Origin of the sequence: Pseudophaeobacter sp. 1A09344 (genome assembly GCF_041008745.1) — a bacterium.
GTDB classification, from domain to species: Bacteria; Pseudomonadota; Alphaproteobacteria; order Rhodobacterales; family Rhodobacteraceae; genus Phycobacter; species Phycobacter gallaeciensis_A.
Genome location: NZ_JAXGFS010000002.1, coordinates 337,374 through 448,243, shown reverse-complemented (window position 1 = coordinate 448,243; position 110,870 = coordinate 337,374). Strand labels below are relative to the sequence as shown.

Annotated in this window: 113 protein-coding genes, 1 tRNA gene, 1 other RNA gene and 1 riboswitch (2 of these 116 cut by a window edge); of the genes, 61 read left to right on the top strand and 54 right to left on the bottom strand. The window is 61.8% G+C overall.

Features of this window, described 5'->3' with window-relative positions; translation table 11 throughout:
* Positions 1-449 carry the 5' portion of a lytic transglycosylase domain-containing protein gene (locus SM765_RS05395; RefSeq protein WP_274837270.1) on the bottom strand. The gene continues 1,510 nt to the left of window position 1, outside the view, so the window shows 449 of its 1,959 coding nt (coding positions 1-449); the start codon lies at positions 447-449; its stop codon lies off the left edge, out of view.
* A 140-nt stretch (positions 450-589) separates the two neighbouring features.
* On the opposite strand from SM765_RS05395, the gene dapA reads away from it, so the two are divergent.
* Positions 590-1,462, top strand: coding sequence for a 4-hydroxy-tetrahydrodipicolinate synthase (dapA, locus tag SM765_RS05390; RefSeq protein ID WP_065271354.1), 873 nt, complete (start codon positions 590-592; stop codon positions 1,460-1,462).
* Between the two features lie 74 nt (positions 1,463-1,536).
* Here dapA and SM765_RS05385 read toward each other — a convergent pair whose 3' ends face one another.
* The 4 genes from SM765_RS05385 to SM765_RS05370 all read right to left on the bottom strand — a co-directional run bounded on the left by SM765_RS05385 (position 1,537) and on the right by SM765_RS05370 (position 7,271).
* A complete protein-coding gene (locus SM765_RS05385) occupies positions 1,537-2,424 on the bottom strand; it encodes a dimethyl sulfoxide reductase anchor subunit family protein (RefSeq protein WP_274837271.1) in 888 nt (295 codons plus the stop codon).
* Complete coding sequence (locus SM765_RS05380) at positions 2,424-3,188, bottom strand: 4Fe-4S dicluster domain-containing protein (RefSeq protein WP_274837272.1); 765 nt, start codon at positions 3,186-3,188, stop codon at positions 2,424-2,426. Before SM765_RS05380 ends, SM765_RS05385 begins: the two co-directional genes overlap by 1 nt.
* Positions 3,185-6,019 carry a molybdopterin oxidoreductase family protein gene (locus SM765_RS05375; RefSeq protein WP_274837273.1) on the bottom strand — a complete coding sequence of 945 codons (2,835 nt, stop codon included), beginning with the start codon at positions 6,017-6,019 and terminating at the stop codon, positions 3,185-3,187. The genes SM765_RS05380 and SM765_RS05375 overlap by 4 nt, the downstream gene beginning before the upstream one ends.
* A gap of 118 nt (positions 6,020-6,137) precedes the next feature.
* Positions 6,138-7,271, bottom strand: a complete 1,134-nt coding sequence (locus tag SM765_RS05370; RefSeq protein WP_274837274.1) for a citrate/2-methylcitrate synthase — start codon at positions 7,269-7,271, stop codon at positions 6,138-6,140.
* A 33-nt stretch (positions 7,272-7,304) separates the two neighbouring features.
* Here SM765_RS05370 and SM765_RS05365 point away from each other — a divergent pair, with 33 nt between their 5' ends.
* Positions 7,305-8,156, top strand: a complete 852-nt coding sequence (locus tag SM765_RS05365) for a phosphate acyltransferase (protein ID WP_274834911.1) — start codon at positions 7,305-7,307, stop codon at positions 8,154-8,156.
* Between the two features lie 19 nt (positions 8,157-8,175).
* On the opposite strand, the gene SM765_RS05360 is transcribed toward SM765_RS05365, so the two are convergent.
* From SM765_RS05360 to pdxR, 4 genes are all read right to left on the bottom strand, one after another.
* Positions 8,176-9,327 carry an acetate/propionate family kinase gene (locus tag SM765_RS05360; RefSeq protein WP_274837276.1) on the bottom strand — a complete coding sequence of 384 codons (1,152 nt, stop codon included), beginning with the start codon at positions 9,325-9,327 and terminating at the stop codon, positions 8,176-8,178.
* Positions 9,327-10,082 carry a TSUP family transporter gene (locus SM765_RS05355; RefSeq protein WP_065271347.1) on the bottom strand — a complete coding sequence of 252 codons (756 nt, stop codon included), beginning with the start codon at positions 10,080-10,082 and terminating at the stop codon, positions 9,327-9,329. Before SM765_RS05355 ends, SM765_RS05360 begins: the two co-directional genes overlap by 1 nt.
* 4 nt (positions 10,083-10,086) lie before the next feature.
* A complete protein-coding gene (xsc, locus tag SM765_RS05350; RefSeq protein ID WP_274837278.1) occupies positions 10,087-11,865 on the bottom strand; it encodes a sulfoacetaldehyde acetyltransferase in 1,779 nt (592 codons plus the stop codon).
* A 186-nt stretch (positions 11,866-12,051) separates the two neighbouring features.
* Positions 12,052-13,512 (bottom strand): MocR-like pyridoxine biosynthesis transcription factor PdxR, encoded by a 1,461-nt coding sequence (gene pdxR, locus SM765_RS05345; protein WP_274837279.1) that lies wholly within the window; start codon positions 13,510-13,512, stop codon positions 12,052-12,054.
* 124 nt (positions 13,513-13,636) lie between these two features.
* Here pdxR and SM765_RS05340 point away from each other — a divergent pair, with 124 nt between their 5' ends.
* Positions 13,637-13,948, top strand: coding sequence for an ArsR/SmtB family transcription factor (locus SM765_RS05340; protein ID WP_274832649.1), 312 nt, complete (start codon positions 13,637-13,639; stop codon positions 13,946-13,948).
* Positions 13,941-14,972, top strand: a complete 1,032-nt coding sequence (locus SM765_RS05335) for a permease (protein ID WP_274837280.1) — start codon at positions 13,941-13,943, stop codon at positions 14,970-14,972. Before SM765_RS05340 ends, SM765_RS05335 begins: the two co-directional genes overlap by 8 nt.
* 224 nt (positions 14,973-15,196) lie before the next feature.
* On the opposite strand, the gene SM765_RS05330 is transcribed toward SM765_RS05335, so the two are convergent.
* Positions 15,197-15,790, bottom strand: coding sequence for a GNAT family N-acetyltransferase (locus tag SM765_RS05330; protein WP_274837281.1), 594 nt, complete (start codon positions 15,788-15,790; stop codon positions 15,197-15,199).
* Between the two features lie 100 nt (positions 15,791-15,890).
* Complete coding sequence (locus tag SM765_RS05325) at positions 15,891-17,288, bottom strand: aminotransferase family protein (protein WP_274837282.1); 1,398 nt, start codon at positions 17,286-17,288, stop codon at positions 15,891-15,893.
* A gap of 428 nt (positions 17,289-17,716) precedes the next feature.
* Between SM765_RS05325 and SM765_RS05320 the strand changes: the two genes are divergently transcribed.
* From SM765_RS05320 to SM765_RS05310, 3 genes are all read left to right on the top strand, one after another.
* Positions 17,717-18,493, top strand: a complete 777-nt coding sequence (locus tag SM765_RS05320; RefSeq protein ID WP_274837283.1) for a beta-keto acid cleavage family enzyme — start codon at positions 17,717-17,719, stop codon at positions 18,491-18,493.
* A gap of 2 nt (positions 18,494-18,495) precedes the next feature.
* On the top strand, positions 18,496-19,824 hold the full coding sequence (locus SM765_RS05315) for an aspartate aminotransferase family protein (protein ID WP_274837284.1): 1,329 nt from the start codon (positions 18,496-18,498) through the stop codon (positions 19,822-19,824).
* 78 nt (positions 19,825-19,902) lie between these two features.
* Entirely contained in the window at positions 19,903-20,247 is a 345-nt protein-coding gene (locus SM765_RS05310; protein WP_274837285.1) for a hypothetical protein, read from the top strand.
* Between the two features lie 89 nt (positions 20,248-20,336).
* On the opposite strand, the gene SM765_RS05305 is transcribed toward SM765_RS05310, so the two are convergent.
* Positions 20,337-20,412: transfer RNA gene (locus SM765_RS05305), tRNA-Ala, on the bottom strand.
* A gap of 195 nt (positions 20,413-20,607) precedes the next feature.
* Complete coding sequence (locus tag SM765_RS05300; protein ID WP_065271339.1) at positions 20,608-20,934, bottom strand: TIGR02300 family protein; 327 nt, start codon at positions 20,932-20,934, stop codon at positions 20,608-20,610.
* A 99-nt stretch (positions 20,935-21,033) separates the two neighbouring features.
* Between SM765_RS05300 and SM765_RS05295 the strand changes: the two genes are divergently transcribed.
* Entirely contained in the window at positions 21,034-21,720 is a 687-nt protein-coding gene (locus SM765_RS05295; protein ID WP_274832656.1) for a M48 family metallopeptidase, read from the top strand.
* 72 nt (positions 21,721-21,792) lie between these two features.
* Entirely contained in the window at positions 21,793-22,446 is a 654-nt protein-coding gene (locus SM765_RS05290; protein WP_274829754.1) for a GntR family transcriptional regulator, read from the top strand.
* A 134-nt stretch (positions 22,447-22,580) separates the two neighbouring features.
* On the opposite strand, the gene SM765_RS05285 is transcribed toward SM765_RS05290, so the two are convergent.
* The gene (locus SM765_RS05285; protein ID WP_368981473.1) at positions 22,581-23,543 is read right to left on the bottom strand and encodes an acetyl-CoA carboxylase carboxyltransferase subunit alpha; all 963 of its coding nucleotides are present in this window, start codon (positions 23,541-23,543) and stop codon (positions 22,581-22,583) included.
* 126 nt (positions 23,544-23,669) lie between these two features.
* A complete protein-coding gene (locus tag SM765_RS05280; RefSeq protein ID WP_065271335.1) occupies positions 23,670-24,266 on the bottom strand; it encodes a LysE family translocator in 597 nt (198 codons plus the stop codon).
* A gap of 72 nt (positions 24,267-24,338) precedes the next feature.
* Between SM765_RS05280 and SM765_RS05275 the strand changes: the two genes are divergently transcribed.
* Positions 24,339-24,791 carry an Lrp/AsnC family transcriptional regulator gene (locus tag SM765_RS05275; protein WP_065271334.1) on the top strand — a complete coding sequence of 151 codons (453 nt, stop codon included), beginning with the start codon at positions 24,339-24,341 and terminating at the stop codon, positions 24,789-24,791.
* Here SM765_RS05275 and SM765_RS05270 read toward each other — a convergent pair.
* The 3 genes from SM765_RS05270 to SM765_RS05260 all read right to left on the bottom strand — a co-directional run bounded on the left by SM765_RS05270 (position 24,788) and on the right by SM765_RS05260 (position 27,021).
* Entirely contained in the window at positions 24,788-25,393 is a 606-nt protein-coding gene (locus SM765_RS05270) for a hypothetical protein (protein ID WP_274837286.1), read from the bottom strand. The two genes, SM765_RS05275 and SM765_RS05270, sit on opposite strands and share 4 nt — an antisense overlap.
* Before the next feature lie 79 nt (positions 25,394-25,472).
* The gene (locus tag SM765_RS05265) at positions 25,473-25,892 is read right to left on the bottom strand and encodes a Spy/CpxP family protein refolding chaperone (protein ID WP_274837287.1); all 420 of its coding nucleotides are present in this window, start codon (positions 25,890-25,892) and stop codon (positions 25,473-25,475) included.
* 169 nt (positions 25,893-26,061) lie between these two features.
* Entirely contained in the window at positions 26,062-27,021 is a 960-nt protein-coding gene (locus SM765_RS05260) for an L-malyl-CoA/beta-methylmalyl-CoA lyase (RefSeq protein WP_274837288.1), read from the bottom strand.
* A gap of 305 nt (positions 27,022-27,326) precedes the next feature.
* Here SM765_RS05260 and dgcN point away from each other — a divergent pair, with 305 nt between their 5' ends.
* The 3 genes from dgcN (at position 27,327) to SM765_RS05245 (ending at position 30,282) form a co-directional block, all read left to right on the top strand.
* Positions 27,327-28,328 (top strand): N-acetyltransferase DgcN, encoded by a 1,002-nt coding sequence (gene dgcN, locus SM765_RS05255; protein ID WP_065271330.1) that lies wholly within the window; start codon positions 27,327-27,329, stop codon positions 28,326-28,328.
* 114 nt (positions 28,329-28,442) lie between these two features.
* The gene (dgcA, locus tag SM765_RS05250) at positions 28,443-29,408 is read left to right on the top strand and encodes an N-acetyl-D-Glu racemase DgcA (protein ID WP_274837289.1); all 966 of its coding nucleotides are present in this window, start codon (positions 28,443-28,445) and stop codon (positions 29,406-29,408) included.
* A gap of 10 nt (positions 29,409-29,418) precedes the next feature.
* The gene (locus SM765_RS05245; RefSeq protein WP_065271328.1) at positions 29,419-30,282 is read left to right on the top strand and encodes a D-amino-acid transaminase; all 864 of its coding nucleotides are present in this window, start codon (positions 29,419-29,421) and stop codon (positions 30,280-30,282) included.
* 381 nt (positions 30,283-30,663) lie between these two features.
* On the opposite strand, the gene SM765_RS05240 is transcribed toward SM765_RS05245, so the two are convergent.
* The 3 genes from SM765_RS05240 to SM765_RS05230 form a co-directional block, all read right to left on the bottom strand.
* The gene (locus SM765_RS05240; RefSeq protein WP_274837290.1) at positions 30,664-31,461 is read right to left on the bottom strand and encodes a DODA-type extradiol aromatic ring-opening family dioxygenase; all 798 of its coding nucleotides are present in this window, start codon (positions 31,459-31,461) and stop codon (positions 30,664-30,666) included.
* A gap of 121 nt (positions 31,462-31,582) precedes the next feature.
* On the bottom strand, positions 31,583-31,897 hold the full coding sequence (locus SM765_RS05235; protein WP_065271326.1) for a DUF1244 domain-containing protein: 315 nt from the start codon (positions 31,895-31,897) through the stop codon (positions 31,583-31,585).
* A gap of 65 nt (positions 31,898-31,962) precedes the next feature.
* The gene (locus SM765_RS05230; RefSeq protein WP_274837291.1) at positions 31,963-32,700 is read right to left on the bottom strand and encodes an N-formylglutamate amidohydrolase; all 738 of its coding nucleotides are present in this window, start codon (positions 32,698-32,700) and stop codon (positions 31,963-31,965) included.
* Positions 32,701-32,831: 131 nt separating this feature from the next.
* Here SM765_RS05230 and pyk point away from each other — a divergent pair, with 131 nt between their 5' ends.
* The 7 genes from pyk to pheT all read left to right on the top strand — a co-directional run bounded on the left by pyk (position 32,832) and on the right by pheT (position 39,659).
* A complete protein-coding gene (gene pyk, locus SM765_RS05225) occupies positions 32,832-34,277 on the top strand; it encodes a pyruvate kinase (RefSeq protein ID WP_368981472.1) in 1,446 nt (481 codons plus the stop codon).
* 45 nt (positions 34,278-34,322) lie between these two features.
* The gene (locus SM765_RS05220) at positions 34,323-34,544 is read left to right on the top strand and encodes a hypothetical protein (RefSeq protein ID WP_065271323.1); all 222 of its coding nucleotides are present in this window, start codon (positions 34,323-34,325) and stop codon (positions 34,542-34,544) included.
* A gap of 116 nt (positions 34,545-34,660) precedes the next feature.
* A complete protein-coding gene (rpmI, locus tag SM765_RS05215) occupies positions 34,661-34,861 on the top strand; it encodes a 50S ribosomal protein L35 (RefSeq protein WP_009178285.1) in 201 nt (66 codons plus the stop codon).
* Between the two features lie 15 nt (positions 34,862-34,876).
* Positions 34,877-35,242, top strand: a complete 366-nt coding sequence (gene rplT / locus SM765_RS05210) for a 50S ribosomal protein L20 (protein ID WP_065271322.1) — start codon at positions 34,877-34,879, stop codon at positions 35,240-35,242.
* A 244-nt stretch (positions 35,243-35,486) separates the two neighbouring features.
* Positions 35,487-35,753 (top strand): 50S ribosomal protein L20, encoded by a 267-nt coding sequence (locus SM765_RS05205; protein WP_274832666.1) that lies wholly within the window; start codon positions 35,487-35,489, stop codon positions 35,751-35,753.
* A 289-nt stretch (positions 35,754-36,042) separates the two neighbouring features.
* Positions 36,043-37,116, top strand: coding sequence for a phenylalanine--tRNA ligase subunit alpha (gene pheS / locus SM765_RS05200; RefSeq protein ID WP_274837292.1), 1,074 nt, complete (start codon positions 36,043-36,045; stop codon positions 37,114-37,116).
* Positions 37,117-37,262: 146 nt separating this feature from the next.
* The gene (pheT, locus tag SM765_RS05195; protein WP_368981471.1) at positions 37,263-39,659 is read left to right on the top strand and encodes a phenylalanine--tRNA ligase subunit beta; all 2,397 of its coding nucleotides are present in this window, start codon (positions 37,263-37,265) and stop codon (positions 39,657-39,659) included.
* A gap of 53 nt (positions 39,660-39,712) precedes the next feature.
* Here pheT and SM765_RS05190 read toward each other — a convergent pair whose 3' ends face one another.
* The gene (locus SM765_RS05190) at positions 39,713-40,603 is read right to left on the bottom strand and encodes a LysR family transcriptional regulator (protein WP_274837293.1); all 891 of its coding nucleotides are present in this window, start codon (positions 40,601-40,603) and stop codon (positions 39,713-39,715) included.
* A gap of 85 nt (positions 40,604-40,688) precedes the next feature.
* Here SM765_RS05190 and SM765_RS05185 point away from each other — a divergent pair, with 85 nt between their 5' ends.
* The 3 genes from SM765_RS05185 (at position 40,689) to SM765_RS05175 (ending at position 42,376) form a co-directional block, all read left to right on the top strand.
* Entirely contained in the window at positions 40,689-41,327 is a 639-nt protein-coding gene (locus tag SM765_RS05185) for a class I SAM-dependent methyltransferase (RefSeq protein WP_274837294.1), read from the top strand.
* Between the two features lie 72 nt (positions 41,328-41,399).
* On the top strand, positions 41,400-41,849 hold the full coding sequence (locus SM765_RS05180; RefSeq protein WP_065273576.1) for a YtoQ family protein: 450 nt from the start codon (positions 41,400-41,402) through the stop codon (positions 41,847-41,849).
* Positions 41,846-42,376 (top strand): GNAT family N-acetyltransferase, encoded by a 531-nt coding sequence (locus SM765_RS05175; RefSeq protein ID WP_274837295.1) that lies wholly within the window; start codon positions 41,846-41,848, stop codon positions 42,374-42,376. Before SM765_RS05180 ends, SM765_RS05175 begins: the two co-directional genes overlap by 4 nt.
* 135 nt (positions 42,377-42,511) lie before the next feature.
* Here SM765_RS05175 and SM765_RS05170 read toward each other — a convergent pair whose 3' ends face one another.
* Positions 42,512-43,321: a mechanosensitive ion channel family protein gene (locus tag SM765_RS05170; RefSeq protein ID WP_274834888.1), complete on the bottom strand. Its 810-nt coding sequence runs from the start codon at positions 43,319-43,321 to the stop codon at positions 42,512-42,514.
* 271 nt (positions 43,322-43,592) lie between these two features.
* On the bottom strand, positions 43,593-44,711 hold the full coding sequence (gene ald / locus SM765_RS05165; protein ID WP_065271315.1) for an alanine dehydrogenase: 1,119 nt from the start codon (positions 44,709-44,711) through the stop codon (positions 43,593-43,595).
* Between the two features lie 134 nt (positions 44,712-44,845).
* Between ald and SM765_RS05160 the strand changes: the two genes are divergently transcribed.
* From SM765_RS05160 to ppk2, 3 genes are all read left to right on the top strand, one after another.
* Entirely contained in the window at positions 44,846-45,304 is a 459-nt protein-coding gene (locus tag SM765_RS05160) for an Lrp/AsnC family transcriptional regulator (protein ID WP_274829740.1), read from the top strand.
* A 281-nt stretch (positions 45,305-45,585) separates the two neighbouring features.
* On the top strand, positions 45,586-47,175 hold the full coding sequence (locus SM765_RS05155) for a GMC family oxidoreductase (RefSeq protein WP_274834887.1): 1,590 nt from the start codon (positions 45,586-45,588) through the stop codon (positions 47,173-47,175).
* 226 nt (positions 47,176-47,401) lie between these two features.
* Entirely contained in the window at positions 47,402-48,319 is a 918-nt protein-coding gene (ppk2, locus tag SM765_RS05150; RefSeq protein WP_065271313.1) for a polyphosphate kinase 2, read from the top strand.
* Between the two features lie 144 nt (positions 48,320-48,463).
* On the opposite strand, the gene SM765_RS05145 is transcribed toward ppk2, so the two are convergent.
* Positions 48,464-48,979, bottom strand: coding sequence for a MarR family winged helix-turn-helix transcriptional regulator (locus tag SM765_RS05145; RefSeq protein ID WP_274837296.1), 516 nt, complete (start codon positions 48,977-48,979; stop codon positions 48,464-48,466).
* Between the two features lie 86 nt (positions 48,980-49,065).
* Here SM765_RS05145 and SM765_RS05140 point away from each other — a divergent pair, with 86 nt between their 5' ends.
* Positions 49,066-50,241, top strand: a complete 1,176-nt coding sequence (locus tag SM765_RS05140; protein ID WP_274837297.1) for a cytochrome P450 — start codon at positions 49,066-49,068, stop codon at positions 50,239-50,241.
* 371 nt (positions 50,242-50,612) lie between these two features.
* Here the strand turns inward: SM765_RS05140 and rpsU are convergent, their stop codons facing one another.
* Entirely contained in the window at positions 50,613-50,819 is a 207-nt protein-coding gene (gene rpsU / locus SM765_RS05135; RefSeq protein ID WP_005614280.1) for a 30S ribosomal protein S21, read from the bottom strand.
* Between the two features lie 154 nt (positions 50,820-50,973).
* On the opposite strand from rpsU, the gene SM765_RS05130 reads away from it, so the two are divergent.
* The gene (locus tag SM765_RS05130; protein ID WP_274834884.1) at positions 50,974-51,684 is read left to right on the top strand and encodes a COQ9 family protein; all 711 of its coding nucleotides are present in this window, start codon (positions 50,974-50,976) and stop codon (positions 51,682-51,684) included.
* A gap of 143 nt (positions 51,685-51,827) precedes the next feature.
* Positions 51,828-52,811, top strand: coding sequence for an NAD(P)H-quinone oxidoreductase (locus tag SM765_RS05125; protein WP_274837490.1), 984 nt, complete (start codon positions 51,828-51,830; stop codon positions 52,809-52,811).
* Between the two features lie 64 nt (positions 52,812-52,875).
* Here the strand turns inward: SM765_RS05125 and SM765_RS05120 are convergent, their stop codons facing one another.
* Together SM765_RS05120 and SM765_RS05115 are read right to left on the bottom strand one after the other, a co-directional pair.
* A complete protein-coding gene (locus tag SM765_RS05120) occupies positions 52,876-53,733 on the bottom strand; it encodes a DUF2189 domain-containing protein (RefSeq protein WP_274837298.1) in 858 nt (285 codons plus the stop codon).
* A 247-nt stretch (positions 53,734-53,980) separates the two neighbouring features.
* Positions 53,981-54,640, bottom strand: coding sequence for a ribonuclease T2 family protein (locus tag SM765_RS05115; protein ID WP_274837299.1), 660 nt, complete (start codon positions 54,638-54,640; stop codon positions 53,981-53,983).
* 153 nt (positions 54,641-54,793) lie between these two features.
* On the opposite strand from SM765_RS05115, the gene SM765_RS05110 reads away from it, so the two are divergent.
* Entirely contained in the window at positions 54,794-55,567 is a 774-nt protein-coding gene (locus tag SM765_RS05110) for a DUF1013 domain-containing protein (RefSeq protein WP_274829733.1), read from the top strand.
* Positions 55,568-55,653: 86 nt separating this feature from the next.
* On the opposite strand, the gene SM765_RS05105 is transcribed toward SM765_RS05110, so the two are convergent.
* A complete protein-coding gene (locus SM765_RS05105) occupies positions 55,654-57,432 on the bottom strand; it encodes a carboxyl transferase domain-containing protein (RefSeq protein WP_274838996.1) in 1,779 nt (592 codons plus the stop codon).
* Positions 57,433-57,628: 196 nt separating this feature from the next.
* Here SM765_RS05105 and ltaE point away from each other — a divergent pair, with 196 nt between their 5' ends.
* A complete protein-coding gene (ltaE, locus tag SM765_RS05100) occupies positions 57,629-58,681 on the top strand; it encodes a low-specificity L-threonine aldolase (RefSeq protein WP_274837301.1) in 1,053 nt (350 codons plus the stop codon).
* Here the strand turns inward: ltaE and SM765_RS05095 are convergent.
* The 5 genes from SM765_RS05095 to SM765_RS05075 form a co-directional block, all read right to left on the bottom strand.
* Entirely contained in the window at positions 58,678-59,100 is a 423-nt protein-coding gene (locus SM765_RS05095; RefSeq protein WP_274837302.1) for a hypothetical protein, read from the bottom strand. The genes ltaE and SM765_RS05095 overlap by 4 nt on opposite strands.
* A gap of 22 nt (positions 59,101-59,122) precedes the next feature.
* Positions 59,123-59,722, bottom strand: coding sequence for a recombination mediator RecR (gene recR, locus SM765_RS05090; protein ID WP_065271302.1), 600 nt, complete (start codon positions 59,720-59,722; stop codon positions 59,123-59,125).
* A 192-nt stretch (positions 59,723-59,914) separates the two neighbouring features.
* Positions 59,915-60,259: a YbaB/EbfC family nucleoid-associated protein gene (locus tag SM765_RS05085; RefSeq protein ID WP_065271301.1), complete on the bottom strand. Its 345-nt coding sequence runs from the start codon at positions 60,257-60,259 to the stop codon at positions 59,915-59,917.
* A 10-nt stretch (positions 60,260-60,269) separates the two neighbouring features.
* Positions 60,270-60,623 (bottom strand): hypothetical protein, encoded by a 354-nt coding sequence (locus SM765_RS05080; RefSeq protein WP_274837303.1) that lies wholly within the window; start codon positions 60,621-60,623, stop codon positions 60,270-60,272.
* Positions 60,624-60,643: 20 nt separating this feature from the next.
* Positions 60,644-62,491: a DNA polymerase III subunit gamma/tau gene (locus tag SM765_RS05075; protein ID WP_274837304.1), complete on the bottom strand. Its 1,848-nt coding sequence runs from the start codon at positions 62,489-62,491 to the stop codon at positions 60,644-60,646.
* A gap of 137 nt (positions 62,492-62,628) precedes the next feature.
* Here SM765_RS05075 and SM765_RS05070 point away from each other — a divergent pair, with 137 nt between their 5' ends.
* Entirely contained in the window at positions 62,629-63,150 is a 522-nt protein-coding gene (locus SM765_RS05070) for a protein-tyrosine phosphatase family protein (RefSeq protein WP_274837305.1), read from the top strand.
* 114 nt (positions 63,151-63,264) lie between these two features.
* On the opposite strand, the gene SM765_RS05065 is transcribed toward SM765_RS05070, so the two are convergent.
* The 3 genes from SM765_RS05065 to nudC all read right to left on the bottom strand — a co-directional run bounded on the left by SM765_RS05065 (position 63,265) and on the right by nudC (position 65,619).
* Complete coding sequence (locus SM765_RS05065; protein WP_274832680.1) at positions 63,265-63,639, bottom strand: hypothetical protein; 375 nt, start codon at positions 63,637-63,639, stop codon at positions 63,265-63,267.
* Positions 63,640-63,758: 119 nt separating this feature from the next.
* Positions 63,759-63,994: riboswitch (cobalamin riboswitch) on the bottom strand.
* Between the two features lie 108 nt (positions 63,995-64,102).
* Positions 64,103-64,570 carry an SRPBCC family protein gene (locus SM765_RS05060; protein WP_065271296.1) on the bottom strand — a complete coding sequence of 156 codons (468 nt, stop codon included), beginning with the start codon at positions 64,568-64,570 and terminating at the stop codon, positions 64,103-64,105.
* A 62-nt stretch (positions 64,571-64,632) separates the two neighbouring features.
* Positions 64,633-65,619, bottom strand: a complete 987-nt coding sequence (gene nudC / locus SM765_RS05055; RefSeq protein WP_274837306.1) for an NAD(+) diphosphatase — start codon at positions 65,617-65,619, stop codon at positions 64,633-64,635.
* Positions 65,620-65,956: 337 nt separating this feature from the next.
* Here nudC and SM765_RS05050 point away from each other — a divergent pair, with 337 nt between their 5' ends.
* Together SM765_RS05050 and ffs are read left to right on the top strand one after the other, a co-directional pair.
* Positions 65,957-67,813, top strand: a complete 1,857-nt coding sequence (locus SM765_RS05050; protein ID WP_274837307.1) for a 5'-nucleotidase C-terminal domain-containing protein — start codon at positions 65,957-65,959, stop codon at positions 67,811-67,813.
* A 65-nt stretch (positions 67,814-67,878) separates the two neighbouring features.
* An RNA gene (gene ffs / locus SM765_RS05045) (signal recognition particle sRNA small type) lies at positions 67,879-67,977 on the top strand.
* A 65-nt stretch (positions 67,978-68,042) separates the two neighbouring features.
* Here the strand turns inward: ffs and SM765_RS05040 are convergent.
* Positions 68,043-68,876, bottom strand: coding sequence for a prephenate dehydratase (locus tag SM765_RS05040; protein WP_065271293.1), 834 nt, complete (start codon positions 68,874-68,876; stop codon positions 68,043-68,045).
* 119 nt (positions 68,877-68,995) lie between these two features.
* Here SM765_RS05040 and SM765_RS05035 point away from each other — a divergent pair, with 119 nt between their 5' ends.
* The 5 genes from SM765_RS05035 to SM765_RS05015 all read left to right on the top strand — a co-directional run bounded on the left by SM765_RS05035 (position 68,996) and on the right by SM765_RS05015 (position 75,449).
* Entirely contained in the window at positions 68,996-69,502 is a 507-nt protein-coding gene (locus tag SM765_RS05035) for a c-type cytochrome (protein WP_065271292.1), read from the top strand.
* Between the two features lie 275 nt (positions 69,503-69,777).
* A complete protein-coding gene (locus tag SM765_RS05030; RefSeq protein ID WP_425537299.1) occupies positions 69,778-71,664 on the top strand; it encodes an extracellular solute-binding protein in 1,887 nt (628 codons plus the stop codon).
* 9 nt (positions 71,665-71,673) lie between these two features.
* Positions 71,674-72,762 carry a microcin C ABC transporter permease YejB gene (locus SM765_RS05025; RefSeq protein WP_274837309.1) on the top strand — a complete coding sequence of 363 codons (1,089 nt, stop codon included), beginning with the start codon at positions 71,674-71,676 and terminating at the stop codon, positions 72,760-72,762.
* A 3-nt stretch (positions 72,763-72,765) separates the two neighbouring features.
* Positions 72,766-73,872, top strand: a complete 1,107-nt coding sequence (locus tag SM765_RS05020; protein ID WP_065271289.1) for an ABC transporter permease — start codon at positions 72,766-72,768, stop codon at positions 73,870-73,872.
* The gene (locus SM765_RS05015; RefSeq protein WP_274837310.1) at positions 73,869-75,449 is read left to right on the top strand and encodes an ABC transporter ATP-binding protein; all 1,581 of its coding nucleotides are present in this window, start codon (positions 73,869-73,871) and stop codon (positions 75,447-75,449) included. The genes SM765_RS05020 and SM765_RS05015 overlap by 4 nt, the downstream gene beginning before the upstream one ends.
* A gap of 66 nt (positions 75,450-75,515) precedes the next feature.
* Here the strand turns inward: SM765_RS05015 and hemN are convergent, their stop codons facing one another.
* A complete protein-coding gene (gene hemN, locus SM765_RS05010) occupies positions 75,516-76,871 on the bottom strand; it encodes an oxygen-independent coproporphyrinogen III oxidase (RefSeq protein ID WP_274834870.1) in 1,356 nt (451 codons plus the stop codon).
* A 61-nt stretch (positions 76,872-76,932) separates the two neighbouring features.
* Here hemN and fnrL point away from each other — a divergent pair, with 61 nt between their 5' ends.
* Positions 76,933-77,673: a transcriptional regulator FnrL gene (gene fnrL / locus SM765_RS05005; protein ID WP_065271286.1), complete on the top strand. Its 741-nt coding sequence runs from the start codon at positions 76,933-76,935 to the stop codon at positions 77,671-77,673.
* Between the two features lie 80 nt (positions 77,674-77,753).
* Here the strand turns inward: fnrL and SM765_RS05000 are convergent, their stop codons facing one another.
* Entirely contained in the window at positions 77,754-78,647 is an 894-nt protein-coding gene (locus tag SM765_RS05000; protein WP_274837311.1) for a LysR family transcriptional regulator, read from the bottom strand.
* A 113-nt stretch (positions 78,648-78,760) separates the two neighbouring features.
* Between SM765_RS05000 and glyA the strand changes: the two genes are divergently transcribed.
* Together glyA and SM765_RS04990 are read left to right on the top strand one after the other, a co-directional pair.
* Entirely contained in the window at positions 78,761-80,098 is a 1,338-nt protein-coding gene (gene glyA, locus SM765_RS04995) for a serine hydroxymethyltransferase (RefSeq protein WP_274837312.1), read from the top strand.
* Between the two features lie 48 nt (positions 80,099-80,146).
* On the top strand, positions 80,147-80,404 hold the full coding sequence (locus SM765_RS04990) for a GlsB/YeaQ/YmgE family stress response membrane protein (protein WP_274832689.1): 258 nt from the start codon (positions 80,147-80,149) through the stop codon (positions 80,402-80,404).
* Between the two features lie 96 nt (positions 80,405-80,500).
* Here SM765_RS04990 and SM765_RS04985 read toward each other — a convergent pair whose 3' ends face one another.
* Complete coding sequence (locus SM765_RS04985) at positions 80,501-81,340, bottom strand: universal stress protein (protein WP_274829716.1); 840 nt, start codon at positions 81,338-81,340, stop codon at positions 80,501-80,503.
* A 204-nt stretch (positions 81,341-81,544) separates the two neighbouring features.
* Between SM765_RS04985 and ccoN the strand changes: the two genes are divergently transcribed.
* Genes ccoN through ccoP form a run of 4 tightly spaced genes read left to right on the top strand, consistent with a single transcriptional unit; the run spans position 81,545 to position 84,974 of the window.
* The gene (gene ccoN, locus SM765_RS04980; protein WP_065271283.1) at positions 81,545-83,155 is read left to right on the top strand and encodes a cytochrome-c oxidase, cbb3-type subunit I; all 1,611 of its coding nucleotides are present in this window, start codon (positions 81,545-81,547) and stop codon (positions 83,153-83,155) included.
* A gap of 13 nt (positions 83,156-83,168) precedes the next feature.
* Entirely contained in the window at positions 83,169-83,897 is a 729-nt protein-coding gene (ccoO, locus tag SM765_RS04975; RefSeq protein ID WP_065271282.1) for a cytochrome-c oxidase, cbb3-type subunit II, read from the top strand.
* A gap of 13 nt (positions 83,898-83,910) precedes the next feature.
* Entirely contained in the window at positions 83,911-84,108 is a 198-nt protein-coding gene (locus tag SM765_RS04970; RefSeq protein ID WP_065271281.1) for a CcoQ/FixQ family Cbb3-type cytochrome c oxidase assembly chaperone, read from the top strand.
* Positions 84,105-84,974: a cytochrome-c oxidase, cbb3-type subunit III gene (ccoP, locus tag SM765_RS04965; RefSeq protein ID WP_065271280.1), complete on the top strand. Its 870-nt coding sequence runs from the start codon at positions 84,105-84,107 to the stop codon at positions 84,972-84,974. The genes SM765_RS04970 and ccoP overlap by 4 nt, the downstream gene beginning before the upstream one ends.
* 98 nt (positions 84,975-85,072) lie before the next feature.
* Here ccoP and SM765_RS04960 read toward each other — a convergent pair whose 3' ends face one another.
* Both SM765_RS04960 and SM765_RS04955 read right to left on the bottom strand, forming a co-directional pair.
* Positions 85,073-85,990: a DMT family transporter gene (locus SM765_RS04960; RefSeq protein ID WP_274837313.1), complete on the bottom strand. Its 918-nt coding sequence runs from the start codon at positions 85,988-85,990 to the stop codon at positions 85,073-85,075.
* A 330-nt stretch (positions 85,991-86,320) separates the two neighbouring features.
* Entirely contained in the window at positions 86,321-86,512 is a 192-nt protein-coding gene (locus SM765_RS04955; RefSeq protein ID WP_065271278.1) for a hypothetical protein, read from the bottom strand.
* 98 nt (positions 86,513-86,610) lie between these two features.
* Here SM765_RS04955 and SM765_RS04950 point away from each other — a divergent pair, with 98 nt between their 5' ends.
* From SM765_RS04950 to ccoS, 5 genes are all read left to right on the top strand, one after another.
* Positions 86,611-87,519: a LysR family transcriptional regulator gene (locus tag SM765_RS04950; protein ID WP_065271277.1), complete on the top strand. Its 909-nt coding sequence runs from the start codon at positions 86,611-86,613 to the stop codon at positions 87,517-87,519.
* A 332-nt stretch (positions 87,520-87,851) separates the two neighbouring features.
* Entirely contained in the window at positions 87,852-89,282 is a 1,431-nt protein-coding gene (gene ccoG, locus SM765_RS04945; RefSeq protein WP_274832692.1) for a cytochrome c oxidase accessory protein CcoG, read from the top strand.
* 3 nt (positions 89,283-89,285) lie between these two features.
* A complete protein-coding gene (locus tag SM765_RS04940) occupies positions 89,286-89,759 on the top strand; it encodes a FixH family protein (RefSeq protein ID WP_274834865.1) in 474 nt (157 codons plus the stop codon).
* A gap of 5 nt (positions 89,760-89,764) precedes the next feature.
* The gene (locus tag SM765_RS04935; protein ID WP_274834864.1) at positions 89,765-91,945 is read left to right on the top strand and encodes a heavy metal translocating P-type ATPase; all 2,181 of its coding nucleotides are present in this window, start codon (positions 89,765-89,767) and stop codon (positions 91,943-91,945) included.
* An 18-nt stretch (positions 91,946-91,963) separates the two neighbouring features.
* Positions 91,964-92,122, top strand: coding sequence for a cbb3-type cytochrome oxidase assembly protein CcoS (ccoS, locus tag SM765_RS04930; RefSeq protein ID WP_065271273.1), 159 nt, complete (start codon positions 91,964-91,966; stop codon positions 92,120-92,122).
* A 104-nt stretch (positions 92,123-92,226) separates the two neighbouring features.
* Here ccoS and SM765_RS04925 read toward each other — a convergent pair whose 3' ends face one another.
* Complete coding sequence (locus tag SM765_RS04925; protein ID WP_274834863.1) at positions 92,227-93,777, bottom strand: D-alanyl-D-alanine carboxypeptidase family protein; 1,551 nt, start codon at positions 93,775-93,777, stop codon at positions 92,227-92,229.
* 306 nt (positions 93,778-94,083) lie between these two features.
* Positions 94,084-94,797 carry an HAD family hydrolase gene (locus tag SM765_RS04920; RefSeq protein WP_274834956.1) on the bottom strand — a complete coding sequence of 238 codons (714 nt, stop codon included), beginning with the start codon at positions 94,795-94,797 and terminating at the stop codon, positions 94,084-94,086.
* Between the two features lie 86 nt (positions 94,798-94,883).
* Here SM765_RS04920 and clpS point away from each other — a divergent pair, with 86 nt between their 5' ends.
* The 5 genes from clpS (at position 94,884) to SM765_RS04895 (ending at position 99,022) form a co-directional block, all read left to right on the top strand.
* A complete protein-coding gene (gene clpS / locus SM765_RS04915) occupies positions 94,884-95,225 on the top strand; it encodes an ATP-dependent Clp protease adapter ClpS (RefSeq protein ID WP_065271271.1) in 342 nt (113 codons plus the stop codon).
* Between the two features lie 12 nt (positions 95,226-95,237).
* A complete protein-coding gene (locus SM765_RS04910) occupies positions 95,238-96,233 on the top strand; it encodes a class I SAM-dependent methyltransferase (protein WP_274834862.1) in 996 nt (331 codons plus the stop codon).
* Between the two features lie 101 nt (positions 96,234-96,334).
* Positions 96,335-97,138 (top strand): SDR family NAD(P)-dependent oxidoreductase, encoded by an 804-nt coding sequence (locus SM765_RS04905; RefSeq protein ID WP_274834861.1) that lies wholly within the window; start codon positions 96,335-96,337, stop codon positions 97,136-97,138.
* A 66-nt stretch (positions 97,139-97,204) separates the two neighbouring features.
* Positions 97,205-98,098, top strand: a complete 894-nt coding sequence (gene hemF, locus SM765_RS04900; protein ID WP_274829711.1) for an oxygen-dependent coproporphyrinogen oxidase — start codon at positions 97,205-97,207, stop codon at positions 98,096-98,098.
* 111 nt (positions 98,099-98,209) lie between these two features.
* Positions 98,210-99,022: a glycoside hydrolase family 25 protein gene (locus SM765_RS04895; protein WP_274837314.1), complete on the top strand. Its 813-nt coding sequence runs from the start codon at positions 98,210-98,212 to the stop codon at positions 99,020-99,022.
* A 9-nt stretch (positions 99,023-99,031) separates the two neighbouring features.
* Here the strand turns inward: SM765_RS04895 and SM765_RS04890 are convergent, their stop codons facing one another.
* Complete coding sequence (locus SM765_RS04890) at positions 99,032-99,976, bottom strand: fatty acid desaturase family protein (protein ID WP_274837315.1); 945 nt, start codon at positions 99,974-99,976, stop codon at positions 99,032-99,034.
* Between the two features lie 85 nt (positions 99,977-100,061).
* Entirely contained in the window at positions 100,062-101,021 is a 960-nt protein-coding gene (hemC, locus tag SM765_RS04885) for a hydroxymethylbilane synthase (RefSeq protein ID WP_274837316.1), read from the bottom strand.
* Positions 101,022-101,132: 111 nt separating this feature from the next.
* Between hemC and hemE the strand changes: the two genes are divergently transcribed.
* Complete coding sequence (hemE, locus tag SM765_RS04880; protein ID WP_274837317.1) at positions 101,133-102,167, top strand: uroporphyrinogen decarboxylase; 1,035 nt, start codon at positions 101,133-101,135, stop codon at positions 102,165-102,167.
* 41 nt (positions 102,168-102,208) lie between these two features.
* Positions 102,209-102,373 carry a hypothetical protein gene (locus SM765_RS04875; protein WP_165832675.1) on the top strand — a complete coding sequence of 55 codons (165 nt, stop codon included), beginning with the start codon at positions 102,209-102,211 and terminating at the stop codon, positions 102,371-102,373.
* A gap of 16 nt (positions 102,374-102,389) precedes the next feature.
* Here the strand turns inward: SM765_RS04875 and SM765_RS04870 are convergent, their stop codons facing one another.
* The 6 genes from SM765_RS04870 to SM765_RS04845 all read right to left on the bottom strand — a co-directional run bounded on the left by SM765_RS04870 (position 102,390) and on the right by SM765_RS04845 (position 107,611).
* Positions 102,390-103,547, bottom strand: a complete 1,158-nt coding sequence (locus SM765_RS04870; RefSeq protein ID WP_274837318.1) for an acyl-CoA dehydrogenase family protein — start codon at positions 103,545-103,547, stop codon at positions 102,390-102,392.
* 4 nt (positions 103,548-103,551) lie between these two features.
* Complete coding sequence (locus tag SM765_RS04865; protein WP_274837319.1) at positions 103,552-104,643, bottom strand: CaiB/BaiF CoA transferase family protein; 1,092 nt, start codon at positions 104,641-104,643, stop codon at positions 103,552-103,554.
* A gap of 74 nt (positions 104,644-104,717) precedes the next feature.
* Positions 104,718-105,545, bottom strand: coding sequence for an SDR family NAD(P)-dependent oxidoreductase (locus SM765_RS04860; RefSeq protein WP_274837320.1), 828 nt, complete (start codon positions 105,543-105,545; stop codon positions 104,718-104,720).
* Positions 105,546-105,565: 20 nt separating this feature from the next.
* A complete protein-coding gene (locus SM765_RS04855) occupies positions 105,566-105,976 on the bottom strand; it encodes a MaoC family dehydratase (protein ID WP_065271261.1) in 411 nt (136 codons plus the stop codon).
* The gene (locus SM765_RS04850; protein ID WP_065271260.1) at positions 105,973-106,419 is read right to left on the bottom strand and encodes a MaoC family dehydratase N-terminal domain-containing protein; all 447 of its coding nucleotides are present in this window, start codon (positions 106,417-106,419) and stop codon (positions 105,973-105,975) included. Before SM765_RS04850 ends, SM765_RS04855 begins: the two co-directional genes overlap by 4 nt.
* A 7-nt stretch (positions 106,420-106,426) precedes the next feature.
* Positions 106,427-107,611: a lipid-transfer protein gene (locus SM765_RS04845; protein WP_274837321.1), complete on the bottom strand. Its 1,185-nt coding sequence runs from the start codon at positions 107,609-107,611 to the stop codon at positions 106,427-106,429.
* Between the two features lie 152 nt (positions 107,612-107,763).
* On the opposite strand from SM765_RS04845, the gene SM765_RS04840 reads away from it, so the two are divergent.
* Positions 107,764-108,396 carry a TetR/AcrR family transcriptional regulator gene (locus tag SM765_RS04840; RefSeq protein ID WP_065271258.1) on the top strand — a complete coding sequence of 211 codons (633 nt, stop codon included), beginning with the start codon at positions 107,764-107,766 and terminating at the stop codon, positions 108,394-108,396.
* A 6-nt stretch (positions 108,397-108,402) separates the two neighbouring features.
* Here SM765_RS04840 and SM765_RS04835 read toward each other — a convergent pair whose 3' ends face one another.
* Entirely contained in the window at positions 108,403-109,263 is an 861-nt protein-coding gene (locus SM765_RS04835) for a helix-turn-helix domain-containing protein (protein ID WP_274834851.1), read from the bottom strand.
* A 93-nt stretch (positions 109,264-109,356) separates the two neighbouring features.
* Here SM765_RS04835 and pobA point away from each other — a divergent pair, with 93 nt between their 5' ends.
* Both pobA and SM765_RS04825 read left to right on the top strand, forming a co-directional pair.
* Entirely contained in the window at positions 109,357-110,538 is a 1,182-nt protein-coding gene (gene pobA / locus SM765_RS04830) for a 4-hydroxybenzoate 3-monooxygenase (protein WP_274834850.1), read from the top strand.
* Positions 110,539-110,594: 56 nt separating this feature from the next.
* On the top strand, positions 110,595-110,870 hold the beginning of the coding sequence (locus tag SM765_RS04825) for a crotonase/enoyl-CoA hydratase family protein (protein WP_274834849.1). It continues 600 nt past the right edge of the window; 276 of the gene's 876 nt are visible here — the first part of the coding sequence; its start codon is at positions 110,595-110,597; its stop codon lies beyond the right edge, outside the window.

Genomic DNA, 110,870 nt, shown 5'->3' with positions numbered 1-110,870 from the left:
ACCTCGGACGTCATCGGCATGGTGCGCCAGGCCATGACGATTTCGGCCTCACCATCGCCCCGGCGCCCCGCCGCGATCAGCGCGCGGCCAAGGCTCAGCGCGCCTTCGGCTGTCTGGGGGCGGTTGCCAGAGTAGAATGACAGAATGGTCTCGCGGTCGGCCGTGGCCAGTGCCGCTTCGCTTTTTTCCTGCAGATAGGGCAGGCCGGGCCAGTCGGGGCGGCGTGCCAAAAAGGCCATGACATCGCGCGCCGAGCCTTCGCCCGCGCGCAGACGGTGCCATTCGATCACGTCGCGGGCGACGGTGGCTTCGGGGCCTGCCATCTCTCCGGCGGCGTCCCATTGCTGCCCCCGGATCAGCTCCAGAGCGTCAGCAAGCCTGTCTGCCCGGGCTATCTGCGGAGTAAGCAGGGGCAGGAGCAGCAGAATGAAGGCCAGAATGCGTGTCATGTCTTGCATTTTCTCGTGAACCGGGGATAGAGGCTGTGACGATAATCCGTGACGCGCCGGTATCAACTCAAAACCCGGTCAAGTCCACTATTCCGGCGGCGCTTTGCCTGCCGACCATTCGCAACTAAGGGAGCGTGCCCATGTTCAAAGGCTCTATGCCAGCCCTCGTCACCCCGTTTCGCAACGGCGAGCTGGATCTGGATACGCTCAAACACTTGGTAGAATGGCATATCGAGCAGGGCTCGACCGGTATTGTGCCCGTTGGCACCACTGGCGAAAGCCCGACGCTGAGCCATGAAGAGCACGAGACCGTGATCGCCGAGGTGGTCAAGGCGACTGCAGGCCGGGTGCCAGTCATCGCGGGCGCTGGCTCCAACAACACCGTCGAAGCGATTCGTTTTGTCGAGTTTGCGGCGCGTATCGGTGCTGATGCGGCGCTGGTGGTGACGCCCTATTACAATAAGCCGACCCAGCGCGGTATGGTGGCGCATTTTGAGGCCCTGCACGACTGCGCCGATATTCCGATCGTGATCTACAACATTCCGGGCCGCTCGGTCGTCGACATGACACCGGCGACCATGGGTGAGCTGGCCAAGCTGCCCCGTATCGTTGGCGTCAAGGATGCCACCGGCGATCTGGCCCGGGTCAGCCAGCAGCGCGGTTCGTGTGGTCCCGACTTCATCCAGCTGTCGGGTGAGGATGCAACCGCGCTTGGCTTCAATGCCCATGGCGGCGTTGGCTGCATCTCGGTCACCGCAAACGTGGCGCCGAAACTCTGCGCTGAGTTCCAGGCCGCGACCCTTGCAGGCGACTACAAGACCGCGCTGGACTATCAGGACCGCCTGATGCCCCTGCACGAGGCGATCTTTATCGAGCCGGGCCTTGTGGGCGCGAAATACGGCCTGTCCAAGCTGGGCCTGTGCAGCGAAGAGGTCCGCTGCCCGCTGACCACGCTGGAGGACAGCACCAAGGCAGCGATCGACGCGGCCATGAAGCACGCAGGTCTGATCTAAGGCCAACCGGTTTTCCGATTTAAAAAGGCGGCTCCTTTCGGGGCCGCCTTTTTCGTTGTTCAAATCAGATGCGTTCAGCGTTTGCCGTAGTAGAGGCCGACGACATGTTCAGCCTGGGCAAAGAACAGCCAGCGCAGGCAGGCAATCCCTGCGATATGCAGCAGCACCGCGACGCCTGCCATCAGGTGTTTCATCATCACGCTGTCAAACGGCATCACCATCAGGGCAATCGGCAGCGCGAACCCCAGGCCAAAGCCGATGACGCGCAGCTTCAGCGCGTGCTTGCGCCCCACCACATAGACGAATTCCCGAAGCAGGTAATTGCTGCCGGTATGGGGCGGCTCGAATGCACGCACGCTGCCGTGAGTGCCCAGCCCTGTGGCGGTGGCGATGTCGGTGCCGGAGTGCGCCAGCGCCTTGTCCGTCTTGGCCCAATAGATCAGCTGGATCGCCCCGGCCAGGGCCAAGAGCCAGGGCGCAAGGCTCTCGCGACCGGCCAGTAGAGCGCCACCCGCGACTGCGAAGCTGAGAAAGACCAGTGGCGTCAGCCGGCTGTGCCAGCGCGGGATCGTCTTTAGTTGGGTATAGATCATCGCGGTGGTGAAAACGGTGCCGATGCTGAGCGCAGCGCCCAGAAGGCCGAGGAGGCGCCAGTCAGCGTCAAGGAAAACGGCCCCGGCCGCATAAAGCCCCATGACCAGCAGCGCGGAAACGGCAGCGCAGCCTTCGCGGCTGAGCCAGCTTGTGCGCCACTGGCTGAACGCCTTCCAGGCGCGTTCGGGATGGCCGAGGTGAAAGGTCGAGGCCAGAAGCCCGCCCACGGCCAGCGCATAGGCGATGAGGTAAAAGACAAGGGCGACCCAGCCGGTAACGGCGGGCATCCCAAGCCCGAGAAAGGCCAGTAGGCCAAAGCCGAGGCCGGACAGGGTGGTGAAGATGATGACGGAAGGGGCCGGATGCATCAGCTGTCTCCTCCGGGCAGTTTATCCAGTGCCTTGTCGAGCCAGCCAAGGAAACCGCTGGGTTCCTCCGCGACCGGTGCCAGAAGCGGCGCCAGCACGTCGATCTGGTCCTCGATGCGGTCCTTGGGGCGGGGCGGCAGGTATTTGTTCACAGGTTTGGTGCCCATTTCCGGCATCAGATCTATGCCGCCGCGCTCCGCAACCAGTTGAGAAACCTCGCTGTCAGGATCGCCAAGATCCCCGAAATGCCGTGCGCCCGCCGGGCAGGTGCGCACGCAGGACGGAACGCGATCCTCTTCGGGCAGGTTGTCGTTATAGATCCGGTCCACGCAAAGGGTGCATTTCTTCATCACGCCCTCGGCTAGATCCAATTCGCGCGCACCGTAAGGGCAGGACCAGGCGCAAAGCCCGCAGCCGATACAGTCGCTTTCATTGACCAGAACAATGCCATCCTCGACCCGCTTGTAGCTGGCGCCGGTGGGGCAGACGGTGACGCAGGGTGCATCTTCGCAATGCAGGCAGGATTTCGGGAAATGCACCAGCTGGGCATGTCCTTGCTCCGGCTGTACCTCATAGGAATGCACCCGATTGAGGAAGGTACCCGAGGGATCGGCGCCATAGGGATCCTGATCCGACAGTGGTGCGCCGTAGTTTTCGGTATTCCAGCCTTTGCAGGAGATTACGCAGGCATGGCAGCCGACGCAGGTGTCCAGATCGATCACCAGCCCCATCTTGCGATTTGTCTGTGTGGGAAGCTCGGTCATTTGCCTACCTTCCATGTCAGTTTGTCCGGACCGGTGCCCACCGGAGATGCAATCGGATCAAGCGCGGGCTGGCTTTCTGCGATGCCATCCGGCGGGGCGGCCTTTTCGATCTTCACCTTCAGGTCGAACCAGGCCGCCTGTCCGGTGATCGGGTCCGAGTTTGCCCAGCGAAGACCATCGCCCTTGGGTGGCAAAAGCTCGTGGATCAGGTGATTGAGCAGGAAGCCCTTTGTCGCTTCCGGTGCGTTTTTATCGAGCGCCCAGGCGCCTTTGCGCTTGCCGATGGCGTTCCAGGTCCAGACCGTGTTCTCATTCAGCGCAGCCATCTCCATCACCGGCACGGTGATCTCTCCGTGCGGAGAGGTGACTCGCGCCCAGTCCCCATCCGACAGGCCGTTCTCACGCATCAGTTTCGTCGGCACGTAAAGGGGATTACGCCCGTGCAACTGCCGCAGCCAAGCGTTCTGGCTGCCCCAGGAATGATACATCGCCATCGGGCGCTGGGTGAGGGCGTTGACGGTGAACCCTTCGTTGCCCTGCTGGTCTGTTTCGTACCAGATCGGCAGCGGATCCATGGTGGCCTTGATCCGCTTGCGCAGATGGTCGGGGGGCTGGCGCTCCCCATATCCTTCGGCGGCCAGCTGGAATTTCCGCATCGGCTCCACATACAGCTGGAACAGATAGGGTTCGGGCTTGTCATAGATCCCCATGCCCACGGCCCAGTCCTGATAGGCGCTGTTCCAGGGTTTGTAGTAGAGCGCCGCATCGGGGATATGGCTGACGTGGAAGCCGCCATTTTCGATATAGCGGTCGAGTTGTTCAGGGTTCACCGCGCCGCGCCCGGACTGTTCGCCATCGCCGCGCCATCCCGCTAGTGGGCCGATACCGGGCTTACGCTCGTGGTTGACGATGTAATCGGCGTAATCCTGATATTTCGCGCTGCCGTCCTCATTGGTGAAGCCCGGCAGTTTCATCCGGTTCGCCAGTTCCACCAGCGCAGTCTGGAACCCGCGCACATCCCGGTCCGGTTCCACCACCGGCCAGCGGATGGCATCGGCGGCGGCATCCGCCTCGCAGATCGGGCGATCCAGCAGCGAGATACAATCGTGCCGCTCCAGATAGGTGGTGTCGGGCAGGATCAGGTCGGCATAGGCGACCATTTCCGATGAATAGGCATCCGAGTAGATGATGCGCGGAATGACATACTCGCCGTTGTCATCCCGGTCGGTCAGCATCTCGATCACCCCGCGGGTGTTCATCGAGGAATTCCACGACATGTTCGCCATATACATGAACAGCGTGTCGATCTTGTAGGGATCACCTGCATGAGCGTTGGAGATCACCATATGCATCAACCCGTGGGCGCTCATCGGGTTTTCCCAGGTGAAAGCCTTGTCGATGCGGGCTGGGCTGCCGTCTTCGCACAGGGCCAGATCGTTGGGGCCATGCACAAACCCCAAATGCGGGCCGTCCAGCGCGCAATCGGGTTTGACGCCACAGTGCGGTTTGGGATGCGCGGTCGCGGGCTTGGGGTAGGGCGGTTTAAAGCGGAAGCCGCCGGGGACCTCGACCGTGCCCAGAAGGATCTGCAGGACGTGCAGCGCACGGCAGGTCTGGAACCCGTTGGCATGGGCAGACACCCCGCGCATGGAGTGGAAGGATACCGGGCGCCCCACCATCGTCTTGTGAGTCTCGCCGCGGAAATCGGTCCACTCCTGATCAAGCTCGAACGCCTCGTTAAAGGCGACACGGGCAATTTCAGCGGCGATGGCGCGGATGCGACTGGCGGGGATACCGCATTGCTCGGCCACGGTTTCAGGGGCGTAGTCATCAGACAGATACCGCTCGGCCAGCAGGTGGAACACCGGCCTGTGGGTGACACCGGCATGGCGATAGGTGGCATGCAGGTCCGGGCGTACGCCTGGCTGGTCAAAGGGCGTCAGCTTGCCGGTATTGCGGTCGATCACCAGCTCCTTGCCCGCTTCATCACGCAGGAACAGGCCTTGTTCAGGTCCGTCGCTGGCGTTTACCAGCACCGGCGCATTGGTAAAACGGCTGAGATAATCAAGGTCGATCTTACCGGCCTTCAGCAGCACATGCACCATGGAGAGGATGAACAGCCCGTCGGTGCCCGGCGTGATGCCGACCCAGTCATCCGCCACCGCGTTATAGCCGGTGCGGATCGGGTTGACGCCGATCACCCGCGCGCCGCGCGCCTTGATCCGGCCGATACCCATCTTGATTGGGTTACTGTCATGATCTTCGGCCACGCCGAACAGCATGAACAGCTTGGTGTGATCCCAGTCGGGCTGACCGAATTCCCAGAAGGCACCGCCCATGGTGTAGATGCCAGCCGTCGCCATGTTGACCGAGCAGAAGCCGCCGTGCGCGGCATAGTTAGGAGTGCCGAAATTCTGCGCCCAGAAACTGGTGAAGCTCTGCGACTGATCGCGGCCGGTGAAAAACGCCAGCTTTTCTGGTGCATTCTTGCGCAGCGGTTCCATCCAGGAGGCCGCCAGATCCAGCGCCTCGTCCCAGGTGATTTCCTCGAACTGTCCTGACCCGCGCGGGCCGACCCGCTTCAGCGGCGCACGCAGCCGCGAGGGCGCGTTGTGCTGCATGATGCCAGCGCTGCCCTTGGCGCAAAGAACACCCTTGTTCACCGGGTGGTCGCGGTTGCCCTCGATATAGGCGACCTGTTTCTTGCCATCGCTGCCGGTTTTCATATGCACGTTGATGCCGCAGCGGCAGGCGCACATGTAGCAGGTGGTCTGGCGGATCTCCTCGGAAACCGGGGGCGAGGTGTCGATCTGAGGCTGGTTGAAACCCATGGGTCATCCCTGTTCGTCGCGTCGGGGCAGGCTAGGTCGGATCAGTCTGCCGCGCGAGAGTTTTCTGTTTTTCCCGGCTTTTTCGGGAATCTGTTCTTTGAAATCGTATTGGTGGGGATCAGCGATCTGCAATCGGCACATAACCGCGTGGTTCCGGCCCGTTGTACAGCGTCAGCGGTCGGATCAGGATATTGCCGCGCTGTTGCTCGATGCATTGGATCACCCAGCCGGGCATGCGCCCGATGGCAAAGATCGGCACGTATAGGTCCATCGGGATGCCGTGCAGCTGGTAGATCACGCCGGAATAGAAGTCGACATTCACATTGAGCCCGTGGCGCGCATAGGGAGACATGGCCTCGACCACCGCCTGTAGGATTTCGTACCACTCGGGGGCGCCCATTTCCTCGCCCAGCTTGCGCACGCCTTCGCGCATGTGGCGAGCGCGGGGATCTTCCTTGCGGTAGACCCGGTGGCCAAAGCCGGTGACGGCTTCTTTCGCCGCGCGCTTGGCCTTCACGTAGGCGGCGGCCTTGTCCGGGGTGCCGATCTCGTGGACCATTTTCATCACGTCCTCGGCGGCGCCGCCGTGGGCTGGACCCGCGAGGGTCGACAGCGCCGTGACGATGGCGCCATGAAGATTAGCCTCGGTCCCGACTGTGACGCGTGCGGCAAAGCTGGAGGCGTTGGAGCCGTGTTCGGCGTGCAGAATGAAATCCACATCCGCCAGGCGCGCGGCATCCGCGCTCGGTTTCTCGCCCTTCAGCATCCACAGCCAGTTGGCTGCATGGCCAAGGGTCATGTCGGGCGCCACCGGATCGCGGCCGTTGCGGATTGCTTCATGCGCGGCGATGATCATCGGCACCTGGCTGGTCAGACGCACGCCATTGGCGAGGAAGGCCTCCTCGCCGACCTGCTGGCTGGCAGGCTCTAACGCTGCAAGGGCCGACACACAGGTGCGCAGCACATCCAACGGGTGGCCGTCCTTGCAGGCGCGGATGATTGCGTGGATCTCATCCGGCAGCACCCGCGCCGCTTTCAGATCGGCATCGAAATCCGCCAGTTGCCCTGCGGTTGGCAGCTCGCCGTAGATCAGTAGGTAACAGACCTCTTCAAAGGTGGAATGGGTAGCCAGATCGTGGATGGAATAGCCGCGATAGCTCAACTCGCCCTTGGCCCCATCAATATCTGAAACGCCGGAGCGTTCAAAGTAGACGCCCTTCAGGCCGCGGTTGATCTTGACGTTTTCGCTCATTGCTGGCTCCTTCGTGGGGTAAGGGAGAATGATATGACTGTTCTGGAAAATGCATTTGAGGCGGCAAAGGCACGGCGGGCACGTGTGGTTTTCCCGGAGATGGAAGACGCGCGGGTGGCAGAGGCCACGCAGCGCCTGCGGGCCGAAGGCCTGTGCGAACCCTTGCCACTGGGGGAGCCGTCCGAGGCCCATGTGGAGGCGCTGGTCGCCGCGCGCGGCTTGAAAGAGGTGATCGCAAAACGCATGGTTTCCAAACCCTTGTACCGCGCTGCCGCGATGGTTGCGCTGGGCGAGGCAGATGCGATGGTCGCAGGCGCCGATGTTCCCACCCGCCGGGTGATCGAGGCCGCCAGCATCGGCATCGGGCTGGCCGACGGGGTGTCCTTGCCCTCGTCGTTCTTCCTGATGGTGTTCCCGGATGGGCGCGAACTGGTCTTTGCTGACTGCGCGGTGAATGTAGCACCCGATGCGGCGCAACTTGCCGATATCGCACGCGCTTCGGCGGCCTCCGCCAAGGCCCTGCTGGGCACTGCGCGGGTGGCGATGCTGTCCTTTTCCACCGGCACATCGGGTGATGGCGATAGCGTGGCGCGGGTGCGCGAAGCAGCCGAGCTTGCAGGCTTTGCTGGGCCGGTGCAGGCGGATGCGGCGCTGAACGGTGCCATCGCTGCCAAGAAGGGGATCGAGGCTCTGGATGCCAACGTGCTAATCTTCCCGTCCTTGGATGCGGGCAATATCGGGTACAAGCTGTGCCAGGAACTGGCAGGTGCGCAGGCGCTGGGGCCGTTCCTGCAGGGCTTTGCCCGCCCGGTCTGCGATCTTAGCCGGGGCGCCAGCGTTGACGACATCGTCGCGGCGACGGTGCTGACTGCCGCGCAGGTCTGAGGGATATGCCGGGCGCAGCTCATGTCGCCTCCGGCAGCAGGGCAAGGGCGTCCATCGCGATCTGGCGCTCTTCATCGGCTGGGATCACCCAGATCTTCACCGCCGAAGACTGGCAATGCAGCGCCATCTGGCGGGCCTCATTGGCATCGGGGTCCATGCGCACACCAATCCATTCAAGGCCCCGCAGAACTCGCGCGCGGATGGCGGTGGCGTTCTCTCCGATACCGCCGGTGAATGCGATGGCGTCGATGCCTTCGATCGCGGCAATCAGACTGCCCGCATGACGAAGGGTCCAGTAGCAGAAGTGATCAATGGCAAAGGCGCTGTCGGCGCTGGGGTCTAGCATCAGCTTGCGCATGTCGGATTTGCCACCCGATAGGCCCAGAAGCCCGCTTTCGTGGTTGAGGATCGCCTTGGTGCGTTCCAGCCCGTTGTCCTCTACGAGGCGCAGAACTGCGTTGGCATCGATGCCGCCCGACCGGGTACCCATGGTCAGCCCGTCCAGCGGTGAATAGCCCATGGTGGTGGCGATGGATTGCCCGCCCCGGATGGCACAAAGCGAGGCGCCATTGCCCAGATGAAAGGCCAGCAGCCGTGCGGGCAGTTTTTCCTCGGACAGGTCCGGCAGGCGCCGCACCAGTGCCGCGTAGGATAGTCCATGGAAGCCATAGCGGCGGATGCCCTTGGTCTCGATCATCCGCGGGATGGCATAGCGGGTCGCCACATCGGGATTGGTGGCGTGAAACGAAGTGTCGAAACTGGCGAACTGCGGCAGGTCCGGGGCGAGTTCCCCCATGGTGTCGATGGCGGCCAGGCTATGTGGATTGTGCAGCGGCGCCAGCGGGGTGCAATCGGCGATCTCGGCGCGGACCTCGGGCGTGATGCGGGTGGGGGCGGTCAGATTGCGTCCGCCATGCACCACCCGGTGGCCTATCGCCGTCAAGCTGCCTGCCGTGATGCCGCGATCCGCCAGCGCTTTTAGGATGGCCGAAAGCGCGGCCTTATGGTCGATAAAGGGGATTTCGGTCTCGGCGCCGTCCACGATCAGCCGCGAGGCACCGCCGATCCCGTCGGCAAGACCCTGCACCTGCTCTTCGAACGCGCTGTCGAAGACAGCGAATTTGATGGAAGAAGATCCGGCATTGAGGATCAGAACCCGTGCATCGGCCATCAGAGCACCCGCACGATGTTCAGCACCGAAAGCACGGTCAGCAACAGCACGATACCACGGCGGAAATTCTTCTGGTCGGCGCTGGCAAAGCGCTGGCTGCCGGTCCAGATCCCGGCGCCAAGGATGGGAAAGGCAAGCAGCACCCCGTAAAGCGTGTCGACCCCGGTCAGCCCGTTTGCCGCCATCACCGGCAGGGCCATCATGTCGATACCGGTCAGAAACACGATCATGGTGGCGCGAAATACGGCAGGGGGGATCGGCTGAGCGGTCAGAAACGCGGCAGCGGGCAGGCCGCCGACACCGGCGCTGTTGGCAATGCCGGCCACAAGACCGACGCCGAGGTTGCCTTTGCCCCCGATGGGGCGGCGCAGCTGCCAGCCGCTGAGCAGGATGAGGCTTAGCATCAGCACAAGTGCCGATATGGCAAGCCGGGCCTGATCTTCGCCCAGGCGGGACATGATGGCGATGGCGGGGACCGTGGCAATGGCGGCCCCGCCCAGCAGCAACAGTGCCCGCTGCCAGTCGATATGAGGCCGGATGCCGCGCGCCTGAAAGGCGGTCATTGTGATTTCGCAGGCAAAGACCACCGGGATCAGCGGCAGCGGGTTGGTCACCAGCGCTGCCAGAATGATAAAGATCGCGGAGAATCCAAATCCCGAATAGCCACGGATAAAGGCCGCCACAAACAATGCGGCGGCCAGATAGGCGCCCTGACCTCCATTCAGATCAAATGGCAGATCAAAGGGCAGCGTCATTTCCTCAGCCGATCTGCTGTGGGCGCATGTCGTCGGCAGAGATGCCTGCGACCTCGACCGGGTTCTTCATGGCGTCGCGGCGGAAGGGTTCACCCAGTTCCTGGTTGATCATCGCCTCGATGAGGGTGGTGATGCCGTTCTTCTGGTCCTCGACAGCCTGTGCCAACGCAGCGGTCAGCTCTTCCATGGTGCGGGCGACAACGCCTTTCAGGCCGCAGGCATTGGCGATCCCGGCATAAGAGACCTGCTGATCCAGCTCGGTGCCGACAAAGTTGTCGTCGAACCACAGGGTCGAGTTCCGTTTCTCCGCGCCCCACTGGTAGTTGCGGAATACCACCTGAGTAACAGCGGGCCATTCATCGCGGCCAATCGCGGTCAGCTCGTTCACGGCGATGCCAAAGGCACCGTCGCCAGAGAAGCCCACGACCGGCACGTCCGGGCAGCCGATCTTGGCGCCGACCACGGCAGGCAGGCCGTATCCGCAGGGGCCGAACAGGCCCGGTGCCAGATATTTGCGGCCCTCGTCAAAGGACGGATATGCGTTGCCGATGGCGCAGTTGTTACCGATGTCGGAAGAGATGATCGCCTCGCGAGGCAGCGCCGACTGGATTGCGCGCCAGGCCATGCGGGGGCTCATCCAATCCGGTTTGTCGGCCCGGGCGCGTTCATTCCAGGTGGTGCCGGGATCGTCATCCTCGTGATCCATCGAGCTGAGCTGCTGCGCCCAGCGGGATTTGGCTTCGGCGATCCGTGCCTTGCGGTCTGCGCGTCCTTCATCACCTGCGCTGTCGCTCAGCTGGTCAAGGATCGTCGTGGCCACCTTGGCGGCATCGCCGACGATGCCAACCGTCACCGGTTTGGTCAGGCCGATCCGGTCCGGGTTGATGTCGACCTGAATGATCTTGGCTTCGGTGGGCCAGTATTCCATGCCGTAGCCCGGCAGGGTCGAGAAGGGGTTGAGCCGGGTGCCAAGGCAGAGCACCACATCGGCGTCCTTGATCAGTTCCATACCGGCCTTTGAGCCGTTGTAGCCAAGCGGACCTGCGAACAGCGGATGCGATCCGGGGAAGGCGTCATTGTGCTGGTAGCCAACGCAAACGGGGGCATCCAGACGTTCGGCCAGCGCCTTGGAGGCAGCGATACCGCCCTTGGACAGCACCGCACCTGCGCCGTTCAGGATCACCGGGTTCTTGGCCTCGGACAGCAGCTTGGCGGCCTCTGCCAGAGCGCCCTCACCGCCGGTGGGGCGTTCGAATTCGACGATGGCGGGCAGAGCAACGTCGATGACCTGGGTCCACATATCGCGCGGAATGTTCAGTTGCGCCGGGGCCGAGGCGCGTTTGGCCTGCATGATCACCCGGTTCAGCACTTCGGCCACGCGGGAGGGGTCACGGACCTCTTCCTGATAGGCGACCATGTCTTCGAACAGTTTCATCTGCTCGACTTCCTGGAAACCGCCCTGACCGATGGTCTTGTTCGCCGCCTGCGGGGTGACCAGCAGCAGCGGGGTGTGGTTCCAGTATGCGGTTTTGACGGCAGTGACAAAGTTGGTGATGCCCGGGCCGTTCTGGGCGATCATCATCGACATCTTGCCTGTGGCGCGTGTGTAGCCGTCCGCCATCATCCCGGCGCTGCCTTCATGCGCGCAGTCCCAGAAGGTGATGCCTGCCTTGGGAAACAGGTCCGAAATCGGCATCATCGCCGAGCCGATAATCCCGAAAGCATGCTCAACCCCATGCATTTGCAGGGTTTTGACAAAGGCTTCCTCGGTGGTCATTTTCATGGTGTGTTCTCCTGATGAGACGCTGACAGGGCCAGGCCGGCGCCGGGCGTTATATCCGGTTTAGGCTGTCGGAAGGGGAGGGGTTAGGGCCAGATACCTGTCCGGATTAGGGCCAGATATGGCGCGGCCTGATGGGGGTGTATCACGGCTGCAGAAAACGCATGCGCGCCTGTGGCCGCGGCAACCTCAGGACGGTTTCAGCGCCTCGGCCAGCAGCGCCAGCCCTGGTTCGATACGGCTTGCCGGGATCGAGGAATAGCCCAGCCGGTAATAGTTCTGCTTGCGGTGTTGGGGCGCAAAGAAGGGCGCGCCGGGTTCGATGATGACGCTCTTTTCCCTCAGGCGCTCTGCTGCGGCGGCGGTATCGACGCCCTCCGGCGCGCGCATCCAGAGGGATGAGCCACCGTAGACGCCAACACCCGAGATCGACAGCCCATGCGCGGCGATGGCCTCTTCGATGACCAGGCGGCGGTTGTGCAGTTCCTTGGCGGTGCGACGGATCTGGGAATCGTAGTGACCGAGGGAGAGGAAATAGGCGACAGTGCGCTGAATGTGCCCAGGCGGGTGGCGCAGCACGCTGGCGCGCAGGGCGCGGGCCTGACGGATGAAGCTTTCGGAGCCTACCAAATAGCCCAGTCGCAGCCCCGGAAACAGCGATTTGGAAAAGCTGCCGGCATAGACCACGCGCCCGTCGGTATCCAGGGATTTGAGCGCCGGGGAGGGGGCGCCAAGGAAGGACATCTCGAACTCGTAGTCGTCCTCGACAATCACCGCATCGATCTCGCGGGCGCGCTCCAGCAGTTGCTTGCGCCGGGCCATGGGCATGGTGGCGGTGGTCGGGCTTTGGTGGCTCGGGGTGCAGAAGATCACGTCGGTGTCTTCCGCGATCTGCTCCGGCGGCAGACCGTCGGCATCAACCGGAATGCAATCCATCTGGCAGCGCACATGGGTCAGCTGATCGCGCAGGGTGTAATAGGTCGGATCCTCGATCGCCGCCTTGCGCCCCCGGTTCAGCAAAAGCTGGATCACCAGCCACAGGGCATTCTGCGCCCCGAGGGTGATCAGGATCTGCTCGGGGCGGGCGGTGACACCACGGCGTGGCAGGGTGTGGCGGGCGATATATTCGATCAGCAGGGGATCATCCTGATCGAAATAGTCGTTGGTCAGCGCGGCAAAGTCTTTCTGCCCCAGCGCCCGCAGCGCGCAAAGCCGCCAGTTGGCATGATCAAACAGCGAGGCATCGGCCTGACCATAGATGAAAGGATAGCGGTAGTTGCGCCAGTCGCGCGGTTTGCGGGGCGTATCGCCACCGGTAAAGGTGCGGGCAATGGCTTGCGACCAATCCACTGCGTCATCAGAGCGTTGCGGCGGCGTGTAACTGGGCGGCACCGGCGCGTTTTCCGAGACGTAATACCCAGACCGCCCGCGCGACGTCAGATAGTCATTGGCCAGAAGTTCCGTATAGGCCAGCGTCACGGTGATGCGGCTGATGCCAAGGTGGCTGGCCAGTTTGCGCGAGGATGGCAGCTTCTCTCCGACCCTGAAACGGCCCGACAGAACGCCTTCGGCGATCATCTCCTGGATCTGCGCCTGAAGCGTGCCCTGCGCATCCGGGTTGAGAAAGAATGTGTCGACGGAAATGGTCATTCCGGGACAGTAGGCTGGCCTTAGGGGGAGCGCAATCTGGACTTACCGTCCCGGATGATTTTTTGAGCTTGATTTTGAGCGTCGAATCGAAATAACTAGTTTTATGGTTTTAATGGAGCATGTCATGCAGTGGGAAGAAGCAGCAGGTGGTTTTGCGGCCATGGGGTCAGAGGCGCGTCTGAAGGTTCTGCGCTGTCTGGTTCGGGCAGGGCGCGATGGATTGCGGGTGCAGGACATTCAGACCCGTACGGGCATCGCGCCCTCGACGCTGGCGCATCATTTAAAATTTCTTTCGGGCGCCGGTGTCGTGGTGCAGGAGAAGGTGGGACGCGCGACGATTAGCCGGGCCGATTTCGACCGGCTGCGGGCGCTGGCGGACTTCATTCTCTGTGAATGCTGCTCGGATCAAATGCAGGAGGCTGCAAACGATGGCTGATCTCACTCAAAATCTCGGGGCCTCGCAGGCGCTGCTGCGCTGGCTCAAAACGCCCTGGGCCGTGATCGTGGCGCTGCTGGTTTCTGTTGCGGTGCTGGATATGGGAAATTTCCAGACCATTGTGATCTTTGCGCTGAATGCGCTGGCCCATACCGGTCGTTACATCCTGTTTGCTGTGCTGCTGCTGGCGTATCTGAAGGCAACCGGCGCCGAAGCTCTGGTGGCGCGGGCCTTTGAGGGGCGCGAGGTGCGGATGATCTTTCTTGCGGCGGTGTTTGGCGGACTGGCGCCCTTCTGTTCCTGCGAGGTCATTCCCTTTATCGCCGGGCTGCTGGCTTTGGGCGCGCCGTTGTCGGCTGTCATGGCCTTCTGGCTGTCCTCGCCGCTGATCGATCCGCCGACGTTGCTGATCACTGCTGGGGCGCTGGGCTGGCCCTTTGCCATCGGCAAGGCGGTTGCTGCCGTGGCGCTGGGGTTGTTCGGGGGCTTCGCGATCAAGGCGCTGATGGGCCATGGTGTCTTTGCAAACCCGCTGAAGCAGGTGCAGAAAACCAGCTGTTGCGGCTGCGGTGCGCCAAAGGCCGATGCAAAGCCGGTCTGGGCCTTCTGGTCCGAACCTGAGCGTCGGCAACGGTTCCGCGGCGAATTCGTGGCCAACGGGGTGTTCCTTCTGAAGTGGCTGGCGCTGGCCTATGTGCTGGAGGCGCTGCTGGTGTCCTATGTCCCGGCGGATGTCATTGCGGGTCTGGTCGGCGGTGAAGGCGTGGTGGCGATTGCCGTGGCCGCGCTGGTGGGCATGCCGGCCTACCTCAACTCCTACGTGGCGCCGCCGCTGCTGGCGGGACTGATAGAGCAGGGGATGAGCGCTGGGGCGGCGATGGCCTTTATGATTGCCGGTGCGGTGAGTTCGATCCCGGCCATGGCTGCGGTCTGGTCGCTGGTGAAGCCGCAGGTCTTTGCCGCCTATCTGGGGCTGGGGGTCAGCGGTGCAATCCTGTCCGGCATTCTGTTTCAGATGCTGTGAGGTGGCGCGGGCGGGGCGCTCCCGCCCGGATCGCGGCAATCGAAGATTACCTCTCCCCCGTTGGGCCAGGCGCCGCGCTGACGCGCGGCGCTTTTTCTTGCTGAGATGGCCCTTACGGGGCAGGTCTGCCCCGTAAGGGCCGTTTCCGAGTGTCTTAAGATTTGCGCGTCAAGGACAAGCCGCCTGACGGCGGGGCCTTGCGGCCTCCTTGACCCGCGGGGGGATCACCTTTGGGTCATGAATTCCAGGTTTGCGCGGACCGCGGGCCAATCGGCGGCGGTGATGGAGTAGACAGCGGAATCACGCAGGCTGCCGTCGGGCATGATCATATGCGCCCGCAGGATACCGTCGAGCTGGGCGCCGAGCCGTTCGATTGCGGCGCGGCTTTGCCGGTTGAGGCGGTGGGTGCGGAATTCCACCGCGATGGCATCGCGGTCTTCGAATGCGTGGCGCAGCATCATGAGCTTGCAGGCGGTGTTGATCCCGGTGCGCTGTACCGATTTGCGGTACCAGGTGGAGCCGATTTCGACGCGGCGGTTGCCGTGGTCGATATTCATATAGGTAGTCATGCCCACGGCGCGGCCCTGTGGGTCGAGGATGGCGAAAGGCACCATGGATCCTGCCTCCTGAAGTGTGAGGCGGCGGTCGATCTCTGCCGGGACTCGGTCCGGTGCGGGAACCGCAGTGTACCAGAGCCGGTGCAAGGCGCCATCGCCCGCCGCCTCTGCCAGATCGGCGGCATGATCCTGCGTAAGCGGTGCCAGAGTCACATTGTCCGAGGTCAGGGTGGATGCTGTCATCCAGAGAGGGCCGGGCATGGCGGGGATCCTTGTGCTGTGTCACCCCGCCAGAAAAAGCGAAAGGCGGCCCAGTGCAAAGGGCCGCCTTTCAAAAATCTAAGTAGTCCAATTGGCCTGATCAGCCAAAGACCTTGGTCAGGGCCACGTCCACCGCATCGGTGATGGCGTCGATGTCCTCGGCCGTTGCGATCAGCGCCGGGCTGAAGCAGAGGGTGTTGTTCTTGCCGGGGATCGAACGGTTGGTGACGCCGATGATAACGCCCTGGGCGCCGACCTCGGCCACGACGGCTTGCGCCTGTTTCTCGTCCACGGGTTCCTTGCTCTCGCGGTCGGTGACCAGTTCGGCGCCGAGGAACAGACCCTTGCCGCGCACATCGCCGATCACCGGGTGCTTTTCCTGCAGTGCCTTGAGGTTGTTCATCATCCGCTCGCCCATGGCGGTGCAGTTGTCCAGAAGGCCCTCGTCTTCGATGATCTGCATGTTGGCCAGCGCGGCAGCGGGACCAGCGGTACAGCCGCCGAAGGTGGAGATGTCACGGAAATAGTTCATCGGATCGTCCGCGTCGTCCTTGAACATCTCGAAGATTTCTTCGGTGGTGACCATGCAGGCAATCGCGGCATAGCCCGAGGCGACGCCCTTGGCCATGGTGACGAAATCGGGCTGGATGCCGTAATGCTGGTAGCCGAACCAGGTGCCGGTACGACCGATCCCGCAGACCACCTCGTCGATGTGCAGCAGGATGTCGTATTTCTTGCAGATCTCCTGCACCCGCGGCCAATAGCCTTCGGGGGCCTCGATCACGCCGCCACCAGCAGTGACGGGTTCCAGACACAGGGCGCCGATGGTGTCGGGGCCTTCGCGCAGGATCACCTCTTCGATCAGGTTGGCGGCCGCGATGCCGAATTCCTTGCCCGACAGGTGCTCAAGACCCAGCTCGTGCTTGCGGTATTCCATACAGTGGGGCACGCGCACGAAACCGGGGGCGAAGGGGCCGTATTGGGCGTTGCGCTCATCCTGGCCGCCCGCCGACATCGCCGCCAGAGTGGAGCCGTGGTAATCGCGGTCGCGGTAGAGAATCTTGTGCTTCTTGCCACCGTATTTCTTGTGCGCGATCTGGCGCACCATCTTGAAGGCTTTCTCGTTCGCCTCGGAGCCGGAGTTGTTGTAGTAAACGCGGCTCATGCCGGGCATTTTCTCGATCAGCTTTTCGGCAAAGAGCGAACCGGGGATGGAACCTGCGGACTGCGCGAAATAGCAAAGCTTCATCAGCTGGTCATAGACCGCTTTGCAGATTTCCTCGCGGCCATAGCCGACGTTCACCGTCCAGACCCCACCGGAGACCGCGTCCAGCCATTCTTTGCCGTTCTGGTCCCAGACCCGCATGCCTTTGCCTTCGACGATGATCCGGGGATCGGTCGTCTCAAAGGGTTTGTGCTGGATCAGGTGGTGCCAGACATGCGCCTTGTCGGCGTCGATCACCCGGCTGAGGTCGTTTTCGTTGAACGTGCCGTCCATGACATGTCCTTCCCTAAATAGTGGTGTTCTGGTCCGGCGCGCCAAAGGGCAAGCCGGACTTTTCTGAGTTTGACGAAACGCCAAATCTGCCGCTTGCACTAGGTCCAGATGGTGATGAGCTTTGTGGCCAGTGCAGCGAGTTTCCTGCGCCGCCCGCATCAGGCCCCTGTTTTCAAGGGCAGAACTTCCGTTCTTTGCCTTGGGTGCGCCGCTATGCTCCAGCGGTTTTCCGCATGTGGCCCGCCAGGTTGCCCTAAAATCGGGCGTGGCAGTGTTCCGGGGCGGGTGATCCGGGGATAAACGCGGGTTTTTCCAGTATATCGCGATCCGGTGCAGATCAAAAGAACGCGTGTTCTTTCTTGTTCTAATTGAGAGCGTGCATTTTTCCCATCATGGTCGGGCGCAGCATTGGCCAGCGGAGAATGGGCATGGCGGAGTTCACAGTGATGGTTGCCCCGAGTGGGGCACGGCGTGGCAAGCGGGATCATTTGAACCTGCCGGTGACGCCTGAGGAAATCGCGCAGACGGCCGCCGACTGTTATGTGGCCGGGGCAGGGGCGCTGCACCTGCATGTGCGGGATGAGGAGGGCCGGCATTCGCTGGACGTCGGGCGCTATCGCACGGCGATGGAAGCGGTGCAGGAGGAGGCGCCCGGCATGAAGGTGCAGATCACCACCGAAAGCGCGGGTCTCTTCTCTCCCAAGGACCAGTTACATTGCCTGATGCAGCTGCGCCCGGCGGCGGCCTCGGTCTCGGTCCGGGAAATGGCGCGGGATCTGGCAGTAGCCGCGCGGGCCTATGCATGTAGTGCTGAGGTCGGAACGCGGGTTCAGCATATCCTGTATGGGTCGTCCTGTATCGCGCAGCTGAAGGAATGGTACGGCGATGGCACGGTGCCGCCCTCGATGCGCGATGCGATCTTTGTCCTCGGAAGCTACGCACCGCCGGTGCTGGGGCAGCCGGAGGATCTGGCCGGGTTTCTGTCGGCGGCAGCGGATCTGAAACTCAACTGGACCGCCTGCGCCTTTGGCCGCAACGAACGGGCCTGCCTGCTGGCGGCGATTGCTGCCGGAGGGGATGCGCGAATCGGATTTGAGAATAATATTGAAACGCCGGAGGGCGAGATGCTGCAGGACAATGCAGCCTCGGTAGCGGCGCTGGTCAGGGCCGCACAGGATGCCGGTCACAGCCTCAAGGAGGGCTGAAAATGTCTCATGTATTTCCCCGTCATACCAAGGCGAACCTGCCCACTGCCGTGGGGGGCGATGGCTGTTATCTGATTGATTCGACAGGAAAGCGGTATTTCGACGGATCGGGCGGCGCGGCGGTGTCCTGCCTTGGCCATTCCGACGCGGCAGTCATCGCGGCGGTGCAGCAGCAGGTGGGCAAGCTGGCCTTTGCCCATACCGGGTTCATGACCTCGGAACCGGCCGAGGCGCTCGCCGATCTGCTGATAGCCAATGCGCCGGGCGATCTGGACCGGGTCTATTTTGTCTCTGGTGGATCCGAGGCGACGGAGGCGGCGATCAAGCTGGCACGACAGTATTTCCTGGAAAAGGGGGAGCCGGAGCGGCGGCACCTGATTGCCCGGCGGCAAAGCTATCACGGCAACACGCTTGGCGCCTTGGCGGCGGGGGGCAATGCCTGGCGGCGGCAGCAGTTTGATCCGCTGCTGATCGGTGTGTCGCATATCGCGCCTTGTTATGAATACGTGGATCGGGCCGAGGGCGAGAGCAGTTTTGACTATGGCCAGCGCGCCGCGAACGAACTGGAGGCGGAGATCCTGCGTCTTGGCCCCGAAACCGTGATGGCCTTCATGGCCGAGCCGGTAGTGGGTGCCACATCCGGGGCGGTACCTGCGGTCGAAGGCTATTTCAAACGCATCCGCGAGATCTGCGACAAATATGGCGTGCTTCTGATCCTGGATGAGGTCATGTGCGGCATGGGGCGCACCGGTCATCTGTTTGCCTGTGACGCCGACGGTGTCGCGCCCGATATCCTGTGTATCGCAAAGGGGTTGGGCGCCGGTTATCAGCCGGTCGGGGCAATGCTGTGCTCCCGCCAGATCTACGAGTCCATCGAAGGCGGCAGCGGCTTTTTCCAACACGGGCATACCTATATCGGCCATCCGGTGGCCACAGCGGCCGGGCTGGCGGTGGTGAGCCAGATGCTGGAGCGGGATCTGGTGGCCCGCTGCGCGGCAATGGGCGATCGCCTGCAATCTGCCCTGCAGGAGCAGTTCGGCCAGCATCCCAATGTCGGCGACATTCGCGGGCGTGGTCTGTTCCGGGGCATCGAGTTGGTCCGTGACCGCGACAGCAAGACGCCCTTTGACCCGTCACTGGGATTGGCCGCGAAGATCAAGAAGGCCGCTTTTGAAGCCGGGCTGATCTGCTATCCGATGTCGGGCACCCGCGATGGCCGCAACGGCGATCACATTCTTCTGGCGCCGCCCTTTATCATTTCGGGGGATCAGATCGCCGAGGTGGTCGACAAGCTGGACGTGGCGATAACACAGTCCCTGCCTCAAGGCTGACAGGGGTCATTGTCTTGAAACGGACGATGGTCTTAGACTTGTCTCGTGCTCATGTACGAGCAGGGGAGGGCCATCGTCATGATCATCGCCATCGTCAGAATTCCGCTGGAAGGACCGAAACGGGATACGGAGCTGGTCACCCGCCAATCCGTTGAGGCGACGAAGATTTTCCACGACGTCAAGGGTTTGAGGCGTAAGTATTTCCTCAACAGCGACGCAGGTGGTGGCGGAATTTACGAGTTCGATACCCGTGCGGATGCCGAAGCCTGGTTCAATGAAGGATGGGCGGACTGGATGGAGGGGCGCTTTGGTGTGCGCCCGACGCTGGAGATCTACGACAATCCTGTCGTGCTCGACAATGAGCAGGATGAGGTGCGGGTGAACGGTGACCGGATTGAACCGCCTTGGATTGACGCAGGCTGAGCATCCCTGATTTGCCCATAGGTCGAAAGCGGGAGGCTCGCAAAATACATGCCTAGAAGGCTGAACAGTTTACGATGTCTGGGGGTGAATGGTGGAGCCTAGGGGAGTCGAACCCCTGACCTCTTGCATGCCATGCAAGCGCTCTCCCAACTGAGCTAAGGCCCCATTCACATCCGGCTTGGCTGTTGCCTCATCCGGTGTGAGTGGTCGTTTAAGGGACGATGGAGCAGGCTGCAAGTGCAAAATGCACCATCATTCAGAGTTTTTTTGTGCCCCATCCGGGCCCGGGTGAAGCGGGGCCGAAACCGCCCCGGTCAATCCGCCATTTGGCGGCATCCGGGCCCATACGCGGGCCTTGGATCAGGACTCGTCGTCCTCGGATGCGACGTCGGCAATCTCGTCGAGCGAGACATTGTCGTCATCGTCATCATCGTCCAGAACGTCATCGCCCAGATCCAGATCGACGTCTTCGTCATCTTCCAGAACTGCGTCGTCCCCGTCCATGTTCTCTTTGGCCTTCATCGACGCAGCGTCTTCCGAGTCGGCTTCGATCATGCGGCTCTTGCCGGTGTCGAGGGCAACGACCTCGCCCGTGTAGGGGCTGACGATCGGGTCCTTGTTCAGGTCATAAAAGCGTTTTCCGGTGGTCGGGCAAACGCGCTTTACACCCCATTCTTCCTTGGGCATGTGGATCCCCTTGATTTACTGGTGAGTCGTATCGACGATTCAGGTGCCTTGCCATATGAGGATGGTACTGTCAAAGCCTTTGCCTGCAAGGGAGAGCCGATGAGCGCCCATCATCTGCCGGGGGACCCTCCGGTGCCACTGCTTCTGCGTCGCTCCGCGCGTGCGCGTCGGATCAGCCTGCGGATTTCCGCGCTGGACGGTCGGGTCACGCTGACATTGCCAAAGTCTCTGCCTGAACGCGCGGCCCTGGAATTTGCCGCCGAGAAGGAAGATTGGATCCGCGGGCATCTGGCGCGTCATCCCGGACAGGTCGCGGTGACATTTGGAACGGTGCTGCCGGTGGCTGGGCGCGACTTGCGGGTCGTGCGCGGGCAGGCGCGGGGCGTGCGGGTCGCCGGGGATGAGATCGCGGTCTCAGGCGACAGGCCGGCCCGGTCGCTGGAACGCTACCTGCGGGAATTGGCCCGAGATCGGCTGGCCGCGGCGTCAGATGCCTATTCGGCGCAGCTGGGCCGTCCGTTTCACAAGCTGGTTCTGCGCGACACGCGCTCGCGCTGGGGGTCATGTTCCTCGGCCGGGGCGCTGATGTATTCTTGGCGTCTGATCCTCGCCCCGCCAGAGGTCCTGCGTTATGTGGCTGCGCATGAGGTGGCGCATTTGCAGGAAATGAACCACTCGGCAGATTTCTGGGCCGTGGTTCAGGACCTTTTCGGCGATCATGAGGCGCCGCGCAGATGGTTGAGGGAGAATGGCAGCCAGTTGCACCGCTACCGGTTCACGGACTGACCGAGGTGGTGCCATCAAGGATGTGCGCGCGTGGCGCATTGACCTTGGTTCTATTTGTGATCACAACAGGCCATGACCTTGTCTACCCGCTCCACATCCGACGGGCTGTCTTCAGCCCATGATCGCGTCTACCGGGCGCTGCGCACGCGTATCATGCACGGAGAGATCGCGCCGGGCGAGGCGCTGACCCTGCGTGGGATTGGACGTGAGTTCGATGTTTCCATGACCCCGGCCCGGGAATCGGTGCGCCGCCTGGTGGCCGAGGGGGCCTTGTTCCTGTCCTCCTCGGGGCGGGTGTCGACACCCGAGCTGAGCAACGAGCGGATCGAGGAGCTTGCAGCGCTGCGGTCGCTGCTGGAGGTGGAATTGTCGAGCCGGGCGCTGCCGCGGGCTCATATGGCGCTGATCGACAGGCTGCAGGCGATCAATGTCACCGTGGCCGAAATGGTGTCGAAACGCGATGCGGTGGGATACATCCGCGCCAATCTGGAATTTCACCGCACGCTGTACCTGCGGGCGCAGGCGCCTGCGATGCTGGCGATGGCGGAAACGGTCTGGTTGCAGCTGGGGCCGACCATGCGGGCGCTTTATGGCCGCCTTCGCCGGACCGAACCGCCGCATAATCACAAGCTGATCATCGCGGCATTGAAGGCTGGGGATGAGCCGGGATTGCGGCTGGCGGTGCGGTCTGATGTGACGCAGGGTCTGCGCCTGCTGGCGGGCTAGGGCGCCGGAAAATCAATCCAGGTGTGATTGAGCATGGTGGGGAGGGGCGCTCCCGCCCGGCCTTGGTGTTTCTGCGAAACTCCGCGGCCCGTTGGGCCGGGCGCCGCTGGCAGCGGCGCCGCGGTCAGGTCACATCAGGCCGCGAGGCCCTTGGAGCCGATAGCGAGGAATTTCTGGCGGCGGTCCTTGATCAGGGCAGCGCCGTCCTTGTCCTTCAGCTCATCCAGCATCGCTGAGATCGCTGCGCCGACCGAGGCAATGGTGCCGGAGGCATCCCGATGGGCACCGCCCAGCGGTTCGGCGATGATCCGGTCGATGACGGCCAGTTCCAGAAGGTTCTGCGCGGTCAGGCGTAGCGCCTCGGCGGCTTCGCGCATCTTCTCGGCATCCTTCCACAGGATCGAGGCGCAGCCTTCGGGGCTGATCACCGAATAGACCGCATGTTCCAGCATGGCGACCCGGTTGGCAGTGGCAAAGGCGACGGCGCCGCCGGATCCACCTTCACCGATGATGACAGACACCACCGGCACGCCGATCTGCAGGCTCATTTCAGTGGAACGGGCGATAGCTTCGGACTGGCCGCGTTCCTCGGCGCCCTTGCCGGGGTAGGCGCCGGTGGTGTCCACCAGGGTGATCACCGGCAGGCCGAAGCGCCCGGCCATCTCCATCAGGCGCACGGCCTTGCGGTAGCCTTCTGGGCGGGCCATGCCAAAGTTATGCGCGATGCGGGTCTTAGTATCGGCGCCCTTTTCGTGGCCGATCACCATCACCGGCTGATCGTTGAAACGAGCAAGACCGCCCATGACCGCCAGATCATCGGCAAAGTTTCGGTCGCCGGCCAGCGGCGTGTATTCGGTGAAAAGCGCATCGATATAGTCGCGGCAATGCGGACGCTCGGGATGGCGCGCGACCTGACATTTGCGCCAGGGCGTCAGGTCCTTGTAGAGATCCTTCAGCAGCTGTTCGGCCTTGGCATCCAGCGCGGCGGCCTCATCGGCCACGTCCATCTCTTCGTTGGTGCGGGCCAGGGCGCGCAGTTCTTCTGCTTTGCCTTCGATCTCGGCCAGCGGTTTTTCAAATTCCAGATACTGGGTCATGTCGCCTCACTGAGCGCCTTACGGTGCGCGGTTTGTGCGATATATGGCCTTGTCGGGCGCCGGATGCAACTCGCCACACGCATCTGTCTTGTCCCCGGTGGCTCGCGGCGGCGCAGGCCGGTGGCGTTACGCGGGCCAGATCACCGGGTAAAGCGATGCGACCAGCAGCGCCGCCATAGCCCAGTTGAACAGCATCAGGCGGCGCGGATTGGTCAGCACCCGCGCCATTTGCTGCCCCAGCAGGGTCCAGGAGCTGACCGAGGGCAGGTTGACCGCCCCAAACAGCGCCGCCACCAGAAGGATCGCCCAAAGGGTCTGATCCGGGGCGTAAACGCTGATCGCGGTCAGGGCCATCGCCCAGGCTTTTGGGTTGACCCATTGAAAGGCGGCGGCCTGCAGGAAGGTCATCGGGTTGCCCTTGCCTTCGCCGGTTTCTGCAGGCCCCGCGTTGGCGATCTTCCAGGCCAGATACAGAAGATAGGCCACAGAGGCGACCTTCAGCACGGTATAGCTGACGGGGAAGGCTTCGAAGATCCCGACCAGACCGGCGCCGACCAGAACGACCATGAAGACGAACCCCAACGCCACCCCCAGCATATGCGGGATGGTGCGGCGAAAGCCGAAATTGGCGCCCGAGGCCATCAGCATCAGGTTGTTCGGTCCCGGCGTGATCGACGAGACAAAGGCGAAGAGCGCAAGCGCGAGGAGAAGATCGTATGTCATGACGAGAATTTGACGCGTCAATGCCCGAATGAAATTGCGTTTTTGTGCGTCAGATGCGAAAAATTGCAACCAATGGCTAAAAATGATCGCATAAATCAGCAGATATTGCAGGAACTGTCCCGCGACGGGCGGATCAGCAACCTGGAGCTGGCTGAGCGTGTGGGCCTGTCGCCCTCGGCTTGTTTGCGCCGGGTGCAGGATCTGGAGCGCGCCGGAGTCATCACCGGCTACAAGGCCGTGCTGAACCGCGAGGCGATGGGGGTGGGCTTTGTCACCTATATCGGTGTCGGCCTGGGCGAACACACGAAGGAGGCGCAAGAGGCGTTTGAGCGCGCCATGCAGGCCGCGCCCGAAGTGGTGGAATGCCACAATATCACCGGCACCATCGAATATCTGTTACGGGTCGAATGCGCGGATCTGCCCAGCTACAAACGGTTTCACACCGATATTCTGGGCACCTCGCCCTATGTCACGGGGATCACAACCTATGTGGTCATGGGATCGCCCAAGGATATGCGCGCCTAACCCTGTCCCAGAAGGGCCGCCATGGCGGTCTTGGGCGAGGTCAGCACCGGCACATCGCTGTCGATCAGTGGGGCGGCCCCCGCCATCGACGCCTGTGCCAGAACCACGCAAGAGGTGCCAGATGTGAGCGCAAGGCTTGTGCCCACCCAAGCGGCGACTTGTTTGTGGAACTCCTCGGTGTCCCCATTGGTGAAATGGTGCCAGAGGCCGGGCAGGGGCAGGGCGCGGATGTCGGGCGCGCGGCCCTGTTCCGTGAAGGCGCGTTCCAGCAGGGCGGTGGAGGGAAGGCGGGTGCTGTCCAGACAATAGACCAGCATCACCGGGCCACCGGTGCCCGCAGCCTGTTGCATCATCGGCCAGTCAATTCGCGTGGCGCCTGCTTCTTCAGCCACTGCGCCGATGGTGGTGCAGGTGCACAAGGAGGGCCCCTCTGTCGCGCGGATCGCTTCGGCAATTTCCCGACGGAGAGCGGCATCGACGCCGGTCTGGGCCCGTTCAAGCCAGTCGGTACGCACCACATGCGTCAGATCGGCCTCGGGTGCCAGGGCATCGAATGTCGCCACATGCACGTCGGCCGTGTGGAATAAGGTCAGATCTGTCATGTCGGCCCCGCGTTTCTGTCAATTTGTCGCGGAATAGGGCACCAAAGGCAACGGGGCCGACCCAAAGAATGATCTGGGATTATTGTTTCTGCGCCATGGCCACGACCTGCGCGAACTGCTCCGGGGTCAGAACCGTGCGCCAGTGGTCCGCGCAGTTGGAGCGCATGGTCACCAGCTTGACCTCATACTCCCCGACCTTGGCTGCAAGGCTGGCGCGCTCCTCTGCCGGCGCACCGTCCAGAATAGCGGTGCGCAGGGCGGCGCGGGCTGCGATTGCCTCGGCTTCCAGAGCCTTGCGTTTGGGCGGGCTGGCCGCCAGCCAGTTCTGCAGATCAGCGCGTTGCTCTGCCGTGAGGCCAAGCGCGGAGGCATTCTGTTTGATCAGCGGCGTCAGGCGCACGATGGGCGCCGAGAGCTCGCTCCGGTTCTTGCCTTGCTGGGCGGGGAGGGCGGTCGCAGTTGCCAGAACAAGTGCTGCGGAAAGAAGGGCTTTTTTCATGTCGTCACCAGTGGTTGCCGATTCTGTCGGTTTCGTTCTGCGGCAACATTCCAGCACTGGAGGGTTCTTGAGTTGATATGCATCAAGAAAATTGAATGTGTTTGGCGAATGCGGAATAAAAATGGGGCGCCCGGATTCCGGACGCCCCATGGTCAGCAGCGTTCAAAGGTCAGCCTTTTGCGATCAACTCTGACTGTGCGACGATCACTTCGGCCTGTTTAATCGAAGCGATGTCGACCAGGCGGCCCTTGTATACTGTGGCGCCTTCGCCGTTGGCCTTGGCCTGTTCCATGGCGGCCAGGATCTCTCGCGCTTCGGCGACGGCTTCTTCCGAGGGGGTGAAGACCTCGTTTGCCAGGGCGATCTGTTTCGGATGGATGGCCCATTTGCCGACCATGCCCAGCGTGGCCGAGCGTTTGGCCTGTGCGATATAGCCGTCGTCATCCGAGAAATCACCGAAGGGACCATCGACCGGAAGAACGCCATGGGTGCGGCAAGCGGCGACGATGGCGGTCTGGGCCCAGTGCCACGGATCGGAATAGTGCCGCGTGTCGCCATGCAGCATGTAGTAGTTTTCCTGAGTGCCACCGATGCCGGTGGTCTGCATGCCCATGGAGGCGGCGAAGTCGGCGGCGCCAAGGCTCATCGCCTGCAGGCGCGGAGAGGAGGCGGCGATCTCTTCCACATGTGCGATGCCCGCAGCGGATTCGATGATCACCTCAAAGGAAATCGGTTTGGTACGGCCCTTGGCGCGCTCGATGGCGGTGACCAGCGCATCGACGGCATAGACGTCTGCGGCGCAGCCGACCTTGGGGATCATGATCTGGTCCAGACGGTCGCCGACCTGTTCCAGCAGATCGACCACGTCGCGGTACCAATAGGGCGTGTCCAGACCGTTGATGCGGACAGACATATACTTGTTGCCCCAGTCCACGGTGTTCAGCGCTTCGATGACGTTGGCGCGGGCGACATCTTTATCAGTGGGGGCAACCGAATCTTCCAGATCCAGATTGATCACATCCGCAGCCGAAGCGGCCATCTTGGCAAAGAGTTTGGTGTTTGAACCGGGGCCGAACAGCTGGCAGCGGTTGGGGCGTGCCGGGGCGGCGGGCTGGATGCGGAAGCTCATGTGGGCGCTCCTTGCTGGGAAAGGAAATTACGATTTGGCTGGTCATTGTGGTATGAAATTGCGCAACCCCATGCAAGAGGGACTTTGCGGGCGCAGCATCAACTATACTGCAATCGCAATGAATTCCCGTGTTGCCGCATAATAGTGAGCGAGTAATGCGCCATTGTCGGAATTTTCTTCGATGAAAATGTATTTTTGTAGAAGAAATTTCGATCATGTCTTTCCTGCAAATGCAAAAATGGGACCGCTTCGCAAGGCGGCTCGATTATCGTTCGCGGTGAATCACGTTTAACGGAGGCCCCGAGATGATCGAGACACCCTATCTGCTGTTCCTGGGCGATGCGCCCGATATGCTTGCGGCAAAGGTTGCCATCGGCATCCGCGACTGGCGCCCGGACCACGCGGTCGGGCAGATCTCTCTGCCGGGCTGCGGCGCCGATCTGGGACTGACCGAAATGTCGCTCGAAGAGGCCAAGGCCGCCGGTGCAAAGACGCTGGTGATTGGTGTCGCCAACCGCGGCGGGATCATCTCCCCCGCCTGGAAGGAAGTGCTGATCAAGGCGCTTGAAATGGGTTATGACATCGCGTCCGGCCTGCACAACCTGCTGCGCGACGAAGGCGATCTGGTCGCTGCTGCCCAAACTCACGGCGGCACACTGCATGACGTGCGTGTGCCTTCGGTCGGCTACCCGATTGCAAATGGCGTGAAGCGCAAAGGCAAGCGCTGTCTTGCCGTTGGCACCGACTGCTCGGTGGGCAAGATGTACACTGCGTTGGCGATGGACGCCGAGATGCAAAAACGCGGTATGAAATCCACCTTCCGCGCCACCGGCCAGACCGGCATTCTGATCACTGGCCACGGTGTGCCGCTGGACGCTGTGATTGCCGACTTCATGGCGGGTTCCATCGAATATCTGACCCCGGACAACGATGAAGACCACTGGGACATGATTGAAGGGCAGGGCTCCCTGTTCCACATTTCCTATTCCGGTGTGACCATGGCGCTGGTGCATGGCGGTCAGCCCGATGCGCTGATCCTGTGCCACGAGCCGACCCGTGAACATATGCGCGGTTTGCCGGGCTATTCCCTGCCCAGCCTCGAAGAGCTGCGCGATACCGCGCTGCCGCTGGCGCGCAAGGGCAACCCGAATTGTCAGGTTGTCGGTATTTCGGTGAACACTCAGCACCTGAACGAGGAAGAGGCGGTTGCCTACCTTGAGGAAGTGGAAAAGCGCATGGGGCTCCCCGCGGTGGATCCTTACCGCCATGGCGCCGACCGCTTGGTAGACGCGCTCGCCGCAATCTGATTGTTATAAGGGGGCGTCTGGCAGCAGGCGCCCTTTTTATGTGAATTCAGGCGTCTGTGGAGTGCGGCCCTACCCATTCCCAGAAGCCGAACAAAGACCCCGAAAGGATCGAACATGAAAGTCACCGTGACGCCGGATGTATTCAAACTGGCGCGGGCCTTTACCATCTCCCGCGGCTCGCGGACTGAGGCGAAGGTGCTGACCGTCAGGATCGAAAAAGACGGGGCTGTGGGGTGGGGCGAATGTGTGCCTTATGCCCGCTATGATGAAACGCTGGACAGCGTGACCGCCGAAATTACTGGCCTGCCCGACAGCTTTACCCGCGAAGAGCTGCAGGACCTGCTGCCTGCCGGTGCGGCTCGCAACGCGGTGGATTGCGCGCTTTGGGATCTGGAGGCGAAACTGGCGGGCAAACGGGTCTGGGAACTGGCCGGTCTGCCGAAACCCGGCCCCGAAATTACCGCCTATACCCTGTCGCTCGACACGCCCGAGGTGATGCAGGAGCAGGCCGCTGAGAATGCCCATCGCCCGCTTTTGAAGATCAAGCTGGGCACCGCCGATGACATGCCGCGACTGGAAGCCGTGCGCGCCGGGGCACCGGACTCGGATATCATCATCGACGCTAACGAAGGCTGGAGCGCCGAGGTCTATGCCGAGCTTGCACCGCATTTGGTGCGTCTGGGCGTGTCGCTGGTCGAACAGCCCTTGCCCGCCGGTGAAGATGACGCGCTCATTGGCATGGATCGTCCGGTGCCGGTGTGCGCGGACGAAAGCTGCCATGACCGCGCCAGCCTGCCGAAACTCAAAGGCAAATACGATGTGGTCAACATCAAGCTGGACAAGACCGGCGGCTTGACCGAGGCGCTGAAACTGCGCGAAGCGGCGCTGGCCGAAGGTTACCGCGTGATGGTCGGCTGCATGATGGGCTCGTCGCTGGCGATGGCGCCTGCGGTGCTGCTGGCGCAAGGGGCGATGGTGACGGACCTTGACGGGCCGCTGCTTCTGTCCGAAGACCGCGAAACGACAATGGAATACGATGCTGCCGGTGTGCATCCGCCCAAGGCAGAACTCTGGGGCTGAGGAGATGACAATGACCCGTACTGTTTATGTGAATGGCGAATACCTGCCGGAAGACGAAGCGAAGGTCTCGATCTTCGACCGCGGATTCCTGATGGCCGATGCGGTATACGAGGTGACCTCGGTTCTGGGCGGCAAGCTGATTGATTTCGAAGGCCACGCGGTGCGCCTGAAACGCTCGCTGGATGAGCTGGACATGCAGGAACCCTGCACCAAGGACGAACTGCTGGAGATCCACCGCAAGCTGGTGGAGCTGAACGGCATCGACGAAGGGCTGGTTTATCTTCAGGTCACCCGCGGGTCCGATGGTGACCGCGATTTCGTTTTCCCCGATCCCGAGACCACCAAACCGTCGATTGTGCTGTTCACCCAGAACAAGCCGGGTCTGGCCGATAGCCCCGCCGCCAAGAAAGGCGCAAAGATCATCTCGATCGAGGACATCCGCTGGGGCCGCCGCGATATCAAGACGGTGCAGCTGCTGTACCCCTCGATGGGCAAGATGATGGCCAAGAAGGCCGGAGCCGATGACGCCTGGATGGTCGAAGACGGCTACGTGACCGAGGGCACTTCGAACAACGCCTATTTCGTCAAGGATGGTGTGATCGTCACCCGCCCGCTCTCCAATGACATCCTGCACGGCATCACCCGCAAGGCCGTGTTGCGCATGGCAGAAGAAGCGCAGCTGAAAATCGAAGAGCGTCTCTTTACCATCGACGAGGCGAAAGAGGCGGACGAGGCCTTTACCACCTCTGCCAGCGCATTCGTGATGCCGGTCGTGGAGATTGACGGCACTGCGCTGGGCGATGGCACACCCGGCCCCATCGCCAAACGCCTGCGCGAGATCTATCTGGATGAATCGGTGAAGGCCGCGATCTGATCGCTGCGCGTATCCGTATCAACAATTAAGGCCGCTCCTGACGGGGCGGCCTTTTGTTGTTTCAGTGGCAGTGCACTCTGCCTGTGCTGGTCTGCATATGGCAGCATTTGCCCGGTGGAGAGCTTTTGCGGCAGCCTCCACCATGCTGGACCAAAGTATCGGCCTGCAGGCCCGCATGCGAGAATGAGGCCCCAAAACTGATGGTCGGTATAGCAGTGGCGAGCGCAATATGTGCGGCCAGAGACAAGGCTTTCATTGAATAAGTCTTCCTTCGATTGCATCAACGTAAACGTCTCGCAACTCTATCGTGATATACCTGTCAAAATACAACCATAAGATGCCTTTGTCCGAGCGGTTGTGAGGCTGCCCGCAACAGAGGCGTTACCCAAAGCGGAAGCTAGAGGCCGTGACGCCGCCAAAGATGTCCTTCTGGTGGTAGACCTGAGTTGCCGGTTCTTTCTCGGCCGCGCCAAGGGCTGTGAAGAGCGGCACAAGGTGATCCTCCTGCGCGTGGCAGGCGCGGGCATAGGGGGCCTGTTCCCAGTTGAGCAGTGCCTCGGTCCGCGCGGCGGCTGGCAGTTGCAGCGCCGCATTCAGCCATGTGTCGAACTCTTCCGAGGGCACCTTGGCCCGGGGGCCGAATTCCCGCAGATTGTGGTAGCTGAGACCGGAGCCAACGATCAGCACGTCCTCGTCACGCAGGGGGGCAAGCGCGCGGCCAAGGGCGAAATGCTCTTCTGGACTGTAACCATGGCGCATGGAGACCTGAAATAGCGGAACATCGGCCTCCGGGTACATCAGGGCCATGGGCACGAAGGTGCCATGGTCGTATCCCTGTTCCGCGTCCATCGAGACCGGCAATCCCGCCGCTGCGATCAGATCCGCAGTGTGCTGGGCCAGCTCTGGCGCGCCGGGCGCCGGGTATTGGATTTCGTAGGTCTCTGGCGGGAAGTTGTAATAGTCATAGACCATCGGCGGTTTTGCAGCACTCATCACTGCAAATGTGTCCTTTTCCCAGTGGCCGGAAATCATCAGAACCGCCGAGGGACGGCGCCCGATTTCCTGCGGCATACGGGCAAGCGCATCTGCCAGCGGTGCCAGCGCCTCCCGCATGTTCGGGATCCAGGGCCACGGTCCGCCGCCGTGGGAAATGAAATAGCTTGGCATCCTTGAACGCATCCGAACCTCCATCACACATACTGTTGGTTCAGATGTTAAGGGATCCGGGCCGCCGGGGTTATACCCAGTGGCGAACACCCCCTGTGCGCCGATGGCGACAGGGGGGGCAATCCGCCAGGGATCAGGCCTTGTCTGTGACGTTTTCCTTGAAGGCGACTTCGAACTCGGCCTGTTTTTCCGGGCTGGCCTCGGTCTGGTACTTGGACTTCCACTCATCCATGGTCATGCCATAGTAGATTTCGCGGGCTTCATTCTTGTCCATTTCGATGCCGCGTTCGTTTGCTGCTTCCTGATACCAGCGGCTGAGGCAGTTGCGGCAGAACCCGGCCATGTTCATCAGGTCGATGTTCTGCACATCGGTGCGGTCTTCCATCAGATGCTTTTGCAGGCGGCGGAATGCGGCGGCCTGAAGTTCGATCTCGGTTTGCTGGTCCATGGGGATCCTCCCGGTTGTCTTGCGTTCCGTAATATGTGGGTGCCACTGTCCAGAGGCAAGCGCTGCTACAGGCCCGAGTTCGCAAGGGCCCGGGGCAGGAGCTTGGCGAGTCGTTCGGCCCACTGCCGCTGTCCTGCCGCATCAGCGATCAGATCGTTGCGCAGTTCGATCAGCGTGTTGGGGCGACCATGGGCTGTGCCGTGGGTGTCGATGGCATCGCCGGGCAGGTAGCCGGTGTAGGGCTCGTTGATCCCGACACAAAGGTCAGGCTCGGCCTGCAATGTGTCGATCAGCACCGGGGAAAACCGCTCACCTTCGGGGAAGAGCACGCCGATTTGCCAGGGACGTGGGGGACGTCCGCGCAATTGCCGGGTGAAGGAATGCATCGAGACGATGACCGTGTCTGGGCGCGCGGCAAGGCGGCTCACTTCTGCGTGATAGGGGCGGTAGCAGGCCTCAAGCCGCGCCGCGCGCTCTGCCGCATCGGCGTGACGATTGGCGGGAATGATGGTCCCGTCATAAAGCTTCATCAGCAGAGTTGGATCATCTTCGCCCCGGTTGGGGTCGATCACCAGACGGGAGAAATTGGAGGCCACAACCGGCGCGTCCAGCAGCTCACCCAGATGGCGGGCGACGGCATAGGCCCCCACATCATAAGCGATATGACGCTCCATTTCCTCATGCGGCAGGCCAAGGTCACCGCCGTTGACGAAGGGAGGTACGCGGTTGGTGGCATGGTCGCAGGTGATCAGCCAGCGGGCAGGGCGGTCGGCCCCGTGAACAAAGAAGGGAGTATATGTCATGCGCCTGTCATCGATTGTTGACGATACCTTTAGGGGAGTTGCGGCAAAATGGAAATTGCGCGATAAGCACCGCAAGATATGTTTGCGGTAACACCGCCTATTGCTGAGCTGACACCAGAAGGACCCACCCCATGAAACGTTCCCGCAGTGTGAAGATTGTTGCCACCCTGGGACCGGCGTCCGAAACCTATGAAACGATCCGCGCCCTGCACGAGGCCGGCGCCGACGTGTTCCGCCTGAACATGTCGCACGGGACCCATGCAGAGATCACCCAAAAGCACGAGATCATCCGCAAGGTGGAAAAGGAGCTGGACAGCTCGATCGGTATTCTGGCCGACCTTCAGGGGCCCAAGTTGCGCGTGGGCGTCTTTGCGAATGGTTCCGAGGAACTGGAAGAGGGCGCGTCTTTCCGGCTGGATCTCGATCCCACCGATGGCGATGCCGCGCGGGTCTGCCTGCCGCATCCCGAGATTTTTCAGGCGCTGGAGCCCGGCGCGCATCTCTTGGTGAATGACGGTAAGATCCGCCTCCGCGTGGAACGTTGCGGCGCCGATTTTGCCGATTGCAGCGTTGTGACCGGCGGCACGATTTCCAACCGCAAGGGCGTGAACGTGCCCGATGTGGTGCTGCCCCTGGCGGCTCTGTCGGACAAGGACCGTGATGATCTGGAGTTTGCCTGCACCCTGGGTGTGGACTGGATCGCACTGTCCTTCGTGCAGAGGGCCAAGGATGTGTTTGAGGCCAAAGGCCTGGTCGATGGCCGCGCTGCGGTGCTGTCCAAGATCGAGAAACCTTCGGCTGTGGAGCAGTTCGAGGAAATCCTCGATGCCTCGGACGGGATCATGGTGGCGCGCGGCGATCTGGGCGTCGAACTGCCGGTGTCTGCCGTGCCGCCGATCCAGAAACGGCTGGTGCGCAAATGCCGCGCGGCGGCCAAACCGGTGATCGTCGCCACCCAGATGCTGGAAAGCATGATCGAAAGCCCGATGCCCACGCGCGCCGAGGTCTCGGACGTGGCGACCGCGATCTATGAGGGCACCGATGCCATCATGCTGAGCGCTGAATCCGCTGCCGGGCAGTATCCGGTCGAAGCGGTGCAAACCATGGACAACGTCGCCGCCGAGGTGGAGACCGACCCCACCTATGCGCAGATCATCGCCTCTTCACGCTCCTCCAAGGGCAACACGATTGCGGATGCCATCGTTGCTGCCGCCCGCGAAATTGCCGAGAAGACGGATATCAAGGCGATCTGCTGCTTCACACAGAGCGGCACAACTGCGCTGCTGACCGCGCGGGAACGTCCCGGTGTTCCGATCATCGCGTTGACCCCGCTGGAAGGCACCGCCCGGCGTCTGGCGCTCAGCTGGGGCTGCCACTGCGTGGTGACCAGCGGACAGGACCGGTTCAAGGGGGCGGTGGTCAACGCCGCCCGCGCCGCCCGGGCCGGAGGGTTTGCCTCCGAGACAGATCAGATCGTCGTGACCGCAGGCGTGCCGTTCAACGTGCCCGGCACCACCAACATCCTGCGCGTCGCCCCCTGTGATGAACGTTTGATTTACAGCACCGACCCGGAATAAGCTTTCCTCCAGCCCGGCGTCGGGCTGCGGTTGGAGGGATGTTGCATGAACAGTGACCTGTTTCTGGTGCTTGGCCTTCTGCTTGCATGGCTGGCGATCCCGTCCATGTTATCAGCCTATAGCGACAAGCGGCGGCCACAGGTCTCTGTCTTTCTTCTGCTGGGCAGTGCGGGCCTGATCGCCTATGCATTTCTGACGCAGCCGGGCGGTTATCGTCTGCGCGATGTGCCAGATGCGTTTTTCAACGTGATTGGCCAGGTTTTTTAGAAGAAACCGCTTGCCCTTGTGATCCCGTTTTCGTACATGGCGGCCCTGTTCACGTGGCCGGCCAGAGTGGCATGCCGAGTCGCGTATCTACCGAACTCGCATTGAAGGAGACGGAAATGCCCAAAATGAAGACGAAATCGAGCGCCAAAAAGCGCTTCAAGGTGACCGCCACCGGTAAGGTGATGGCAGGTCAGGCCGGCAAGCGCCACGGCATGATCAAACGTCACAAGAAATTCATCCGTGATGCCCGCGGCACCACGACCCTGTCCGCCCCCGACGCCAAGATCGTCAAGGGCTTCATGCCCTACGACCGCTAAGAGGAGATTTGACACATGTCCCGCGTTAAAGGTGGTACCACAACTCACGCCCGTCACAAGAAGGTCATCAAGGCAGCCAAAGGTTACTATGGCCGCCGCAAGAATACCTTCAAGGTCGCCCGTCAGGCCGTCGACAAGGCAAACCAGTACGCAACCCGTGACCGTAAGGCGCGCAAGCGTAACTTCCGCGCCCTGTGGATCCAGCGTATCAACGCTGCCGTCCGCAGCCACGACGAATCGCTGACATACTCGCGCTTCATCAACGGCCTGAACCTGGCCGGTATCGAAGTTGACCGTAAGGTCTTGGCCGATCTGGCCGTGCACGAGCCCGAAGCCTTCGGTGCGATCGTCAAGCAGGCACAGTCCGCACTGGCAGCCTAAGTCTGGTGACAGACGTACAGTTTCGAAAGGCCGCCCCAACCGGGGCGGCCTTTTTTCATACTTGTCCCTGATTTTTCGGGCGGCGAAATTGCCACACTTTAAGCGCGAAACTCGTCTTTTAGCTCAATTCAGTGGATAGCGCGGGCACGCGTTTTTATTACCGCGGAATTCGATTGTTTCCGAACTCGTTTGCTGCGGCTTACGAGTTTGATTCAGAACTTTGCATATATAAAGGCAGTTTATCATGAAGGTGAAATTCTTGTGGGTGCTGGCAGGGGTGTTTGTCTCGGCGTGTATGAACGATGGCGGTGGGAGCTCTGTTGTCAGCAGGCCAACGCAGGTTGAGGGCAACAAAGTCACAAAGGCCCTCATCGAAACCTGTTGGAAGCAGGCCGGTATCAAAGGCGACCTGTATAAATTCATGTCTCCTGAAGAGGCTGTGGGCGTTCAGCCCGGTGGTCTGTTTTCAGAGAGCCAACACGCAGCATTCCAGAGCTGCCTGAAGGCATAAAAAGCGGTTGCGTATGGATCGTGGTGGAACGAGAGTTGACGCCGCGATCAATTCGACCATGTGGCGACGTTTCAATCTGATCAGTCAGTTGTGCGTGCCTTCAGTTGAAGGTAGCGGTGGTTAATTCGAGTGTTGCAGCCGAACGTCGGGGAGCAGAACTTCCGCGGGCAGTGAACAGCAGATGGCTGCATCGTCTTTCTTGCCGCTACCCGGCCCCCTCTGTATTGCGCCCCCTTGCTTTCAGCCGCTGCTGTGGTAGCACGAGCCAAGCAAATTTCAGGGGACCGTCATGGACGATCTTAAGGCAAAATATCTGGGGCAGATCGCCGATGCCCACGACGAGGACGCGCTGGAGGCAATCCGTCTCGCCGCCGTCGGGAAAAAGGGCGAGGTGGCCCTGAAGATGCGGGAATTGGGCAAGATGACGCCTGAGGAGCGCCAGACCGTGGGCCCGGCGCTCAACGCACTCAAGGATGAAATCAACTCTGCGCTGGCCGCCAAGAAGGCCGCGCTGGCCGATGCCGCGCTGGACGAGCGACTGCGCACGGAATGGCTGGATGTGACCCTGCCCACGCGCCCGGAGCGCCGCGGCAGCCTGCACCCGATCAGCCAGGCCAGCGAAGAGCTGACCGCGATCTTTGCCGAACTTGGCTTCTCGGTCGCCGAAGGCTCGCGTGTTGAAACCGACTGGTACAACTTCGATGCGCTGAACATTCCTGGCCATCACCCGGCCCGCGCCGAGATGGATACTTTCTACATGCATCGGGCCGAAGGTGACGACCGCCCGCCGCATGTGCTGCGCACGCACACCTCGCCCGTGCAAATTCAGTCGATGGAGAAGATGGGCGCCCCGCTGCGCGTCATCTGCCCGGGCGGTGTCTACCGCGCCGACTACGACCAGACCCACACGCCGATGTTCCACCAGGTCGAAGGCCTGGCGCTGGACAAAGACATCTCGATGGCGAACCTCAAGTGGGTGCTGGAGGAATTCGTCAAATCCTTCTTCGAGGTGGACGATGTTGAGCTGCGCTTCCGCGCCTCCCACTTCCCCTTCACCGAGCCTTCGGCCGAGGTGGATATCCGCTGCTCCTGGGATAATGGCCAGCTGAAGATCGGCGAGGGCGACGACTGGATGGAGATCCTTGGTTCCGGCATGGTCCACCCCAAGGTGATCGCCGCCGGTGGCATTGACCCCGAGGTCTACCAGGGCTTTGCCTTTGGCATCGGGATCGACCGTCTGGCGATGCTGAAATACGGCATCCCCGATTTGCGTGCCTTCTTTGACAGCGATCTGCGCTGGCTGCGCCATTATGGCTTCAGCTGCCTGGACGTTCCAACACTGCATGGCGGGTTGAGCCGATAACGCTTGAACCGCAGGGCCCTAGCCCTGCGACGCGCCCGACCCGCCCCATGGGTGGGCGCGTTCCGCACCCACCCCGGGCCGGGCGCGCTGCCAGAAATGGAGCGCCGGGCCGCCAGTCAACCGATTTGCCAAAAGGGCGCTGAGATATGAAATTCACTCTCTCCTGGCTGAAAGACCACCTTGATACCGATGCCTCCGTCGCGGAGATCACCGAGGCCCTGACCGACCTGGGACTGGAAGTCGAAGAGGTCTCGAACCCCGCCGACCGGCTCAAGGATTTTACCCTGGGCTATGTGAAACACGCGGAGAAGCATCCTGATGCGGATAAACTGCGTGTCTGCAAGGTGGACACCGACGAAGGCGAGATGCAGATCATCTGCGGCGCGCCAAATGCCCGGGAGGGCATCACCGTGGTGGTCTGCAAACCGGGCATGTATGTGCCGGGGCTGGATATCACCATCGGCGTCGGCAAGATCCGCGGTGTTGAATCCTTCGGCATGATGGCCTCCGAACGGGAGCTGGAACTGTCCGATGAGCACGACGGCATCATCGAACTGCCCTCGGGCGCGGTCGGCGACCGCTTCATTGACTGGCTGGCAGAGAACGATCCGGCCAAGGTCGATCCGGTGATCGAGATCGCCATTACTCCGAACCGCCCCGATGCGCTGGGTATCTTTGGCATTGCCCGCGATCTGGCGGCGCGCGGGATCGGCACGCTGAAAACCCACGACTACGAGGCGGTCCCGGGTGACTTCGAAAGCCCGGTCAAGGTGACCATCGACGAAGACACGCTGGATGGCTGCCCGCTGTTCACTGGCCGGGTAATCAAGGGCGTCAAGAACGGCCCTAGCCCGCAGTGGCTGCAGGACCGGCTGACAGCCATCGGTCTGCGCCCGATTTCGGCGCTGGTGGATATCACCAACTTCTTCACCTTCGATCAGAACCGTCCGCTGCACGTCTTTGACGTGGCCAAGGTGCAGGGCGATCTGCGGGTGCATCGCGCCAAGGGCGGCGAGACGCTGCTGGCGCTGGATGAAAAGGAATACACCCTTGGCGCAGGCCAGATGGTGATTTCCGATGAAAATGGCCCCGAAAGCATCGCCGGTATCATGGGCGGTGAGGAGACCGGCTGTACCGACGAGACGGTTGATGTCTTCCTCGAAAGTGCCTTCTGGGATCATGTGCAGATCGCGACCACGGGCCGCGCGCTCAAGATCAATTCGGACGCGCGCTATCGCTTTGAGCGTGGCGTTGACCCGGAATTCACCCTCGAAGGGCTGCACCGTGCCACTCAGATGATCCTTGATTTGTGTGGCGGCGAGCCGTCCGAAGTGGTGATCGCAGGCGATGTGCCGGATCATTCGCGCGCCTACAAGCTGGACCCGGAGCGGGTGCAGTCGCTGGTCGGTATGGATATCCCCGAAAGCGATCAGCGTCAGACCCTGACCCGCCTTGGCTTCCGGCTGGAGGGCAACCTGGCCCATGTGCCCAGCTGGCGTCCCGACGTGCAGGGTGAAGCCGATCTGGTGGAAGAGGTCGCGCGTATCGCTTCGCTGACCAAGCTGCAGGGCAAGCCGCTGGCGCGCCTGACGCCGGGTATCCCGAAGCCGGTGATGACGCCGCAGCAACGCCGACAGCAGATGGCACGCCGCACGGCGGCCAGCCTCGGTTACAATGAAATCGTCAGCTACACCTTCATCGACAAGGCCTCTGCGACGCTGTTTGGCGGCGGCAGCGATGCCACCATGCTGGCCAATCCGATTTCCTCGGAAATGTCCCATATGCGGCCGGATCTGCTGGCCGGTCTGTTGCAGGCCGCTGCACGCAATCAGGCGCGGGGCTTCATGGATCTGGCCCTGTTCGAGGCGGGTCCTGTGTTCCACGGCGGCGAGCCGGGCGAGCAGCGCGAACAGATCTCGGGTCTCTTGGTCGGCCGCACTGGCCCCAAGGATGTGCATGGCGCGGCGCGCCCGGTCGATACCTTTGATGCAAAGGCCGACGTCGAGGCGGTTCTGGCTGCTATCGGCGCGCCGGCCAAGGTGCAGGTGCTGCGGGGCGGCGACGCCTGGTGGCATCCGGGCCGTCACGGAAAGATCTGCCTTGGCCCGAAAAAGGTACTCGGCGTCTTTGGTGAGTTGTACCCCAAGGCGCTGAGCGAAATGGGCGTCAAAGGGCCTGCCGTGGCCTTTACCATCTGGCCGGACGAGGTGCCGCTGCCGCGTAAATCCGGTGCCACCCGCGCGGCGCTGGACATCAGCGACCTGCAGGCGGTCGAGCGTGACTTTGCCTTTGTGGTGGATGAGAGTGTCGAGGCGCTGACCCTGGTCAATGCCGCTGCTGGTGCCGACAAGGCGCTGATCGAGGACGTGCGCGTCTTTGACGAATTCATCGGCGGCAGCCTGGGTGAGGGCAAAAAATCCCTGGCCATCACCGTGCGCCTGCAGCCGACTGACAAGACGCTGAAGGAAAAAGACATCGAAGCGGTGAGCGAGAAGATCATCGCCAAGGTGAGCAAGGCCACCGGAGGCATTCTGCGGGGCTGATCTGCTGAGCGGAATGGTTGGAATTTCAGGCCGTGCCCGATCCGGGCGCGGCCTTATTTTTGAAAAAAGTGCTCTGCCAGCAGATCGAACACCAGGCGGATCTTGCGGCTGGTGTGCAGCTCCCGGTGGGTGGTCAGCCAGACGGGGAACCGGATCGGCTCCATCTGCGGCAGGAGCCGCTCGACCTCGGGTGTTTGCCGGGCGATGCGATCTGACATGGGGGCGATGCCGAACCCCCGTTTGACCAGTTCCCACGCGACCAGCCCGCTTTGCGATTCATATCTAAAATTGCGCTTTGTCAGGGGAAACCCCAAGGGCGTGAGATGACCGACCATCCCTTCTGCATCGCCGAAGCTGATGAAGTCATGGCTGCTCAGATCCCGGACGTCTTCGGGCCGCCCGGCCTTTGCCAGATATTGCGGCGCGGCATAAAAGCGGGCGGTTTCCTCGTGGATAAGGCGGGCGATCAGTTCGGGCTGCTCGGGGCGCACGTGGCGGATGGCGATATCCGCCTCGCGGCGCATCAGATCGCGGATGTCGTTGGAGGCGATGATGTCGATGTGCAGATCCGGCGCCAACTGGCGCAACCGCCGCAGCACATCCGGCAGCAGGTAAGCAGAATAAACATCGCTGGCGGTAATCCGGACGGTGCCGGTGATGGATTCCGATTGTCCCAGCGCCGCAAGGGCGATCCGGTCCGCTGCCAGACCCATGGGGCGGGTATGTTCCAGCAGTTCGACCCCGGCTTGCGTCAGCTGCAGAGATTTGCCGATCCGCTCGAACAGCATCAAGCCAAGGCTTTCCTCCAGCGCAGCCACCTGACGGCTCAGCGTGGGTTGTGTCAGGTTCAGACGCCGGGCCGCCGCAGAGAGAGAGCCCGTCTCGGCGGTGGCGAGAAAGGCGCGGATGTGGTTCCAGTCGAAGGCGTTTGGGGTTCTGGTCATACATTACCGTATATCGTGCCTGCATATTTCGGCAATTCCTGCATGTATGGCTTTCTCGTAGTTTCCTCGCAAAGGAGACAAAACCATGCAGACCTCAATTCAGTTCTGGGACGGAATTGCCGAAAAATATGCCCGCAGTCAGATCCGGGATCCGGCCGCTTATGACTATACGTTGGAACGCACTCAGGCCTATCTGAAACCGGGCGACCGGGTTCTGGAACTGGGCTGCGGCACCGGAACCACCGCGCTGCGCCTCAGGAAGGCGGTCGCCTGTTATACTGCCACCGATCTGGCGCCTTCGATGATCGCCATCGCGCAGCGCAAGAAGGATGAGGCAGGCGTCACCAATCTGCGGTTCGTCGTCTCTGACATCGCAAATGCGCCCGAGGGACCCTTTGACGCGGTGATGGCATTCAACCTGTTCCACCTGATAGGCGATCTGGATGGCGCCCTTGCGCATATCTACCGGACCATTCGCCCTGGTGGCACCTTCATCTCGAAAACGCCCTGCCTGGCCGATAGCAAAAGCGCTGTGCAGCGTTTCATGATGCGGGTTGCGATTCCGGTGATGCGGCTTGTCGGCAAGGCGCCGCCCTCGGTGGTGCATTTCCTGTCGGTCGCCGATTGGCAGGCCCGGCTGGAGGCTGCGGGTTTCGAGATCATCGAGACCGGAAACTACCCGGCCGATCCGCCCAACCGGTTTCTGGTTGCGCGCCGCAAGTGATCTGTCGGGGGCAGGGCTGGTCCGTTCGGGCGATCCGGTCTAAGCATGGCGGAACAGCGAATGGAGGGTGCGATGACTTTGAACGTATATCTTTCGGGTGAAATCCACACGGACTGGCGCGAGCAGATCGTGACTGGCGCGGCGGATCTGGACGTGGCTTTCAACAGCCCGGTCACTGACCACGGGGCCAGCGATGATTGCGGTGTGGCCATTTTGGGCGCCGAAGAGAACAAATACTGGCACGATCACAAAGGGGCCATGGTCAACGCGATCCGTACCCGCAAGGGGATCGAGGATGCCGATGTGGTCGTCGTGCGCTTTGGCGACAAGTACAAGCAGTGGAATGCCGCCTTTGACGCAGGCTATGCGGCGGCGCTGGGCAAATCGATCATCGTGCTGAGCCAGCCGGACCATCAGCACGCGCTGAAAGAAGTGCACGCCGCCGCGCTGGCAGTGGCTGAAGAGCCGCGGCAGGTGGTGGAAATCCTGACCTATGTGCTGACGGGCAAGCTGCCCGGGTGAGCGAGGTCATCCTTGAAACCGACCGGCTAATCCTGCGTCCGCATCGGACTGAGGATTTCCCCGATGTGGCCGCGCTTTGGGGTGATCCCGAGGTGGTGAAATACATCGGCGGCGTTCCTTCTGACCCAGAAGCCTCGTGGGCGCGGCTCTTGCGGAACATGGGGCACTGGCAGGCGATGGGCTTTGGCTATTGGGCGGTCACGGATCGCACCGATGGCCGGTTCCTGGGAGAGGTCGGGTTTTCCGACTTCAAACGCGGCATCGTTCCGCCGCTGAACGGTGTGCCCGAGGCAGGATGGGTGCTGGCAGCCCATGCCCATGGACGCGGCATCGCGACCGAGGCGGTGCGCTCTATCCATGACTGGGCGGATCGTTGCATGGACTGGTCGGAAACGGTCTGCCTGTTCGACCCGGAACATCTGGTGTCACAGAACGTTGCTCGGAAACTGGGCTACCTGATGCGCGAAGAGGCGGCGGTATATCGGGGCGATCCCACCGTCGTGATGGTCCGGGGTTCCGGCAGCTGATCTGCGGCGCGGCTGCCTTCATCGGCGTCTGCGATTGGGCGCACAGGGGGCTGCAGAAACGACAACGCCCCGCCAAAGGCGGGGCGCCAGGCCCAACGGGCAGAGGGTCGCAAGACCCGATAACGGGCGGGAGGCTTACCCCTCCTTTTTCTGGATTTCCACGCTGTGCGGGTAGGGGATCGAAATGCCTTCTGCGTCAAAGGCTTCCTTCACCGCCTGGGTCATGGCGAATTTCAGCTCCCAGTAATCCGATGCCTTGCACCACAGGCGCGCGGTCAGATCGACCGAGCTGTCACCAAGGTTGGTCACGCGAACCCAGGGTTCGGGATCGGTCATGACCCGTGCATCGGCGGCGGCCTGTCGCAGGATGATCGCCTTGGCCTTGTCGGCGCTGTCGCCATAATCGATGCCAAAGACTAGGTCCACCCGGCGGGTGTCATGGGCCGAGAAGTTGGTGATGATCGATCCCCAGGCCTGACCATTAGGGATGATGATCTGCACGTTGTCCGCAGTGGCCAGTTCGGTCACAAAAAGGTTCAGATCCTTCACCGTCCCGGCGGTGCCGCCGATGTCGACGTATTGACCCAGCTTGTAGGGGCGGAACAGGACCAGCATGAAACCGGCTGCCAGATCGCTGAGCGTGCCTTGTAGGGCCAGACCGATGGCCAGCGTAGCAGCGCCCAGCATGGCGACAAGGCTTGTGGCCTCGATGCCGAAGATCCCGAGAACCGCAACCAGCACCACAGCCAGCAGCGCCCAACGGATCATGCTGGCGGCAAAATTGCCTAGCGTCGGATCGATCTGAGGGGTCTTGTTGATGCGGCGGCGCACCATGTTGCTGATCATTCCCGCTGCCACCCAGCCAAGGATAAGAACAACAAGCGCCTTGGCAGCGCTCAGTGCCAGCGGCCAGAGGGCTCCGGCCTGTTCAATCATCTCTTCCATACCAATAGGTCCTCTTTCAATCCTGTCATCCGGCGCGGACCTGCTTTGGTCGACGTCGGATTCTCCGACTCAGCCTTATTGTTACTATCAAGATTGTTTGAATTGACAGGGAATTTCTTGGCCACGTTTGCATTTAGCAACCCGGCACAGGGTCGCCTGGCTGGTGGTGGCGGAATACGGGAAGACAAAAATCCCCGCCAGTGCGCAGGCGCTGGCGGGGAGGAGGTAGCAGGGTAATCCGTAATGATCAGTCAGGTTCGCGGACCGGAACTCAGGATTTGATCGCCAGTGCTGGGGAAACGACATCGATCCCCAGCGCCTTGCCGACGGCATAGTAGGTCAGCTGACCCGCATGGACGTTCAGCCCGTTCAGAAGATGCGGATCATCGGCGCAGGCCTGTTTCCAGCCTTTGTCCGCCAATGCCAGCAGGAAGGGGAGGGTTGCATTGCCCAGAGCCTGGGTCGAGGTGCGGGCAACGGCGCCCGGCATGTTGGCCACACAGTAATGCATGACGCCATCGACCTCATAAATCGGATCGGCATGAGTGGTGGCTTTCGAGGTTTCGAAACAGCCCCCCTGATCGATCGCGACATCGACCAGGACCGCGCCCGGTTTCATCTCGCTGAGCTGCGCGCGGGAGACCAGTTTCGGTGCCGCTGCGCCGGGCACCAGCACCGCGCCGACAACCAGGTCGGCTTCGCGGACCAGTTCGGCGGTGGCGGCGGCGGTGGAATAGCGGGTGCGGAAGTCTCGGCCAAATACATCATCGAGGTATTTCAGGCGATGCAGGGAGCGGTCCAGAACGGTGACATCGCCGCCCATGCCCGAGGCGATGCGGGCCGCATGGGTGCCGACCACACCGCCGCCGATCACCACCACCTTTGCCGGAGGGACGCCGGGTACGCCGCCCATCAGGACGCCGCGGCCGCCATTTGCTTTTTGCAGGGTCCATGCACCGACCTGCGGTGCCAGCCGCCCGGCCACTTCGGACATCGGCGCCAGCAGCGGCAGGCCACCAAAGCTGTCGGTGACGGTTTCATAAGCAATCGCGGTGCAGCCTGAGGCAAGGAGGTCGCGGGTCTGTTCGGGATCGGGGGCCAGGTGCAGGTAGGTGAACAGCAACTGCCCTTCGCGCAGCATCTTGCGCTCACCGGCTTGCGGTTCCTTGACCTTGACGATCATGTCTGCGGTAGCAAAAATCTCTTCGGCCGTCTCCAGCAGCGTCGCACCGGCGGCGGCATAGTCAGCATCGGTGTATCCGGCACCGGCCCCGGCGCCGGTCTGGATGAAAACGTCATGGCCATGTGCGATGGCTTCATGGGCCGCGTCGGGGGTCATGCCGACGCGAAATTCCTGCGGTTTGATTTCAGTCGGGCATCCGATTTTCATGTAGCTTCCTCCCTGCTATACTAAAACCCTAGATCCGTTGTTGGGAAATTTGCTGCTTTTTTGGGCGAAATAAAAAGATGCGGATCGAAGATAATTCGAATAGATGCGGAATATGAGCAAGGTACTACGCAATTATGTCTCTTGATTCGACGGATCGTCGTATTCTGGAGGTCCTCCAACGGCAGGGCCGTATTTCCAACGCGGATCTGAGCGAGCGGGTGAACCTTTCGGCATCTGCCTGCCATCGCCGGGTGCAGCGGCTGGAGGTTGAGGGCTATATCAAGGACTACGTCGCCCTGCTGGACGCCCGCAAGCTGAGCGTTCCAACAACCGTCTTCGTGGAGATTACCCTGCAGGGGCAGGCGGATGAGCTGCTGGATGCTTTTGAACGTGCGGTGGCGCGGATCCCGGATGTGCTGGAGTGCCACCTGATGGCGGGATCGGCGGATTACATCCTGAAGGTCGTGGCCGAAAATACCGATGATTTTGCCCGCATCCATCGCCAGCATCTGACCCGGCTTCCGGGGGTGGCGCAGATGCAATCGAGTTTCGCGCTGCGCACGGTGTTCAAGACAACGGCGCTGCCCGTCTGAGTTTTCTCTTCGTCGCGCTCCCGTCCGTCGGCGGTCTTTTGAAAAAGACCTCCTCCTGTTGGGCGTGGCAGCCCGCGGGCGCGCTGCCACGCCCAAAGCTGCCAAGGGGTGCGGACGCAGTCGGCGCCCCCGCGGGCGCGGGAGGGCCTCTTGCTTGGCTGTTTTGGCCGGACAGTTGGGTGCTTTGAATGCAGATCGGCGCGTAGAGGGCTTATTTGTCTTACATTTCGCTCCTGCTTCTGGTTCAACAGGAGGACGAGGGAAAGACGGGGGAGTAGATCATGCAGTTCGACTACATAATTGTGGGCGCCGGGAGTGCCGGCTGTGTTCTGGCCAAGCGGCTGAGCGAGGCGGGCAAGCAGGTGTTGCTGCTGGAGGCGGGCGGCCGTGACAATTATCACTGGGTGCATATCCCGATGGGATATCTCTACTGCATCAACAATCCGCGCACCGACTGGATGTATCGCACAGAGGCCGACCCGGGGCTGAATGGTCGGGCGCTGATCTATCCGCGCGGCAAGGTGCTGGGAGGCTGCTCGTCCATCAACGGCATGCTGTATCTGCGTGGGCAGGCAGCGGATTATGATGGTTGGCGCCAGCGCGGCCTCGCGGGCTGGGGCTGGGACGATGTGCTGCCCTATTTCAAGAAATCCGAGGATTACGTCGAAGGCCCATCCGAGATGCATGGCGCGGGCGGCGAATGGCGGGTCGAGAACCAGCGGCTGCATTGGAATGTGCTGGATGACTGGATGGAGGCCGCCGCGGCCTGGGGCCTGCCCAAAGTCACGGATTTCAACACCGGCAACAACGAAGGCGTCGGCTATTTCCGGGTCAATCAGCGTGCGGGCTGGCGGATGAACACCGCCAAGGCATTCCTGCGTACGGCGACAGGGCAGGGGCTGAAGGTGGAAACCCAGGCCCATACCCGCCGCATCTTGATCGAAGAGGGCCGCGCGACGGGCGTCGAGTATCAAAAGGGCGGCGAGGTGCATGTGGCCCGTGCCGCCGCCGAGGTGATCCTGTCAGCAGGGGCGATCAACAGCCCACAGATCCTGCAGCTATCTGGGCTGGGGCCGGGCGCCTTGCTGCAGCAGCACGGGATCGAGGTTCTGCGGGACATGCCGCAGGTCGGCGCGAATCTGCAGGACCATTTGCAGCTGCGCTGCGCCTGGCGGCTGGAGGGGGCGCATACGCTCAACACGCTGGCGAATTCCGTGATCGGCAAGGCCAAAATCGGTCTGGAATACGCGCTGAAACGCTCTGGTCCGATGTCGATGGCGCCAAGCCAGCTGGGCGCCTTCTCCCGCTCACGCCCGGATCTGGAAACGCCCGATCTGGAGTATCACGTGCAGCCGCTGACGCTGGAGGCGTTCGGCAAGCCTCTGCATAATTTCCCGGGGCTGACTGCCAGCGTCTGCAACCTGCGCCCCGAAAGCCGGGGCCGGGTCGAGATCGCCTCGGCCGATCCGATGGCCGTGCCGAGTATCCAGCCGAACTACCTGTCGACTGAAGGCGACCGTCAGGTGGCCGTGGCGGCGATCCGGCAGGCGCGGGCGATCATGGGGCAGGCCAAGATGCAGGCCTACAGCCCCGAGGAGATCAAGCCGGGGATCGCATCTGATAGCGAGGCCGATCTGATGCAGGCCGCCGGGGATATCGGCACGACGATCTTCCACCCCACCTGCACCGTGCATATGGGCAGCGACGAACGTGCGCCGCTTGACCCCGAATTGCGTCTGCGCGGGGTATCGGGGTTGCGGGTGGTGGATGCCAGCGTGATGCCCACGATCACCAGCGGCAACACCAATGCGCCGACGATCATGATCGCGGAAAAGGCATCTGACATGATCCTTGCAGCTGCGCGCGGCTGAATTTGGCAGAAAGCCGGAAGCCGGTGCTTTTGCGCTTGCACCCGGTCGGGATTTTCGTTTGCCTTTGACCCGGGCGAATTAACGCCCTTTGTGACAGTTCCGGTCAGGCCGGACCGGAACTGCCTATTTCAGGCCATTCGGGCAGCGGGTGCTGCTGTGACATCAAACAATCACATCCGTGCGTTAGAGCGGCCGAAACAGACGAGTAACAACAAGGAGCCGCGCCGTGACCAGCGATACAACCCCTGATTCATTTGACTGGCTGGATGCCGAGCTTCAGGACACGCTGGACGAGGATTTCGAGATTGAATTTGCCGAGCCCATGCTGTCGATGGAGCTGCGCAAGATCTACCGCTCGCAGCATCCCGAAATGCTGGATCGCAAGGTCTATTTCAGAAACCTGTTGCGGCTGCAGGCGGAATTGATCCGGCTTCAGGATTGGGTGCAGCACAGCGGCGCCAAGGTGTGCATCCTGTTCGAGGGGCGCGATAGCGCAGGCAAGGGCGGTGTGATCAAGCGGATCACCCAGCGTCTGAACCCCCGTGTTGCCCGCGTCGTGGCCCTGCCCGCACCGTCGCGCCGTGAGCAGAGCCAATGGTATTTCCAGCGCTACGTGCCGCATCTGCCGGCTGCGGGGGAAATCGTGCTGTTTGACCGGTCCTGGTACAACCGCGCCGGGGTTGAACGGGTGATGGGCTTTGCCAGTGAGGATCAGGTAGAGCAATTCTTTCAGGACGTTCCGGAATTTGAGCGCATGCTGGTGCGGTCGGGGATCATTCTGCTGAAATACTGGTTCTCGATCACCGATGAGGAACAGCAGCTGCGGTTCATGATGCGGATCCACGATCCGATGAAACAGTGGAAGCTGTCGCCGATGGATCTGGAAAGCCGTATCCGTTGGGAGCAATATACCAAGGCAAAGGAGGATATGTTCGAGCGCACGAATATCCCCGAAGCGCCCTGGTATATCGTCGAAGGCAACGACAAGAAGCGCGAGCGTCTGAACTGTATCGAACACCTGCTGACCAAAGTGCCCTATGAAGAGGTGCCGCAGGAAAAGGTGTCGCTGCCGGACCGGGAATACAATCCCGATTATGAACGCCGGGTGCTGCCGGACGAGCTGTACGTGCCAAAGATCTACTGAGCCACCGCAGCGCAGAGGGTATTGGGCCACTCCCGCCGGTTCTGGCACAGCCTGCGGACTGTGCCGCCGCCGTTGGGCCCGGCGCCGCGCCGGGGCGCGGCGTGCGCCTGCCGCGGACTGCCCGTCTCAAGGCCGTTGGGATCTTTATTCGGGCGTGTCCGCCTGATCTGCCATATTGTCGAGAAACCGTTGCAGATACCCGGTGAAGGCGGTGAGCTCCTCGGGGGAGAAACCTTTGAGCAGGTCGCGCTGCCGCTCCAGCGCGCGCGGCAACATCTGGGCGTGCAGGGCATGCCCCGCCTCGGTCAGGAACCAGGATTTGCGCCGCTCATCTCCGCCCCGGACCTCGGCCCGGACGAGACCGGCCTTTTCCATGCGCTGCAATGCGCGGCTGACGGCGGCCTTGTCGATACCGGTGAGGTTCGCAGCCTGACCGACGGAACAGCCCGGATCGCGCGTCAGCATGACCAGCATGCGCCAGTCCATGACACCGATGCCGAATTCCTTTTGGTAGGCGCGCGCAGCGTTCCGGGTCAGCCGGTTGCCTGCGAATGTCACCGTGACCACCGGGTTGCGGCTGTAGTCCAGTGTCGGGGCGGCGGGGCTGTCCTCACTGCCATCCGGCAGGACCAGGAACAGATCGTCGGGTAAATCGCTCATCCAGGCAGCTTAGGTCAGGCGAGTTGACAAGACAACAGTTGCCGCGCAGTCTTCCCTGAAGCTGACAATCGGGGGGAGGGGCTGCGATGGAAAGGCCTGTTTACAACATCGATCCGCAGGCGTTTTGGCAGGATCCCTATCCGGATCTGGCCCGTATGCGCGCCGAGGCGCCGGTGGCCTATGTGCCACAACTGGATGCGGTTCTGATCACCCGCCGTGACGATATTTTCCGGGAGGAAAAGCGGATCGAGGTGTTTTCCTCGGACCAGCCTGAGGGGCTGATGACCCAGCTGATGGGGCGGAACATGATGCGCAAGGACGGCGCCGCCCATATGGGAGAGCGCAAGGCGATCTTTCCGGCGGTCTCTCCCAAGACGGTGAAACAGCATTGGCTGACGCAGTTCCGTTCCGCGACGGCGCGGATACTTGACGACCTGGCGCCCCGGGGGGGCTGCGATCTGGTGCGTGACTTCGCCATGCCAGTCTCGGCAGAGGCGCTGAAGGCAGTCACCGGTCTGACCCGCATGCGCGCCGAAGAGATGGACGCGGTGAGCCAGGGCATGATCGATGGCTGTGCCAATTATGCAGGTGATCCGGAGGTTGAAGCGCGCTGCAATGACAGCACCCGGCTGATCGACCAGCACATTACCGAGATGTGGCGGAGTGATTCTGGCGCGGATGACTATTCCCTGTTGCGGGTTCAGCAGGCTGCGGGCCTGCCGGAGGATCAGATCAGGGCCAATATCAAGCTGGCGATCTCCGGCGGGCAGAACGAGCCACGTGATGCGATTGCCGGGACCGTCTGGGCCTTGCTGCGCCATCCGGAGCAACTGGAAGATGTCCGCGCGGGCCGTGCCAGCTGGCTGCAGGCGTTCGAGGAATATGCCCGCTGGATGTCCCCCATTGGCATGTCACCGCGCCGGGTGGCGCAGCCTTATGTCCTGCACGAGGTGGCGCTGAAGCCTGAGGACCGGGTGTTTCTGATGTTCGGTTCTGGGAACCGGGACGAGCAGGTGTTTGCACGCCCCGATGCCTTTGACATCCATCAGGATATCAGCGCGGCCATTTCATTTGGCGCCGGTCCACATTTTTGCGCCGGGGCCTGGATATCAAGGGCGCTGATCGCCGAAGCGGCGCTACCGATGCTGTTTGAGCGGCTGCCGGATCTATCCCTTGCGGGGGAGGCACGGTTCGGCGGATGGGCTTTCCGCGGTCCGCTTGAAATGCCGGTGACCTGGGCCAAAGGGGAGAGGAGCCGGTAAGTGGGGAGAGCGCGGGGAGGCACGCGCAGATCAGACCAATAAGGGGCTCAAGAGGAAGTCACCCGGAGGGGCAGACGCCTTGGTGCAGGGAGCAAGGCTATCGCCAGGTTTGGGGGGGGGAGCGATGTGCCTCCTCCGGGAAATGCCGACCGTTCCAACTTCGGCAACAGGGCCGTCCGCCTTGGGAAACGTGAGGTTTCGGTGCCCTGCCACCATTGATAGCAAAGATGGACTCTGAACACACGTATAAGTTTAACTATTTGGCCGCAGAACCGATATTCCGCCGTAAAATATGTATCTTAGAAGCGACAAACCCCCGGGGCGGGCCACGGGGGTCGTCAAAAGCGTCCAGAAAAAACCGGAGGAAGATCTTAGAGGAGACCTTCGCGCTGTGCTTTCTTACGTGCCAGTTTACGGGCACGACGAATCGCTTCAGCTTTCTCGCGCGCTTTTTTCTCGGAGGGTTTCTCGAAATGTTGCTTGAGCTTCATTTCGCGGAACACGCCTTCGCGCTGCAGCTTTTTCTTCAGGGCACGGAGCGCCTGATCGACATTGTTGTCACGAACACTAACCTGCATGTGGTTTTCACCACCTTTCTAAGTTGGGTTGCAAGGATTTGCAGGAGGTGGCCGTATAGCAAAGCCGGTCTAACTTGTCTAGTACTGAGCAAAAGGGCAGAGCGCGCAGCGACGCAGGCCCTTAAAGGCGCATTTGTTGACGAGGAGATGCATCATGACTGAGCAAACAGCCACAGAGCAACCGGCCGCCGACACCGGATCGATCGACGCGCTTCTGGATGCGGCGCTCATTCATGTCGCCTTTGACGGCTGGACCGAAGCCACCTTTGCTGCTGCAGTCGAGGATTGCGGCATGGACCCGGTTCTAGCACGCGCCCTGTGTCCGCGCGGGGCAGTGGATCTGGCGCTGGCCTATCACCGGCGCGGCGATGATCAGATGCTGGAACGGTTGAAGACAGCGGATCTGACGGGGCTGCGGTTCCGGGACAAGATCGCCGCCGCCGTCCGGTTCCGCCTTGAAGCCTCTGACGACAAGGAAGCGGTGCGCCGGGGCGTGACGCTGTTCTCGCTGCCGGTCTATGCCGCCGACGGGGCCAAGGCGATCTGGGGCACGGTGGATGCGATCTGGACCGCGCTGGGCGATACCTCCGAAGACATCAACTGGTACAGCAAACGGGCCACGTTGTCCGGGGTTTATTCCTCAACCGTTTTGTTCTGGCTGGGGGACGACAGCCCGGGCCATCAGGCCACATGGGACTTTCTGGATCGGCGCATCGACAACGTGATGCAGTTCGAAAAGCTGAAGGCCGATGTGCAGAAGAACCCTTTGCTGAAGCCCCTTCTGGCCGGCCCGTCCTGGCTGGCGGATCAGATCCGGCGCCCGTCGACACCCACGGATCTGCCAGGCCGTAGGACTGGCCGCTGATCAAACGCCACGTCCATTCGCCGTTTCAGTACATCCGGACGCAATGCAAACCACCTGCCGGGGTTTGTGCCCCGCACCCAAGGTGATATTCAAAGCGTTAAAACGCACCACGCAAGGGAAAGGATCTTTGCATGACGGAGACATTGCCGGAAACGATGCGCGCGATTGAAATCTCGCAACCCGGAGGCCCCGAGGTTCTGACGCTGACAGACCGGCCCGTTCCGCAGCCGGGCCATGGCCAGCTGCTGCTGAAGGTCGCCTATGCGGGCGTCAACCGGCCGGACGCGTTGCAGCGTGCGGGGGTCTATGATCCGCCTGCCGGTGCCAGCGATCTGCCGGGGCTGGAAGCCTCGGGCGAGGTGGTCGCCATCGGTGCGGGCGTCACCGAATACGCCGTGGGGGACAAGGTCTGTGGCTTGCTGCCCGGCGGCGGCTATGCCGAATACGTGGTCACACCGGCCGCCCATTGTCTGCCAATCCCCAAGGGCATGTCGCTGAAACGCGCGGCCTGCCTGCCGGAAACCTGTTTCACGGTCTGGTCAAACGTCTTTACCCGGGGAGGGCTAAAGGCGGGCGAACGTTTTCTGGTGCACGGCGGCTCATCCGGGATCGGAACGACAGCGATTCAGCTGGCCTCGGCCTTGGGCGCGCGGGTGTTCACCACTGCCGGGTCCGATGCCAAATGTCAGGCCTGTCTCGATCTGGGGGCCGAGCGTGCGATCAACTACCGCGACGAGGATTTTGTGAAAGTTCTTCGCGCTGAGGGCGGCGCCGATCTCATCCTCGACATGGTGGGCGGCGACTATATTCCCCGTAATATCCGGGCGCTGGCCGATGATGGCCGTCTGGTACATATCGCCTTTCTTTCAGGCCCCAAGGCCGAGCTGAACTTTGCCCAGATCATGGCGCGCCGCCTGACGGTGACGGGATCGACCCTGCGCCCGCAAAGCGATCTGGCCAAGGCCCGCATTGCGCAGGATCTGGCCGAGGCGGTCTGGCCGCTGGTCGAGGCAGGCAAGATGGCGCCGGTGATGGACAGTGAATTTGCGCTGGAGGATGCAGCAGCCGCACACGCGCGGATGGAAAGTTCCGGCCATATTGGCAAGATCGTTCTGAAGGTGGGCTAAGGCCGCTTACCTGCACGCAAGAAGGGCCGACAGTTGCGTCGGCCCTTTTTCTGTGTGCTTCGCTTTATTTCACCGCGCGCCGGTACAGATGCCAGGTAGCGTGCCCCAGCACCGGCATCACGATGATCAACCCGGCCAGGAATGGGATCGCAGCGATTACCAGCATGCTGCCGACGATCACGCCCCAGGTAATGCAAATCACCGGGTTCTTGCGCAGCACGTTGATTGAGGTGGCCACCGCCACCGGCAGGCCCACGTGGCGGTCCAGCAGCAGCGGGAAAGAGACCAGGCTCATCGCCAGCGCGGCAAAGGCAAAGACGGCCCCTAACGCGCCGCCTGCAATTGCCATGATCCAGCCTTCGCGGGTGGTCACTACGGCGGTGGCGAAGCCGAGCATCGAGGTCGGCGGCTCTGGTCCCAGGGTGCGGATATAGATCATGTCCGCAGCGACCAGCCAGATGATGAACAGTGCTGCCAGATAAAAGCCCAGCACCAGAATGGCGCCGAAGGCAGGCGAGCGGATAACGCCAAAGGCATCCATCCAGCGCGGCTTAAACCCGGCTTCGCGGCGCGAGGACATTTCATACAGCCCGACCGCCGCAACAGGCCCGAGGATCGCAAACCCCATGATCATTGGCACGATCAGTGGCAGCAGGTTCATCGACAGGCTCATCACGATCAACGCGAGGCCAATCACCGGGTAGAACAGCACCAGGAACATCGCATCGCTGCGGCAGGCGGCAAAATCTTCAAGACCTGCGGCCAGTGAATGGATGAGGTCGTCCATCGAAAGCCTGCGCGCCTGAGGCAGCTCCGTGACGTCGCTGCTGCCCATTTCTCCCACCGTCTTGCCGAAATGCTGTCCGGTGGTTTCTGCCCCCTGCAAGAGCCAACTGAGCGGATTACCGATTGTCTTTGCCATGCGCTTGTTCCTCCTCTTCCTCCTCGCGGATTTAAATGGAAGTGCCGTTTAGGCAGGGCCGTGCGCGGCACGTGGAACAATACTAGCACAAAATCGGCCAAAATGCGCTGCACAAGCCAATCAATGTCGCGTGAGGGAAAGCTGCCCAGTGGCGCCTGCCTCCTCTTTTCGCGGTCAAGCCGCCTGTCGGGCAGTGGGGCAGGGGGAGTTTGAGGAGATGGAGGAGGGAGCCAGGCCTCCATAAGGTTCAGCGCACCGGGGCGAATAGTGCATCCTTCAGAGTGCAGTCGCGGATCACGTCCGGGCCGCAGGGCACCGGATCAAGGCTGCGCGACAGGCAGATGCGGGCCTCTTGGATGTGACCATCGCGGCAGGTGATGGTCAGGCTGTCCCGGCTCAGCTGTGGATTTTCCTTCAGAAAGGCTTCCTCGACCAGCGATGCGGGCAGTTTCACCAGTTTGTCCAGCTTGCGGAAGATGGCCGGACGGGTGATCTGTCCATAAGCCTCGCGCGAGAGGGAAAAATACTGGGCAGGGGACAGGCCGGAGCAGCTGCCGTGTTTCTTCCATTGATGCCAAGCCAGGCCCGGAGACCCCATGATATCGGCCATCTCGGCGGTCTGGCGGCGGCTTGGCGGTGCCTCGGCGGTGTTGCAGAAATCCGGCCAGCCCCGGTGATACTGCGGCCACAGCCCATGCAGGGTCCAGCCGTGATCATGGCGGCTATCGCATTGATCCGATCCCCTGGCATCGCCTTCGATGGCACACCAGTTCGGTGACCAGCTGAGGCTAAGGACGTAGTAATCGAATTCGCCCGCGACCTCCCGCGACCGGTCGCTGTCGGCGTAACCGGGCAGCGACGCCAGCCCGGAAATCACGGTTGCAATTGCCAGCAAGAACCTGCGCATCGCCTCTTTCCTTATGAAAACAAGGCGACTATATAGGACTGAAGTTCCCCGACAACGGAAACCCGCCCCAGACCTCGGGGCAGCCTAATTCAGGCGACGGGAAAGATGTACGTAGATGTTCGTGGGGCAAACGTGTTTTAAGGAGATAAGCGCATGGCAAAACCGTTGATGACCAAAGCGACCGCCGTGTGGCTGGTGGACAATACCACGATCAGCTTCAAGCAGATCGCCGATTTCGTTGGCATGCACGAGCTGGAGATCCAGGGCATTGCCGACGGTGACGTCGCCGCCGGCGTCAAAGGCTTTGATCCGGTTGCAAACAACCAGCTGACGCAGGATGAGATCGACAAGGCCGAGGCCAATCCGCTGCACAAGCTGAAGCTCAAGTTCAACCCGGCCGCTGCTGGCGAGGAAAAACGCCGCGGACCGCGCTACACGCCGCTGTCCAAGCGTCAGGACCGTCCGAACTCGATCCTGTGGCTGGTGAAGTTCCACCCGGAACTCTCCGATGGTCAGATCGCCAAACTGGTAGGCACCACCAAGCCGACGATCCAGTCGATCCGCGAGCGGACCCACTGGAACATTGCCAACATGCAGCCGATCGACCCGGTTGCGCTGGGCCTGTGCAAACAGTCCGAACTGGACTCTGCCGTGCAAAAAGCCGCCGCAAAACGGGCTGCCGAAGGCGGCGTGATGAGCGACGACGAACGCCGCAAGCTGGTGTCGACTGAGCAATCGCTGGAGATGGATGCCGAGCCGAAGATCCCCTCGGCCATCGAAGGGCTGGAAACCTTCACTCTGGGTGGTGGCTCCGCCGAAAGCACCCCGTCCGAAGAGCCGCTGCCCGATGCGGACAGCTTCTTCAACCTGCCCTCGGGCGGTGATGAGGACGACGAGGACGAAGACGGGACCGATCCCCGCTTCTGAAGGGTTCAGACATCAGGGCCGACACGGTCCAACGAATAGGAAAGCCACGCCCGGATCCGGGCGTGGCTTTTTTCTTTGTGGCGGTCCTACCAGGCGTCGGCGTAGCGGGGGCCGGGGGTCGCGGGGCCTGCGCTCTCCAACGCGCGGTGCAGCGCGGCGCGGGTCTCTGCCGGGTCGATGACCGCGTCGAATTCCAGCAGGCTGGCAGCATTCAGCGCCTTTCCGCGCTCATACAGGGCATCGACGAGGCGTTGATACTCCGCTTCCCGCTCTGCCGGGTCTTCGATAGCGTTCAGATGGTCGCGGTGGCCCAGCCTGACCGCGCCCTCCAACCCCATGGCGCCGACCTCTCCGGTGGGCCAGGCACAGCAGAAATGCGGACGATCCAGCCCGCCGCCCGCCATCGCCATCGCGCCCAGACCATAGGCCTTGCGCAGGATCAGCGTCACCAGCGGTTGGCTGAAATGGGCTCCGGCCAGAAACAGCCGGGAGATATGCGCCACCTGTCCGGTTTTCTCGACCTCGGGGCCGACCATGAAGCCGGGCGTGTCGCATAGGGTGACGACGGGCAGGCCCCAGGCTTCACACAGCTGCAGGAAACGCGCGCCCTTGTCACCGGCCTCGGCATCGATGGCGCCGCCAAGGTGCAGCGGGTTGTTCGCCAGCAGCCCCACCGCGCGACCTCTGATCCGGGCAAAGCCGGTGATCATGCCCGCGCCAAACCCGCGGCGCAGCTCCTGAAACGTGTCACTGTCGGCCAGCCCGTCGATGGCTGAGCGCATGTCATAGGCGCGGGTGCGGTCCACGGGCACGACATTGCGCAGGTCCGGGGTTTCCTCCGGGTCATCGGCGGGTGGTGTCTGTGCGGCCTCAAGGCTTAGCAGCCGTTTCGCAGCCTCTACGGCCTCGGCTTCGTCTTCGGTCAGAATGTCGATCAGCCCGGTGCCTGCCTGCACGTCACTGGGGCCGATCTCCTTCGGGGCGACGACACCCAGCCCGCCGCCTTCTATCATCGCCGGGCCGCCCATGCCGATCCAGCTATTGCGGGTGGCGATCCGCAGGTCGCAGACCCCGTAAAGGGCCGCGTTCCCGGCGAAACAATAGCCCGACACGATGCCGATTTTCGGCCCTTTGTAGGCGGCGAAATGGCGGAAGGAGGTGACATTCAGCCAGGCCGCCATGATCAGGGCGGTGTCGCCGTCGTTGGGTCTCCCGCCGCCGCCTTCGGCGAAGAGGACGATGGGCAGCCGGTCGCGGCTGGCGACCTCGATCAGGCGGTCCATCTTACGGTGGTGGTTGAAACCCTGTGTGCCTGCCAGAACCATGTAATCTACCGCCATGGCAGCCACCGTACGCCCAGAAACCGTGCCGATTCCGCAGATGATACCGTCGCCCTGCGTGCGCGCATGGAGATCGGGCAGCGCCCGCTTGCCACGCTGGGCCGCCACAGCGAGGGCGCCATATTCAGTGAAACTGCCTGCATCGAACAGGTCGTTGATATTCTCCCGTGCGGTGCGGCCTCCCTGCGCGTGACGTTTGGCAACGGCCTCGGGTCGGGCGCTATCGTCCAGCAGTGCCATGCGGGCCGCATATTCCTCCAGATCTGGACGGGCGGTATCGTCGGTTGCGGCCTCCTCAACGGACACGCTGCCGGGTTCCAGTGTAATCAGCGTTTCACCGCCCTGCAGCTCTTGTCCGGCGGTCACGTGAACGGCAGTGACAATCCCGATCTGCTCGGCGCGGATTTCATGGCGCATTTTCATCAGTTCGGTGGCCAGCAACACCGTGCCTGCGGCCACTTCCTGACCCGGTGCGACATGGACTTCGGCGACGATTGCGGCGCTTTCGGCCTTTATGAGTGTCACCAGTACCCCTCCCTGATCGCTGATGTTGTTCTCAGTCAAGCGTTCGCCGGGGGCAGCTGTCAATTTGACCGTGGGGTCACTTTTCCGGATCAGGGCTGGGGCGGGACACAGAAGGTTGTTATCTACCCGCGACTTGGGGGTTTTCGTGCCGACCTCTTGCGGCTAGCGTTGCGCAAAATCGACTGGAGAGATCATCATGAGCCAATATGCAGGAATGACGCAGACCGAAACCGGTGCAGGGGTGCTGTGCGATCTGCGCAGCGACACGGTCACCCGCCCCGACGACGCGATGCGTCAGGCCATGGCGGCGGCTGAGGTGGGCGATGATGTCTATGGCGAGGATCCGCAGGTCAACCAGTTGGAGGCCACCCTGGCCGAGCGTCTGGGCAAGGAAGCGGGCCTGTTCCTGCCCACCGGCACCCAGAGCAACCTGACCGCGCTCCTGTCCCATTGCGGCCGCGGAGAGGAAATCATCACCGGCCGCGACTACCACGTATTCAAATACGAGGCGGCCGGCGCTTCGGTGCTGGGCGGCAGCGCGCTCTACCCGCTGGAGGTGCAGCCCGGCGGTGGACTTGATCCCGCAGCGATCGCGGCAGCGGTCAAACCGGATGATTCCCATATGCCGATCAGCCGCCTGCTGTCCTTGGAGAACACCCACAACGGACAGGCCATTTCGCTGGAGGACATGCGCGCGATGACCGATGCGGGCCGGGCTGCGGGCCTGTCGCTGCATCTGGACGGGGCGCGTTTTTTCAACGCCATCACCGAGCTGGGCTGCTCTGCACCGCATCTGGCGGTTCTCTTCGATACCGTGTCGATCTGCCTGTCCAAGGGTTTGGGCACGCCTGCGGGATCGGTTCTGGTCGGTCCGTCCGATCTGATTGCCCGCGCCCGGCGCTGGCGCAAGATGCTGGGCGGCGGCATGCGCCAGTCCGGGGTGTTGGCTGCGGCAGGTCTGATGGCGCTGGAGCAGAACGTCGACCGTCTGTCAGAGGATCACGCCCGGGCCGCTACGCTGGCAGATGCCTTGCGCGCTCTGGGCGCGGGAGAAGTCACGCAAGCCACGAACATGGTGTTCTTCACCCCGGCAGAGGTGCAGAACGCAGCCCTGCAGGCGCATCTGGCCAAGGCGGGCGTGGTGATCGGGGCAGGGGACAGCGGCCCGATCCGGCTGGTGCTGCACAAGGATGTCACCGATGAGGGCCTCAACGGCGCGATTGCCGCGTTCCAGGCCTTCTTCAGCTAAGGCGTTTCGCGACGGGTTATCCGTTGCACAAACGGGATCAGGGCAAATGCGATTTGCCCTGCCAACCCGATCGCCCCGGCAGCGGTGGCCCAATGGCCGAAGTAGCTTCTGGGAGCCGCGCCCATCAGGCTGGTGGCGAGTACATATTCCGCAACCATCAGCAGCCCGAAGGCCCAGATTCCCATCCACAGGCGCGCGGCGGCAGGATACAGATCCTTGCGATTCCGAGTCAGGTGCCGGGCGATCAGCCAGCTGAGGGTGAGCATGATGGGCAGTTCAAGGCAGACCGCCCAGAGTTCATCCATCAGGGGCAGCAGCACAAAGATCCGCAGGCTGCCCAGAACAAATCCGCAGAAGAACACGGCCGCAAAATAAAATATGGCGGCTCTCAGAACCGGGCGGTGCAGGGCGGTTGGCATGGCTGTCCTTCCCCTTTTGCCGTCAGAGTTCCTTGCGGGCCTTCAGCGCGGCGCTGATGGTACCGTCGTCGAGGTAATCCAGCTCGCCGCCGATGGGTACACCCTGCGCGAGCGAGGTAAGTTTCACCTGACCGCTCAGCTGGTCGGCGATGTAATGGGCCGTGGTCTGCCCGTCGATGGTGGCATTCAGCGCCAAGATCACCTCGCTCACCGCTTCGCTGCCGACCCGGTCGACCAATCGGGGAATGCGCAGGTCTTCGGGGCCGATGGCATCCAGCGCCGAGAGGGTGCCGCCAAGCACGTGATAGCGTCCCTTGAAAACGCCTGCGCGCTCCATCGCCCAGAGATCCGAGACGCTTTCGACGACGCAGATCTCGCCATTGGCGCGGGCCTCGCTGTCGCAGATCTCGCAGATGTCCTCGGTCCCCACGTTGCCGCAGTTGAGGCATTCGCGGGCGGTGGTGGCGACGCGGGTCATCATGTCCGACAGCGGTGTCAGCAAAAGCGCGCGTTTGCGGATGAGGTGCAGCACCGCCCGCCGGGCCGAACGCGGCCCCATGCCGGGCAGTTTTGCCATCAGATCGATGAGGGTTTCGATGTCGCTGGTAGAGCGGTCTTGCATGGAGGCGGCCTTTGGAGTGTCAGCCCATATAGACGCATCACGGCGGGCAATGGCAAGGGGGAGAGGCGACGGATGTTCAGGGTTTGTCTGGGCAGCGCCTGCGCGCCAGATTGGGCAAAGGGCGTATGCCCGTGAGACATGAAAAAGGCGGCCAAGGCCGCCTTCTCGGAACTTTTCAGTTGCGCCTCCGGATCAGAAGGGCAGCTTGATGTCCTTGGGCAGGCCCATGCTTTCCGTGAGGTTGGTCATCTCTTCCTGCGCTTTTTCGGCTGCCTTGGACTGTGCGTCCTTGATGGCGGCCAGGATCAGGTCCTCGACCATTTCCTTGTCATCGCCGTTAAAGATGGACGGGTCGATATCCAGCGCCTTGAGGTCGCCCTTGGCCGAGGCGGTGGCTTTTACCAAGCCCGCGCCTGCTTCGCCGGTAACCATGACGTTGTGCAGGTCTTCCTGCATCTGCGCCATCTTGGTTTGCAGTTCCTGTGCCGATTTCATCATCTTGGCCATATCGCCAAGACCGCCGAGGCCTTTGAGCATGGTGTTTCTCCTAAGTGCGGGGGCGCAGGGCGCCGTAAGTCATTCCCAAACATATCGCAATTGCAAGCGCGATGAACAAGTGGGAGGAGGCGGTGCAGTCTTCGATTATGCCCAAGGCACTCTTATCATCAAAGAAAAGCTCCAGATTATCGACGGCAATTGCGGCCGTTAGCATGCCCCAAAGAAAGCCTGCGATTGCAAAGGAGGCGCGCTTTCTGCTGTACAGCGCGAATCCAGCAAGAGCGAAGAGGGCCAAGACAGCAGGCGTGGCCGACATCCGCCAAAGCACATCCCACGCGCTGTCGGATAGATCGCCGGTAGCAAAGCAGGTTTTGGCGTAAGCGGTTGTCGGCAGGGTGAACAAGAGGACCGTCAGGCCAGTCGCTACCCGTCTTCGAAGGGATCCCATTCGTCTTCCACCTCGGGCAGGGCTTCGGCCTCGACCTCGGCGGCCATTTCCTCGGCGGTACGGATGCGGGTGATCCGGGCCTTGGGGAAACTGTCGATCACCGCCTGTACCAGTGGGTGTTCGCTGGCCTTGGTGCGCAATGCGTTTTCGGCTGCATCGCGGATTTCGGCGATCGTCGGGGCCTCGCCGTCGGGTGCGATGGTGACGACCCAGCGGCTGCCGGTCCAGTTTTGCAAGGCGGTGCCGAGGCGCGCAGCAAGGTCTCGGGGCGCATTCGCATGCGGTGTGAATTCGATCCGGCCCGGCTGGTAAGCGACGAGGCGCACACCGGTTTCCACCTCGACCAGCAGTTTCACATCACGGTTGGTGCGGATCAGTTCCACCACATGTTCGAAACTCGGGTAGCGGGCGAGGGCCTTTTCTGCAGCCGGGGCAAGCGCGGTGGCCTGCCCCTGTCCTTGGCCGTGCGACATGGTCATGCCGCCGGACGGTCCACCGCCCGGTGCGCCTTGCGGCGGGGCCGTGGTGACAGCCGATGCCCCGCCTGCGGCAGGCGCGCCCATGCTTTGCATGGGCATTCCGCCACCACCGCCGGGCGGCGGGGGCGGCATATCCTGCAGCTTGCGGATCAACTCCTCGGGACTGGGCAGATCGGCCACGTGCGTCAGGCGGATCACCGCCATCTCGGCAGCCATCATGGCGTTGGGGGCGGCGGCGACCTCTTCCAGCGCCTTGAGCAGCATCTGCCACATGCGGGTCAACACCCGCATCGGCAGCGCTTCGGCCATCTGTTGACCGCGGGCGCGCTCATCCGGGCTGATGGTCGGATCCTCTGCCGCGTCTGGCGTAATCTTTACCACCGACACCCAATGGGTGATTTCGGCCAGATCGCGCAGAACAGCCAGCGGATCGGCGCCTTCGGCATATTGCGAGGAGAGCTCGCTGAGCGCCGCAGCCGCATCGCCGCGCAGGATCATATCCATCAGATCCAGCACCCGGCCCCGGTCGGCAAGGCCCAGCATGGCGCGCACTTGATCGGCGGTGGTCTCGCCCGCGCCGTGGGAAATCGCCTGATCCAGCAGCGAGGTTGCATCGCGGGCCGAACCTTCGGCAGCGCGGGTGATGAGGGCGAGCGCATCCTCGGCGATCTGGGCGTTTTCGGCGGTGGCGATCTTGCGCAGGAGGGCGATCATCACCTCGGGCTCAATCCGGCGCAGATCGAACCGCTGGCAGCGCGACAGGACCGTCACCGGAACCTTGCGGATCTCGGTGGTGGCGAAGATGAACTTCACATGGGCGGGGGGTTCCTCCAGCGTTTTCAGCAGCGCGTTGAACGCGCTGGTAGAGAGCATGTGAACCTCGTCGATGATGTAAATCTTATAGCGGGCCGAGGCTGCGCGGTACTGGACCGAATCGATGATTTCGCGGATGTCGCCGACGCCGGTGCGGCTGGCGGCGTCCATCTCCATCACGTCCACGTGGCGGCCTTCCATGATCGCGAGGCAATGCTCGCACTGACCGCAGGGTTCGGTGGTGGGGCCGCCGTTGCCATCGGTGCCGATACAGTTCATCCCCTTGGCAATGATCCGGGCGGTGGTGGTCTTACCCGTGCCGCGAATACCGGTCATGATGAAAGCCTGAGCGATCCGGTTCGCGGCAAAGGCGTTTTTCAGCGTACGCACCATGGCGTCCTGGCCAACCAGATCCGCAAAGGTTTCGGGCCGGTACTTGCGGGCGAGGACCTGATACTGGCCAGACGGCTGCTCCGCGTGCTGAACCTCAGCGGTTTGGGTTTCAGGATCGGATGTTGGGGTGTCGCTCATGCTGTCTCGTGCCGGATTCGGAATGGGATTGGGACCGCCTCATAGGGTAGGGAAGCCCGCGGGCTTCGTCCACCGCTGTTGACCGTCCGGCAGGGCAGGTGGCAGAGTTTTTCCCTGTATGTGGTGGAGAGTGTGTGATGACTGGGATGAGTTCAGATGGGGCAGGCCTGCAGGCCGGGCAGCCCTTTACGATCTACGCGGTGTCCGCCGCCAATGGCATTCTTGCGATCTGCCCGCTGCCCGGTGCCGGGGGCGACTACAAGGGGGATCTTGAGCTGATCCACGACTGGCAGCCCGGTCTGGTCATTTCCATGACCACCGAAGCCGAGCATGTCTCCGTCGGGGCCGCGACGCTGGGGGTTGATCTGCAGAGCATGGGAAGCCGCTGGGTGCATCTGCCGGTGGCGGATTTCGGTGTGCCCGGCCCGGAGGTGAACGAGGCCTGGCCCGGGGTCAGCGCCTCGGCACGTCAGGCGCTGACCGGTGGCGGCCGCGTTCTAGTGCATTGCCGGGGCGGCTGCGGGCGCTCCGGCATGGTGGTGCTGCGCCTGTTGATCGAATGCGGCGTTGCGCCAGAGGCGGCGCTAAACAGGTTGCGCATGTCTCGCCCCTGCGCGGTCGAGACCGAGGCACAGATGGCCTGGGCCCGCAGCCGCTGAGCCAGAGGCAGCCCGCCGGAGCGGGCCCGACTGTCATCCCGCTTTCTTCTTCACAGGGCGCGGCATTCACCGAATAAAACCGACGCCCCTCCTGTGGGTTCTCAGGGTCTGCCGCTACGCCGCGCTGAGCGGGATGGCTTCTCCGAAGGAGCAGGGGCGATGTGGCAGGTGATCTGCGGGCTGCGCTTGTGCATCGCTGGACAGCAGCGCGTCGGCAAAACGGTCCAGACCGCTGCGCTCTGCTGCGGTGTCCACTTCGCAGAACACCCGGATCCTGTCGTGCGAGGCAAAAAAGCGCGCCGGGCAATGGCGGGTGCAGCCATCGAGCAGGCTGTCGCCGGTGATTTCAAAATCCTCTTCGGTCATATCCCGCGCGGTATCGAGCGCCCCGCACAGGGCCACCAGCATCCGTTCCAGTGCCGGGCAGCTTGCCCCGGTGTGTTGACAGGTCGTTGCCGCAAGTTCATGCGTTTTTGTCGTCCAGATCATCGCGCCCTCCGCGCTGGGGCAGGGGCATAATGAGGGGGAGAGACATGTGGCCGGATGCTTGTCGGCCAGAACGGGCCGCGCAACAGGAGCCATCTCACCCGCTCCGGACACCCCGCCCGGTTTCGAGTTGTGCGATGGCAGGTCTCCTGACTTGCGGGTCATAGCTTCTCCGGTCCTTCCCGGCCGCAGGTCTGTACCTTGCGTCCAGTGGATCTTCCGGGGTCGCTCTCCGCCTACAGTTGCGGGGGCAGTCGTGGAATTGTTCTGGCCGAGAGAGGCCGGATCGCACCACGTTCCCTTTTCATCCCGGACCCGCCAAAGGCGGATCGCGGAAACCATCTGTGAAATGGGTAGCGGGTCGAAGGGCGAGTCGTCAATTCGCTTGTGTGAAAGTCGGAGAAATCCGCGCCAACACCAGCAAGCCAGGTAAGCTTGCTGAATTGTGCAGGCGGATGCGGTGCCCTCAGGCCGTGCGGTTCAATCGTTCTTCGGTCAGCCGTGCGAAATCTGCCGCGCGCGCTTTGAATTTCTTATTGAGCGAGCCGCGCGCCAGTTTGAAGGATTGCAGCAGCAACCGCCCCGACAGGGTCTTGGCCGTCAGGTTGAGCGAAATTGTTACACGGGTGCGCCGCGGCGACAGCGCCATCAGTTCGATCTCGGTTTCGCCGTTCAGCCCGCTGCTGTCGCCGGACAGCAGAATGCGGGTGACGGGATCATAGGATTTGAGAGCAATGCGCAGCTCGCGCGCCTTGCCGCGAAAGCTGAATTTGGCATCCCAGGCGAGGCCGTTTTCAGGCGTGCTGATATCGCCGATCCGTTGCACGTCGATGCCGCGCCGGATGGCCGAGCGTTCAAAGCTTTCAAAGTCCGACAGGGCTTCAAACACGTCGGCGATCGGTGAATCGATATCTTCTTTACTCGTGAAATCCATGACTCTGACGCCTGCTTGCCTGTTTTGATTGATCAATTCTCAGCGTGGCCGCGATATTCCCTTTAATCCAGCGTATCCGCAAGCCAGTTCTGCAACAGAAAATGTGCAATTGCTCCTTTTCGGGCAGGCTTCAGGATCGGGTGCTCTCCGGCAAAGGCGGTCATCATGTCCTGCTTGCTGACCCAGATCGCGTCCTCGATTTCATGTGGGTCGATGGTCAGCTCGCGATCCAGCGCGATCCCGCGGCAGCCGAACATCAGCGACATTGGAAAGGGCCAGGGCTGGCTGGACAGGTACTCCACCTCTCCGACCTTCACGCCGGACTCTTCCAGAACTTCACGCCGCACGGCGGCCTCCAGCGTTTCGCCGGGTTCAACGAAACCGGCCAGCAGGGAGTACATACCTTCCGGCCAGCCGGGAGAGCGGCCCATCAGGACCTCGTCCCCATGGGTGATCAGCATGATCACAACCGGATCGGTGCGGGGGAAATGGCTCGCCTTGCAGCTGGGGCAATTTCTTTGCCAGCCTGCCTGAACCATATCACTGGGGTGGCCACAGCGGGCACAGAACCCATGCGAGCCATGCCAGGAAAACAGCGCCTTGGCGGTGGCGGCCAGCTCGGCCTCCAGCGGGGTCAGCCGGGTCATCACCCTGCGCAGCTCGGCGAAAGCATAACCAGAGGGCAGGTCCGGGTGCTGCTGCTCCGTCACATCGGCAAAACTGGCCAGCGCCATCTCGTCCAGCGCATCGGGCTGCCAACTGCTGATATCACAGGCGAAGGCCGGGCTTTGATCCGGCAGGAGGCCGAGAAACAGAGCGGCGTCGCGGCACTCTGCTGCCATCGGATGCGTGGTGGAGATCCAGGCAAGCGCGTCCGGTCCGCGCTCTGGATCTGACCGCTGGCACAGGGGTTTGCCGCGCCACATCATCAGCACCTGTGCATTCTGTGCCCCCCAGGCAGCGTCTAGCGCTTTGGCATCCGCACGCAGATGCGCGCTGCGGTCCAGGCCACCCTTGCCGCCAAATGTCACCTCTTCGGCCCGTTTCATATCGTTGTCCTTCTTTTGGCAGGGGATCCGGCGTTAAGGCCCGATTTCCTGCATTGATGGCGGCAAAACCGCGCAATGACCAGCCTGTTCGGGTAGCGCGGTCGATGCATTTTTATGGTTGTGAGCGGATGTTTGACGCCGGGTCACCGGTCTGCCGCTGGATATTGGCGTTAGACCGGTCAAATTTTCGGCATCAGCGCCACAATCGTTAACATCCTCAAAAATGGTGACTTTGCAAATCAAGGAAACGCTGTTTCAAAGGGTTAACGCGTTCGTGTCAGAACGTGAGAAAAAAACGAAGATCGGAAGACGCCGTGCAGGCTGCGGGTAGAGCAATATGACAGGACCGGATCAATCCTTGCCATTGGGGAAGGGGGTGCTGCGCTTGTTGGCAACCACCGATCTGCACAGCAATCTGCTCAGCTACGACTATTATGCCGACCGGCCGGACCCCAGCATCGGCCTGTCCCGCGTCGCGTCCCTGATCGCAGAGGCGCGGCAAGAGGTCCGGGAGGCAGGGGGCACGGTGCTGCTCTTGGACAATGGTGATGGGCTGCAAGGGGCGCCGATTGGTGAGATTTCCTCTGACGACCCGATCGTGCCGCATCCGCTGATGCAGGCCTTCAACGTGTTGCAATACGATGCCATCGGGCTTGGAAATCACGACTTCAACTTCGGTCTGGAGACGCTTGAGCAGGTGCTGGAGCAGGCACCCTGTCCGGTGATTTGCTCGAATATGACGGCCGTGGAGGAGGGACGGAAGCTACCTTTCGCCCGCTCCACCATTCTGGAGCGGGAGGTGCCTGCCTGCGCCGATGCACCGCCGCTGCGGATCGGGATCCTGTCGGTGTTGCCGCCGCAGACGGTAACATGGGATGCGCATCTTCTCGAAGGTCAGGTCGTGGTTGCGGACATGGTGCAGGCGGCTGCCGCTGCTGCCAGCGCGCTGCGGCGGGAAGGATGCGATATCGTGATCGCATTGGCGCATACAGGTGTCGGAGGGTTGGAGCGGGTGCCGGGCATGGAGAATGCCTTGCTTCCCATCGCGGCCACGGCGGGAATCGATGCGGTGATCGGCGGGCACACCCACAAGACCCTTCCAGATCCCGAGCACAGTTTCACCAAGCCGGTGGTCATGCCGGGTGCGCATGGATCACACCTGGGGCAGATCGATCTGCAGGTGTCGCACGGCCCGGAGGGGTGGCGGCTGGAGAATTGGGACGCCCGCCTCAAACCCATCTGCAGCAGGGCAGAGAATGGCGATCTGATGTCTCTGGTCGACGAGGACGCTGAACTGACCCGCGCGCTTGGCCCCGCGCATGATTCAACGCGCGAACGGATGCGTCAGCCAGTTGGCTTCAGTGACGTGCCTTTGCACTCCTTCTTTACTTTCTTTGGGCCCGACCTTGGGCTGGAACTTGCAGCAGCAGCGCAAGCGGCAGCGGTCAGGCCGCTGCTGGAAGGCACTGAGGTTGGTAAACTGCCGCTCTTGTCCGCGGCGGCGCCAGGCAAATTCGGTGGCCGTTCCGGGCCGGGGCATTATACCGACATCGGGCGTGGCGATCTGTGTATGCGCAACGTCGCTGATCTTCACATCTTCCCGAATGAGCTTAGGCTGGTGGTTGCGACCGGCGCGCAAGTGCTGGACTGGCTGGAAATGTCCGCGGGTGTGTTCAAACAAGTCCGCCCCGGCAGTACCGAACAGGAACTGGTTGATCCCAGCCGTGCCGGGCATAATTTTGACGTTCTTTTTGGCCTGCAATACGAAATAGATCTCTCGGCACCGCCGCGGTTTTCCTCCTCTGGCGTGCGGATCAACCCGGCGGCAGGGCGCATTCGACGTCTTCGCGTGCACGGGCGGCCTGTGGCCCCTGCGCAGCGTTTTGCCGTTGTGGTCAACAGTTACAGGGTCAGCGGTGGTGGTAATTTCCAGATGGTCAAAGACGCCGAGAGCATCCCGCTGCCGCCGGTGCGAATCCGGGATGTGATCCGGGACTACGTTGCGGGCCGCCTGCCTGAGGATCCACTGGCGCAGGAAGAGTATCCGTGGCGGTTTGCCGAGCTCAACAACGCCGAGGCCGCCGCCTATACCAGCCCGGAGGCGGTGCAGTATCTGGATGAATTGCCGGAGGGGCAGGTGCGCAACTGCGGCATGACACCAAAAGGCTTTCTGAAACTGATGCTTGCCCTCTGACCTGCGGAGCGGTGGATCGGGGAGGCCCCCTTGTCATTGCTGCGGCAGCCGCCTATATCGGGATTCGAGAGGTTGGCGCGGGCAAGCGCCTCGCCAACCTGGTCAGGTCCGGAAGGAAGCAGCCACAACGAGCCCCGCTTGGGTCGATGTCCAACCTCTCACCTTTCCCTAAATACAGATCCAGCCCGCCGAAAGGCGTGGGCTGTCTTAATGCCCGCAGAATTAGAGGTTAGTAGCGGCCATTGTCAGCGGGATAGACGCCCAGGATCTCGACGTTGGTGGTAAAATAAGCCAGCTCGTCCATGGCCAGCTGCACGTTCTCATCCTCGGGATGGCCTTCGATATCGGCATAGAACTGTGTCGCCGTGAAGGAGCCGTCGACCATATAGCTTTCCAGCTTGGTCATGTTGATTCCATTGGTGGCAAAGCCACCCATCGCCTTGTAAAGCGCGGCGGGGATGTTGCGCACCTGGAACACGAAGCTGGTGATCATGCCATGGGCACCGCGACGGCTGTAATCTGGCTCGCGTGACATGATCAGGAACCGCGTGGTGTTGTCGCCGTTGTCTTCGATATGGCGGGCCAGCACATCCAGACCGTAGATCTCTCCGGCCAGCTCGCTGGCGAGGGCGGCAACGTGTTTGTCGCCAGCCTCCGCCACATCGCGGGCGGCCCGTGCGTTGTCGGGGCTGACCCGGCCGGTGATGTCATGTTTACGCAGGAACTGTCCGCATTGCGGTAGAAGAACCAGATGCGATTTCGCCTCGCGGATATCTTCCAGCCGGGCACCCGGAACGCCCAGAAGATTGATATGCACCCGCACAAATGCCTCATCAACAATATGCAAGCCGCTGTGCGGCAGCAGACGGTGAATATCGGCCACCCGGCCATAGGTCGAATTCTCCACCGGCAGCATGGCGAGGTCCGCCTGACCGCTTGTCACTGCTGCGATCGTGTCCTCAAAATTGCGGCAGGGTAACACTTCCATGTCGTGCCGCGCGTTGCGGCAGGCTTCGTGGCTGTAAGAGCCAAGCTCCCCCTGAATGGCGATTTTTCCGGTCATGAGTGCGACTTTCCTGCAAAACTTGGACAATCGGGCGTTTCGTCGCGCTGTCTACACCTTGCCACTTGAGAGGGGAAGCCTTAGACACCCTCCCAGACAGCTGAAATGGACTCGCGATCATGTTTGACACGATGACCCTTACCAAAGCGACTGCAGGCTTCTGCGGCGCGTTCCTCGTGTTCCTCCTGGGCAAATGGGCCGCAGAGGAACTGTATCATGTGGAGGCCCATGGCGAGGCTTCTTACGTGATTGAAGTGGCAGAGGCAGGTGGTGCAGAAGAAGAAGTGGAAGAAGTCAGCTTTGAAGAGCTGATGGCCTCCGCTGACGTTGGCAAAGGCGCCAAAGTCTTCAAGAAATGCTCCGCGTGCCACAAGCTTGAGGCTGGCGCCAATGCGACCGGTCCTTATCTCTACGGTGTGGTTGACCGTCCCAAGGCAAGCGCCGAAGGATTTGGTTACTCCGGCGCCCTTTCCGGTATGGAAGGCGCATGGACCGCTGAGAACCTCAATGAATTCCTGATCAAACCGTCCGATTACGCACCGGGCACCACGATGAGCTTCTCTGGCCTGAAAAAGGTCAAGGACCGCGTGAACCTGATCGCCTATCTGGACAGCCTGGACGACTAAGTCTGAGGCCGGTCTGACGGAGACCCGGATTCGAATTCTGAAAGGCCGCTGTTGATCAGCGGCCTTTCGCTTTTCCTGGGTCTTTTCAGAGAATATCTGCGGCAAAAGGGCGGGAAATTGCCCCGGGCCAACCCGAAAGTGACCGCATCACAACTTGAATGTTGCGCCTGCCTGCCATTAGCTTGAAATACGGTAGAAATCCGGATCGCTTGAACACCGGACAGCGGAGGTTAAGGCAGATGAGATCACAACAGATGACAGCCCGAACGCGAGCCATGAACGAGGGGCTTCCGGCGCCGCTTGGGTTTGTGATGCTGAGCGTTTTGATGCTGGGCGCGATGGTGCTGGTACTGGCAGGACAGGCCCGCGCCGAAGAGACGATCATCAAAAGCCATGGGTTCGCGGAATTCGGCGAGCTGAAATACCCCGAAGGATTCGCGCATTTCGACTATGTGAACCCGGATGCACCCAAGGGCGGGGAACTGTCCTTTTCCGCCGTCGGTACCTTCGACAGCATGAACCCCTTTACCCGCAAGGGGCGCGGCGGGGCGCTGTCTTCCTATCATCTGGAAAGCTTGCTGATCGAATCCTATGACGAGCCGGGCTCCTATTACGGGCTGATCGCGGAAAGTCTGGAGTATCCCGAAAGTCAGGATTGGGTGATCTTCAACCTGCGCCCCGAGGCGCGGTTTTCGGATGGAACGCCTGTGACCGCCGATGACGTCGTCTTTTCCCACAACATCCTGCTGGATCAGGGGCTGCAATCCTACGCCGAAGCGGTGCGTAAACGCATCCCCAAGGCCGAGGCGCTTGGTCCGCACCGGGTCAAATTCTACTTCTCGCCCGATTTCCCGCGCCGCGCGATGATTTCGCAGGTCGCAGGCACGCCCGTCTTCTCCAAGGCCTGGTTCGAAGCCGATCCCGAAAACCGCCGTCTTGATGAGCCGCGTCTGGATCCGGGAATCGGGTCGGGGCCATATGTTCTCGACAGCTTCGACATCAATCAGCGTATCGTCTACCGCCGCAATCCGGATTACTGGGGCGCCGATCTCAATGTGAATGTTGGCCGCCACAACTACGACAGCATCCGGATCGAGTATTTCGGCGATGCCATCGCGGCGATGGAAGGGTTCAAGGCCGGTGTCTACACCCTGCGCCCCGAGAACAGTTCCAAAAGCTGGGCGACCGCCTATGAGTTTGACGCGGTTGCGCGCGGCGATGTCATCAAGGACGAAATTCCCGACGGTAACGTGCCTGCTGCCAATGGTTTTGTAATGAACCTGCTGCGTCCCGTGTTCCAGGACATCCGCGTGCGTGAGGCAGTTCAACTGGCCTTCAACTTCGAATGGACCAACGAAAGCTTGCAATACGGGTTGTTCCGGCACCGCTCCTCCTTCTGGCAGGACAGTGCGCTGGAGGCCAAGGGCCTGCCAGAAGGGCGCGAAAAAGAAGTGCTCGAGGCGCTGGGCGACCAGATTGACCCCACTATCCTGACCACTGAACCAGTGATGGCGCATGCTTCGAAACCGGGGCGTCCATCGGACCGCCGCAATCTGCGCCGGGCGATGAAATTGCTGGATGAGGCAGGCTGGGCCGTTGGCGATGACGGGGTGCGCCGCAATGCTGCGGGCGAGGTCATGCAGATCGAATTCCTGCTCGATAGCCCAACGCTGGAACGCATCGTACAGCCCTATGTCGCGAACCTCATCACCATGGGGATCGATGCCAAGCTGAACCGGGTGGATTTCGCGCAATACACCAGCCGTCGCCGGGAAAAGGATTTCGATATGGTGAGCTTTGCCTATCCGAAGTCGCTGGAACCTTCGACGGGTCTTTATCAACAATTCGGATCGGAGGCGCATCAGTATTCGGTCTTCAATCCCGCCGGGCTGGCCGACCCGGCGGTGGACGCGCTGATCGACAATATCGTCAAGGCCACCACCGAGGAAGAACTCCACGCCAGCGCCCGCGCGCTGGACCGGGTGCTGCGGGCCAAACGGTTCATGGTTCCCACGTGGTATCTGGACGTGAACTGGATCGCCTACTGGAGCATGTACGAATACCCCGAGAACCTGCCGCCCTATGCGCCGGGCACGATGGATCTGTGGTGGGTGAACGCCGAAAAGGAGGCCGCTCTCAAGGCCTCTGGCGCGTTGCGGTAGGCCCGTCCCATGGCAGCCTATATTCTGCGGCGTTTCCTGCTGGTGATCCCGACTCTGTTCGGGATCATGGTGATCAACTTTGCCTTGGTGCAATTTGTGCCGGGCGGGCCGGTGGAACAGATCATTGCCCAGATGCAGGGCAGTGGTGATGTGTTCGAAGGCTTTGCCGGTGGTGGCGGCGATGCGGGGACCACGGAAACCCTTGGGTCGAACGACAACTATGCGGGTCGTCAGGGCCTGCCGCCCGAGCTGATCGAAGAGTTGAACGCGCAATTCGGCCTCGACAAGCCGCCATTGGAGCGGTTCATCCAGATGATCGGCAACTATCTTCGGTTCGATTTCGGCGAAAGTTATTTCCGCAAGATCGATGTCACCGAACTGGTGATGGAGAAAATGCCGGTGTCGATTTCGCTGGGCCTGTGGTCGACCTTGATCGCCTATATGATCTCGATCCCGATGGGCATCCGCAAGGCGCTGAGCGACGGATCCCGCTTTGACACATGGACCAGCGGCATGATCATCGCGGCCTATGCGATCCCCTCGTTCCTGTTCGCGATCCTATTGCTGGTGCTCTTTGCCGGTGGCTCCTATTGGCAGATCTTTCCGCTGCGTGGGCTGACCTCGGACAACTGGGAGGAGCTAAGCCTGCTGGCCAAGATAGGGGATTACTTCTGGCATATCGCGCTGCCGGTCATCGCCTCCACCATCGGGGCCTTTGCGACGCTGACGCTGCTGACCAAGAACTCCTTCCTGGATGAGATCAAGAAACAATACGTGATGACCGCCCGGGCCAAGGGGCTGAGCGAACGACGGGTTCTGTATGGCCATGTGTTCCGCAACGCGATGCTGATCGTGATCGCGGGCTTCCCGGCGGTGTTTATCGGCGTCTTCTTTTCGGGCAGCCTGATCATCGAAACGATCTTCTCGCTCGACGGGCTGGGGCGTCTCGGGTTTGAGGCCGCCGTGGCGCGTGATTATCCGGTGATCTTCGGCACGCTGTTCATCTTTGGCCTGATGAGCCTCGTCGTGGGGATCGTGTCGGACATCATGTATGTGCTGGTCGACCCACGCATCGACTTTGAAAAGAGAGAGGGCTGAGCCATGGCATTGTCCCCACTCAACCAGCGCCGCTGGAACAATTTCCGCCGCAACAAGCGGGCTTTCTGGTCGTTCTGGATCTTTTCGGTGCTGTTCGTGCTGTCGTTGTTTGCCGAGTTCATCGCCAACGACAAACCGATTCTGGTCAGTTATCGCGGCGAATTGCACATGCCGATCTTCAAGTTCTATCCCGAAACCGCCTTTGGCGGCGATTTCAGGACCGAGGCGGTGTACAAGGACCCCGAGGTCGAATGCCTGATCCGCTCGGGCGGCAATCTGGACTGTTTTGATGACCCTGAAGGGATCATGGAACAGATCGCGGCTGGCACCTTCGCAGGGGAAGATTTCCACGAAGGCTGGACCATCTGGCCGCCGATTCCCTACAGCTTTAACACCACGGTGGATCGGCCCGGTGCGGCGCCGCTGCCGCCGAACGGGCAGAACCTCTTGGGCACCGATGATACCAAGCGGGACGTGCTGGCGCGGGTCATCCACGGCTTCCGCCTGTCCATCGTCTTTACCCTGATCGTGACAGGCGCGGCGACCGTTCTCGGCATCGCGGCAGGCGCCGTGCAGGGCTATTTTGGCGGCTGGCTGGATCTTCTGTTCCAGCGGTTCATCGAAATCTGGAGCTCGACCCCGACGCTTTATGTGATCATCATCATGTTCGCGATCCTGGGGCGCAGTTTCTGGCTGCTGGTCTTCCTTATGATCCTGTTCGGCTGGACCGCGCTGGTCGGGGTGGTGCGCGCCGAATTCCTGCGGGCGCGCAATCTGGAGTACGTGCGCGCGGCCAAGGCGCTGGGTGTTGGCAACATGACCATTATGTTCCGCCACATGCTGCCGAATGCCATGGTGGCGACCCTGACGATGATGCCCTTCATCGTGACCGGCACTATCTCTTCGCTGGCAGGGCTCGATTTCCTCGGCTTTGGCCTGCCGTCCTCGGCGCCTTCGCTGGGGGAGTTGACCCTGCAGGCGAAACAGAACCTTGAAGCGCCCTGGCTGGCCTTCACCGCCTTCTTCACCTTCGCCATCATGCTGTCGCTTCTTGTCTTTATCTTTGAAGGCATCCGCGACGCCTTCGACCCAAGAAAGACCTTCTCATGACTGCGATACTGGAGGTGAAAGGTCTGCGTGTCTCTTTCCGCCAAGACGGCAAGGAGACCGAAGCGGTCAAAGGCGTGTCCTTTGAGGTGGGGCGTGGCGAAACGGTGGCGCTGGTGGGGGAATCCGGCTCTGGCAAATCCGTGTCGGCTCTGTCGACGGTGTCGCTTCTGGGGGACAGTGCCACGGTGAAGGGATCGGTGCTCTACAACGGCAAGGAGATGGTCGGCGCCGACGAAAAGCACCTGATGAAACTGCGTGGCAACGACATCAGCTTTATCTTTCAGGAGCCGATGACCTCGCTTAATCCGCTGCACACCATTGAAAAGCAACTGTCGGAATCGCTGGCCCTGCACCAGGGGCTGGTGGGGCAGGCGGCGCGGGACCGCATTCTGGAACTGCTGATCAAGGTCGGCATCCGCGATCCGGAAACTCGTCTTGGCGCCTATCCGCACGAGCTGTCCGGTGGGCAGCGGCAGCGGGTGATGATCGCCATGGCGCTGGCCAACAAGCCCGAGATCCTGATCGCGGATGAGCCGACCACTGCGCTGGATGTCACTATTCAGGCCCAGATTCTCGAACTTCTGGCCGAGCTGAAGGAAAGCGAAGGCATGGGGTTGTTGTTTATCACCCATGACCTGGCCATCGTGCGGCGTATCGCCGACCGGGTTTGCGTGATGAAGGACGGCGAGATCGTCGAAAACGGTCCTGCCGAGGATATTTTTGCAAACCCGCAGCATCCCTATACGCAGAAATTGCTGGCAGCCGAGCCCTCTGGGCAACCTGCCGCCGTGCCCGAAGGCGCCGAGGAATTGGTCCGAACCTCGGATCTCAAGGTCTGGTTCCCGATCCAGAAGGGGCTGTTGAAGCGCACCGTTGGGCATGTGAAGGCGGTCAATCCGACCTCCATTTCCGTCCGGGCGGGGGAAACCCTTGGCATTGTCGGGGAAAGCGGCTCTGGCAAGACGACCCTGGCGCTGGCCATCATGCGGTTGATTGCGTCGGAGGGTGAGGTGCGATTCCGCGGCGATGACCTGCGACAATGGTCAACGCGGGATCTGCGGCGCCTGCGCAAGGACATGCAGATCGTGTTTCAGGATCCCTTCGGCTCTCTCAGCCCGCGGATGACCTGCGCACAGATTATTTCCGAAGGTCTGGCAATCCATAAGGTCGATCAGCATCGCGACACCCGCGAGTTGGTGGCTGAGGTGATGGTGGAGGTGGGTCTAGACCCGGCGGCCATGGACCGCTATCCGCACGAGTTTTCGGGCGGACAGCGGCAACGCATCGCCATTGCCCGTGCCATGGTGCTGCGGCCGCGGCTGGTGGTTCTGGATGAGCCGACCTCTGCGCTGGACATGACGGTTCAGGTGCAGATCGTCGATCTGCTGCGCGATCTGCAGACGCGCTATGGACTGGCCTATCTGTTCATTTCACACGATCTGAACGTCGTGCGCGCCATGTCGCACAAGATGATCGTGATGAAGCAGGGCGACGTGGTGGAGGCTGGGCAGGCAGACGCGCTGTTCGACAACCCCCAAGAGGAATACACCCGCCAGCTTCTTGCGGCGACGCGATGAACTGCTGACCCGCCAGCGGCAGGCCGCGGGGCCTTTTGAGGTCCCGTCGCGATATCAAACGGGATATCAGATCGCGGAGCTGTGCCCGGCCTGGTTCACCTCATAGGCGTCCAGACTACGGGCGATCATCCGGGTCAGGGGGCGGGCGCGCTCCGGGATCGACAGCCCTTCCTGCGACAGCTCCACCATGTTCGGAAAGGCGTGGGCTGTTTGCTCCAGCACATCCCGGAGCCATTGCGCCGAAATCTGAAACTTGCCCAGGATATCTTCGGCGCTGATCCTGAAATCGCACATCAGCGATTCGATCATGCGACCCCGCAACTTGTCTTCTCCCTGAAAGACATGTCCGCGCGCGGTTGCAAACTGACCTGTCGCTATCGCCCTTGCGTGGTCCGCGGTGCCGGGGGCGTTCTGGGCGTAGCCCTGCGGGAAGCGCGAGATTGCCGAGGCGCCGATGCCGATCAGAACGTCGGCGGGATCCTCGGTATAGCCCTGGAAATTCCGTTTGAGCCGCCCAGAGGCCTGAGCCTTGACCAGACTGTCGTCCGGCCTTGCAAAATGGTCGATGCCAATTTCGCGGTAGCCGTCCCACAGGAACAGGCGCCGGGCGGTATCAAAAAGATCCAGCCGATTTTCGGGCGTCGGCAGGGTATCCGTAGGAATCATGGTCTGGCGCCGCGCCATCCAGGGCACATGCGCATATCCAAACAGGGCGACCCGATCCGGTGAGAGGGACAACAGTTTCTGCGCGCTGTCGGTGATCCGCTCCGGCGTCTGATGTGGCAGCCCGAACAGGATGTCAGCATTGATACTGTGGATTCCCCGCGCGCGCAGCATTTCGAAGGTTTCATGCGTCAACTCATAGCTTTGCAGCCGCCCGATTGCGTTCTGGATGGTGGCGTCGAAATCCTGCACCCCGATCGAGGCCCGGTTCATGCCTGCCTCGGCCAGGGCATCCAGCCGCGCCGCGTCGCATTCGTTCGGATCAATCTCGACCGAAAACTTGGTGCCAAGGGCCCATGGCGCCAGATCGGCCTGCGCGGCGGCCAGTTCACGAATCATATCGGCTGATAGCAGCGTCGGTGTGCCACCGCCCCAATGCAGCCGGGACAGGCTGACACCTTCGGGGAGATGCGATTTCAGCAGCGCGATTTCGGCCTTGAGCGTGTCGAGATAGGCCCTGACCGGGGCGTCTGACTGGGTGCCCTGTGTGCGGCAGGCGCAGAACCAGCACAGCCTGCGGCAGAAAGGCACATGCACATAAAGCGAGATCTGACTGCCAGGCGCGATATCCCTTAGCCAGCCTGAGAAAACACTGGCATTTACGCCGCCTGCAAAGTGCGGCGCCGTGGGGTAGCTGGTATAGCGCGGCACTTTAGCATCGAATAATCCGAGGCTTGCCAATTGTGATTTCTGTTTCATCGGACTATCGTAAATCGTGTACGAGTAACTAGACTTTGACCCAGATCAAGCGGGACACGCCATGACAGCCCCCACGATTTCATCTTTCAACTGTGGTGATTGCCCGATCAGGCATCGCGCGGTCTGTGCGCGCTGCGATTCGGATGAATTGGAAGAGTTGGATGCCATCAAATACTACCGGACCTATGAGGCGGGGCGCCCGATTATCTGGTCCGGCGACTCAATGAATTTTGTCGGTTCGGTGGTTTCCGGCATCGCGACCCTGACCCAGACAATGGAAGATGGTCGTACCCAGATGGTCGGTCTTCTCCTGCCCAGCGATTTTGTCGGACGCCCTGGGCGCGATGGCGCGGCCTATAACGTGGTCGCCACAACCGAAGTGGTGATGTGCTGTTTCCGCAAGAAACCCTTTGAAGAACTGATGGCGCGTACGCCACATATCGCGCACCGCCTGCTTGAAATGACGCTGGATGAACTGGACGCCGCGCGGGAATGGATGCTGGTACTGGGCCGTAAGACCGCCCGGGAAAAGATCGCCAGCCTGCTATCGATCATTGCGCGCCGGGATGCGTCTCTGACTCCCGCAGGAGCGAAGGATCGGATGGTGTTTGATCTGCCGCTCACGCGGGAGGCAATGGCAGACTACCTTGGCCTGACCCTAGAAACCGTCAGCCGCCAGATGTCGGCACTGAAAAAGGACGGCGTGATCGAGCTCGAAGGCAAGCGGCACGTGACCGTGCCCGACATGGGGCGCCTGCTGGAAGAAGCGGGCGACGATAGTGACGGTGGTTTCCTCGGCTGAGATCCACGCTGTGCGCAATCAACGCGTGCATATTGGACAGGGGCGAAACAGGTGCAGATCTGTTCGCCCCTTTTTTCGTGTCAGCTTTGCAAGATCTCTTCTCCGGTACTGCTTTTCAGCCACTCCGCCACCTGATTGACTGCAGCTGCCGAGCCCCGGCCGGGCAGGCGCCACAGGCGCAGGGCATCCGGCATTGTAACCTTGGTGGCAAAGGGCGCAACCAGCCGTCCTGATTGCAGCAAAGGCGCCAGAAGGGCAGCATGGCCGATCAGCACCCCGGCACCGTTCAGGGTTTCCTCTACCGCAAGGGCATAGAGCGAATAGACTGGTCCGCGTGGCGTCACCGTTTCACTGAGATCCACTGCAGCCAGCCAATGCATCCAGTCCCGGTCCCATGTGGTGTCAGTCAGGCAGGGCACATTTCGCAGATCCTCGGGCCGCGAAAGCTGTGCGGCCAGATTGGGGGCGCAGACTGGAAATATGACATCTCGTTCCACTGGCTGCCCCTGCGACGGGTCGAAGAACAGACACAGATCATAAGGCGTGCGTTTCAGGTTGGGCGGTGTTTCCAGCGCGGTGACCGAAATGGCAACCTCGGGCATGGCCTGCCGCAGGGCGGGCAAACGTGGGGACAACCAGAACTGCGCAACCGAGGGCAGGGTGGCGATATGCACCACCGCAGGCGCGGCCTCATCCCGCAGGGTTTGCACCGCCCCGGCCAGCTGATCAAAGGCGGCGGTAAATTCGGGTAGGGCACGCGCGCCCGGCGCGGTCAGCTCCACTGCCTTGGCCCGGCGATGAAACAGCGGCGCCCCGAGCGCATCTTCCAGCGTCTTGATATGCGCCGATACCGCCCCTGGCGTGACGCCAAGTTCCTGCGCTGCAGCGGCAAAACTACCGAGCCGGGCAGCAGCCTCGAAGGCGCGCAAGGCGGTCAGGGGCAGGGATCTGGGACGGGGTGGAGAGACGCTCATGAAGTAAGCCTTAGTTTTTCTAACCCTAATTTTTCGCAAAACTGGTTTGCACGCAAGGGCGCGCGGCGGCTTCACTGAGGCAAAGAAACAGACCTTCAACAGGGATGATCCACATGACCGATCCGGCAAAACAACGCCTTGCACAGCGCCGCTGGGTGCCAGCGGCCTGCGAGGCCCATGTGCAGGAAATTGCAAAGCAGACCGCTGCCGCAACCACCGACGGGCTGGCAGGCCGCATCGATACGCTGATCCGGCGCAACGCTGAAATCCACGATGAAGAGTGTTTCAACCTCAACCCAGCCACCAATGTGATGAACCCCGCCGCCGAGGCGGTGTTGTCATCCGGGCTCGGCAGTCGGCCGTCGCTGGGCTATCCTGGCGACAAATATGAAATGGGGCTGGAGGCCATTGAGGAGATCGAGGTGATCGCCGCCGAATTGGCCGCCGAGGTGTTTCAGGCGGCCTATGCCGAGGTTCGGGTCGGCTCCGGCGCGCTCGCCAATCTCTATGGTTTCATGGCTCTGACGCAGCCGGGGGACAGTATCATCGCACCGCCCGCCACCGTGGGTGGACATGTGACGCACCATGATGCGGGCTGTGCGGGGCTTTACGGGTTGAAAACACATCCGGCGCCAGTGCACGCGGATGGCTACACCGTGGATCTGGATGGCTTGCGCCGTATGGCGCATGAGGTGCAGCCAAGCCTGATCACCATTGGCGGCAGTCTGAACCTCTTTCCGCACCCGGTGGCAGAGGTCCGCGCCATCGCAGATGAGGTCGGCGCCAAGGTGCTGTTCGACGCGGCGCATCAATGCGGCATCATCGCGGGCGGCGCCTGGGCCAATCCACTGCAGGAGGGCGCCCATCTGATGACGATGAGCACCTACAAAAGCCTTGGTGGTCCTGCCGGAGGGCTGATTGTCAGCAATGACGCGGCGGTTGCCGAGCGGCTTGATGCCATCGCCTTTCCGGGGATGACGGCCAATTTTGACGCGGCCAAGACGGCGGCGCTGGCGGTCAGCCTGCTGGACTGGGTCGATTATGGCGCCGCCTACGCAAAGGCTATGATCGACCTGGCGCAGGCGCTGGCGGATGAATTGGAAAAGCTTGGATTGCCGGTGTTCAAGGGCGCAGGAAAGGCAACCCAATCGCATCAGTTCGCGATCGAGGCCGCTGGATTCGGTGGTGGGCAGGCAGCATCCAAAACCCTGCGGAAAGCCGGGTTCCTGGCCTGTGGGATCGGCCTGCCAATTGCAGAGGTGCCGGGTGACATGAACGGTCTGCGCATCGGAACGCCCGAATTGGTGCGCCGGGGTGTCACGCCTGCGGATGCGCCGGAACTGGCGGCGCTGATCGCGCAGGGGCTGACCGGGAACGATCCCGCAGCCGTGGCACCGCGCACCCGCGCGATGCGGGCACGGTTCCAGGGCATGCATTACGTGCGGGCGTGACCTCGCAGGGCTTCGCAGCTAAGCTGCCTGAAACAGGGGAGAAATCATATGCACTTCGAAAGTCTGATCGGAATGCTGATCATCGGCGCCTTGGCAGGGTGGCTGTCGGGCAAGATCATGCAGGGGCGCGGGTTTGGCGTCATTGGCAATATCATCGTGGGGATCGTTGGCGCCTTTCTAGCGGGGGCAATCTTCCCAGCTCTTGGTTTTGCCGTTGGCGGCGGGGTGCTGGCCTCGGTAATCCACGCCACCATCGGCGCGGTGATTCTATTGTTCGTTATAGGGTTGATCCGAAAAGCACGCTGAGCCAGCCCTGCGACAGAATGTAAAAAAGGCGCCCCTGATCGGGCGCCTTTTGTTTGCGTCGTTTCTTTGCCAGCCACGAGCGGCCAGTCGGTGAAATCAGTGGGCCATAAAGACTGGAACGGTCGCTTTTTCCAGCATGTTGCGGGTTGCGCCACCCAGAATCGCCTCGCGGAAACGGGAGTGGCCGTAGGCGCCCATCACGATCATATCCGCACCGGTATCGGTGGCATGACGGTTCAGGATGTCCGAGACCCGTGGCATCGTCTTGCTGAGTACGTCGATTTCGCATTTTACGCCATGGCGCGAGAGCATCTGCGCCAGCATCCCGCCGGGATCGGACCGTTCCGGGCTGTGCTGCGGCGGGTCGATGACGACGATGCGGGCCACCTCGGCGCCTTCGAGGAAGGGCAGCGCCTTGCGGATAGCGGTCATAGCCTCGATGCTTTCGTTCCAAGCCAGCAGCACGGTTTTCGGCTGGGTGATCGGCTCGGCGTCATCCGGCACCACCAGAACCGGGGTGCGTCCTTCAAACAGGGCCGCTTCGACCACGGGCTCTGCCTCTACGCCGATGCCTTCGCCGTAGGGCTTGCCGAGCACCACCAGATCCGAGAATCGCGCATGATGCGCCACGTGGCGGCCCAGATCGGCCACCGGCGCGATGGCGATATCGGTCGAAAAGGGCGTGCCACTGCGCTCCATGACCTCTGCGGCGTGGGTTTGGACCTCTGCTGCTTCTTCCTGTGCCCGTACCATGGCTTCCTGGATGATCATGGCATTGGCACCGGCGTAGTAGTACCCCGTTTGGGTCCGGTCCACGCCAAGGCACAGAACCTCGGTATGGCCGGAAAAATGCTCTGCCAGAGCGGCGGCCTGAGCCAGCGGAGCTGCGGCGGTGTTCTGGTCAGTCAGAACGGATAAAAAGGTTTTGTAGGTCATTGTCATCCCTTGGTGGAAATAGCGCAAAATCCCCAGAAGGGACCGCGTTTCAATGGCTGTGCCATAAATGATGTGTCACACTTGTTTGGCAATTGTCTTGATGCAGATCAATGCATGGACGCGGCGCGTTCTGCATCACAAACTCGGTCTAAAAAGGTCCCGCGTGGCGGAAGAATCGCGCGGTACATGTTAAAGGGACGCAAGATGTCTAATTATCTCAAGCTGATAGCGCTTGGTCTGGTCACGCTCTTTGCGATGATCGGGATCAACTATGCGCGCGATCTGGCTTACCAGGTGCACGCGATCATCGTGATGCTCGTGGCTGGTGGGCTTTTCCTCTACACACTTCGCAAGACGGATGAGCCGGTACCGGCCACCGGCAATCTGGAGCACGAATATTTCGATAGTGTCGTGCGCTACGGGGTCATTGCCACCGCCTTTTGGGGCGTTGTTGGTTTTCTGGCGGGCACGTTTATTGCCTTCCAGCTGGCCTTTCCGGTTCTGAACTTCGACTGGGCGCAGGGCTTTGCCAACTTTGGCCGTCTGCGTCCGCTGCACACCTCGGCGGTGATCTTCGCCTTCGGGGGCAACGCGCTTCTGGCAACCTCTTTCTATGTCGTTCAGCGCACCTCCGCGGCGCGGCTTTGGGGCGGCAACTTGGCGTGGTTCGTGTTCTGGGGCTATCAGCTGTTCATCGTTCTGGCCGCAACCGGCTATGTCCTGGGCGGGACCCAGTCCAAGGAATACGCCGAGCCGGAATGGTATGTTGACCTGTGGCTGACCATCGTATGGGTCGCCTATCTTGCTGTCTTCCTGGGCACGCTGATCAAGCGGAAAGAGCCGCATATCTACGTCGCCAACTGGTTCTACCTGGCCTTCATCGTGACCGTCGCGATGCTGCACGTCGTCAACAACCTGACTATCCCGGTCTCCATCTGGGGGTCCAAATCGGTCATCGTCTGGCCCGGCGTGCAGGATGCGATGGTGCAGTGGTGGTATGGCCACAACGCGGTGGGCTTCTTCCTGACCGCTGGCTTCCTCGGGATGATGTACTATTTCATCCCGAAACAGGCCGAACGTCCCGTGTTCAGCTACAAACTGTCGATCATCCACTTCTGGGCGCTGATCTTCATCTACATCTGGGCTGGTCCGCACCACCTGCACTACACCGCGCTGCCTGACTGGGCCTCGACCCTTGGCATGGTGTTCTCGATCGTGCTGTGGATGCCGTCCTGGGGTGGTATGATCAACGGTCTGATGACCCTGTCGGGTGCATGGGACAAGCTGCGCACCGACCCCGTCATCCGCATGATGGTGATCTCGGTCGGCTTCTACGGCATGTCCACCTTCGAAGGTCCGATGATGTCGATCCGCGCCGTGAACTCGCTGTCGCACTACACCGACTGGACCATCGGTCACGTACACTCCGGCGCTCTTGGCTGGAATGGCATGATCACCTTCGGTGCCCTCTACTTCCTGGTGCCGGTTCTGTGGAAACGTGAGCGTCTCTACTCGCTGCAGATGGTGTCCTGGCACTTCTGGCTCGCCACCATCGGTATCGTTCTCTATGCCGCCTCCATGTGGGTGACCGGCATCATGGAAGGCCTGATGTGGCGCGAAGTGGATGCGAATGGCTTCCTGGTGAACTCCTTTGCCGACACCGTGGCTGCAAAGCTTCCGATGTATGTGGTGCGCGGTCTGGGCGGGGTCATGTACCTCACCGGTGCGATCATCATGTGCTACAACCTCATCATGACCGTCCGTCGGGCGCCGGCCAAAGAAGCCAGCCTGTCGGTCTCGGTCCCGGCTGAATAAGGAGGGCCGGACAATGGCAATTCTCGACAAACATAAAATCCTCGAGACCAACGCGACCCTCCTTCTGGTGTGCAGCTTCCTGGTTGTGACCATCGGTGGTCTGGTGCAGATCGCACCGCTGTTCTGGCTGGAAAACACCATCGAAGAGGTGGAGGGCATGCGTCCCTACACCCCGCTGGAGATGGCTGGCCGCGAAGTCTACATCCGTGAAGGCTGCTATGTGTGCCACAGCCAGATGATCCGCCCCATGCGGGACGAGGTCGAACGCTATGGTCACTACTCGCTGGCGGCGGAATCGATGTACGATCACCCGTTCCAGTGGGGGTCCAAGCGGACCGGGCCGGATCTGGCCCGTGTCGGTGGCCGCTACTCGGATGAGTGGCACGTGGACCACCTGCGCAATCCGCAGTCGGTGGTGCCGGAATCGGTGATGCCCAAATATGGCTTCCTTGAGCGGACCATGCTGGACGGCAAATACATCGGTGACATCATGGCCACCAATGCGATCCTGGGCGTGCCCTACACCGACGAGATGGTCGAAGCCGCGCAAGCCGACTTCATGGCGCAAGCGGATCCCGACAGCGATTACGACGGTCTGATGGAGCGCTATGGCGAAGACATCAATGTGCGTAACTTTGATGGCCAGCCGGGTGTTTCCGAAGCGGACGCTCTGATCGCCTATCTGCAGATGCTGGGGACTCTGGTCGACTTCTCGACCTTCACCCCGGATGCAAGCCGCTAAGCGGGAGGGACAGATGGAAGAATACACACTCCTGCGGCAGTTCGCAGACAGCTGGATGCTGCTGATGCTGTTCGCTTTCTTCATCGGGGTCGTTGTCTGGGTGTTCCGCCCAGGCAGCAACCGGGTCTACCGCGACACGGCAGATATCCCCTTCCGGCATGACGACAAACCCGCCCCAGCAAAGGGTAAAGCCAAGGAGGCGCGGACATGAGTAAGAAACCACAAAAGTTCGATAGCGATCCGAAGACAACCGGCCATCAATGGGACGGGATCGAAGAGTTCGACAATCCGATGCCGCGCTGGTGGCTCTACACCTTCTACCTCTGCATCATCTGGGGCATTGGTTACACCATCGCCTATCCGGCATGGCCGATGATCAACTCGGCCACGGCCGGGGTACTGGGCTGGTCGACCCGTGCAGATGTGGCCAGTGAAATCGCGGCCGTGGAAGAGGCAAACGCCCCGACCAATGCCAAGCTGGTCGAAACCGACCTGACCGAGATTTCGGCAGACCCGGATCTGAATGCCTATGCTGTGTCGGCTGGCTCCGCCGTGTTCAAGACCTGGTGTGCCCAGTGTCACGGATCTGGCGCTGCAGGTGCCAAGGGTTATCCCAACCTGCTGGACGACGACTGGCTTTGGGGTGGTTCGGTGGAAGACATCCACGCGACTGTGGCCCACGGCATCCGCAACGAGGACAGCGACGATGCGCGCTACTCCGCGATGCCTGCCTTTGGCCGGGATGAGCTGCTCGAAGCCGAAGAGATCGATCAGGTCGTGAACTACGTTATGTCCCTGTCGGGCGAAGCGCAGGATGCCTCCAAAGTCGAAGCAGGCGCTGTTGTTTTTGAAGACAACTGTTCGTCCTGCCACATGGAAGACGGCACCGGTGATCGCGCTCAGGGCGCTCCGAACCTGGCCGATGCGATCTGGCTCTATGGCGGCGATTACGACACGCTGACGGAGACCGTGACCAATGCGCGTTACGGTGTGATGCCGGCTTGGAACCTCCGCCTCAGCGAGGCCGAGATCCGCGCGGTTACCGCCTATGTGCACCAGCTGGGTGGCGGCGAATAAGACCGGGCTCCACAGCAAATATCGGAACACGTAAAAGGGCTGCCCAACGGGTGGCCCTTTTCATTTTGCCCTTGCCCGGGCTGCTTGATTCTGCCGGTTCAGGGGCTTGCCCTGTGGGGGGCGACCGTGCGCCTAGTCTGGCTGCTCAGCATGATCGCCGCAAGGATCAGGGCGCACGCGATGGCCTGCGCCAGAGAGATCCGCTCTCCAAAGGCGATGACACCCACCGCGAACATGGTTGGCAGTTCGATGCTGCCAATGACAGCGGTGCGCGCGGCGCCGATCATCGGGCTGCAGACGGAATAGACCAACTGCGGCACCAGCGCCGTGCCAAGGCTGATCCCCAGCAACAAAAGCCAGCCTTCGCCGCCGTTGGGGACCATTGCAGCCGCATCCGTCGTCATCACCAGCGGCAAGAGGCCCAGAACGGATCCTAACGAGACCGCCGCGATCCGGGCCAAAGGCGGAAGAACGGTCAGCCGGTAGACCAGCACGGTGATGCCAAATCCAAACCCCAAGGGGGCCGCCAGAGAAATCACCAGGGCTGGCAGCGCGGCAGAAGGGACCGCACCCGGGCCGCTGGCAATTGTCGCGGCAACCACGATCAGACCGGCGGCCCAGACGGCGCGCAGGGGCGGTCTGTCACGAAACAGCACCCAGGCGATCAGCAGCGTGAACACCGGGTAGGTCATGTAAAGAACCCCGACCACGGATACTGGCGCGCTGCGCAGGGCGCTGACATATCCAATCCAGCCAAGCCCCATCAGTGCCCCGGCCGCCATCCCCCACAGGATTGCGCGGGCTTTGTCCCGGTGCAGGAACAGCAGCGGCGAGAGGACCACGGCTGCCAAGGTGAAACGGTAAAAGGCGATGATGTGGGGCGGCATGCCCTGTTCGGTCAGGCTGCGGGCAAAGAACGGCAGCGCCCCAAAGCAGAGCGAAGCAAACAGCACGCCCGCGCTGGCTAGAACAAGCGAGGGGGCGGCAGGAAGCGGGCTGGAAGAGCGATCTGACATCCAAAGCCGATAGCACCGGTTCGGAATTCCGGCAAGAATTCCACGGCGACCTGCGGCGGGCCCAGTCAGAGCTGCGCAGCCGGGCGGCAGTTTCCGTCCAATTTGGCGCCTTTAGTTTGCGTGACTTGATCCGTGTCAAATCGCGTTGGGCTGTCGCGTGCTTATATCGTTTCAAAGAGAAACAGGCCCTGCAGGGCGATAGGCATCAGGGTGATGCTTTCCTGCCGGGTCCTTCGCATCCCGCCGGTACCGACGTGCTGGTTAGGCGGGTACAGGCGTCGGCTTTTCGATCTGTTCGCGCGTTTCCTGAAAAGCCGACGCTTTTTCTTCCTAGATTTTCTGCGGGTCGATGCAGCGGGTGCGTCGCGCTGGTTGGCTGATGCGCCGAGTAAGCCAGGCTTTGATCCGGCCAAGGCGGCTCCGTGGCTGGGGCAGCGGTTTGGCGGGTGGCATATCCCGCAGGGGGGCGCAGTCGAGGCGGGTCGCGGTGAATACGGTGCGTGCGTAGATGTCGGTCAGCATTTCGATGCCTCCTGAGTTTGAACATGTCCGGTACTGTTGCGCCAAAACGCGTTTCATGCGACTCAGAAAAAAAGTCACTATGTAAGTCAGGATTACATATGGAGTGGTTTAGCCTGCCGCCTCTGGCTGCGCTCAGAGCCTTTTCTGCCTTTGCCGAAACGTCGAATGTGGTGAAGGCAGGGGCGGCGCTGAATGTCAGCCACGCTGCCATTAGCCAACAGCTCAGGGCGCTGGAACGTCATATGGGCGTGGCGCTTCTGGACCGCAGTGGCCGGGCGCTGCGGCTGACGCGCGAGGGGGAGCACCTGGCGCGCGGACTGCAACTGGGGTTCAGTGCGATTCAGACAGCGGTTCAGGACCTGACCGTTTCTGGCGCGCAGCGGCCGTTACATGTCAGTTGCACGCCGATGTTTGCCGCCCAGTGGCTCATGCCGCGCCTTGCAGAGTTCCGCGCCCTGCATCCTGAGGTGGATATGGTGCTGGACCCAAGTGGCGAATTGGTCGAACTGACGCCGGGCGGGATCGACATTGCGCTGCGTTATGGTTCTGGCGATTGGTCCGGGTTGGCGGCTGAGATGTTGCTGCAATCGCCGATGTCGGTGGTTGCGGCGCCGGATCTACTTGATGGGCGCAGCGTGTCTTCGCCGCAGGACCTGCTCGATTTTCCCTGGCTTGAGGAATTGGGAACCACGGAGGCGGCCAAATGGCTTGTTTCCCGTGGTGTCGTCGACGCCCTACGTGGCCCCCGGGTCCGGCTGCCTGGAAATCTGCTGATGGAGGCGGTGCGCGGCGGGCAGGGCGCGGCGGTCAGCGTGCGCGCCTTTGTCGAAGAGGACATTAGGGCAGGGCGGTTGGTGGACCTGTTCACAGAGGACGACACGCGCGGTTATCACATCGTGACCCGGCCCGGCGTGTTGCGGTCGCAGGCCCGCAAATTCATCGCCTGGCTCAGGAAGCACCGGCAGGTTCCGAATGCTGTGGCGGAGGATGACACCGGCGATAACTGACAGGCGGGACAACACAATTTTGTGAAGCTGCGCCCGTGAGCCCACCGATCCCAGTTGCGCGCCTATGATCCCTTGGTCACAGAGACGTTTGCAGATGCGGAGACGTGCAAAAAGGTCGCGTTGCGCATCCATATAAGGTCGCTGACAACCGTTTCAGACGTATGTCGTCAACCTATCACGGTATGTGGTGGCCGGTTTTTTTGACGTGGTCAAAGGGTGGCAAGACGCTGGCAAAGATATTTGTCCGATATCCTTTTTGATCCACGTCAAAGCTGTGCTGCGCCGCATCTGTGAGAACGCAAGACAAAGAGCAAATTCAGTGGAGTGAGTCCGTGAGCGATTCCGATCCCGCCCCAAGCCTTTATGCCGCCAGGGAGCCGATTTTCCCAAGGCGCGTATCGGGCATGTTCCGCAATCTCAAATGGTATCTGATGGCCGTGATGCTGGGCATCTACTACATCACGCCGTGGATCCGCTGGGACCGGGGGCCGTCGTTGCCCGATCAGGCGGTGCTGCTGGATCTTGCCAACCGCCGCTTCTATTTCTTCTGGATCGAAATCTGGCCGCATGAATTCTATTTCGTGGCCGGTCTTCTGATCATGGCGGGGCTGGGCCTCTTCCTGTTCACCTCGGCGCTGGGCCGGGTCTGGTGTGGCTATGCCTGCCCGCAGACTGTCTGGACCGACTTGTTCATTCTGGTGGAACGCTGGATCGAGGGTGACCGGAACGCCCGCCTGCGTCTGCACCGTCAGAAAAAGATGGATTTCCGCAAGGCGCGGCTGCGTGTCACCAAATGGGTGGCCTGGTTCCTGATCGGTCTGGCAACCGGCGGTGCCTGGATCTTCTATTTCTCCGATGCCCCGACACTGCTGCATGATTTGGTGACGCTGCAGGCGCACCCCATCGCCTATACCACCATGTTGGTGCTGACCCTGACCACCTTCTTCTTTGGTGGCTTTGCGCGGGAACAGATCTGCATCTACGCCTGCCCCTGGCCGCGTATTCAGGCGGCGATGATGGATGAGGACACGCTGACCGTCGGCTATCGTGAGTGGCGGGGTGAGCCGCGCGGCAAGCATCGCAAATCTGCCGAGTCGCAGGAAATGGGCGATTGCATCGACTGCATGGCCTGCGTCAACGTCTGTCCGATGGGTATCGACATCCGGGATGGCCAGCAACTGGAGTGCATCACCTGCGCCCTGTGCATCGACGCCTGTGACGATGTCATGGCCAAGATCGGCAAGCCGCGGGGCCTCATCGACTATATGGCGCTGTCGGACGAGGCAAACGAACGCGCTGGTCAGCCACCGCGCAGCGTCTGGAAACATATCCTGCGTCCACGCACGATCATGTATACCTCGCTCTGGGCTGTTGTTGGCTTTGCGCTGGTGTTTGCTCTGTTCATCCGCCCGGATATCGATCTGACCGTCGCACCGGTCCGCAACCCGACCTTCGTTACCCTGTCGGATGGCTCCGTCCGCAACACCTATGATGTGCGCCTGCGCAACAAGCATGGGGAGCCGCGCCAGTTCGAGCTGTCGATCAAGGGTGAGCCGGAAATGCGGATCCAACTGGAAGGCACGCCCTATGCCTCGGTTCAGGTGCCTGCCGACACCGCCTTCCTGCAACGGGTTTATATTGTTACCCCAAAGGGAGCGCCTGCGTCCGGAGCCGAGTCGACCCCGGTCCGGATCTGGGTCGAAGACCTCAACAGCGGCGAGCGTGCCTACAAGGATACGACCTTCAACGGGAAAGGAAACTGAACCATGTCGGCAGACAAACCCCAGCGTGAGTTCACTGGTCGCCATGCGCTGATGGTGTTCGGCGGCGCTTTCACGGTCATCATCGGCGTCAATATTGCCCTGGCGGTCAATGCTGTGAAAACCTTTCCTGGTCTGGAGGTGAAGAACTCCTACACCGCCAGCCAGGAGTTCGATGCCCGTCGCACCGCCCAAGAGGCTCTGGGCTGGTCGGTCTATGCCTCGGCTCAGGACGGTCAGGTAAAGCTTGAGATCACCGACCGGGATGGCAACCCGGTCGAAGTGGCCAAGCTGACGGCCACTTTGGGCCGGGCAACCCACGTTAAGGACGACCAGAACCCTGATTTCCAGTTCAACGGCCAGGCCTACGTCGCGCCTGCCAAACTGGGCGCTGGGAACTGGAATATCCGGATGGTGGCGCGGGCCCAGAATGGCACTGAGTTCACTCAGCGGGTCATCCTGCACGTGGCAAAAGGGTAACGCAGATGACGGCTCCGATGCGTCCTCAGATGGCAGTGTGCCCGGGCTGCGTTGCGGCGCCGTCTGGAGCTGTGGAACAGGCTCCGACAGACGCACGGCTGGCCTTGTCCCTGCCGTCAATCCACTGTCAGGGCTGCATTTCCGCGGTCGAGCGCGGGCTGAACGCCCATCCGGGCGTAAAATCGGCGCGGGTCAACCTGACCCTGAAACGGGCTCTGATCGAAGCGGAGCCAGATGTACACGCCGCCGATCTGATCCCGGTGCTCGAAAATCTGGGGTATGAGGCGCATGAGCTGGATGTGACCGCCCTTGCGGCAACCCAGAACGATACCGCAGGCCGGGATTTGCTGATGCGGCTGGCGGTTGCGGGCTTTGCCTCGATGAACGTCATGCTGCTGTCGATCTCTGTCTGGTCCGGAGCTTCGGACGCGACGCGGGACATGTTCCACTGGATTTCGGCGGCGATCACCTTTCCGGCGATCATTTTCTCGGCGCAGCCTTTCTTCAAGAACGCCTGGAGCGCACTGAAGGTCGGGCGCCTCAATATGGATGTGCCCATTGTCCTCGCACTGGTTCTGGCGCTGGTGACCTCGCTTTGGGAAACCTCGCTGTCGGGGGAACATGCCTATTTCGATGCAGCGCTGACGCTGACCTTTTTCCTGTTGGCAGGCCGTTATCTGGACTATCGCACCCGTGCCGTGGCGCGGTCGGCAGCGCAGGAGCTTGCGGCGCTTGAGGTGCCTCGTGCGATCCGTCTGCTGGACGGTCAGGAATATGAGGTCCCTGTCGCCGATCTGGCCATCGGCGATCTGATCTTGGTGCGTCCCGGCGGGCGTATGCCGGTGGACGGGGAAGTGACCGACGGGCATTCGGAACTGGACCGGTCCCTGCTGACCGGGGAAACGCTGCCAGTCTTTGCCGGTCCCGGCACCGGGGTTTCGGCGGGCGAGGTGAACCTGACCGGGCCGCTGACCATTCGTGCAACGGCGGTGGGGGAGGATACCTCTCTGCATCGCATGGCCGATCTGGTGGCGATCGCTGAATCGGGCCGCTCGCGTTATACATCGCTGGCCGACAAGGCCGCCAAGCTCTATGCGCCCGGGGTGCACATCCTGTCGGCGCTCGCCTTTGTGGGCTGGTATCTTTACACCTTTGATGTGCGCACGGCGCTCAACATCGCTGCGGCGGTTCTGATCATCACCTGTCCCTGTGCGCTGGGCCTTGCGGTGCCTGCGGTGACCACCGCAGCCTCGGGACGGCTGTTCAAGAAGGGCATGCTGATCAAGCATTCCACTGCGTTGGAACGGCTTGCAGGCGTGGATACCGTTGTCTTTGACAAGACCGGGACCCTGACGGCTGGCACACCCCAGTTGGTCAATCTGGACGAGATGGCGAAATCCGATTTGGAAATCGCGCTGGCGCTTGCCGCGCCCTCAGCGCATCCGCTTTCGGTGGCGCTGGCACGTGCCGCGCGGGAGGCCGGGATCACTCCGGCGGAGGTTTCTGAGCTGAAAGAGGTGCCGGGCTACGGCACTGAAGGCATTTTCCAAGGCCGCCGCGTGCGGTTGGGCCGGGCGGCTTGGGTTGGCGCCGCGCAGGGCAGCCAGACGGCCGCCTGGCTTGATACTGGCGATGGCAATCCGCGCGGTTTCCTGTTCACTGATGCGCTGCGTCCCGGCGCGGCCGAAGCGGTGCGTGCGCTGCAGACGGCGGGTAAGGACGTGTTGCTGATTTCGGGCGATACCACCGGCGCGGTGGAGGCGCTGGCGAAGCGGCTTGGCATCGAAAAATGGGTGGCCGAGGCGCTGCCGGAGGATAAGGCTGGGCGCATCCGCATGCTTGCAGGGCAGGGGCGCAAGGTGCTGATGGTCGGGGACGGTCTGAACGACACTGCGGCCCTCGCGGCAGCGCATGTGTCGATCTCGCCAGCCTCGGCGCTGGATGCGGCGCGGGTGGCCTCGGATATCGTGCTATTGGGGCAAGATCTGGAACCCATCGCCGATGCCTGCACCGTGGCGCAAAAGGCGATCCGCCGGATCCGCGAGAATTTCCGCCTTGCCACCCTTTACAACGTGATCGCGGTGCCTTTGGCTGTGGCGGGGCTGGCAACGCCCCTGATCGCGGCGCTGGCGATGTCCAGCTCTTCGATCACCGTATCGCTGAACGCGTTGCGCCTGAAATCCTGAGCTGAGAAAGTCCGCAAGATGAGCGTCCTGTCCTATTTGATCCCAATTTCGCTGATCCTAGGCGGCGCGGCGCTTGTTGCCTTTATCTACACCGTGCGGTCGAACCAGTATGACGATCCCGAAGGCGATGCTCGGCGCATCCTGAGCGATGAATGGGATGATCACCCGAAACCCTGACCCTTGGCGCTGTGCAAGATCACACAAAAGAAAAGGCCCCGTCGTCCGGGGCCTTTGTCGTTTCTGGTGGTCTGGTGCCTTGTCCCTTGCATGGGGCAAGGGGGTCAGGAGGCAGGTCCCAATGTATCGCAGGTCACGTTGCGGGCCTGTAGGCGCCGACAAGCCAGTTCCGCGCTTTCCTTGCTCATGCCAAGGAAGTTGGCCTCAAACCCCAATCTGGATTTGGACACCTTGCGCAGCGAGCCGTTGAGCGTTTCCATTTCCGACAGGGCCGTGCGCAGAAGGACCTTTTCCGCTTCATACCGGTTGGTGTAGCGGCCCACGTTGATACCCCAGTAGCGCCCCCCGGAGGTCGAAAGGCGGGTGACAACAACCGGTTCCGGCTCGGCGGCGGTCTCTGTCTTTGCCAATCTGGCCGGGCGGGCGACGGGGCGCAGGCCTTTGAAGAAGGTCTTCACAGCCGCGCCAACGGTCGGTTTTTCGGCAGAGGCGGGAACCACTTTGGCTTCGGTGATTGCGGCTTCGACGCTGGCCTGCAGGATCTCGGGGTCGAGCTTGGGCGTCGATGCCACGGTATCCGCAGCGGTTTCTTCTGTGGCCTGGCTGGCGTCGGCGACCAGCACCGGCGCTGTATCTTCGGCAGGCTCAGTTGCGGGGCGCAGGCGCGGACGCAGGCTGGTCTGGACCCGGCCGCTGACGCGGATGGTCTTGCCTGCGGCGCCACCAGCCACCTGGATGTTCTGGTTGCCCACATAGGCGGGCATCGCCGGTTTGCGCAGTTTTGCGTGCGCCGGGGCACGGCGGAAGCCGAGGTCCAACAGCTCTGCGACCTTGGCGTTGCGCGAGGTCGAGGATTTACCGCCGAACACTGTAGCGATCACTCGCTCGTTGCCGCGCTTGGCCGAAGCCACGAGGTTGAAACCGGCGGCGCGGGTATAGCCCGTCTTGATCCCGTCAGCGCCCTTGTAGGCCGCCAGAAGGCGGCGGTTTGTGTTGGGCACGACGCGCACGCCGGCGTCGGTGGAGGTGCGCGAAAACAGGTTATAATACTCGGGGTAGTCATAAAGCATGTGACGTCCCAGGGTGGTCATGTCCCGGGCGGTGGACATATGGCCGCTTTCGGTCAGACCGTGGGCGTTCTTGAAGGTCGTGCGGGACATGCCAAGCGCCTTTGCGGTGCGGGTCATGCGGCGGGCAAAGGCGGCTTCGGATCCGGCCAGGGTTTCGCCGATGGCGGTCGCGGCGTCATTGGCTGATTTCACTGCGGCGGCACGGATCAGATATCGAAATGCGATGCGCTGCCCCGAGCGAAGTCCGAGCTTGGAGGGCGGCTCGGAGGCAGCGTTGCTGCTGATGCGAACCTTGGTATCCAGCGAGATTTCACCGTTCCGGACTGCTTCAAACGCGATGTAGAGCGTCATCATCTTGGTGAGGGAAGCCGGGTGCAGGCGTGTGTCGGCGTTGCGCGAGTGCAGCACCTCGCCGGTCCGGGCATCCACGACCATTGCCGCATAGGGGGCGGCGGTTGCCTGGGTAGGCGGAAGGCCCACCAACGCGACTGTTAGAACAACACCCAAGGCCCAAGCCATCTGCCGGGCGAATGCCCGCAGGGCGTGGGTCAGCGGAATACACCTGACCTGCACGATATCTGCCATTTTCTGCCTCTCGCCGCCGGTTTTCCGGCTGACTGTTCTACTTCTTTAACAAAACGGTAGCATGTGATGGCGCTGGAATAAACCATTTCCGTGACCGGTTCTGCGGCTGCGGCAGGTACATATACCGACATGTTGTAGCGGCTTTGACTGCGTTGCCTAGATGTGCGTTTGGTTAAAAAAGTGTTGACCAAAAAGGTCGAAAATTGGGCGTCTGGCCCGCTTTGCAGCGCTGAAAAATCAGTCTGGGCGATGCGTTTCGGCAACAGATTTTTGGCGCGTCGAGCTGTGCGGCTTGCGGGTTGAGTTCTATCCGATTTTCCGGATCAGATCCTTAAGGCAGCCAAGGTCCGAAATCTCGTGATACCGGGGGTGCCCCTCGGGTGCCTCGGCGTGCTCAACCTCCCAGATCAGCCCGTGCGGCACATAGGTGCCCCAGCCTCCGGCCTTGATCATCGGTACCACGTCCGAGCGCATGGAGTTTCCCACCATCATTGCCTGTGCCGCACCGGTCCCGTGCCGCTCGAAGATATCGTGGTAGATAGGGGCGGTTTTTTCCGAAACGATCTCGACCCCATCGAACAGATCGCCCAGCCCCGATTGTGCCAGTTTGCGCTCCTGATCCAGAAGGTCACCTTTTGTAATCAATACGATACGGTAGTCACCAGCCAGTTTCTCCACGGCCTCACGGGCATGGGGCAGCAGGTCGATCGGATAGGACAGCATCATCTGTCCGGCGACGATCAGCTCTTTGATGACGCTGGCCGGGACCTGTGATTCGGTGACATCTATGGCGGTTTCGATCATCGACAGGGTGAAGCCCTTCACGCCGTAGCCATAGCGTCCGAGGTTGCGCTTTTCCGCCTCCAGCAGCCGCGCGGCTAGCGCATCGGGACCCATGTCCTGCGGCGTATGATCCTGCAACAACTCGGCAAAACGCTCTTGCGTGACACGAAAAAAACGCTCGTTGTGCCAGAGGGTGTCATCGGCATCAAAACCGATTGTCGTCAAATTGCGTGTCACTGAGGCCATACACTCTCTTTTCCTGAGCGGTCAAAACGCTATATATGCGATGAAACCAATCCAAGCACGACCGGAATAGAGACGCTATGCTGCTTCAGCCAGTGATGATGACGGACAACTCGGACGACGACAGCGATCTTGGTGTCCTGACCAAGACCCGGCCGAAAACCCAGCGACCGCCGCGCTACAAGGTTCTGCTGCTCAACGATGACTACACCCCGATGGAATTCGTGGTCATGGTGCTGGAACGGTTCTTTGGCATGACACACGCGCAGGCGTTTGAAATCATGCTGACCGTGCACAAAAAAGGTCTGGCCGTGGTTGGTGTCTTCAGCCACGAGATCGCCGAGACAAAGGTCGCGCAGGTGATGGATTTTGCCCGTCGCCATCAGCATCCGCTGCAATGCACCATGGAAAAAGAAGACTGAAGAGGTCCCGCTATGTCCGTTCGCCTGTCGCTCGCTCTTGAGACGGGCGGCTTTGCGGTGCCTGCAGAGGGCCGTATCGCCGTTTTCCACCCGCGCGCGGAGCACGATCTGTCGTGCCTGCCAAAGGATCAGCTGGTGCTGATCCAGCCGATGCGCGGTGAATACGATGCCTTTGCCGCGCAAGGGTACGATTGTCGCCCCGAATTGCCGGATGACATGCGGTTTGCCGCTGCCGTGGTGTTCCTGTCCCGCGCCAAGGCGCAGTCGCGGATGGCGGTGGCGCAGGCTTCGGCCCTGACGGACGGTCCGGTGCTGGTAGATGGGGCCAAGACGGACGGAATCGATTCCATCCTGAAGGAACTGCGCAAACGCATGTCCCCGTCCGAACCGGTGTCCAAGGCGCATGGCAAGGTCTTTTGGTTCGATGGCGGCGGCGATGCGCTCACTGACTGGTTGCCACCCGCAGACGGCGTTGACGTGGAGGGTTTCGTGACTGTGCCGGGGGTGTTTTCCGCTGACGGAATCGATCCGGCCTCGAAACTGCTGGTCGACGCCCTGCCTGCAAAACTTGGCCGTGCCGTTGCTGATCTCGGCGCAGGCTGGGGGTATCTATCCCGGCAAATGCTGAGCCACTCTGAAATCGAAGAGCTACACCTGGTCGAGGCCAATCATGACGCGCTGTCCTGCGCGCGGCGCAACGTTGCCGATGACCGGGCGCAGTTCCACTGGGCCGATGTGCGCAATTGGAAGGCGCCGGGGCAGATGAACGCAGTGGTGATGAACCCGCCGTTTCATAGCGGCCGCAGCGCTGAGCCGGAGCTGGGGAAGGCCTTCATTTCCCGTGCTGCCGAGATGCTGACCGCCTCGGGGCATCTGTGGATGGTTGCCAACCGGCATCTGCCCTATGAGATCACCCTGTCAGAGCGGTTTGCCGCGGTCGAGGAAGCCGCAGGCGACAATCGGTTCAAGGTTCTGCACGCCAGTCGCCCCAAACGGCAGCGGCGTTAGGGCGGTAAGGTCACCCCGTATTGCAGGTTTTCAAACCGAATGGTCCGGTCTAGGCTCCGGCTCAGTTTTCACTACGCGACGCAACATTCTGGAGTGCCCGAATGTCCTTTTCGATTTCCGGCAAAACTGCCATCGTGACCGGCGCCTCAAGCGGGATTGGTCTGGCCATTGGCAAGCAGTTCGCGGATGCCGGTGCCAACGTCATGTTTGCCGATACCAACGAGGCGGCCCTGATCGCCGAACTGGGAGAGCAGGCCGACGAAAGCAACATCCGCTACTTCGCCGGGGATCTGCGCGAAAGGCTGACCATCGCCAATCTGTTGTCGGCGACCATCGATGCCTTCGAAGACGTGGATATCCTCGTCAATGGCGCCCGTCAGGTGGTGCCGAGTGATCCGCTGGACCCGAAGGACGAGTCACTGGAACTGCTCCTGACCGAGAACCTGTTGCCGACCCTGCGTCTATCGCAGCAGGCGGCGCGGCGGATGATCAAGCAGGGCGAGGGGCGGGAGCCGGGCACTGCGCGCGGGGCCATCATCAACCTGTCGTCGATCGCGGCGCGGCGGACCCACCCCGATCTGATGGCCTATTCGGTGGCTTCGGCGGCGCTGGATCAGCTGACCCGGTCGCTCTCTGTCTCTTATGCGCCGCACGGGGTCAGGGTGAATTCCATTGCCTTTGGCTCGGTGATGAGCGCGTCGCTCAGGGGCACGCTCAAGGATAACCGGGCCTATCGTCAGGATATCGAAGATCACACACCGCTGGGCCGCATCGCCGCACCGACCGAGCTGACCGAAACGGCGCAGTTCCTTGCCTCGGACGCGGCCAGTTTCATGACGGGCCAGATCGTGACGGTCGATGGTGGTCGCACGCTGCTGGATTCCGTTGCCGCTCCTGTTCACTGATGAATGCCGGGGCCTGCCTGCGCTCACGCAGCGCGGCGTCCCACAAGTACCGAAAGACGCTCTGAAATGACTGCAGAAATGAAAGACGAAAAAGCCCGCGCCGCCGCCTGGTTCCGCACCCTGCGCGATGAGATTGTCGCGGCCTTCGAGGCGCTTGAGGCGAGCCATGACACCGGCCCCTTCTCCGATCAGGCGCCGGGCCGGTTCGAGGTGAGCGAGACAAAGCGCACCGCGGATGATGGATCGGACGCGGGCGGCGGGCTGATGAGCGTTATGCGCGGGGGCCGGGTCTTTGAAAAGGTCGGCGTCAATATCTCCGAAGTCTACGGCACGCTCGGCGAGCGGGCGCAGAACGCCATGGCGGCGCGCAAGGGCATTCCGGGCATGAAGGATGATCCGCGGTTCTGGGCCTCGGGCATCTCGCTGGTTGCGCATATGCAGAATCCGCATGTGCCTGCGGTTCACATGAACACCCGCATGTTTTGGACCCCGCATGCCTGGTGGTTTGGCGGGGGCTCGGACCTCAACCCTTGCATCGAATATGCCGAGGATACCGCGCATTTTCATGCGCAGCAGAAACAGCATCTCGACCCGCATGGCACCGATCTCTATCCGCGTCTGAAGGAATGGGCGGATGAGTATTTCTACATCCCGCACCGCCACCGGGCGCGCGGGGTGGGCGGTATCTTCATGGATGATCGTTGCACCGGTGATTGGGAGGCGGATTTCGCTCTGACCCAGGACATTGGCCGCGCCTTCCTGCCAGCCTATCTGCCGCTGGTGGAAAAACGCCGGGTTCAGCCCTTTGATGACAAGGACAAGGAGGCGCAGCTGGTGCATCGTGGCCTCTATGCCGAGTATAATCTGGTCTATGACCGGGGGACCAAATTTGGTCTGGAAACCGGGCATGATGCCAATGCGGTTCTGATGAGCCTGCCGCCGCTGGCCAAATGGGTCTGAGCGGCGCAGCAAACTGGCTCCGGGGATATCGGTTTCTGCGAAAATATCCGAGGATGTAGTCCGCGCGGGCCAGAGACGGGGCAAAAGACTGTGTTTGTGTGCGGAGGGATGATGCGGTTCTTTTTGATGGCGGCCCTTTGCATTGTGGCACTGGCTGCTTGCGGCACCCGGCCCGAGCCGGAGCGCCCGGCACCGACACAGCTTCCATCCGATGCGCAGCTGGCCCGGCTGGGGACCTATCCCCGGTTCGAGGACAGCGATCCGCATTCCTGGGAGGGACGCACGCCCTACTCCTATGCCATTCACGGGATTGATGTGTCGCGCTGGCAGGGCGACATTGACTGGGACACAGCCAAGGCGGCAGGCGTTTCCTTTGCCTATCTCAAGGCGACCGAGGGCGGGGATCTGCTGGATCCGAAGTTCCGCGACAACTGGGGCGGCGCTGCACGGGCAGGGGTGCCGCGCGGGGCCTATCACTATTTCTACTTCTGTCGCCCGGCGCGGGAGCAGGCGCGGTGGTTCATCCGCAACGTGCCGCGCGATGCCAAGGCGCTGCCCCATGTTCTGGATATGGAGTGGAACCACCACTCAAAGACCTGCAGGCATCGCCCCGATGGTGCGCATATCCGCTCTGAGGCGCGTAAGTTTCTGGATATTCTTGAGGCCCACTATGGCCGCCGCCCGGTCATCTACACCACGGTGGATTTCTTTGCCGAAACCGGCATCGGTCGGCTGCGCGGCACGGAGTTCTGGCTGCGTTCCGTCGCCGGGCATCCGCGCCAGACCTATCCCAGCGCCTTCTGGCGGCTCTGGCAATACACCGGCACCGGGCGGGTGCCGGGGATCGATGGCGACGTGGACCTCAATGTGTTCCACGACAGTCCCGAAAGCTGGTTGCGCTGGTCCGGCCAGCTGGAACAGTAGGGCGCAGGATCAGGCTCGCCGCCAGCCTGCCTCGGCCAAGGCCTGACCATACCCTTTCGCGATGCGCATCTGCTCCCCCAGCCCCTTTTTCAGCAACAGGGCGTGCATGCGTCTGAGCTGCCAGCAGGGAACGTGCATTACCATGTGATGCTCCAGATGGTAGTTCACCCAATAGGGCGCCACCAGAAGCCGGGCGAGCGGGCCTGCGCGGGTGGTGCGCACGTTCTGCAGCGGGTTTTCGGATTGCTCGGTGGCGCCATGCTCGGCGATGTTGCGCACCCGCAGCACGAACTGGAACCAAGTGAGATAGGGCAGTAGCCAGAAGGCAAGCCCCCACCACCAGTCGCCAATCAGACTGATGAGCAGGGCAATGCCGAAAAATACCGGCAGTGCCCCCCAAAGGCGCGGCGCCTTGAAGCTTTGGGCGAAATCGGAGTTCGCTGCCTTGATCGCGTCGTCATCTCCGGCCAGCTGCAGGGACATGGCGATCTGGCCGAGAAGCTGTTTGATGCCGGTCTGCCCGGTCAGATCGCGGGTGAACTTGCGCCGCAGCGAGGCGCGGGAGGTGGGGAATTTCGACGACAGGACCAGATCGGGGTCCTTGTCCGTCTGGGTGAACCGGTGATGGGTCAGATGGTAATGCCGATAGGCGCCCAGATCCGCCAGAATGGGGCGACCGCAGAGCCAGTCCCCGGCAAGCTCATTCCAGCGGCGGGTCTTGAACAGCGCGTTATGGGCGGCCTCGTGCATCAGGATCGCCAGCCCCAGCTGGCGCGAGCCGATCACCATCACGGCGAGCACAAAGGTCAGAACATTGGGCCAGAGCGCGAAGAGCGCGATCGCCAGGGCAATCGTGCCCCAGCAGTGCAGTAGCAACCACAGTCCCATAGGATCCGATCGTTCCGCCAAAGGGCGAATTTCTTCAGAGCTGAGATATGTTTTTCCCGGTGTCATGCGTGTAGTCCTCCCAAGCCTCAGGCTTCCAGCAGAAGCGCAAACAGGTCAAGAAAACCGTGGCGTCAGGTCCGGGACAGGGCGGTCAGCCGCGCCAGTCGAAGAAACCTTCCCCGGCCTGTTCCAGCAGCTTTGCGGCCATTTCGCGGCCCAGCTCCGGTCCGTCCTCGATCGCGCAGGTCTGCGCGTCCTGAAGGGCTTCGGAGCCATCGGGGCGCAGCACTTCGCCGCGCAGGCGCAGGGTGGTGCCATCAAGCTCCGCAAGACCCGCGATGGGCGTTTCGCAAGACCCGTCCAGAGCCGCCAGAAAGGCGCGTTCGGCCGCAAGACGCTGTGCGGTCTCTGTATCATGGATGGCCGCCAGCATATCGCCTGCGCGGCTGTCATCTGCGCGCCGTTCGATGCCAATGGCGCCCTGCGCCACGGCGGGCAGCATGTCGTCCGTGTCGATGCCGGTTGCGGGCACGTTCTCCATCGCCAGACGGTTCAACCCGGCCATCGCCAGGAAGGTGCATTCGGCCACGCCGTCGTCGAGTTTCTTCAGGCGGGTCTGCACGTTGCCGCGGAACTCCACCACTTTCAGGTCGGGGCGGCGGTTCAGCAATTGCGCGCGGCGGCGCAGCGAGGAGGTGCCCACGACAGAGCCCGGCGCCAGTTCGGTGATCGACGACAGGCTCGGGGAGATGAAAGCATCGCGCACGTCTTCGCGCGGCAGGTAGCAATCCAGTACAAGACCCACAGGCTGAGCCACTGGCATGTCCTTCATCGAATGCACCGCGATGTCGATGGCGCCGGTCAGCATCGCCTCTTCGATTTCCTTGGTGAACAGGCCCTTGTTGCCGATTTCTTTCAGCGGGCGATCCGCCGCGATCAGCGCCTGATTGTCACCGGTGGTTTTGATGACGACGATCTCGAAGGCCTCCTGCGGCAGCTCGAACGCGGCGGCCAGACGGTCGCGCGTCTCATGGGCCTGAGCCAGCGCCAGCGGCGAGCCACGGGTGCCGATCTTCAGGGGCGAAGCGGGGGAGGGCAGGTTCTGTGTCATGTCAGAACCTTTATTCGCGACATTATGCCGTGACAAGCATCGGCCTCACCACCCTTGACAATTTGCCGCTCAGCCTAGACCTCAGTACCCAAGAGAGAAGCGAGGGATCCCATGGCCGAACAGAAGAAGCTGCTGCGCGCATTGGCAGGCGAAAAACAGCATGTGCCGCCGATCTGGATGATGCGTCAGGCGGGCCGTTATCTGCCGGAGTATCGCGCGACGCGGGCCCAAGCCGGGGATTTCCTGTCGCTGTGCTACAATTCCGAACTGGCGGCCGAGGTCACCCTGCAACCGATCCGCCGCTATGGGTTTGATGCGGCGATCCTGTTTGCCGATATCCTGTTGGTGCCGCAGGCGCTGGGCGCGGATCTGTGGTTCGTCACCGGCGAAGGGCCGCGCCTGTCGACCATCACCACCGATGCGGATTTTGCCAAGCTTGGCCCGGTCAGCGACATCCACGAGACGCTGAACCCGATCTACGACACCTTGCGCATTTTGAAACAGGAATTGCCCAGCGAGACGGCTCTGATTGGGTTTGCCGGGGCGCCCTGGACCGTGGCGACCTATATGATCGCCGGACGCGGCACCCCGGATCAGGGGCCTGCCCATGCGTTGAAGGCAGAAAACCGTCCGCTGTTCGAGGCGCTTCTGACCCGCATCACCGAGGCCACCATCGACTACCTGTCGAAACAGATCGAGGCGGGCGCCGAAGTGGTGAAGATCTTCGACAGCTGGGCGGGATCCCTGAAGGGCGAGGATTTCCAGAAGTACGCGCTGGAGCCCTGCCGCCAGATCACCGCGGCGCTGAAAGAGCGTCATCCCGGTATTCCCGTCATCGGATTCCCGCGTGAGGCGGGCGATGGCTATATCGGCTTTGCCAAGGCGACCGGTGTTGATTGTGTTGCCGTGGACAATTCCGTTACGCCCGAGTGGGTCGCAGAACATGTGCAGGTCGATGGCTGTGTGCAGGGCAACCTTGCCTCGCGTCACATGGTGACCGGCGGACAAGAGCTGATCGACGAGACCCGCCATATCGTCAAGACCCTGCGCGGCGGGCCGCATATCTTCAACCTCGGCCACGGCATCACGCCTGATGCAAACCCCGACAACGTACAGCTGATGATCGATACGGTCCGCGAAGCCTGATCGTGCGTCGCGTTCAGCCAATCAATATGTGAGCGAGAGTAATGGATTACAGCAAACAAGGCGGCCAGAAACCCGGCCGCAACGAACCCCGCCACAGCGAGCATAACGCCAAGGGCACCGACAAGAACCCCTACAGCAAGCGCGAAACCAAGGCAGAGTTGCTGGCCCGCATGAAGAAGGCCGCAGCCGCCCAGAAGGACGGCTGAGCCGCGCCGTTCGGCCTTATTCGGTCAGGGTGCGGGCAATCAGCTCTTTCATGATCTCGTTCGACCCGCCGTAGATCTTTTGCACGCGGGCATCGGCGTACATATTGGCGATTGGGTACTCCAGCATGTAGCCGTAGCCGCCGTGCAGCTGCAGGCATTCGTCAACCACATCGCATTGCATCTGGGTGACCCACCATTTCGCCATTGACGCGGTGGCGGCGTCCAGCTCTCCGCGCAGGTGCTTGGCGACACAGTCATCCAGAAACACACGGGCGATATGGGCAATGGTCTTGGCCTCGGCCAGTTTGAACCGGGTGTTCTGCATTTCGATCAGCGCCTGACCAAAGGCGCGCCGCTCTGAGGTATAGGCGATGGTGTCTTCCAGCGCCTTCTCGATCACGGCGGCGGCGCCAAGGGCGATCACCAGCCGTTCCTGAGGCAGGGCCTTCATCAGCTGATAGAATCCCTGTCCCTCGACCCCGCCAAGCAGATTCTCGGGCGGCACGCGCACATCGTCAAAGAACAGCTCTGATGTGTCCTGACTCTTGAGGCCCAGTTTCTCGAGGTTGCGACCCCGTGCAAAGCCTTCGGCGCTCTCGGTTTCCACCACCAGAAGCGAGATCCCCTTGGCCCCCTGCGTGGTATCGGTTTTGCAGACAACGATGATCAGATCCGCCTGCTGACCATTGGTGATGAAGGTTTTGGAGCCGTTCAGCACATAGTCGTTGCCGTCGCGCAGGGCGTTTGTCTTGATGTTCTGCAGGTCCGACCCGGTGCCGGGTTCGGTCATGGCGATGGCGCAGACCATTTCGCCGCTGGCCATCTTGGGCAGCCAGCGTTGTTTCTGATCTTCGGTTCCGTAGTCCAGGATGTAGCCCGCGCAGATCTGGCTGTGCACTGAGTTGCCAAAGCCAGAAAACCCGGCGGCGCGGAACTGTTCGGTGGTGATTACCGCCTCGTGCCGGAAATCGCCGCCCATGCCGCCGTATTCCTCGGGGACGCTGGCGCAGAGGAGGCCAAATTCCCCCGTCTTGTTCCAGAACTCCCGGTCGATATGGCCTTGTTTCTGCCAGCGTTCTTCATGCGGGGTCATTTCGGCGGTGAAGAAGCTGCGGCAGCTGTCCTGCAGCATTGCCAGTTCATCCGTCATCCAGGGAGAGACATGCGCTGTCATGGGATCAGTCCTTCTTTCGGCCCAGTTCGGTCAGAATTTCGGTCGCGTGCTGCCCCCGTGCGGGGCTTTCGGGCGCTGTCCAGTCGCCCGCATCAGAGAACCGTGGGGCGGGGGCGGCCTGAAGCGCGCCATGTGCCTCGACCCAGGTGCCGCGGGCGTTCATAGGATGGGTCAGCGCCTCGCCGGGGCTGAGGACAGGCGCGACGCAGGCATCGGTGCCCTCAAAAATACCTGCCCAGTGATCGCGGGGCTGGCTGGCAAAGATCCCGGCCAGACGCCCGGTCAGCGCGGGCCAGAGTGATTTGTCGAACTGGCGCTGGAAATCGGCATCCTCTGAAAGATCCAGCAATGACAGGAACTGCGCATAGAATTTCGGCTCAAGACATTGCACCGACATGAAGCCACCATCGGCGCAGGCGTAGGTGCGGCTCCAGTGCGGGCCATCGAGCAGGTTCTGCCCCCGTGTATCGCCAAAGTTTCCGGCCTGGCGGATACTCATCAACAGGTTCATCATATGGGCCGAGCCGTCATAGATCGCCGCATCGACCACGCAGCCTTCGCCGCTGGTGCGGGCGCGCAGGATTCCGGCCAGCATACCCGCCACCAGATACATGGCGCCACCGCCAATGTCGCCTACCAGCGTGGCCGGTGTGAGCGGCGCATCGCCGGGGTTTGACCCGTACCACAGCGCACCGGACAGGGAGATGTAGTTGAGGTCATGCCCCGCTGCATGGGACAGGGTACTGTCCTGGCCCCAGCCGGTCATGCGGCCAAAGACAAGGGCCGGGTTCACCGCATGGCAGGCCTCGGGCCCGATGCCGAGCTTTTCCATCACGCCAGGGCGGAAACCTTCTATCAACCCGTCGGCGGTTTCCACCAGCGCCATGAAGGTCTCGATGTCTTTGGGATCCTTCAGATCCAGCTCGATCGATCGCTTGCCGCGATCCAGTACCGAACGCTCCGGCATGCCGGGGGTGACACCGCCGCCTTTGCGGTGGATGCAGATCACATCGGCGCCCATATCGGCCAGTGTCATCGCGGCGAATGGGCCGGGGCCAAGGCCTTCGACCTCGATGATGCGGGTGCCTTCCAGCATTTATGTCGTCTCCCGTAGTAACTCCCGCCCCGGTATGGGGCGGGCCTGTGCGCTGTTTCAGAGTGTGGCGTGGGTCAGGTGCCGGACAGGCCACCGCCCACGATCAGGGTCTGGCCCGAGACGTAGTTGCTTTCGGGGATGCAAAAGAGGTAGACGCCGCCCGCCGCCTCTTCCGGTGTGCCCGCACGGCCCACGGGGATCATCATCTCCATGCCCTGCACCAGTTTCTTGGGGATGCCGATGCCGATCTTGTTGCCCTCGACCTCGATCGATTTCTTTTCGTCCGTGGCCTCGGTCAGGCGGGTGGAGATCATGCCAAAGGCCACCGCGTTGACGTTGACCTTGAAGCGGCCCCATTCCTTGGCCATCGTCTTGGTCAGGCCGATGACGCCGGATTTCGCGGCGGAATAGTTCGCCTGTCCGGGATTGCCACCGGTGCCCGAAATCGACGAGATATTTACCACCTTGCGGAAGACCTCGCGGCCCTCGGCAGCCTCGGCTGCTGCGGCTTGCGTGATAAAGGGCGACGCCGCGCGCAGGATCTGGAAGGGCGCCTTCAGATGCACGTCGATCATGGCATCGAACTGTTCGTCGCTCATCTTGCCGATGAAGCTGTCCCAGGTGTAGCCGGCATTGTTGACGATGATGTCGATGCTGCCGAACTTGTCGATCCCGGCCTGGATAAAATCATCGGCAAAGCCTGCCGCCGTGACTGATCCGGGAATGGCCAGCGCCTTGCGGCCCATCGCTTCGATTTCGGCAACGACGGCGTTTGCGGGTTCCGCGTCCAGATCGTTCAGCACCACATTGGCGCCGTCCTCGGCCAGTTTCAGCGCGATGGAACGGCCGATACCGCGTCCGGCGCCAGTGACATAGGCGGTCTTGCCTGCAAGTTTTCTCATCTCTTCAGTGTCCTTTGTCGTTATGGCAGCTCAATCAGGGCGGTCCCGGACAGTTTGACCTCACCGTTCTGATCGGCGGCCTCAATCTCAAGCGCCACCAGATTGCCGTCGCGTTTCTCCACCACCTTGCCGGTGCAGGTGATCACCGCGTGAACCTGAGTGATCGCCACGAACCGGGTGGTGAATTCGCGCAAGGCCGATTGCGGCACCCATCCCGTCAGCAGGCGCCCCAAATAGGCCATGTTCAGCATGCCATGGGCAAAGACGTCCGGCATTCCTGCGCGTTTGGCGAAGTCGATGTCGATATGGATCGGGTTGTGATCGCCCGAGGCGCCGGCAAACAACGCCAGCGTGGTGCGGGTGATTTCCTTGGTGGTGAGGGGCGGCAGCTGATCGCCCACATTGATCTCTGCATAGGTTGGCATGGTCATTGCGGATGCCTCACGATCACGGTGCGGGTCATGCTGCCTGCGTCTTCGCCGAGCTGGTTGGTAGCCGAGGTTTTCAGATGCACGAACTCCATGGCGCCGCCTTTCTTGGCGTAGATGTCAGTGACCTTGCTCACCAGGGTAATGGTATCCCCGGCGCACATCGGCGCGCCATAGGTAAAGGCCTGCTCACCATGAAGGACCTTTGCGATGTCGATCTTCAAGAGCGTGATGAAATAGAACGGATCTTCGCGGTCCAGATCGAGCGAGAACAGGTAGGTGGGCGGCGCCAGCAGTCCACGATAGCCCGCCGCCTTCGCGGCCTCCTCATCCAGATAGACGCGGTCGCTCTGGCCGGTTGCGCGGGCAAAATCCCGCAACCGGCCTTTCTCCACCGTGACCGCATAGGGATCGGTCACGTGGCCGATGTAAGAGGTGTCGATCATCGCCGCCTCACTGCGCCTGATACATGGTGACGACGCAGGCGCCGCCAAGGCCGAGGTTGTGCTGCAGCGCCGTGCGGGCGCCCTCGACCTGCGTGCTGCCTGCGGTGCCGCGCAGCTGGCGGGTCAGCTCGTAACATTGCGCAAGGCCGGTCGCGCCAAGGGGATGTCCCTTGGACAAAAGCCCGCCCGAGGGGTTGGTCACGTATTTGCCGCCATAGGTGTTGTCGCCATCGGCGATGAACTTGGATGCGCCGCCTTCGGGGCAGAGGCCAAGGCCTTCGTAAGTGATCATCTCGTTATGGGCGAAACAGTCGTGCAGTTCGACCACGTCGACGTCTTCGATGCCGATGCCGGTTTGCTCCTGCACCTGTTTCGAGGCGGCTGCCGTCATGTCGTAGCCGACGACCTTCATCATGTCGTGGGCGTCAAAGGTGCTGGCGTAATCCGTGGTCATCGCCTGGCCCGCGATGCGTACGTTGGTGTTCAGCCCGTGTTTCTTGGCATAGGCCTCGCTGACCACGACCGCCGCCGCCGCGCCGCAGGTGGGGGGGCAGGCCATCAGGCGGGTCATCACGCCTTCCCAGATGGTGGGGCTTTCCAGCACATCCTCGGGCGACAGCTCATTGCGGAACAGGGCCAGCGGATTGTTCACCGCATGGCGGCTGGCCTTGGCCCGGATACGCGCAAGATCCAGCATGGAAGAGCCGTATTTCTCCATGTGCGACTTGCCCGCACCGCCGAAATAGCGCAGCGCCAGCGGGATCTCGGGCTGGCCGACCAGATCGTCGGTTTCTGCATCGAAGGCATCGAACGGGCTGGGCCGGTCATCCCAGTGGGAGGTCAGCGCGCCGGGTTTCATATGTTCAAAGCCAAGCGCCAGCGCCACATCGACAACACCCGATTCCACCGCCTGACGCGCCATGAACAGGGCGGTCGATCCGGTCGAGCAGTTGTTGTTGACGTTCATCACCGGAATTCCGGTCATGCCAACCTTGTAGAGCGCCGCCTGGCCACAGGTGCTGTCCCCATAGACATAGCCCGCATAGGCCTGCTGCACGGCGTCATAGGGCAGGCCCGCGTCCTGCAGCGCATCGCGCACGGCGGCAGCGCCCATTTCGGTATAGGGTTCATTCTGGCCGGGTTTGGCGAATTTGGTCATACCCACCCCGGCAACCATCACATGTGCAGACATTGGCTCTCTCCCTTGCGCGAGTCGGAATTACACTTCCGGGTTACTTTCGGTTCGGGCTGGGCAAACTGTCAAGAAGAGTGTAACTCATGAGTGTAATTACCGGGCGTCAATAGGTCAGACCTCGCATGGGGTGGGCCGGGGGAAGAATGGCGATGGGCAATAAAACCTGGACGAAAACGGCAGACAGCCGCAGTGCGCAGCGCGAGATCAAACGCCGCGCAGTGCTGATGGCCGGTGCGCGCCTGTTCAACGATCAGGGATACGAGCAGACCTCGCTTGAGGATATCGCCGCCGCGCTCAACATCACCAAGCGCACGATCTACTATTATGTGCAAAGCAAGGAGGACATCCTGTTCGGTTGCCACCAGCTGAGCCTGGAATTCCTGGGCGAGGTGATGGAGATCAGCCGCGATGACAGCCTGCCAGTGGCAGAGCGGATTTCGCGACTGATCCGCGGCTATTGCGAGTGGGTGTCCACCGATCTTGGTGCCAGCCTGGCCATGGTGCGGGCGCACAGCCTGTCGCCCGAGCGGCGCGAGGCCCTGCATGAGGGTAAAGCGCGGGTGGATTTTCAGCTGCGGATGCTGATTGAGAAGGGTATTCGCGAAGGCGTCATCCGCCATTGCGATCCGCGTCTTGTGGCGGCCGGGGTGTTTGGCGCGCTGAACTGGATCCCTTTCTGGAACCGCACTGACCGGCCGGTTCCCCACGAGGAAATTGCCGAACAGTATCTTGCAATGATCCTGAATGGTTTGCTGCCAGGCGCCGGGGGCAGCAAGCGCTGATCGGTGTCAGGCGCTGTCGCCCAATTGTTTGCGAAAGGCGCGCGGCGGCATGCCGGTGCCCTTGGTGAAGACGCGGCTGAAATGGGCGGGATCGCTGAACCCAAGATCATAGGCGATCTGCGCCGCGCTGAGCGACGTATAAAGCAGCATCCGCCGGGCTTCGCGCAGCATGCGTTCATTAACCAGATGCGATGCGGACTGGCCCGTGACCTGATGCACGATCCGGTTCAGATGGGTCGGGGAGACGGCGAGATCGCGTGCATACTCCGCCAGCGGGCGGCGGCTGCGGAAATGTTGCTCCACGAGGGTTTCAAAGCGGGAAAAGATCGGGTTGCCACCATTCTGACGGTCGCCGCCCTCAGCAGTGTGAATATGGCGGGCGACAAGGGCGGTCAGAGTTCCGGCGAGCGAACGCAGCAGCTGAGCGCGGGCAAAATTCTGGCCGTGGTATTCCTGATAAAGCGTTTCGGCCATGCTGCGCAGGTCGGGCGGGAGCGGCAAAACGCAGGCATGATCCAGCGGGCCGCGCACGCCTTCGCCGCTGCGGATGCAATGATCAACAAGATCTGAGGGCAGGGTGACAACCCAGCCGCTGGTCTCTGGTTCGAACGTGTAACCGTGAACAACCCCGCGAGGTATATTGACGAAACAGGGGGCGGGCAGGGTATGTGCTTCCCCGTCCAGATCTACCACGCCGCCACCACTGGTCATGAATAGAACCTGATGCAGCCGGGCGTGCCGGTGCGGTGACAGCTGCCAATCATGCTGCTCGGAGCGGGAGCGGATCGTCTCCACATGCAGCACGTCCGCCAGTTCATCGGTTTCCCCGAACAGGTTGTAGCTGCGGATCTGAAGAGCGCTGGTCATGTGCGAAATGTACAAGAACTTGCGCGCATGGTCCATTCGCAAAACCCGGACCCCGCGTCATATTGCCCGTCACCATGAAACGGAGACGCGCTTATGACCGTGCAGAAAACCCAAGTCGCAATCATCGGAGGCGGTCCTTCGGGCCTGCTGTTGTCGCAGCTGTTGCACCGCAAGGGGATCGATAGCATCGTACTGGAACGGCAATCCCGCGACTATGTGTTGGGCCGGATCCGGGCAGGTGTGCTGGAGCATGGTTTCGTCAATCTAATGCGTGAGGCGGGCTGCGGAGAGCGGATGGATGCCGAAGGCGAGGTGCACGAAGGTTTCTATATCGCCCACCAGGGGCGCAGCGATCGTATCGATCTGGAAAAATACGCAGATGGCGCCACGGTCATGGTCTATGGCCAGACCGAGGTGACGCGTGATCTATACGCCGCCCGCGATGCCATGGACGGGGTCGTCATTCACGAGGCCGCCAATGTGCAACCCCATGATCTGAAGTCTGAAACCCCCTATATCACCTATGAAAAAGACGGGGCAGAGCACCGGATCGACTGTGATTTCATCGTCGGCGCCGACGGGTTCCACGGGGTCAGCCGCAAATCTATTCCCGGCGATGTGCTGAAGGAATACGAAAAGGTCTATCCCTTTGGATGGCTGGGCATTCTGTCGGAAACCAAACCCGTCTCGCCCGAGCTGATCTATGCCCGTCACGAGCGCGGCTTTGCGCTTTGCTCGATGCGGAGTCAGGTGCTGAGCCGCTATTACATTCAGGTGCCGCTGACGGATAAGCCCGAGGACTGGTCGGATGATGCTTTCTGGGCAGAGCTGAAGAGCCGCCTGCCTGAGGATGTGGCCGCTGGACTGGAAACCGGCCCGTCGATCGAGAAATCCATCGCGCCGCTGCGCAGTTTCGTGGCCGAGCCGATGCGCTATGGCAATCTGTTCCTGGCCGGGGATGCGGCGCATATCGTGCCGCCCACCGGGGCCAAGGGGCTGAATTCGGCGGCGTCGGATATCTACTATCTCTACCATGGCTTTATGGATCACTACCTCAATGGCGACAGCGCCGGGCTGGATGGCTACTCGGAAAAGGCACTGGCCCGGGTCTGGAAGGCAGAGCGGTTCAGCTGGTGGATGACCAACCTGTTGCATCTCTTCCCAGATGCGCAGGAAGTGGATCAGCGCCTGCAATGTACCGACCTTGATTACCTGTTCTCTTCGGATGCGGCGCAGGCTTCGCTCGCCGAAAATTATGTGGGCCTGCCCTACTGACGTCGCGTTCGCCCGGCTAGGTCTCGGCCGCCGGGCGTGTTTTCCTCCCTCGGGAAATGAGGGAGGAAAAAATGACGACAGTTGCATATGAAAAAGACGGCCGGATCGCGCGCATCACGCTGAACCGGCCGGAGACCATGAACGCCATCGACGACCAGATGCCGCGGGATCTTGCGGCGGCCGTCGCGCGCGCAGATGCGGATCCGGGCGTGCATGTGATGGTGCTCTCCGGCGCGGGAGAGGCGTTTTGCGCAGGTTACGATCTGACCTTTTATGCTGAGGGCAACGGGTCGGGTGAGGCCACCCAGCCGATGCCATGGGACCCCATCAAG

Coding starts and splice junctions, on each gene's coding strand:
- dapA (WP_065271354.1), top strand. CDS start 590: ATGTTCAAAGGCTCTATGCCAGCCCTCGTCACCCCGTTTCGCAACGGC.
- SM765_RS05385 (WP_274837271.1), bottom strand. CDS start 2,424: ATGCATCCGGCCCCTTCCGTCATCATCTTCACCACCCTGTCCGGCCTC.
- SM765_RS05380 (WP_274837272.1), bottom strand. CDS start 3,188: ATGACCGAGCTTCCCACACAGACAAATCGCAAGATGGGGCTGGTGATC.
- SM765_RS05375 (WP_274837273.1), bottom strand. CDS start 6,019: ATGGGTTTCAACCAGCCTCAGATCGACACCTCGCCCCCGGTTTCCGAG.
- SM765_RS05370 (WP_274837274.1), bottom strand. CDS start 7,271: ATGAGCGAAAACGTCAAGATCAACCGCGGCCTGAAGGGCGTCTACTTT.
- SM765_RS05365 (WP_274834911.1), top strand. CDS start 7,305: ATGACTGTTCTGGAAAATGCATTTGAGGCGGCAAAGGCACGGCGGGCA.
- SM765_RS05360 (WP_274837276.1), bottom strand. CDS start 9,327: ATGGCCGATGCACGGGTTCTGATCCTCAATGCCGGATCTTCTTCCATC.
- SM765_RS05355 (WP_065271347.1), bottom strand. CDS start 10,082: ATGACGCTGCCCTTTGATCTGCCATTTGATCTGAATGGAGGTCAGGGC.
- xsc (WP_274837278.1), bottom strand. CDS start 11,865: ATGAAAATGACCACCGAGGAAGCCTTTGTCAAAACCCTGCAAATGCAT.
- pdxR (WP_274837279.1), bottom strand. CDS start 13,512: ATGACCATTTCCGTCGACACATTCTTTCTCAACCCGGATGCGCAGGGC.
- SM765_RS05340 (WP_274832649.1), top strand. CDS start 13,637: ATGCAGTGGGAAGAAGCAGCAGGTGGTTTTGCGGCCATGGGGTCAGAG.
- SM765_RS05335 (WP_274837280.1), top strand. CDS start 13,941: ATGGCTGATCTCACTCAAAATCTCGGGGCCTCGCAGGCGCTGCTGCGC.
- SM765_RS05330 (WP_274837281.1), bottom strand. CDS start 15,790: ATGCCCGGCCCTCTCTGGATGACAGCATCCACCCTGACCTCGGACAAT.
- SM765_RS05325 (WP_274837282.1), bottom strand. CDS start 17,288: ATGGACGGCACGTTCAACGAAAACGACCTCAGCCGGGTGATCGACGCC.
- SM765_RS05320 (WP_274837283.1), top strand. CDS start 17,717: ATGGCGGAGTTCACAGTGATGGTTGCCCCGAGTGGGGCACGGCGTGGC.
- SM765_RS05315 (WP_274837284.1), top strand. CDS start 18,496: ATGTCTCATGTATTTCCCCGTCATACCAAGGCGAACCTGCCCACTGCC.
- SM765_RS05310 (WP_274837285.1), top strand. CDS start 19,903: ATGATCATCGCCATCGTCAGAATTCCGCTGGAAGGACCGAAACGGGAT.
- SM765_RS05300 (WP_065271339.1), bottom strand. CDS start 20,934: ATGCCCAAGGAAGAATGGGGTGTAAAGCGCGTTTGCCCGACCACCGGA.
- SM765_RS05295 (WP_274832656.1), top strand. CDS start 21,034: ATGAGCGCCCATCATCTGCCGGGGGACCCTCCGGTGCCACTGCTTCTG.
- SM765_RS05290 (WP_274829754.1), top strand. CDS start 21,793: ATGACCTTGTCTACCCGCTCCACATCCGACGGGCTGTCTTCAGCCCAT.
- SM765_RS05285 (WP_368981473.1), bottom strand. CDS start 23,543: ATGACCCAGTATCTGGAATTTGAAAAACCGCTGGCCGAGATCGAAGGC.
- SM765_RS05280 (WP_065271335.1), bottom strand. CDS start 24,266: ATGACATACGATCTTCTCCTCGCGCTTGCGCTCTTCGCCTTTGTCTCG.
- SM765_RS05275 (WP_065271334.1), top strand. CDS start 24,339: ATGGCTAAAAATGATCGCATAAATCAGCAGATATTGCAGGAACTGTCC.
- SM765_RS05270 (WP_274837286.1), bottom strand. CDS start 25,393: ATGACAGATCTGACCTTATTCCACACGGCCGACGTGCATGTGGCGACA.
- SM765_RS05265 (WP_274837287.1), bottom strand. CDS start 25,892: ATGAAAAAAGCCCTTCTTTCCGCAGCACTTGTTCTGGCAACTGCGACC.
- SM765_RS05260 (WP_274837288.1), bottom strand. CDS start 27,021: ATGAGCTTCCGCATCCAGCCCGCCGCCCCGGCACGCCCCAACCGCTGC.
- dgcN (WP_065271330.1), top strand. CDS start 27,327: ATGATCGAGACACCCTATCTGCTGTTCCTGGGCGATGCGCCCGATATG.
- dgcA (WP_274837289.1), top strand. CDS start 28,443: ATGAAAGTCACCGTGACGCCGGATGTATTCAAACTGGCGCGGGCCTTT.
- SM765_RS05245 (WP_065271328.1), top strand. CDS start 29,419: ATGACCCGTACTGTTTATGTGAATGGCGAATACCTGCCGGAAGACGAA.
- SM765_RS05240 (WP_274837290.1), bottom strand. CDS start 31,461: ATGCGTTCAAGGATGCCAAGCTATTTCATTTCCCACGGCGGCGGACCG.
- SM765_RS05235 (WP_065271326.1), bottom strand. CDS start 31,897: ATGGACCAGCAAACCGAGATCGAACTTCAGGCCGCCGCATTCCGCCGC.
- SM765_RS05230 (WP_274837291.1), bottom strand. CDS start 32,700: ATGACATATACTCCCTTCTTTGTTCACGGGGCCGACCGCCCTGCCCGC.
- pyk (WP_368981472.1), top strand. CDS start 32,832: ATGAAACGTTCCCGCAGTGTGAAGATTGTTGCCACCCTGGGACCGGCG.
- SM765_RS05220 (WP_065271323.1), top strand. CDS start 34,323: ATGAACAGTGACCTGTTTCTGGTGCTTGGCCTTCTGCTTGCATGGCTG.
- rpmI (WP_009178285.1), top strand. CDS start 34,661: ATGCCCAAAATGAAGACGAAATCGAGCGCCAAAAAGCGCTTCAAGGTG.
- rplT (WP_065271322.1), top strand. CDS start 34,877: ATGTCCCGCGTTAAAGGTGGTACCACAACTCACGCCCGTCACAAGAAG.
- SM765_RS05205 (WP_274832666.1), top strand. CDS start 35,487: ATGAAGGTGAAATTCTTGTGGGTGCTGGCAGGGGTGTTTGTCTCGGCG.
- pheS (WP_274837292.1), top strand. CDS start 36,043: ATGGACGATCTTAAGGCAAAATATCTGGGGCAGATCGCCGATGCCCAC.
- pheT (WP_368981471.1), top strand. CDS start 37,263: ATGAAATTCACTCTCTCCTGGCTGAAAGACCACCTTGATACCGATGCC.
- SM765_RS05190 (WP_274837293.1), bottom strand. CDS start 40,603: ATGACCAGAACCCCAAACGCCTTCGACTGGAACCACATCCGCGCCTTT.
- SM765_RS05185 (WP_274837294.1), top strand. CDS start 40,689: ATGCAGACCTCAATTCAGTTCTGGGACGGAATTGCCGAAAAATATGCC.
- SM765_RS05180 (WP_065273576.1), top strand. CDS start 41,400: ATGACTTTGAACGTATATCTTTCGGGTGAAATCCACACGGACTGGCGC.
- SM765_RS05170 (WP_274834888.1), bottom strand. CDS start 43,321: ATGGAAGAGATGATTGAACAGGCCGGAGCCCTCTGGCCGCTGGCACTG.
- ald (WP_065271315.1), bottom strand. CDS start 44,711: ATGAAAATCGGATGCCCGACTGAAATCAAACCGCAGGAATTTCGCGTC.
- SM765_RS05160 (WP_274829740.1), top strand. CDS start 44,846: ATGTCTCTTGATTCGACGGATCGTCGTATTCTGGAGGTCCTCCAACGG.
- SM765_RS05155 (WP_274834887.1), top strand. CDS start 45,586: ATGCAGTTCGACTACATAATTGTGGGCGCCGGGAGTGCCGGCTGTGTT.
- SM765_RS05145 (WP_274837296.1), bottom strand. CDS start 48,979: ATGAGCGATTTACCCGACGATCTGTTCCTGGTCCTGCCGGATGGCAGT.
- SM765_RS05140 (WP_274837297.1), top strand. CDS start 49,066: ATGGAAAGGCCTGTTTACAACATCGATCCGCAGGCGTTTTGGCAGGAT.
- rpsU (WP_005614280.1), bottom strand. CDS start 50,819: ATGCAGGTTAGTGTTCGTGACAACAATGTCGATCAGGCGCTCCGTGCC.
- SM765_RS05130 (WP_274834884.1), top strand. CDS start 50,974: ATGACTGAGCAAACAGCCACAGAGCAACCGGCCGCCGACACCGGATCG.
- SM765_RS05120 (WP_274837298.1), bottom strand. CDS start 53,733: ATGGCAAAGACAATCGGTAATCCGCTCAGTTGGCTCTTGCAGGGGGCA.
- SM765_RS05115 (WP_274837299.1), bottom strand. CDS start 54,640: ATGCGCAGGTTCTTGCTGGCAATTGCAACCGTGATTTCCGGGCTGGCG.
- SM765_RS05110 (WP_274829733.1), top strand. CDS start 54,794: ATGGCAAAACCGTTGATGACCAAAGCGACCGCCGTGTGGCTGGTGGAC.
- ltaE (WP_274837301.1), top strand. CDS start 57,629: ATGAGCCAATATGCAGGAATGACGCAGACCGAAACCGGTGCAGGGGTG.
- SM765_RS05095 (WP_274837302.1), bottom strand. CDS start 59,100: ATGCCAACCGCCCTGCACCGCCCGGTTCTGAGAGCCGCCATATTTTAT.
- recR (WP_065271302.1), bottom strand. CDS start 59,722: ATGCAAGACCGCTCTACCAGCGACATCGAAACCCTCATCGATCTGATG.
- SM765_RS05085 (WP_065271301.1), bottom strand. CDS start 60,259: ATGCTCAAAGGCCTCGGCGGTCTTGGCGATATGGCCAAGATGATGAAA.
- SM765_RS05075 (WP_274837304.1), bottom strand. CDS start 62,491: ATGAGCGACACCCCAACATCCGATCCTGAAACCCAAACCGCTGAGGTT.
- SM765_RS05070 (WP_274837305.1), top strand. CDS start 62,629: ATGACTGGGATGAGTTCAGATGGGGCAGGCCTGCAGGCCGGGCAGCCC.
- SM765_RS05065 (WP_274832680.1), bottom strand. CDS start 63,639: ATGATCTGGACGACAAAAACGCATGAACTTGCGGCAACGACCTGTCAA.
- SM765_RS05060 (WP_065271296.1), bottom strand. CDS start 64,570: ATGGATTTCACGAGTAAAGAAGATATCGATTCACCGATCGCCGACGTG.
- nudC (WP_274837306.1), bottom strand. CDS start 65,619: ATGAAACGGGCCGAAGAGGTGACATTTGGCGGCAAGGGTGGCCTGGAC.
- SM765_RS05050 (WP_274837307.1), top strand. CDS start 65,957: ATGACAGGACCGGATCAATCCTTGCCATTGGGGAAGGGGGTGCTGCGC.
- SM765_RS05040 (WP_065271293.1), bottom strand. CDS start 68,876: ATGACCGGAAAAATCGCCATTCAGGGGGAGCTTGGCTCTTACAGCCAC.
- SM765_RS05035 (WP_065271292.1), top strand. CDS start 68,996: ATGTTTGACACGATGACCCTTACCAAAGCGACTGCAGGCTTCTGCGGC.
- SM765_RS05030 (WP_425537299.1), top strand. CDS start 69,778: ATGAACGAGGGGCTTCCGGCGCCGCTTGGGTTTGTGATGCTGAGCGTT.
- SM765_RS05025 (WP_274837309.1), top strand. CDS start 71,674: ATGGCAGCCTATATTCTGCGGCGTTTCCTGCTGGTGATCCCGACTCTG.
- SM765_RS05020 (WP_065271289.1), top strand. CDS start 72,766: ATGGCATTGTCCCCACTCAACCAGCGCCGCTGGAACAATTTCCGCCGC.
- SM765_RS05015 (WP_274837310.1), top strand. CDS start 73,869: ATGACTGCGATACTGGAGGTGAAAGGTCTGCGTGTCTCTTTCCGCCAA.
- hemN (WP_274834870.1), bottom strand. CDS start 76,871: ATGAAACAGAAATCACAATTGGCAAGCCTCGGATTATTCGATGCTAAA.
- fnrL (WP_065271286.1), top strand. CDS start 76,933: ATGACAGCCCCCACGATTTCATCTTTCAACTGTGGTGATTGCCCGATC.
- SM765_RS05000 (WP_274837311.1), bottom strand. CDS start 78,647: ATGAGCGTCTCTCCACCCCGTCCCAGATCCCTGCCCCTGACCGCCTTG.
- glyA (WP_274837312.1), top strand. CDS start 78,761: ATGACCGATCCGGCAAAACAACGCCTTGCACAGCGCCGCTGGGTGCCA.
- SM765_RS04990 (WP_274832689.1), top strand. CDS start 80,147: ATGCACTTCGAAAGTCTGATCGGAATGCTGATCATCGGCGCCTTGGCA.
- SM765_RS04985 (WP_274829716.1), bottom strand. CDS start 81,340: ATGACCTACAAAACCTTTTTATCCGTTCTGACTGACCAGAACACCGCC.
- ccoN (WP_065271283.1), top strand. CDS start 81,545: ATGTCTAATTATCTCAAGCTGATAGCGCTTGGTCTGGTCACGCTCTTT.
- ccoO (WP_065271282.1), top strand. CDS start 83,169: ATGGCAATTCTCGACAAACATAAAATCCTCGAGACCAACGCGACCCTC.
- SM765_RS04970 (WP_065271281.1), top strand. CDS start 83,911: ATGGAAGAATACACACTCCTGCGGCAGTTCGCAGACAGCTGGATGCTG.
- ccoP (WP_065271280.1), top strand. CDS start 84,105: ATGAGTAAGAAACCACAAAAGTTCGATAGCGATCCGAAGACAACCGGC.
- SM765_RS04960 (WP_274837313.1), bottom strand. CDS start 85,990: ATGTCAGATCGCTCTTCCAGCCCGCTTCCTGCCGCCCCCTCGCTTGTT.
- SM765_RS04955 (WP_065271278.1), bottom strand. CDS start 86,512: ATGCTGACCGACATCTACGCACGCACCGTATTCACCGCGACCCGCCTC.
- SM765_RS04950 (WP_065271277.1), top strand. CDS start 86,611: ATGGAGTGGTTTAGCCTGCCGCCTCTGGCTGCGCTCAGAGCCTTTTCT.
- SM765_RS04940 (WP_274834865.1), top strand. CDS start 89,286: ATGTCGGCAGACAAACCCCAGCGTGAGTTCACTGGTCGCCATGCGCTG.
- SM765_RS04935 (WP_274834864.1), top strand. CDS start 89,765: ATGACGGCTCCGATGCGTCCTCAGATGGCAGTGTGCCCGGGCTGCGTT.
- ccoS (WP_065271273.1), top strand. CDS start 91,964: ATGAGCGTCCTGTCCTATTTGATCCCAATTTCGCTGATCCTAGGCGGC.
- SM765_RS04925 (WP_274834863.1), bottom strand. CDS start 93,777: ATGGCAGATATCGTGCAGGTCAGGTGTATTCCGCTGACCCACGCCCTG.
- clpS (WP_065271271.1), top strand. CDS start 94,884: ATGCTGCTTCAGCCAGTGATGATGACGGACAACTCGGACGACGACAGC.
- SM765_RS04910 (WP_274834862.1), top strand. CDS start 95,238: ATGTCCGTTCGCCTGTCGCTCGCTCTTGAGACGGGCGGCTTTGCGGTG.
- SM765_RS04905 (WP_274834861.1), top strand. CDS start 96,335: ATGTCCTTTTCGATTTCCGGCAAAACTGCCATCGTGACCGGCGCCTCA.
- hemF (WP_274829711.1), top strand. CDS start 97,205: ATGACTGCAGAAATGAAAGACGAAAAAGCCCGCGCCGCCGCCTGGTTC.
- SM765_RS04895 (WP_274837314.1), top strand. CDS start 98,210: ATGCGGTTCTTTTTGATGGCGGCCCTTTGCATTGTGGCACTGGCTGCT.
- SM765_RS04890 (WP_274837315.1), bottom strand. CDS start 99,976: ATGACACCGGGAAAAACATATCTCAGCTCTGAAGAAATTCGCCCTTTG.
- hemC (WP_274837316.1), bottom strand. CDS start 101,021: ATGACACAGAACCTGCCCTCCCCCGCTTCGCCCCTGAAGATCGGCACC.
- hemE (WP_274837317.1), top strand. CDS start 101,133: ATGGCCGAACAGAAGAAGCTGCTGCGCGCATTGGCAGGCGAAAAACAG.
- SM765_RS04875 (WP_165832675.1), top strand. CDS start 102,209: ATGGATTACAGCAAACAAGGCGGCCAGAAACCCGGCCGCAACGAACCC.
- SM765_RS04870 (WP_274837318.1), bottom strand. CDS start 103,547: ATGACAGCGCATGTCTCTCCCTGGATGACGGATGAACTGGCAATGCTG.
- SM765_RS04865 (WP_274837319.1), bottom strand. CDS start 104,643: ATGCTGGAAGGCACCCGCATCATCGAGGTCGAAGGCCTTGGCCCCGGC.
- SM765_RS04860 (WP_274837320.1), bottom strand. CDS start 105,545: ATGAGAAAACTTGCAGGCAAGACCGCCTATGTCACTGGCGCCGGACGC.
- SM765_RS04855 (WP_065271261.1), bottom strand. CDS start 105,976: ATGACCATGCCAACCTATGCAGAGATCAATGTGGGCGATCAGCTGCCG.
- SM765_RS04850 (WP_065271260.1), bottom strand. CDS start 106,419: ATGATCGACACCTCTTACATCGGCCACGTGACCGATCCCTATGCGGTC.
- SM765_RS04845 (WP_274837321.1), bottom strand. CDS start 107,611: ATGTCTGCACATGTGATGGTTGCCGGGGTGGGTATGACCAAATTCGCC.
- SM765_RS04840 (WP_065271258.1), top strand. CDS start 107,764: ATGGGCAATAAAACCTGGACGAAAACGGCAGACAGCCGCAGTGCGCAG.
- SM765_RS04835 (WP_274834851.1), bottom strand. CDS start 109,263: ATGACCAGCGCTCTTCAGATCCGCAGCTACAACCTGTTCGGGGAAACC.
- pobA (WP_274834850.1), top strand. CDS start 109,357: ATGACCGTGCAGAAAACCCAAGTCGCAATCATCGGAGGCGGTCCTTCG.